Origin of the sequence: Pseudomonas paralactis (assembly GCF_001439735.1) — a bacterium.
GTDB lineage: Bacteria > Pseudomonadota > Gammaproteobacteria > Pseudomonadales > Pseudomonadaceae > Aquipseudomonas > Aquipseudomonas paralactis.
Genome location: NZ_JYLN01000004.1, coordinates 1 through 115,343, shown reverse-complemented (window position 1 = coordinate 115,343; position 115,343 = coordinate 1). Strand labels below are relative to the sequence as shown.

The window sequence follows — 115,343 nt, the reverse complement described above, 5'->3', positions numbered from 1 at the left end:
CTTGTGCAGGTCGCAGCGTGTGCACACCGCGGCCGAATAATTAATGAATCTTGAAATCGATCGGTACGCTGACCCAGCCATCCTGGGCCACATCACCCTGCTTGGCCGGTACAAAGCTCCAGCGCTTCACGGCGGCCAATGCGGCGTCATCGAGTTGCTGACGACCGCTGCTTTTCTGCACCTGAATCTCTCCCGGCTTGCCGCTGGCCAGCACCTGTACCCGCAACAGCACCGTGCCTTCCCAACCACGACGCTGAGCGAGTGACGGGTACTCCGGCGCAGGGTTTTTCAGGTAGGCGGCGTTGGCCGAAGCCGGCGTCACCGGTGCGGGCGCCACAGGTGCGGGCGCAGCGGGTGGTGCAGGCGTCGGTGGCGCAGGCGGCTGCTCGACAACTTTGGGAACCGGCTTGGGCGCAGGTTTAGGCGCGGGCTTGGGTTTGGGTTTCGCAATGGATTTGGGCGGCGCCGGCTTGGCCGCCAACTCATCCACCACTGGCGGCGGTGGCTCGACCACAGGCGGAGGCGGTGGTGGCGGTACAGGCGGTGGCGGTTCAACCACCGGCGGCGCCGGCTGGGAAAATTCGATGGTCATCGGCGGAATTTCCGGCGGCACAATCGGCAGCACCAGTGTGGGTTTCTGGCTCACCCAATAGATCACTGCACCGTGCAGCACCAACACCAGCAACCCGAGCAAAATCCCTTCGCGGCGGCTGGAAAAGCGCTTCGGGGTCTTCTGCAGGCGCAATTGCCCCAACGGCGCGCGATGCGGCCGGCCAAGGTCGACCAACTCACCACTCGGTGCCTGGCGCCACTGCGCCTCGGGTGCACTGGCGGCGGTCTGGACATTGCCCATTGATTCACTCCCTACGGTTTTGAAAAACCGACGGGCCAGCGTGAAGGCCCGTCGAGGGCTGAATCATCGGGGCCAGACACTTATCTCTTAAAGTAATCTTTAAAGTTATATATAGAACAAAAACGCATAAATAAAACAGCCGATCACACCAAAGCCACGTGGTCCGTGGCCTGGCTTCAAGCCGTTGTTTTTCAATGCTTTAAAGGCATACAAAATATTCGGCAAAGGTATGAGCTCAGTGCGGGTTTCCACTGCACAAGGCCAGCAACTCGTCCAACAAACTCTGGCCCGCTGCGCCCAAGCCACTGCGACCATACAAGGCCAATCGCACGCCATGAACAGCTGGCAAGCCACTTTCTGGGCCGAGTATGCGATGACCCGGTTGCAACACCCGTTCTGGCAATAAACTGATGCCCAAGCCTGCCGCCACCGCCGAGCACACACTGGCCAGGCTGGCGCTGGAATAGCCGATGCGCCAACGCCAACCGGCACGCTCAAGATGGTGCAGCATGTCGTTGCGATACAGGCCGCCTACGGGGAAAGCCACCAGCGGCAGCGGGTCACGCCCCAGCGCCGGCGTGCTCAGGCTGTCGACCCAATACAAGGGCTCCGGCCACGACGCCACACAGTCGTCGCTGTCGCCCATCTGCTTGACCAGCAACACATCGAACTCACCGCCCCGGTACTGGCGCTGCAATTCAGGGCCCAGCCCGCTGGTGACCTCCAGTCGCACCCGTGGATAGGCCACCACAAACGCCGATAGCAGCGGCATCAGGCGCTCGGCGGCGAAATCCTCCGGCACGCCGAGGCGCAACACGCCGTCGCTTTGCTGGTTGATCAGCACGTCGGCGGCTTCTTCGTGCAACGCGAGAATACGGCGCGCATACGCGAGCAGACGCTCACCCTCGGCGGTGGCCACTACCCGGCGCTGATCGCGATCCAATAACTGACAGGCCACTGCGTCTTCCAGACGGCGGATCTGCTGGCTGACGGTGGATTGAGTCAAATGCAGGCGCTCGGCGGCGCGGGTAAAATTGCCGCAGTCCACCACGGCGACAAAGCTGCGCAACAACACGGGATCGAACAACGTCATCACCATTGCGTTTGCCACTGATTGGCATGTTTATATTTAATTTCAGCATACCCCGGTGGCTGACCATACTTCACCTTTCATCGCGCCCGGGGCCTTGTATGAACGACGATCAACCACACCTGCAACGCGCTATCGCCTTGGCCCGCGCCAACGTCGCCCAAGGTGGCCGCCCCTTCGGTGCGGTGCTGACGCGCAACGGTGAAGTGCTGGTGGAAGCCGTGAATGAGATCCACCTGACCCAGGACCCCACCGCCCACGCCGAGCTGCTGGCGATCCGCGCAGCGAGCCGGCAGTTGGGTGCACGCCTGGAAGGGTGTGTGATCTACGCGAGCGGCCAGCCTTGCCCGATGTGCCTGAGCGCCATGTACCTGTGCGGCGTCGAGCGCGTAGTGTTTGCCGCCAGCAACGAAATGGCCGAGCCGTACGGCCTGTCGACCGTAGCCATCAGCCAACAGGTCGGCCTGCCTATCGGCGCGCAACGCCTGCCCATTCAGCACCGGCCCGATGCCGCAATGACTGCGCTGTATCACCAGTGGAAAACCCTGCATGACCCTGAATAAATCCCTCGCCGGCTGGGGCCTGCTGGTGGTGCTCGGCCTGAACCTGCGCCCGATCCTCAGTTCCATCAGCCCACTGCTCGGCGAGATTCGCCAGGCCACCGGCCTGAGCTTTCAGAGCAGCGCCCTGCTCACCAGCCTGCCGGTGATATGCATGGGGCTGGTGGCACTGGTCGGCGTGCGCGTGGAGGCTCGCTTGGGCGAGCGTCGCGGCATCGCCCTGGGCTTGTTGATGATTCTGCTGGCGTGCCTGGCGCGCTGGCTGATGGGCCAGGCTTCTGCACTGCTGGTTACCGCGCTGCTCGGCGGTGCGGGCGTGGCACTGATCCAGGCGCTGGTGCCGGCGATGATCAAGCGCGAATTTCATCACCGCGTGCCGGTGGCGATGGGCGTGTATTCGGCCTCGCTGATGGCCGGCGGTGGGCTGGCGGCGCTGCTCAGCCCGGTGGTAGCCACGCATTTCGAGCAATGGCAAGCAGGCCTGGGTGTGTGGCTCTTGCCGGCGCTGGGGGCGTTGTTGCTGTGGGCCTGGCTACCGCTGGGCGCCGCGCGAAACCCACTGCAGGCGCCTGCGTTCAAAGGGTTGCGTAACCGGCGCGCCTGGCTGCTGGCGCTGTATTTCGGCTTGGTCAACTGCGGCTACATGAGCATGGTCGCGTGGCTGCCCGCCTACTATCAGCAACTGGGCTGGGGCGTGCTGCCCAGCGGTTCATTGCTGGCATTCATGACAATTTTTCAGGTGGCGGCCGCCCTGCTGATGCCGGTGCTGGCGCAACGCGGTATCGACCGCCGCCCATTGCTCAGCATCAGCCTGCTGGCGCAAACCATCGGCTACCTCGGCCTGATCATTGCGCCGCAGGAATATCCCCACCTGTGGGTGGCCTTGTGCGGCTTCGGGTTAGGGGCGTGCTTTGCCCTGAGCCTGCTGCTGACCCTCGACCACCATCGCGACCCACGCCAGGCCGGGCAACTGGCGGCGTTCGTGCAGGGTGTGGGCTTTCTGATCAATGCGATTTCGCCGTGGCTGACCGGCTGGCTGCGCGAGCTTACCGGCAATTTCGTCAGTGCCTGGGTGGTGCTGACGGTAACGGTGGTGGCGATGCTGCTGGTGACGCGGGTGTTCAGCCCGGCCACCTATCGCACCGACCTAGAAGTCGTAGCGCCCAGTCACGCCTAAGGTGCGCGGCGTGCCCAGCAGGCCCTCGTAGCCGCCGTTACCGCCGGTCCACAGGGTGGTGTAGTAGGTTTTGTCGAAGGCGTTTTTCAGCCATAGCGATACGTCCCACTGCCCTTGGTCATAGTTGCCGCGCACGCCGGTCGACAAGTTGACCACCGCATACGCCGGGATCTGCCCGTAGTCGGAATCTTCCACGGTGCCCACGGCTTTGGAACGGAACGCGTAGCTGGCGGTGACGTAGGGTTCGAAGCCGTTCGCCAGGTTCCACTTGTACTCGCCGTTGGCGTTGGCGATCCACTTCGAGGCGCCCACCACTTGGTGGCCGGTCAGGTCGCAGGATGCCGGTGCACCGGGACGCAGGCTGGTTTCCGGCGGGCACGGTGCATCCTTGTAAGACAGGTACGTCACGTCATTGAAGGAGCCGTTGATGTTCAGGGTCAGGCCCTTGATCGGCACCAGGGTGCTTTCCACTTCCACGCCCCGCGAGCGCACGGAACCGGCGTTGGTCAGGTACTGCACGCGGTTGTCCTGGTCGTAGGCGTTGGTCTGGTAACCGTTGACCTGGGTCCAGAACAGGTTGGCATTGAGTTGAAGGCGGCGGTCCCACAGCGTGCTTTTGAAACCCAACTCGGCGTTATTGGCGCGCTCGGTGCCGATCAGCAACGAGTCGGCCCCGGCCGTGGGCGCAGAACCTACCGCCAGGTTGACCCCACCCGATTTTTCGCCATGGGACAGCGTCGCGTAGCCCAGCAGGTTGTCATTGAAGTGATAACTGAGGTTGAGCAGCCCCGAAGGCGTGGCGCTGTATTGCGACAGGTCGCCCGAGTCATAGGCCCCGGTACGCCCACGCCGTGCAGTGGCCGCCGCACCGCTCACCGCAGCGCCACCCAGCGGCGCATTGCGAGTGACCCAGGCGCTTTTTTCTTCGTAGGTGCCACGCAGGCCGGCGGTGAAATCCAGGCGTTCGGTCAGGTGCCAGGTGCCTTGGGCGAACAGCGCAAAACTGTCAGTGCGGATATGCCCGTTGCCGACGCTGCTCACATTGTTCAAAGCGCCGGTCGGCGTGCCATTCCAGATATCGGCCTTGGGACCGTAATAAGCAAAGGATTTATTATCCAGTTTGGAGCCGAAGTAGTAGGCGCCCAGCACGTAATCGAAGAAACCACCGCTGGGCGACGCCAGGCGCAATTCCTGGGACCACTGCTTATCTTCCACCGAAACCCCGGCGTTATACGACGCCGGTACGTTGAGGCCATCATCGTTGCGCGGGGTGAAGTTCCACCAGCGGTAAGCACTCACCGAGGTCAGGGTGAAGTCGCTGGGCAGCGTCCAATTGGCTTCCAGCGAGGTACCGCCCTGGAACACCGTGACGTGCTGGTCGTTGTCGAGGTTGACCTTGCGATGGGTGCCATCCACCAGGGTCGCCCCTGCTGCATTGGCCCGGGCTTGATACAGGTTGGTGCCATTGATGGTCGGGCCGGTGCTGTACAGCACGCGGGTGCCGGCGCTGGAGTCTTCTTCGTTGTAGTCACCGATCCAGCGCAGGCTGAACGCTTCGTTGGGCTTGTACAGCAGTTGCCCGCGAAAGCCCTGGCGTGAACCGCCGTTCAGATCATGGCCGTCGTGTTCATTCTTGATGTCGCCGTCGCTGCGCGTGCGATAGGCCGAGAAACGCCCCGCCAGGTCATCGGTCAGGGGGCCGGAAATCGTGCCCTTGGTCTGGAAATAACCGTCCTCGCCCAAGGAGGTTTCGATGCTGCGCTCGGGAGTAAAACTCGGCGCGCGCGTACTGATATTGATCACACCAGCGGTGGTGTTCTTGCCGAACAACGTGCCCTGGGGGCCGCGCAAAACTTCAAGCTGCTCAATGTCCATCAGGTCGAACACCGCCATGCCCGGGCGCCCGAGGTAGACGTTGTCGATATACAGCCCCACGCTGCCTTCCAGGCCATCGCTGGCCGGGTTGTTGCCCAGGCCGCGGATCGACACGCTGGACTGGCGCGCATGCATATAGGCGACGTTGACGCTGGGCACCAGTTGCTGCAAATCCTGGATGCGGTACACCCGCTGGGTTTCCAGGGCCTGGCCACCGAGCACGCTCATGGGCGTCGGCACGGCCTGGGCACTTTCGGTACGCCGCCGGGCAGTCACGGTGACAGTTTCCAGTTGGCCACTGGCGCTTTCGCCCTTGCCGGCAGGCGCGGGTGTTTCAGCGGCCTGGGACGGTGACCAACTGCTGCTACCAGCCACTAACACAGCCAGGGGCAAGGACTTGAACAGACTCATAAGCGGCTCCAAAACCCGGAGATATCCGTCGCCAGATATTCCTAAAGGTTATTTATTTATGTTTTTACGAACATTTACTGCATAAGAGATAGCCTTTATAAGGAGTCGACCTAATGCATAGCCAATGCATTTCCCGGATATTTTTGATGTGAAAAATGCATATCGACTTGCGCCAGCTTCGCCACTTCATCGCCCTTGCTGAACAACGCAGTTTTGTCGCGGCAGCCTTGGCTGTGAACCTGTCGCAGTCGGCGTTCAGTCGCAGCATCCAGGCCCTGGAACACAGCGCCGGCTGCCAACTGGTGGACCGCGGCCGCAAGGACCTGGCGCCCACCAAGCAAGGCCAGGTGCTGCTCGAACATGCCCGGCGCCTGGTCAGCGGCGCACAACAACTGGCCAACGAAATCAGCCAGTTCAACGGCCTGGAAGCTGGCGAGCTGCGCTTCGGCTGCGGCCCGGCCCCGGCAGGTGGGTTGGTCCCCCGCGCCATCGGCAGTTTTATCGGGCGCTACCCCAAGGCCCGCGTGCAGTTCCAGGTGGACGACTGGCAAAGCCTGGGCAAACGCCTGCTTAGCGAAGAGTTCGAATTTTTCGTCGCCGACACCCGCCACTTCGAAGCCAACCCCGACTACCACACCCACCGCCTGCGCCCACGTCGCTGGTACTTCTGCTGCCGCGCCGGCCACCCCCTGACCGCGCGCAACAGCGTCAGCGCCGCCGAACTGATGAGCTACCCGCTGGCAGTGACCATCCGCCCGCCGAACCTGCGCAAAGTCATCGTCGACCTCAGCGGCCGGCCCGATTACCAGCCCAATGTGGAGTGCGAAAACGGTTACAGCCTGATGGGCGTGGTACTGCGCTCGGACGCCATCGGCATCGTCAGCGCCAACAGCGATGTGCTGCACATGGCGCGCGGCGAACTGGTGTGTTTGCAGATTGAAGGATTGGACGAAAACCTGGAGGAGCGCTACACCCGCTATGGGATCGTCAGCCGCGCAGGGTATCGGTTGTCGCCGCTGGCGCAGGCGATGATTGAGCAGATCAAGGAGATTGATGAGTTGGATGAGGAAGTGTGCGCACTGGAAAATGTTGCCATCTGATGAAGCGTCATCACGGCATTGCTATTTACACAACCTGTGGGCTGCAGCAGCAAAGTAACCACGATGCGAAGCGAGTCGCTCTTGATCTGCTTTTGCTTTTGATCTCAGGCGCCCCGTTAAACCACGCTGGCCGGAATTCGACAGGGATTTGGGGGGTAAACCGGCAGGGATGCCGGTTTAGCCGCCCCGCGCCATGGATGGCGCGTGGCGGCGGCCCCCCAAATCACTGGCGGATTACGGGCACACCGAGCCCAAGCGAGGTGCCGAGTGGTGGGGCAAGAGCCCTTTGGTTACTTTGGGGCTCTTTTCCAAAGTGACCCGCCGTCAGGGCGGAACCCTAAGTGGCCGTTACCTAAAATAACGGATATGTACTCGGTCTGATCCAACATCCCGGTCGGCTGGCAGGCCGCCTTCGCGAGCAAGCCCGCACAGTTTGATCGCGGGGCGTCAGATAGATAGGGGCCGGCTGTGAGGCCGTCATCGCAGGCAAGCCAGCTCCCACAATTTGATCGCGGAGTGTCAGGTAGATGAGTGTCGGCTGGCTTGCCTGCGATGACACCAGCAGCCACCCCATGCACTCACTGCATAAAATCCAGACCTCAAATGCACTTGCCAGCCCCCCCTACGAACGGCGAAAAAACGCTCCTGTCCTTCGTTCGGTGAACCTCCATGTCTGAACCAAAACCCGTGCGCAACGTGCTCTACATCATGTGCGACCAACTGCGCCGCGACTACCTGTCCTGCTACGGCCATGCCCATCTGCACACGCCGAATATCGACCGCCTGGCCGCCGCCGGTGTGCGTTTCAGTCGGGCCTATACACAGGGCACCATTTGCGGCCCGTCGCGCATGTCGGCCTACACCGGGCGCTATGTCAGCAGCCATCAGGTGGCGTGGAATGCAGTGCCGCTGCCGCTCGAAGAGCTGACGATCGGCGACTACCTGCGCCCCCACGGCATCCGCACCGCCCTGGTGGGCAAGACCCACGCCACGCCGAACCTTGAGGCCTTGCAGCGCCTGCAGATAGACCCCGACAGTGCCCAGGCCGAGCCACTCAACGAGGTCGGTTTCGACGCGTACCTGCGTCACGACGGCATCTATCCCGACAGCCCGCTGTTCGAGGATAAGCGCGAGTCCGCGCCCTACACCCAATACTTGCGTGATCACGGCTACAACGGCAGCAACCCGTGGCATGAATGGGCCAACGCCGCCGAAGGTGAGAACGGCGAAGTGCTCAGCGGCTGGCATATGCGCAACGCCGGCAAACCCGCACGGGTGGCCGAAGAACATTCGGAGACCGTCTATACCACCGACCGCGCCATCGACTTTATCGACGAACAAGGTGAACAGCCTTGGTGCCTGCACCTGTCGTATATCAAGCCGCACTGGCCCTACATCGCGCCCGCGCCGTATCACGCGCTGTACGGCGCCGAGCATGTGCAGGCGCCGATTCAACCTGAGCACACCAGCGATCACCCGGTGTACCAAGCGTTTCGCCAACATCAGGAGAGCCTGAATTTCTCCCGCGATGAAGTACGTCTGACGGTCATTCCCACCTACATGGGCCTGATCAAACAGATCGACGATCAACTCGGGCGGCTGTTTGATTTTCTGCAAAGCAACGGCCGCTGGGACGACACGCTGATCGTGTTCACCAGCGATCATGGCGACTTCCTCGGTGACCATTTCCTCGGTGAAAAAGAGTTTCTGCTGGAGCCGGCGGTGGGTGTGCCACTGATAGTGCGTGACCCACGGGCCAGTGCCGATATCACCCGTGGCAGCGTGGATGAACGCCTGGTGGAAACCATCGACGCCCTGCCGACGTTTCTCGATGCGTTGGGCTTGCCCGCCGCCGACCATCGCCTGGAAGGCCGCTCATTGATTCCATTGCTGCAGGGCGCACAACCCACCTGGCGCAGCTATGCCATTGCCGAATACGACTACGCCTTCCAGGCCCCCGCTCGTGAGCGCCTGGAGCAACCCATCGACCGTTGCCGCATGACCATGGTGCGCAGCGAGCGCTGGAAGTACCTGGCCTACGACGGCTTTCGCCCGCAACTGTTCGACCTGGAAAATGACCCGCAAGAACTGCACGATCTGGGCAGCGATCCCGCCTATGCCGAGGTGCGCGAGACGCACCTGGGTTATCTGTTCGACTGGCTGCGCGGGTTGAAGCGGCGCACCACCATCAGCCACACGGAGGTTGAGGTGCGCGGGCAATGGTTTCGCTATGGGGAACCAGAGGCAGAGAAAGTGGTGCAGATCGGCGTTTGGTAGAACGGCACCGGTCTAAATGTGGGAGGGGGCTTGCTCCCGATAGCATTGGGTCAGTCAAAGATGCTGTGACTGACACTCTGTTATCGGGAGCAAGCCCCCTCCCACATTTTGATCTCCAACCTGGCTTAGAGACCTTTGGTGGTCTGGCTGCGCTGCCCTTGCACACCCACCGGCACATCGCCCTTGAGCGTAACCCGGCGCACGATGCGCTCCTGGGTGCCGTAGTCGTCCACCGCGTAATGCTGGGTAGCGCGGTTGTCCCAGATCGCCACGTCGCCGGTATTCCAGCGCCAGCGCACGGTGTTTTCCAGGCGGGTGACGTGGCCTTGCAGCAGGTTGAACAGTTGCGTCGACTCCGTCTGGGAGTAGCCCTTCAGGCGTTTGACGAAATGCCCCAGCAACAGGGTTTTCTCGCCGCTGACCGGATGCACGCGCACCACCGGGTGTTCGGTTTCATACACCGTGGAAGTGAATACTTTGCGGTATTCCTCCAGCTTCTCCACCGCCACATCGGGTTTGCGTGCGGCGTAGTCGTATTCGTTACTGTGCACCGCCCAGAGGTGGTCAGCCAGTGCGCGCAGCTCCACGCTGAGGTCGTTGTAGGCAGCGGCTGTGTTGGCCCATACGGTGTCGCCGCCGGAAGCAGGCGCCAGCACCGAACGCAGGATCGAAGCCTTAGGATAGGCATCAACGAAAGTCACGTCGGTGTGCCAGGAATTGGCGCGTTGGCCGCGAGTGCCATCCAATTCCATCAGGAACCGCGTGCCATCGCGCACCGGCACCGTGGGGTGGGCAATCGGCTCGCCAAGCAGGTGGGCGAACGCTTCCTGGCTCTGGTCATCGAGGTGGGTCTGTTCGCGGAAGAAGATCACCTTGTACTGCACCAGCGCCTGCTGGATGGCTTCGACGGTGGCGGCATCCAGCTCGCCGGACAGTTTGATACCTCGGATCTCGGCGCCGATACGGCCGGCCACTGGGTGAATGTGGAGTGCGTGGGCGACGGGTTGAACGGCTAATGCGGCGTTGCTCATTGTGATGACCCTCATGTGCCTGCGAATGGTGGAGATGCGTTCCGGCAACGCTCTATTCATATGCCTTTTAGATCTAGCAGATTAACGAGTGCTTCGTTGACGGAATAAGAGCTTGCATTTAAAACCTCAGCTTGCTCGGTCGCAAATGCCTTCGACCTATTTTTAAAATGCCGGGAAAGCATATGGATCTTCGCCAACTGCGTTACTTCATCGCCCTCAACGAACACCGCAGTTTCGTGCGTGCCGCCGACGCCATGGGCATTACTCAACCGGCGTTCAGCCGCAGCATTCAGGGGCTGGAACAGGAGTTTGGTTGCGTGCTGGTAGACCGTGGCCACAAGGACCTGCGCCCCACACCCGAAGGCCAGGTGGTGCTGCAACATGCCCTGAGCCTGGTGCATGGTGCAGCGCTGCTGAGCAGTGAAGTGACGCGCATGACCAAGCTCGACGCCGGCGACCTGCGCTTCGGCTGCGGCCCGGCGCCCGCCGTGAAACTGGTGCCGGATGCAGTGGCGCGGTTTATCAATGCCCACCCGAAAATCCGCACAAGCTTCCAGGTGGATAACTGGGAGACCCTCAGCCGCAGCCTCAGCCGTGAAGAGATTGAATTCTTTATCGCCGACATCCGCCAGTTCGAGGCCGACCCGAATTTCCAGACCCGTGCGCTCACCCCCAAACGCGGGGTGTTTTTCTGCCGCCCCGGCCACCCCTTGCTGGCCAAGGACAGCCTGTCGACCAACGATATGTTCGACTACCCGCTGGCGGCGCCGTTGATCTCCCAAGGCATTCGCAAACTGCTGGCGAACCTGAGCGGGCGCATGGATTTTTCCCCGAGCATCCAGACCGAGCACTTCCCGGCGCTGGTGAGGATTGTGCTGCAATCCAATGCCATCGGCGTTGGCACCGAGGAAGCCTTTGCCGAAGACATCGCCCAGGGCGTGCTGGTGCTGCTGCACTGGCGCAACCTGCCACAGAATATGGAGACCATGAGTGCACGCTGCGGGATCGTCAGCCGCACGGGATCGCGGTTGTCGCCAGCGGCGAAGGCGATGATTGAGATGCTGGTGGAGGTGGATAGTCAGCAGGTAAGTGTGGCGGTTTGAAGGGCCTCATCGCAGGCAAGCCAGCTCCCACTTTGAGCGGTGAACACGTTCAAGTGTGGGAGCTGGCTTGCCTGCGATAGCGATAGCCCAGGCACCGACAAGCTCAGAGCCCCGCCGCCACCAGCCCAGGCACCACCCAGTCACTCACCTGAAACGACCTGCGAATCAACTTCTCCTTCGAAGCCAAATCCACTGCATCCTGCAATTTGCCCAGGAACACCGGGTCCAGGGTCGAGGGGAAAATCTCGCTGAGTTTCTGGTCTTTCAAATCATTGGTCAGGATCACCGGCGGGTAACTGGCCAGCCCTGATACCAGTTCGATATACGCCTGTTTGTTGTTGTCATCGGTCAACCACTGCACCGCTTGCTGCTGAGCCTTGAGCAGCTTGGCCACCGCATCGGGGTGTTCATCGACAAACTTGGCGCTGCCCACCAGCACGGCCTGGATGCTGCCGGCATCGCCCAGGTCTTTGGTGGTCAGCGGTATTTCTGCCAAGCCCTTGGCCTGCAACGCCGTGAGGGTAGAGCCGCCCCAGGTCGCGTCAATCTGCTTGGCGGCCAGGGCGGCAGCGGCCGCGTTGAAGTCCAGATTGATCACCTTAAGGTCCTTCTCGCTCAAGCCCTGGCTGGCCAGTGCACTGTCGAACGACAACTGGCTGGCCGTGCCACGGAACACTGCGACACGTTTGCCCTTGAGGTCTTGAAGGGTCTTGATGCCAGAGCCCGGCACCACGCCGAGGTAATGCTTCACGCCACGCGCGGTGGCGCTGAGCAGGCGAGTATCCAGGCCATTGGAGCGGCCGATGATCGCCGCCAGGTCACCCAGATAGGCCAGGTCCACCTGGCCATTGGCAAAGGCTTCATTGATCACCGGACCCGCGCCCTTGAAGTAATTCCACTGGATCTTGATGCCTTGGTCGGCAAAGGCTTTTTCATAGATTTGCTGCTCACGCAGCACGTCGGTGATGCCGCCGCCGCTGTGCTGGCTGCCGGCACTGAGGTCGGGCACGGCGATGCGAATTTCCTTGAGGTCCGCAGCGTGCACCAACCCGGCCAGGGCGGTACCGGCAAACAGGCTGATCAAACGTTTGAAGGGCAGTTTCATAAGCGCAGCTCCTGGTGGGCGACGGTCGCCTGGGGAACAAAAAATAGGCACAGCGCATACAAAACTTTAAATACTATAAATTCACAATTTAATAGCTTTTTGGACTATGCAAGCGAATACACAGGCTCCAGAGCGTTATGCATGAACAGCATTGAAAATATTCTCCGAATGCATTGGATGCGCGCGGCACTGAGGCTTTAAATGATTTCTCTTAGCTCGCAATCATCTTGATTACGTTTTTGTAAGATCAAAATCACATAACGAATTTGGCGACAACGGAGGTCTTCCATGGCCCGAATTTCACTTTTGAGCCTGCCGCTGGCGGCCCCGTCCAAGGATGCCGTGCCACGTTGGCCGCAGCTGGGCCAGCGCTTGTTGCCCTGGCTGCTGCCGCTCACGTTGTTTGCCCTGTGGTGGTTGGCCAGCCGCAATCACTGGATGAGCGAGCAGATTCTGCCGGCCCCGGCCCTGGTGTGGAGCAGCGCAGTGGAGTTGGCCGGTGGCGAGTTGTGGAGCCATCTGGTGATCAGCTTGCAGCGCTTGTTCTGCGGCCTGCTGGCGGGTATCGCGGCAGGCGCGATACTCGGCGCGAGCCTGGGTTTCAGCGCCCGCGCCGAGCGTTTGGTATTCCCGACGTTCAGCGCGCTGTCGCAGGTGCCGACCCTGGCATGGATCCCGCTGTTCATGGTGTTTTTCGGCATTGGCGAAACCTTGAAACTGGTGGTGCTGGTCAAGGCCATCGTGGTGCCCGTCACCCTGCATACCCTGGTGGGTGTGCGCGATGCCCAACCCAACCTGCGCGAAGCCGCCCGCGTGTTGCGCTTGCCCAGCCATGTGCTGATTCGCCGACTGATTCTGCCCGCCGCGCTACCGGCGTTCATGGCCGGGGTACGCCTGGCCCTGGCGGCGGGCTGGACGTCATTGCTGGCCGTGGAGTTGCTGGCCTCCAGCGAAGGCATCGGCTACCTGATGGTGTGGGCGCGGCAGTTATTCATGCTCGATATTGTCTTTGTGTGCATCGTGGTCATCGGCGTGCTGGGCGTGGTGATGGACCGCGGCATCGGCTGGCTGGACCGCAAGTGGGTGCACTGGCCCCATCCGGCCACTGCGCAGATTCGACGCGGACCACGCTACGAAGGCTGGCAGCGCATGCAACCCTGGCTGTTGCCGCTGCTGCTAGTGGCGTTATGGCAAGTAGCGACGCAGCAGGATTGGGTCGACCCAAACATTCTGGTCAGCCCCTGGGCGGTGCTGCAAACCAGCGTGGCGGGCGTGCTGGATGGCAGCCTGACCACGGCGCTGGGCAAAAGCCTTGGCCGGGCCCTGGGCGGGTTGCTGCTGGGCGGTAGCCTGGGCTTTGCCATGGGCCTGTGGCTGGGGCTGTCGCGGCGCGGTGAGCGGCTACTTGGCCCCACTTTGTCCGCGCTGCGCCAGATCGCGATTTTCGCCTGGGTGCCGCTGCTCACCGCCTGGTTCGGCCTGGGTGAACTGGCCAAGTGGGTGTTTATCGCCCTCGCCGCGTTCTTCCCGTTATTCATCGCCACCCAGCGCAGCGTGCTTAACCTGTCGCCGCAACTGCGCGAGACCGCGCAGGTGCTGCGCCTGAGCCTGTGGCAACGCCTGCATCGCCTGGTCCTGCCGGGTGCAGCGGCGGGGGTTTTCGCCGGCCTGCGCCTGAGCCTGATCTACGCCTGGATGGGCACCATCGGCGCCGAATATTTCATGCCCTCAGATGGCGGCATCGGCAGCCTGATGATCGGCGCCCAACAGTTGCTGCGCATGGATTTGATCATGAGCGGCATGCTGCTGGTCGGCATCACCGGCGCCGTTCTCAACCTGATCGGCCAACGCATCGAAACCCGTGCCACCCGCTGGAGACACGCATGAACGCACCGATTGTCAGCTTCAACCATGTGGGCAAAAGCTTCGACGTCGACGGCTTCGAACTGGAAGCCATCCGCGAATTCAACCTGCAGATTGCCGAGGGGGAATTTGTTGCGATTGTGGGTTCCAGCGGTTGCGGGAAATCCACACTGCTGCGCTTGCTGGTGGGCTTGGATACGCAGTTTCGCGGCGAGATCCAGGTCGATGGCAAAGCCGTCAGCGGTATCGGTGGCGAGCGCGGCATCGTGTTCCAGGAGCATCGCCTATTTCCCTGGCTGACCGTGGCGCAAAACATCGGCCTGGGCCTGGTCAACGAACCCCTGAGCGAGGCCGAGCGCAACCGGCGCATCAGCGACTTTATCGAGCTGGTGGGCCTCACCGACTTCACTCGCGCCTATCCCCATCAACTCTCCGGCGGCATGGCGCAACGGGTGGCGATTGCTCGCGGCCTGGTGGCAAGCCCGCGCATCCTGTTGCTGGACGAACCCTTCGGCGCCCTGGATGCACTGACTCGCCAGCAGATGCAGGACGAACTGCTGGCGATTCGCGCCCGTGCCAGGATCACCACGGTACTGGTGACCCACGATGTGGAAGAGGCGATTTTCCTCGCCGACCGCGTGGTGGTGATGGAGCCTCGACCCGGGCGCATCAAGCAAGTGGTGGACATCGCTCTGCCCCATCCGCGCCAGCGCAGCAGTTTTGAATTCCACCAGTTGCGCGAAGAGCTGTTGCACGAATTAACCAGCGACGACCATTACCAACCGCCGGTGCGCGAACAGATCCGTGACCTGCCATTGGCGTTCATTGCTTGCTGAAAGAGAGCTCAGTGCGCGAGTGTTCCTGGGGTTCCAGGCGATTGGCTCGCGCAAACGTGCCCAAATCATTGAAGCGCACCCCCATCTCGGCCATGACCTTGTGCGCCACCTTGGCGGTCATCTGGCGGATGTAGAACGGCTCCTTCACCACAAAATGATGGATGCCGTGGGTGCTGCCGAAATTGAAGCAGAAGGCCTGCAACGGCCACATCCACCACGGGTTGAGCACCTGGGTCTGCTGGATCACGTTGCCCGGTTCAACATCGCCGTAGTAGTGCATGTTGGAGCTGACAAAATGCAGGCAAAACGTGCGCAGTACATTCGGACCAATGATCACCACGGCGGCTATGTCGATTAACCGCATCATCTGCAAGGTGCCGGCCGACCACTCGATAGGCGTGCCCACCAGGCTGGCGACGCCATTGGCGGTATGAAAGCCCAGGAAGATGTACCACGCGCCCCAATGCAACAGCGCCAGCGGAGCGTACACCAGCAGCACGCGCTTGAAGATGCTGAACCTGTGCGGCCAGGTCTTGGCGCGCAACAGGCGGATCAAGGCCGACATCATGTTGTCGCCCACCATCAGCAACCGTGCGATGCCCCAAGGTTCACCGTTGGTGATCGCGCGCTCTTCCATATCGGCCTCGGTGCCGGAAACCTTGTGATGGTTAAGGTGCAGGTGCCGGCGTATCCATGGGTTGATGGTGCTCGGCCGCGCCAGCCACACCAGCCCCATCATCAGGTTGTGGGGCACGCGTTGCTTGCGAAAGTACATGCTGTGGATCAGGTCGTGTTCCAACTCGTGGGTGAGCGAGGCGAAGAAGGCATTGAGCAACAGGCATACCCACCACGCCATATGGCCCGTTATGTAGAGCGCTGCCGAGCCCAGCATACCGGCCAACGCAAAGGCCAGGATGCCCGCACCCAGTGCGTCCTGATGCAACAGCCAGGGATGCCGCCGGCGCAGACGCACACCCTCGGCCAGCACCACCTCACGGATATGCGCCGAGCGCTGTTGTGCGTTCATCTGCTGGGGGCTTGCAGAAGTACCGTCCATGCTTTCATTCTCTTGTGGAGTGATGCCTGCATCCTGCACCCAACCAGCGTGCAGGGCGCTAGCCCCGGACGCCAACCTGTTGACCGCAAGCGCCAATCGACATGACCGAACCCACCTCCCTCGCCAGCTGGACCCGCGCCCTGCGCAAGCAACTCGACGCCCTGGGCCTGGACAGTGCCGCGCTGTGCCTGGAGGCCGGGCTCGACCCGTTGTTGATGGACGATCCCAATGCGCGCTACCCACTGTCGGCCACCACGCGTTTATGGGCACTGGCGGTGCAGGCCAGCGGTGACCCGGCGATCGGGCTGCGGGTGTCGCGATTTGTCAGCCCCACCACCTTCCATGCGCTGGGCTACGCGTTGGTGGCCAGCGGCAGTTTGCGCGAGGTGTTCGAGCGCATCGTGCGTTATCACCAAGTGGTCAGCGATGCGCTGAACCTGGAGCTCAGCCGTCACGGTGATCGCTACTACTTCCGCCTGCTTCAACTCGAGGGCAGCCCGGCACCGGCAGTGGAAGCCATCGATGCGTTTGCCGCGATCTATGTGCGTACCTGCCGTAATCGACTGGGGCGCGACTATGCACCGTTAGCGGTGTACCTGCGGCGCCCCGAGCCGGACGACCGTTCGCCATGGCAAACGGTGTTCCGTTCCCAAGTGTTCTTTGGCGCCGAGGAAGACCGCCTGGAGTTCGCCGCTCATGACTTCGACAGCCACCTGGACGATGCCAACCCGGAACTGGCCGAACACAATGAAACCGTGCTCAAACGCACCCTGGCCCAATTGCAACCGCTGACCTGGGAGCGCAAGGTGCGCGCCGCCATCGAGGCGCAATTGCCGGACGGCGAACCCGGCGCGGAGCGGATCGCCCAGGCCTTGCATTTGAGTTTACGCAGCTTGCAGCGGCATCTGGCCGATGAGGGTTGTCGGTTCGACGCGCTGCTCAATGAATGCCGGCAGAACCTGGCGTTGTTGCACCTGCGTGACCCGCAGTGTTCATTGGCCGAAATCAGCCATTTGTTGGGGTTTGCCGATACCAGCAGTTTCAACCGTGCGTTCAAGCGTTGGACGGGGATGACGCCGGGGCAGTTTCGGGAGGGGGGGCAATAGCCGCATTGACCTCCCGAAACTTTTCAATAAGCGGGAGCACGGGGTCAAGCTGTCACTTTAAACTCAATATCGTCCGTCCAGGGCGAGCGAACTCCGTTATATGTTTGAATGCCGAATACTTTATAAACACGGGGGTCGAAAACACAGTCAAACTCCCACTCCCCGTTCTCATCCACTAAAGCAAAGCCAAAAGAAGTGCCGTCGATCGGCTTATGAACGAAATAGACCCACCAACCGGGAATGCCCTGACCTGAAAACTTCACAGGTGATGAGTACGTTTCAGCGCTCTTCGGAGTATTGACAACAGGCGCCTCTATTCCAGTTTTTTCTGAAATCTGTTCTAAATCTTTGTAAGTGGGTGGTTGGGATTTGGTAGACATGCGTGTTCACTCCTTGAATGCCAATTGACAATCAAAGTCTGCCTCCCTTTAAACACCCAATCTACTGTCAAACTTGACAGGTACGAGCCTGTTTAGAGGTTAGCGCCACGACGCCGTAACACCTTCTTTACCCGCGTCACCAACGCCTTGGCGTCAAACGGCTTTAGCAAGTAATCATCCTCATGCAATTCCAGCCCACGCAGGCGATCTTCAATGCCATTGGGCGTGGTCAAGAACAGCACTGGCGTCTCTCCCCTTTGCCGAAGCGCCTGCTGCAGCTTCCAGGCATTCAGGCCCGGCAGCATCACATCCAAAATCACCAGGTCGTACACAGTGCTTTCCACAAAGCGCTGCGCCGCCATGCCGTTGGCCGCGACTTCCACCGAAAAGCCGGCCTCGCTCAGGCCCTGGGCCATAAGCTGCGCCAGTTGCGGCTGGTCTTCCACTAACAACACTTGCATGCCTTACCTCTGGGTTTGATTACAAACCTGTCATCCAATTGTGCGGCTTTTGTCCGCGTCCACTGGCTACCGTGAGCACCTGCCTTCTGGAGCCACAACCATGTATCGCACCGCTTTGTTCTTGAGCCTCGCTGTGACCACCGCTGCCCAGGCCGCCCCACAACTGCCACACCATGCCGAGCTGGATTTGCACACTGCGCGCCAACTAGCCGACGCCAGCCTGGCCCACTGCACGGCCGCGCTGACGGTACTGGACCGTGGCGGTAACTTGCTGGTGGCCCTGCGGGCGGATGGCGTAGGCCCGCACAACAGCCTCGCCAGCCAACGCAAGGCGTACACCGCGCTGTCGACCAAAACCCCCACCCGGCTGTTTGCCGAACGGGCGCGTAATAATCCCGAGGCCGCCAACCTTAACAGCTTGCCCGAATTACTGTTGCTCGGCGGCGGCGTGCCGCTGTTTGCCGAGGCCGAACTGGTCGGCGCGCTGGGCATCGCCGGTGCCGGTGGCGCCGCGCAGGATGAAGCCTGTGCGGTGCAGGCCGCCGAGCAACTGGGCTTGAAAATCACCCCTTGATTCCACCTAAGTCAAAAGGACTTCTCAATGAAAACCCTTAGCATGACCCTCGCCGCCCTCAGCCTGAGCGGCCTGTGCAACCTGGCCCTGGCCGCCGGCAACCCGCTGAGCGTGCATGTGCTCAACCTGGAAAACGGCCTGCCGTCGGCCGGCGTCAGCGTCACCCTGGAACAACATGTGGGCTATCAGTGGCAATCACTGTCCCAGGGCGTGACCAATCAACAGGGACGCATCGCCGAACTGTTCCCTGCCGACCAGAGCATGAAGCCGGGCGAGTACCGTGTGGTGTTCAAGACCGGCGATTATTACAAGAAGGCCAACCGCGAGACGTTCTTCCCCGAGGTGCCGGTGATCTTTCAGGTCAAGCAGGCCGACCAGCATTACCACATCCCGCTGTTGCTCAGCCCTTACGGTTTCTCTACCTATCGCGGTTCATAGGCCCGCGGCCAGGCGCAGCCCATTGAGGTCCAGTATCTCGATGGCGCCGTAGCTCAAACCAATAATGCCCTGTTGCTCCAGCGCCTTGAGCAGACTGTTGATGGTCTGGCGCGACAGGCCCAGCATCGCCGCCAGATCCTCCTGAGGCAGCTGCAGCACGCGGCGCGCCTGCTCTACTTCGCCGTAGCCTTGCGCGATCATCAGCAACCGATGGGCCAGCCGCCTGGAGGCGGGCATCAGGCTTGTCTGTTCGATGTTGATCAATGACAGACGCAGTTTCTGGCTCATCAGCAGCGCCATGTCCCGCCAGAACACCGGATGCTGTTCGAGAATGGCGAGGATCGCCGCTTGTGGTACCTGCACCAGCGTGCAGGCTCCCGTGGCGAGGGCATCGTGGGTGCGTGGCAGGTTATCGAACAGGCAGATCTCGCCGAACCAGTGTGGGGTTTCCACCAGGCTCAACACCGCTTCCTTGCCCTGAGCATTGACGGCACTGATGCGCACCGCCCCTTCCAGCACCGCATACAGGCCACACGGCGGGTCGCCGCGCTTGAACAGAAACTGCCCCGCTGTCAGTACGCGCAACCGCGCCGCCCCCAGCAGGCTACGCTGCAAGTCTGGCGGCAAGTGCCTGAACCACTGACCGCGCGCCAATCGCGCCTGCCATTTGCCTGTGTCCATGGGAACTCCGAAGATTGTCGCCCAGTTGACAGTTAGGCACCGACTGACAGGGCATGATCAAACATCCTACAGGAGGAACAACAATGAAAAGCCTCGTCGACCACCTCAGTCAATACGCCGCTTACCACCGCGACCCGCGCAATATCTTCAGCCACTTTATCGGGATCCCGCTGATCGTGGTCGCGGTGGCGGTGCTGCTGTCGCGTCCGCAGTGGGCGCTGGGCGGCCTGTGGGTTTCACCTGCGGTCGTGCTGGCGTTGTTTTCGGCGTGGTTCTACCTGCGCCTGGAACTGGCCCTGGGCGTGCTGATGACAGTGCTGATGGGGTTGTCGGTGTGGGCCGGGCATGTCTTGGCGGCGCAGAGCACGATGGTGTGGCTGAGCAGTGGCGTGGGTATGTTTGTAGTGGGGTGGGTGATTCAGTTTGTCGGGCACTATTACGAAGGCAGGAAACCGGCGTTTGTCGATGATGTGTCGGGGCTGATTGTGGGGCCGTTGTTTGTGGTGGCGGAGTTGGCGTTTCTGCTGGGCTTGCGCCAGGACCTCAAGCGCCAGATTGAAGAGCGTTCGGGGCCGGTGGCGGTACGCGGGAAAAACGCCACGGTCTAACAGGTAATGAAGATCCAATGTGGGAGCCGGGCTTGCCCGGCTCCCACAAGGGTTTTGCAGTGTTATTAGGCTTTTTGCCAGACCTTGGGTTTGAAGAACAGGGTCTCGCCACGGGCCAACCCGGTAAGGCTGTCATGGTCTTTCACCACTTCGGCCTCAATCAGCTCGCTTTGGCCTTCAACCTGCAGGGTCACGCGAGTAGTCGCGCCCAACGGACGAATATCCCGCACTTGCGCCGCATGGTGGTCTTCCAGTTCATGGCGTGACAACGACACTTCGTGGGGGCGGAACAGCAGGTGCTTGTCTTCGCCCAAATGCAGGCGGTTGGAGTCACCCAGGAAGTGATAAACAAAATCGCTGGCCGGGTTTTCGTAAACGTCTCCCGGTGAACCGATCTGCTCGATCACGCCCTTGTTCATCACCACGATACGGTCGGCGACTTCCATGGCCTCTTCCTGGTCGTGGGTCACGAAGACCGAGGTCAGGTTGATATCTTCGTGCAGGCGCGCCAGCCAACGGCGCAGCTCCTTACGTACCTTGGCATCGAGGGCGCCGAAGGGTTCGTCCAGCAACAGCACCTTGGGCTCAACCGCCAGGGCGCGGGCCAGGGCGATACGTTGGCGCTGACCACCGGAGAGTTGTTCCGGGTAACGATCTGACAGCCAATCAAGCTGCACCATGTTCAGCAGTTCATGAACCTTGGAGGCGATCTGGCTTTCGGTGGGGCGTTGGTTTTTCGGCTTCATGCGCAGGCCGAAAGCGACGTTGTCGAACACGGTCATGTGGCGGAACAGCGCGTAGTGCTGGAACACAAAGCCGACGTTGCGATCACGTACATCGTGGCCGGAGACGTCTTCGCCGTGGAACACGATGCTGCCGGCGTCCGGGGTTTCCAGGCCGGCGATGATGCGCAGCAAGGTGGTCTTGCCACAGCCGGACGGGCCGAGCAACGCCACCAGCTCGCCACTCTGGATATCCAGGTTGATGCTGTCCAGGGCCTTGAAGGCGTTGAAGTTCTTGCTGACATTACGGACTTCGATCGACATGACTTATTCCTCACCGGCGCTGTTGCGCAGGCGGTTGATTCGGTTCTCGCTCCACTGCTTGAGCAGCAGGATGAAGAGCGCCAGGATCAGCAACAGGCTGGCCACCGCAAACGCGGCAACGTGGTTGTATTCGTTGTAAAGAATCTCGACATGCAGTGGCAGCGTGTTGGTCACGCCGCGAATGTGGCCGGACACCACCGACACTGCGCCGAACTCACCCATGGCCCGCGCCGTACACAGCACCACGCCGTAGATCAGGCCCCATTTGATGTTCGGCACGGTGACATGCCAGAACATCTGCCAGCCATTGGCGCCCAGCAGGCGCGCGGCCTCTTCTTCCTGGGTGCCCTGCTCCTGCATCAGCGGGATCAGCTCCCGGGCCACGAATGGCACGGTGACGAAGATGGTCGCCAGCACGATGCCCGGCAGGGCGAACACGATCTGGATGTCATGGTCTTGCAACCACGGCCCGAAGAAGCCCTGGGCGCCGAACATCAACACGTAGACCAGGCCCGCAATCACCGGTGAAACCGAGAACGGCAGGTCGATCAACGTGACCAGGATGCTTTTGCCACGGAACGAATACTTGCTCACACACCAGGCCGCGCTGACGCCAAACACCAGGTTGAGCGGCACCGAAATCGCCACGGCGATCACCGTGAGTTTCAGCGCCGACAGCGCGTCCGGCTCAAGAATCGCGGTGAAGAACGAGCCGAGGCCATTCTTCAGGCCTTGGGACACCACGATCACCAGCGGCAACAGCAGGAACAGGGCAAACACCAGCCAGCCAAGGCCGATCAGGATACGTCGCGACGTCGCGCTGCCACGGCGGGCTGCGTTGGCCGAGGACGCGGCGGAAATAGACGATTGGGACATGTTCCGCGCCTCCTTATGGACGTTCGATGCGCCGCTGCAACAAGTTGATCAGCAGCAGCAAGACAAAGGAAACCACCAGCATCAACACACCAATGGAGGTGGCGCCGCGGTAGTCGTATTGGTCCAGCTTGACCATGATCAGCAACGGCAGGATTTCGGTTTTCATCGGCATGTTGCCGGCGATGAAGATCACCGAACCGTACTCACCCACACCACGGGCGAAGGCCAGCGCGAACCCGGTCAGCCAGGCAGGCAATAACGCCGGCACGAGGATATGGCGGAACACCTGCAGCGGCTTGGCGCCCAGACAGGCAGCGGCCTCTTCGACTTCCCGGGGGATATCGGCAAGTACCGGCTGCACGGTGCGCACCACGAAGGGCAAGGTCACGAAGGTCAGCGCCAGGGTGATGCCCAGGGGGGTATAGGCGATCTTGAAGCCCAGGTCTGTGGCGAACTGGCCAACCAGGCCGTTAGGGGCATACAGCGCGGTCAAGGCAATACCGGCGACGGCTGTAGGCAAGGCGAACGGCAGGTCGATCATCGCATCGATGATCTTGCGGCCGGGGAAGGTGTAGCGCACCAGTACCCAGGCCAGCAGCGTACCGATCACGCCGTTGATCAGCGCGGCGTACAACGCGGTGCTGAAGCTCAGCTTCAACGCCGCCAGCACGCGAGGCGCGGAGATGATGTTCCAGAACTGGTCCCAGGTGAGTTGAGCGGCGTGTACAAACATCGCCGCCAGCGGGATGAGCACGATCAGGCTGAGGTACACGACGGTGTAGCCCAGCGTCAGCCCGAAGCCGGGTATGACGGGGGAAATACGACGCGACATAAGAGTCCTTGGTTAAAGGGTAGAAACCACTGTAGGAGCGCGCTTTTTGTGGCAGCTGGATTTTCTGTGGGAGCCGGGCTTGCCCGCGATGCAGGCACCTCGGTGTATCAGCCACACCACGGTGATGCTATCGCAGGCAAGCCAGCTCCCACACAAGCCCAGTTCCTACAGAAAGTCAGGCCCCTACAGTTACTTTGGCTTACTGCGCCGTATAGATCTGGTCGAACACGCCACCGTCATTGAAGAATTTCGGTTGGGCAGTTTTCCAGCCGCCGAAGTCTTTGTCGATAGTCACCAGGTCCAGTTTCGGGAACTGCTGCGCGTATTTGGCGGCTACTTTTGCATCGCGTGGGCGGTAGAAGTTTTTCGCCGCAATCTCCTGGCCAGCCGGGCTGTACAGGTGTTTGAGGTATTCGGTGGCGATCTCGGTATTGCCCTTTTTCTCGGCGTTCTTGTCGACCACAGCCACCGGCGGTTCCGCCAGGATCGACAGGGACGGCACGACGATGTCGAACTTGTCGGCGCCGCCGTCTTCTTTCAGGGCCAGGAACGCCTCGTTTTCCCAGGCCAGCAACACGTCACCCTGACCGTTGTTGACGAAAGTAATGGTAGAACCCCGGGCGCCGGTGTCCAGTACCGGAACGTGCTTGAACAGCTCCTTTACGTATTCCTGAGCCTTGGCTTCGCTGCCACCGGCCTTGAGGCCATAGGCCCAGGCGGCGAGGAAGTTCCAGCGCGCACCACCGGAGGTTTTCGGGTTGGGCGTGATCACCGACACGTCTTTCTTGATCAGGTCGCCCCAATCCTTGATGCCCTTGGGGTTGCCCTTGCGCACCAGGAACACGATGGTCGAGGTGTATGGGGTGCTGGCGTCCGGCAGGCGGGTTTGCCAGTTTTCCGGCAGGGTCTTGCCCAGCTTGGCGACTTCATCGATGTCACCGGCCAGGGCCAGGGTCACTACGTCGGCGCGCAGGCCGTCAATCACTGCGCGTGCTTGCTTGCCCGAGCCACCGTGGGACTGTTGGATCTTGACGTTGTCGCCGGGATGGGACTGCTTCCAGAAGTGGGTGAACTCTGCGTTGTAGTCCTGATACAGCTCACGGGTCGGGTCGTACGAGACGTTGAGCAGCTCATAGTCTTTGGCAACAGCGGAACCGGCAAACACGGCACTGGCCAGCGCGGCCAAGGCATAACGGCGAATCGACGACATAGAAGCTCCTGAAATTCTTGAGTGTTGGCTTTTCTTGTAATTGCGGGTCTATCGCCGTTCTTGCTCAGCTCGGTTTGTTACCCGGGTTCTGCAGACGGAATTTTTCCTTGCGTTCGATCTGTACCACTTGGGCGTTATGCACAGTAATTTCCACCGCGCCAAAACGCAGATCGCGCAAGGCGCTCTGGATCTCACGCAAAATGGCTGCTTCGTCCTGGCCGTCGACGCTACGTAGAGATGCGCTCATGGTCTCGCTCCTGAAATGAATAGTGCCTGGCAGTGGCGGCACTGCTTGCGGCGTGAGGGCGATAGTAGATAAGCGTGGATATTCTTAAAAATACTATTTAAGAATGCTTATATAACCAGAAAGAATTTTCTGATAGGGCATGGGGTTGCAAGGGTTTCCACAAAAAAAAGCTCATGCACAGGCGCCGCAGAACCCTGTGGGAGCTGGCTTGCCTGCGAAAGCGGTGGTGCAGTAACACATGCAGCGACTGACACACCGCCTTCGCGGGCAAGCCCGGCTCCCACATTGACCGAGTCAGTCCTGGCGGATCAGAGGTGCCCGCGTCCAATCAATCTCCTGGGCCGGCATTGGCCGTCCAAACCAGTACCCCTGGCCCATGTCGCATTCCTGATCCAGCAGGAACCGCGCCTGTTCGACCTGTTCGATCCCTTCGGCGTGCACCTGCATACCCATGCTTTTGGCCAGGGCGATGACCACGCGCACGATCGCAGCGTCGTCTTCATCCCAGGGCAGACCGGCGACGAAGCCTTGGTCAATCTTCAGCTTCTGCACCGGCAGGCGCTTGAGGCGCAGCAGCGAGGAGTAGCCGGTGCCGAAGTCGTCGATGGCCAGGCGCAAACCCAGTTCACGCAGGCGGTGCAGTTGCTCCAGGGCCACTTCGGGGTCGTCCATCACGGCGCTTTCGGTGACTTCCAGCTCAAGAAACGCCGGGTCCAGGCCCGTGTCGTGCAGTACTTGCGCCACTTGTTCGTAGAGTTCACGCCGGGCAAACAGGCGGCTGGAGACGTTGATGGCGATAAAACCCAACGGCGCACCGTCCGCCAGCCATTGGCACATCTGCCGGCACGCCTGATCCATCACCCACGCGTCGATATCGGCGATCAACCCGGTACGTTCGGCGATTGGGATAAATTCGCCAGGAGGCACCAGGCCGCGCTCCGGATGCTGCCAGCGCACCAGCGCTTCAACGCCCACCAAACGGCTGTCGTGCAGGTTATGCACCGGCTGGTAGTGGACACGCAGTTCCTGCTGATCGAGGGCGCGGCGCAGTTCGCTGGCGATTTCCACGCGATTCTGCGCGTGAGCGGTCAGCTCTTCGGTGTACAGGGCATAGCCTTCGCGCCCGGCGCTCTTGGCCTTGAACAACGCAGAGTCGGCGTTGCGCAGCAGTTGTTCGGCGCTCAAGGCATCGCTGGGAAACAGGCTGATACCAATACTGGCGCTGATAAACAGCTGATTACCGTCAAAAACAAACGGGTCCTTCATGGCATTGAGCATACGCTGCGCCAAGGCAGCGGCCTGGATCACCTGTGGGCAACTTTCCGCCAGCACGGCGAATTCGTCGCCGCCCAGGCGCGCGAGTGTCACCCCGGGCCCGAACAGGCCCTTGAGACGGTCAGCCACCAACTTGAGCAACTGGTCGCCAACATTGTGGCCAAGGCTGTCATTGATGATCTTGAAGTGGTCCAGGTCCATCAACAACAAGGCACAGCCACGCTTGTGCACTTGCGCCGAGGCCAGGGCCTGCTCGGCACGGTCGGTAAACAGCAGACGGTTGGGCAGGTCGGTGAGCGGGTCGTGATGGGCCAGGTGCGCCAGTTCGTGTTCGGAGTCCTTGATGGCGCTGATGTCCGAGAATACCGCGACGTAATGGCTGATGTGGCTCTGGTCATCGCGAATCACGCGGATGGTTTGCCATTGTGGGTACACCTCGCCGCTTTTGCGGCGGTTCCAGATCTCGCCGCTCCATTCGCCCTCGCGATCCAGGGTCTGGAACATCTGCTGGTAGAAAGCCGACGAATGGCGCCCGGACTTGAACAGGCTGGGTGGCTGGCCCATGACGTCGTCACGGCTGTAACCCGTGATCTCCATGAATGCCCGGTTGACGTGAACGATCAGGCCCTGGGCATCGGTGACCAACACGCCTTCGCGGGTGCAATCGAACACGGCGGCGGCCTGTTGCAGGCGTTCGCGGTTTTCTTTCAGGGGCAGTTGCAGTTGATGGGCACGGGCAAAACGTCTGCCCATGAAGTAGATAGCCAGTGCACTCAGGGCCACCCAAACGTAGCCGCGAAGTTGCAGCCAGTGCGCCAGCGCCTGCGGTTCATCGATAAAGTTGATCAATAATTGGTGGCTGAGCCTGAGCCATACAACGGAAATCAGCAGGTATACCAGCCCCGCACGTAGGGCTCCTCGGTATGAAAACAGCATATGGTCAGTAATCCTTACCAAAAAAACAGAATCGCCCTACGAAGGCTGGGGATTATAGAATAAGAAACATCCAGTCACTCCTATCTGAAAGAGCGGCTGGTTTTCTCTGTAGGCTTAGTGATAATGCGTGAGCTGTTCTTTTCTTTATCTGAGGGCCATACAGCCTATGTGGTACAACGGTTTTCTTGACCTGTCAGCCTGGCAACTGGTGGCAGTCACGCTGTTGATGACCCACGTGACCATTATTGGGGTCACTGTCTATCTGCACCGTTATTCGGCCCATCGCTCGCTTGAGCTCAATGCCGGCCTGAAACACTTCTTCCGCTTCTGGCTGTGGCTGACCACGGCGCAGAACACCCGCGAGTGGACTGCCATCCACCGCAAGCACCACGCCAAATGCGAAACCGTCGATGACCCGCACAGCCCGGTGATCAAAGGCCTGTCCACGGTGCTGCGCAAAGGCGCCGAGCTGTACCGTGCCGAGGCGGAAAACCCCGAGACCCTGCGCATCTACGGCAAGAACTGCCCGGACGACTGGATCGAACGCAAGCTCTACACGCGCTACCCGCTGTTGGGCGTGGCGCTCATGGGTGTGATCGACCTGCTGCTGTTCGGCACCATCGGTATCACCATCTGGGCGATCCAGATGATGTGGATTCCGTTCTGGGCCGCCGGCGTCATCAACGGGCTGGGCCACGCCGTGGGCTATCGCAACTTCGAATGCCGTGACGCCGCCACCAACCTGGTGCCGTGGGGCATCATCGTCGGCGGCGAAGAGCTGCATAACAACCACCACACCTACCCCAACTCGGCGAAGCTGTCGGTGAAGAAGTGGGAGTTCGACCTGGGCTGGGCCTGGATCAAGGTGTTCAGTTTCCTGCGCCTGGCCAAGGTGCAACGTGTGGCCCCCATCGCCCACCGCGTCGAAGGCAAGGGCAGCCTGGACATGGACACCGCCATGGCGATCCTCAACAACCGCTTCCAGATCATGGCCCAATACCGCAAGTTGGTGATTGGCCCACTGGTCAAGCAGGAGCTGGAGAAGGTCGATCATTCGGTACGCCACCAGTTCCACCGCGCCAAGCGCCTGTTGTCACGGGAAACCAGCCTGCTGGATGACCGTCACCACCTGCGCATCCAAAGTATGCTGGAACACAGCCATGCGCTGACCGTGATCTATGAAAAGCGCCTGGCACTGCAGCAGATCTGGCTCAAGACCAGCACCAATGGTCACGACATGCTGGCCGCGATCAAGGAATGGGTGCACGAAGCCGAGGCCAGTGGCATTCAATCCCTGCGCGACTTCGCCCACCAGTTGAAGACCTACTCGCTGCGCCCTGCAGCGGCCTGACGGTAGTTTGGGAGGGCTCGCCCTCCCGGACACTGGCTTTTTGGCGCCATTTTCCGGGCACCGTCAATCCACGCCGTTCACGGAACTTCACTGCAATTCCCCTCTCTCAAAGAACACTTCGCCATCATGGTGACCCCTTGTAGTGACCGCTGCTCCATCCTGCGGCGCGCCCAGAGAGAGTTGTACCGATGGTTCACGAAAAGCCCTGCCTGCCCGATGTGCCCACTGCCGAGCCGCCGCGTCCAGCCGCGGCGGCCACCCTGTTGGCGCTGATGCATGCCCAGGGCGAAGTAGAGCGGCTGAGTGAGCGCGAGCAATTGCTCAGCTCGCTGTTGGTCAGCGTGAACGCCGTGCTCTGGGCCATCGATTGGGAAAGCCGGCGCGTGCTGTATGTGAGCCCGGCCTACGAGCGCATTTTTGGCCGTTCGGCCGGTTTGCTGTTGGCTGACCACCGCGAATGGCGCAACAGCGTGCACCCCGAAGACCTCGATTACGCTGAACACAGCCTGGCCCGCGTGCTGGAACAAGGCGCCGTGGAAGACCGCGAGTACCGCATCATCACCGCCGACGGGCAAATCCGCTGGCTAAGTGACAAGTGCTATATCAACCAGCAGGTGGTGCCGGGCGAACCGCTGATCGTGGTGGGCATGGCCGAGGACATCACCGAAAAGAAGCTGCTGGAGCTGGAACTGCACCGTCTGGCTACCACCGACGTGCTGACCCAAAGCAGCAACCGCCGGTACTTTTTCGAATGCGCCAACCAGGCGTTCGACAACGCCTGCGTTCAGGGTACGCCGCTGGCGTTTCTGCTGCTGGACATCGATGATTTCAAGGACGTCAACGACACCTACGGCCACCTGGAGGGCGATCAGGTGCTGCGGCGCATCGCCGAGAGTGGTCGCGGGGTATTGCGTCGTGGCGACCTGTTCGGGCGCATTGGCGGCGAAGAATTCGCCGCCGTGTTGCCGGGTTGCCCACCGGAGATGGCCTTGCAGGTCGCCGAGCGGTTGGGCAAGGAAATCCAGGCGTTGGTGTTCAGCTATGAGGGGCATGAATTCAATGTGACCGTCAGCCAGGGCCTGGCCAGCCTGCGTGAAGATGATTCCACCCTCGACAGCCTGTTCGCCCGGGCGGATGCGGCAATGTACGAAGCAAAACGCCAGGGCAAGAACCGCGTTATAGCCGGTTAATACTGATCAACTGTGGGAGCTGGCTTGCCTGCGATGGCGTCTTGGCTGCCCCACCGCTATCGCAGGCAAGCCAGCTCCCACAATTGATCGGTGTGGGTTTCAGGTTTTGCGCACTCGGGTCAGTTCCGACAAGCCGACCTTGAGCAGCCGCGCGGTCTTGCTGGCGGCTAGTTCTTCGAGCCCTTCGTGCTCGGTCAGCCGCGCCATTTGCACCGCCAGGTTCACCACCAGGGCTTCGCGGGAATACACCCCGCCTTCAAGCGAATAGATCCCGGCGATCAACTGCCGCAACTCCAACGGCAAGCGCCAACGGATGCGTAACGCCGAACCATAGGCGGCGCCAAACGCGTCGAGGGATTCGCCGATGGCTTCGTCATCCAGGGCGCCGCCGCCCTGGCGCCAGTCTTCCAGGCTGCGCAACAAGGCCAGATCGCCCAACCGATGCAGGATGCAGGCGCTGTAGCAGCGCTGATGATCCAGTTCCAACATCCGCGCCAGACGCCGGGCGTACTCGGCGCTGTCCTCGGACAACTGCCAGTGCCGCTCGGCGTAGGCCACCAGCCCTGGGTCACCCAGCACCACGTTGTGCTTGAGGGCAAGGCCCAGGATGAGGTTCATGCTTTGCCCGGGAACCAGCTTGTTCAGGGCCGCGTGCAGGGTCTGCACCGGCGTGCCGTGATACCCGGCGCTGTTGGCGGCGGCGATCAGCACGGCGGTGATTTGCGGGTCCATGCGCACCTGGTCTTCGAGCTGCTGCAGGTCCACGCCTTCGGGGCCCAGGCTGCTTTGCACGGCGGCTTTCACGTCCACCCGCAACGGCGCGCCATCGCAAACCTCGCGGCGCCGCTCCAGGAATGCCGGCAAGGTCATTCCCGGTGCCAGCGCCGGGATCTGGCAATACACACTTTCGCCTTCGTTAAGCAGCAGATCTTGCAGGCGCTGGGTCAGGCTCTCCATGTTCAACGGGCGGGTCAGGTACGCCGTGGGCGCCAGGGGCAAGGCTTCGCGTACGCTGGCGCTGTCGCTGCGACTGCTCAGCAAGATAAACGGCAGCGAACGGCGTTTCTGGCGCACGCTGCGCAGCAGGCTCAGGCCATCGACGCCCGGCAGCTCCCAATCTGCCAGGATCAGATCATAGGTTTTTTCGCCCAACAGCGTGGCGGCGTGCTGCCCATCGGCGCACACATCCAGCCGTGCGTCACAGCGCACATTCAACAGCACTTGCTTGAGCAGATCCCGCGACCAAGGGTCTGCTTCGGCGATTAACACTCGGGGTACAGCGGGTAAATCAACAGCAGTCATCCAGCACGCTCCATCGGCAATGCTTGCACCTTAGACAATGCAGGCGCGTGCGTACAATGAAGCAGACACAAAAAAACCGCCGAAGCGGTTTTTTTGCTTTTTCTTTTGTAGGAGCGAGCTTGCTCGCGAAGGTCGTCAACGAAAACCTGGGCAGCCTTTGAAACGCGGTGCCTGGGGGTTTTTCGCGAGCAAGCCCGCTCCTACAGGGGGGCGTGTCAGAGTTCGGAGAAGCACTCTTCGATGATCGCCAGGCCCTTGTCCAACTGCTCGTCCGGCGAGGTCAGCGGCACCAGTACGCGCAACACGTTGCCGTAGGTACCACAAGACAGCAGGATCAGGCCCTTGTCACGTGCCTTGGCTACCACGGAGGCAACGGCGGCAGCGTTTGGCTTGTGGGTGTCGCCGTCTTCGAACAGCTCGACCGCGATCATCGCGCCCAAGGCACGCACTTCGCCGATCACCGGGTACTTGGCCTGGATAGCCTTGAGGCCGGTCACCAGGCGCTCGCCCACAGCCTTGCAGCGGTCCAGCAGGTGCTCTTCTTCGAACACTTCCATCACCGCCAGGGCCGCGGCGCAGGCAATCGGGCTACCGGCATAGGTGCCGCCCAGGCCGCCTGGGGCGATGGCGTCCATGTACTCGGCCTTGCCGCACACACCGGCCAGCGGGAAGCCGCCCGCGATGGATTTGGCGAAGGTGGTCAGGTCGGCGGCAACGCCCATCTGTTCCATGGCGAAGAAGGTACCGGTACGCCCGGCACCGGTTTGCACTTCGTCGGCGATCAGCAGGATGCCGTGCTTGTCGCACAGTTCGCGCAGGCGCTTCATGAAGGCTTTCGGCGCGACGTAGAAACCGCCCTCGCCCTGCACCGGCTCGATGATGATTGCAGCGATATCACGCGGCTCGGCGTCGTTCTTGAAGATGCGCTCGATGCTGGCGATGGAATCGTCGACGCTCACACCATGCAGTTCGTTGGGGTACAGCGCACGGAACACGCCGCCTGGCATCAGGCCCATGCCGGCCGAGTAAGGCACGACCTTACCGGTGAGGCCCAGGGTCATCATGGTGCGGCCGTGGTAAGCGCCGGTGAAGGCGATCACACCGGCACGGCCTGTGGCGGCGCGGGCGATCTTCACGGCGTTTTCCACGGCTTCGGAACCGGTGGTGACCAGCAGGGTTTTCTTGGCGAAATCACCCGGCACCTTGGCGGCGACTTTTTCGCACACTTCTACGTAGGGCTCGTAGGCCAATACCTGGAAGCAGGTGTGGGTCAGCTTGTTGAGTTGCTCGGTCACGGCCGCGATGATTTTCGGGTGTACGTGGCCGGTGTTCAGTACGGCGATACCGCCGGCGAAGTCGATGAACTCGCGACCTTCAACGTCGGTCACGGTGGCGTTCTTCGCGGAGTCGGCGAAGATCGGGTGAATCTGGCCAACACCGCGCGGTACAGCGGCTTCGCGGCGTTTCATCAGGGATGCGTTGGTCTTGCTCATAAAGTCCTCATTCGCCGCTCATCGGGCGGCGTGGCTCAAGGATAGGTGGCGGGGAGGCAACTACGGCAGCATGCGATGATCGACTGCCACAGCTTTCCCGGCCACTGCGAATAACCATGTGAAACACGCAAAGGGGCAGCGCTCTCGTGCCCTCTGCGTTTACTGCAATCCCGTGCCTTAGATACCCAGGCAGAGGTATTTGATTTCCAGGTAGTCCTCGATCCCGTACTTGGAGCCTTCACGGCCCAGGCCCGAGGCCTTGATGCCGCCGAACGGCGCCACTTCGTTGGAGATCAGCCCGGTGTTGACGCCGACCATACCGTATTCCAGGGCCTCGGCCACACGGAACACCCGGCCCAGATCGCGGGCGTAGAAGTAGGAGGCCAGGCCGAACTCAGTGTCGTTGGACATGGCGATCACTTCGGCTTCGTCTTTGAAGCGGAACAGCGGCGCCAGCGGGCCGAAGGTTTCTTCCTTGGCGACGGCGGCGTTTTTCGGCACGTCGACCAGGATGGTCGGTTCGAAGAAGTTGCCTTCCATCACCTTGCCACCGGCCAACAGCTTGGCGCCTTTACTCAGGGCATCAGCGATATGTTCCTGCACCTTGGCCACGGCTTTTTCGTCGATCAGCGGGCCGGTGGTGGTGCCGTCTTCCAGACCGTTACCGATCTTCAATTTGGTCACTGCCACCTTGAGCTTTTCAGCGAAGGCGTCGTACACCGAATCCTGGATGTACAGGCGGTTGGCGCAAACGCAGGTCTGGCCGTTGTTGCGGTACTTGGAGATGATCGCGCCTTCGACGGCCTTATCCAGGTCAGCGTCGTCGAACACGATGAACGGCGCGTTACCGCCCAGCTCCAGGGAGACTTTCTTGATGTCCTTGGCGCATTCGGCCATCAGCTGGCGACCAATTTCGGTCGAGCCGGTGAAGGACAATTTACGCACGATGGGGTTGCTGGTCAGCTCGCCGCCGATGTCGCCGGCGCTGCCGGTGACTACGCTGAGCACGCCTTTGGGGATACCGGCGCGGTGCGCCAGCTCAACCAGGGCCAGGGCCGAAAACGGGGTTTGCGAGGCGGGCTTGATCACCATGGTGCAACCGGCGGCCAGGGCCGGGCCGGCTTTACGGGTGATCATCGCGGCGGGGAAGTTCCACGGGGTGATGGCGGCGGTCACGCCGATAGGCTGCTTGATCACGATCAGGCGCTTGTCGGGCTGGTGGCCGGGGATCACGTCGCCATAGATGCGCTTGGCTTCTTCAGCGAACCACTCGATAAACGAGGCGGCGTAGACGATTTCGCCCTTGGCTTCGGCCAGCGGCTTGCCTTGTTCGAGGGTCATCAGGCGGCCGAGGTCGTCCTGGTTCTCGATCAGCAGTTCGAACCAGCGGCGCAGCTTGTTGGCGCGCTCCTTGGCGGTGAGTGCACGCCAGGCTGGCAGGGCCTTATCGGCGGCTTCGATGGCGCGGCGGGTTTCCGCGGCGCCCATCTTCGGCACGGTGCCGAGAATCTCGCCCGTGGCCGGGTTGTTGACCTTGATGGTTTGACCATTGTCCGCATCGACCCAAGCGCCATCGATAAAGGCTTGCTGGCGGAACAACTGGGTATCTTTGAGCTGCATGTCGGCTTTCCTTAACAGCACCGCGCGCACGCGGAGCGAATTAGAGTTGTTGAAAGGCGCCTTGTGGGCGATGTCTTTGTAGGAGCGAGCTTGCTCGCGAAAAATTCAAAGGCGCCGCGTAAAACCAGAAGCGCGACGTCATCGTTAACGATTTTCGCGAGCAAGCTCGCTCCTACACGGCATCGGCCAGGGGCTGCCGTCAGGGAAATCAGTCCAGCACGCCAGGATAGGTGAAAAGCGCACGGGAGACAGAGCGTTTGAAATCTCAAACGAATCCTAGGATCAATGGGGGTACAGGGCAATAGTCTGTTCGAAAAAAAGAACGATTATGGCGCATCCGGCTCATCTTTCGGATCAAATGCACACACGACAACAGCCCCGGAGCCTTGTGGGCGCCGGGGCTGTTGAGAGCTTTGCAGTTTAAGGTTGGAACGACTTGAGCACGGCCAGCAGGCTGGTTAAGTTGTCGGCCACGCCGCCCTGGGCGACTTTTTCGGTGGCGGCGGCGCCAGCGGTGGTGTCGACACTGTAGATCTGCATCACGCCCTGGTTGGTGGCCGCCTGAGCCAGGGTGTTTTGTTGCTGTTGGGCCGAGACCGAGTTCTGGAACAGGATTGCCGTGGCCTGGCCCATGGATTGGTAAATGGTGCTCATGGCCATCGCGGGTGATTCGGCAACCACCTTGACGTTGGTCTGGGTGACGGCATCGGTGATTTGCGGGCTGACTGTACTCATGGTTGAAACTCCTGGGTTGAGAAAGAACAACATCCGTTATTGCTCAGTGCTTAAGGCTGGAACGACTTGAGCACGGTCAACAGGCTGGTGAGGTTATCCGACACGCCGCCCTGGGCGACTTTCTCGGTGGCCGCCGCACCTGCGGTGGTATCGACGCTGTAGATCTGCATCACGCCCTGGTTGGTGGCCGCCTGGGCCAGGGTGTTTTGCTGCTGCTGGGCCGACACCGCGTTCTGGAACAGAATCGCCGTGGCCTGCGCCATGGATTGATAAATAGTGCTCATCGCCATCGCAGGCGATTCGGCCACCACTTTGACGTTGGTCTGGGTGACCGCGTCGGTAATTTGCTCGTTGACTAATGGCATGATCAATTTCCTTATTTAGTACACGGTGCATTCCGTGTTCATCAATGAACGTTGCGAAACAGGCGCTGTGAAACGCAGGGTCAAGGTTTTGCAGTGGGGCCCAGCGCCGCTTCAATCTGGGCGATCAACCCCTGGATCAATGCCTGCACTTCCTTGCGTTGCGCGTCCTGGTCCGAGGCCGCGCCGTTCAGCATTTGGCGTAGCGCCGCCTCGCGCTGCTGGGCAGCCGTCTTAAGCGCTTGTTCGTTGGCCTTCGATTGCGCAAGCACTTCGGTAGCGCGTTTGAGGGTTTCGTCGACGATGGTCTGGGGCGTTCCGGCGAAAATCTGCGGGTTGCGCAGCATCGCTTCGAGCCGCTGGCGGTCATCGGTGGACAGAACCGAGGGTTGCATATCGACCTCCTTGGGAGATGCCTTGGCCACGACCCGCCCGCTAAAGCCGCACCTCAACGTTGTCCTGCCAGAAACCGGCAAAGTAAAAATGCGGCGACGAATCACAGAAAGTCGCCAACTCCGCAGGCGTTATGGCGCTGGGCTGGTTGGGAAAAATGGCCGGCGGAGGCGGCAGCAGATTGGCCTCGTTGTAGAGGTTGCCGACTTCATAGCAGTTGGCCGCAAACTGCGAACAAAAGGACCCGCTGCCAATGTCGATGGACTCGTTGATCCGCGTCACCAGGGTGGTATCGGAAGTCCAGCGCCGGAAAGCCGAAATCATCGCGTTCCACACGCTGTAGCGGCCTCGAATATCACCGCCGATCTTGTCGAAGTAGAACTGCTTGGCAGCCACCGTCGCCGCCTCGCCCAACTCGGTATCCACGCAGGAAAACACCATCGCCGAGCGCGGTGGTTTTTCCAGGCTCAGGTCGGTCAGGGCCAGGCCACTGCCCACGCTTTCGATCACCAGAGTGTCGCTCACTGCGATCGCCGGGTGAACCACATTCAGGTAAGTCGTGTCCTGCGAGAACACCTTGGCCTTGACCAGTTGACCGGCTTTGATAAACGCCCGCGTTGCGCTGTCGTCATCTTGTTTGACGGAAAAAATAATATCTCCAGGCTGCATGATGTCGCTCCTCACTCAAGAAAAGTTGCTTTCAAGTTGCTGTTGCACCGCCCCAGCAGAACGCTGGAGCGCTGTGCTCGGTTCAGGCCGCTGGCGCGGCCCGGTTTGCCAAGGTGTCGGCGTACTTGGCGATGCTCTGGTCGATCTTGTCGATGGCCACACTGGCGGCTTCGGCCTCCATCGCACCGGCAGCGGCAGCCACAGCGGCAGCGGCGCCCACCAGCAGGTCGGTGGCCAGGGCGCCCAAGGCGTCTTCGGCAGCGGCCGGCAGGTTGTCCTTGACGATGTTCTCGGTCATTTGCTGGAGCAGCACGGCCTGGGCCGCCAACGCGATCTTGCTGACCCCGTCGAAGTACCCCGCCGCCGCTTGCGCCACCAGCCCGGCCGCCTGGCTGATCATCATGTCGGCCGGCACCGCGATCTGCGCCGGCGCATAGGCAAAGTTCTGCGAATTGGTGAACTGCACCGCCTGCACGATCTGGCTATTGAGCGCCGCCGTGCTGTCGGATGACGGCGCGCTCACCTGATTGAGCAAGTGCTCGTTCATGCGCGCCATGATCGAGCGCGAGACCGGTGCGGCGGGCGCCGGCGCCGGTGGGTCGGCGGCGGGCGTTGCTTGCGAGGCAGCGGGTTTCTTGCGACTGAACCACGACATAATCAATCTCCCGAGGGCTCAGCCCTTCTCGCCAATCTGCATGATCAGCGCCACGGCCTTGGAGATCACCGCGTTGGAAATCTGATTCATCGCCTGCTGGCTGTTGACCGCATTCTGCAACGACAGGCCCGCCGCGCTGCTGGCCACCTGGTACAGCGACGCGATGGCCTGGGCTGGCGCCTCGGCCACCACCTTGACGTTGGTTTGAGTGACCGCGTCGGTGATCTGGCTGTTGACCTCTGTCATACATCTCTCCTTGATGGCATTCACCCAGGTTTGGGTGTGGATAGCGGCGGCGTGCTGCGCTCATACCACTAGAACGCCCCACGCCAACATGTGTGAATCACCTTCAGCGCAACGCATCGCGCAGCAGTTGCACAAGCTTGCGCACCAGCGGCAGCTTCACGTGCAACTCGGCGGCGATTTGCGGGTAAGGCAGGTCATCGACAAAACGCATCTCGAACAAGCGCTGCTGCAACAGCGGTAACCGTGCGACGTGCGCCTCGATCTGCTCCAGGCGCTCATAACATTCCACCCGCTCCAGCACCGAAGCGCAGGGCGCGGCGAGCGCGGCCAAGTGATCGTGTTCAAGATCCACCGAATCATCGAACAACCGCCCCTCGCGCTTGCTGCGCCGCAAGCTGTCGAGAAACACATGGTCGAGCACTAAAAACAGAAAACCCTGAGGGTCACGAATGCGCTCCGGCGAGCGCCGAAAAAACAACAGGGCCTTGATCGCCGTGGCCGACAACCACTCCTGGCCCTGATCCAGATTGCCCTTGGCCCGCCGCAACGCCCGGCGCCTGAGCTCGCCGTGCACAGCACGCCAACTCGCTTCGAACAAACGGTCATCGGCGGCCCATTGATCCTTGAACTGAACAGTCATCCCCATCGCCAGCACTCCTGTGCATCCTTGATGAAGGGCCAGTCTGCGAGGGCTCGACGGGGGTACGCTGTTACCTGGGGAACACCGCCACAACTAATTCAGCGCAAAAGCCTTGCGCCTCAAATGCTCAACATCATTGATCACCATGCGCTCCAGATCGCCGCTGATCACGCCACTGCGCCGCCACACTTGCAGCTGCACATTCAGCTTGGGCCGGCTGGTATTCAGCATCGACGCCAACACCCCTTGGCTCGCGGGCAGCGACACACTGGGCAAGGCCAACGCCAGGTCGATCTCACCCAGGTTGGCCAACAAAAACCGCGCCAACCGCGACTCCAGCCGATGAAGACACACCAACTCCAGCAACTCGATGGCCTGCAACAACCGCAGCATCATCAGCATCAACAAACGCCGCAGAAACACCGGCTCCTCAAACAACACAGCAAAATGCCGGCTACCCAACTGCAACAACCGCGTGGGGCCACTGGCAAAGGTGGAAGACTCGCGCCCATGATCCTTGATCAACGCCGTCTCCCCCACCACCTGCCCGGCCCCGGTACTGCCGATAATCTGCTCGCGCCCATCCGGCCCATGCACCACCGAATAAATCCGGCCCTCCACCACCAACGCAATGAATTCGAGGGTGTCATCCTTGAAATACAACAGCTCGCGATCATCCAGCGTGCGCTCCACCATATGGGTGGCCACGTAGCGCAAGAGATGCTCCGGCATACCTCGAAACAAATCGGAGCGAGCCAGCAGGGTTTGTCTGAGCGGGAGATCGAGCATCACGGTTCCTTTGGAATGCATGCGTTCACCTGAGGAATTGCGGCGTGGAAGCGGGGTTAAAGCCACAAGAGCAAAGCAAACAAAGGGACGTGCGGCGCGGGGAGTTGTGAATGAGGGTGGCGATTAGCCATTTTTTGTCGGAAATGGACGACAGGGGGCGGGGCAAATGCCGGAATGGACGCATCAGGTCGACATGGGTATGATGTCGCCCGCACAAGCATCCGTAGCTCAGCTGGATAGAGTACTGCCCTCCGAAGGCAGGGGTCGTGGGTTCGAATCCCGCCGGGTGCACCAGATATGAAATGAAAAAGCCTCAGGTCGGGAGATCTGGGGCTTTTTTGTTTTTGGGGTTAGGTGGGTGGTGAGGAAAGGTGTTGAGTTGCTAAAGGTCGGTGTTTTGAGATAGCTGCCGGGGGCTTCGGTTTGAGCTGTTCGGGATTTCCTTCCTCTTTTTCGCCGTGAAAATAAATCTATCCCCTTTTCCCGAAAGCCAAGCATGGTTCGGATTTAGTCGAAAGCTGGCTGGGAAAATAAGTTCCGGGTTTAGTAGAAAGGTCTCTATGAGGCCTTTTTAACCTAGTCCTAATTCTTCCTACAGCGCAGTATTAAAACCGAGACTAAGCGCCTCAAAACATTTTTAAAATAAATACCTGACAGAAATGCCTAGTAGAGTCGTACAAAACAAGTAAAAAACTAAAAGCCGCATTAAAACAAAGTTCTCTCCAGATAAAACTCCATTCCAGGCGTACAATAAATTGACCCCGCCGCCGAGACATCCAAGATCTCTAGCTCAAAATTCATCCTTGCAGAAATCATTATTTTTTCTAGCTTTACTGAAGGAGAATCATACTCTTTCTGCAATTCCAGTAGCGCATTTGTTATAGATGCAACCTCAATACGAGCGGTAGCCCTATCTCCCACAGGGACTTGGCTAGCTGTGACTTTCGTCACGACGAGACGATCAATGGCAGGCTCCCCCTGGATAAGGCTGTAGACTTCCGCCAAATTAAAAGAGGCTTTCTTTAATGCCCCTTCATATTCAAAAGCCTCCATCAATTTTTTTGAAAAGCTTTTTATCGAAACAGGTGGCCTAAGAATTTTTATTAAGGACAACCCCTCACCAACTTTGATTACAGTAAACTCTATAACAACATATCGAACGATATGAATTTTTTGTACATCACCAAATGGTGTATCGACCTCCTCGAAAATCTCTAGCCGTTCAAAAAATTTCGCATGCACCTTATCCGGAGATACTTTAATCAATTCAAACCCTGATGGATTATCAATACTAAAAGTATGCTTCTGCAGCGTATCCGCTACCCGCTTACCATGAGTCAATATAAGCCAGAGCTGCTTAATTGGTTTCATCTTTACCTCCTGCAAACTCTTCAGCCACTTCATCAAGTGTTTTCATGGCTGCCGCCTCCAATAGACGCAGCATTCGCTTTTCTGCCAGAGACTCACATGAAGTTTTGTTTTTATTATGGTGACCACTATCTCCCAGCTTATATCTACCTTTTACTGCGTATGAGAACCTCTCACAGTGTTCTGGCTCTGTAAACTGAGCCTCCAATTCATAAAGATCCGATTTCTCAGATGCCGAATGAGTGGTCCAAACTATCTTACAAACATAAAATCCGGTCTTCAGCAATCCGTCCAACTCTTGGGAAAACAACAAACCCTCGCCCTTTAGCGATGCTTTTGTAATATGAATCCCTAGATCTCCCTCGGCTGAATCAGCTTTTATTTTCGGATTATATACATAGACGTCCGTAACATCCTTCAACACATATCCATTTAGATTTGCTAGCAAACTTCTAAAAAACTTTGTCCTTAACTTATTGTCATGAATCGAACTCATCTCTATTTCTTTCAAGCCTAGGCTTCCACCCTCGCTGTTCTTAGCAAGCAAATCTATCAAAACAGCCTTTGAGTTATCCATAAAATTATTCTGGGGCCCCCTGACATTCAAACCAGACTCTGTTGCTTCTATTTCAAAAACACCTTCCCTTTCAACCGTCTGTTTAAACTCAGACTTATTACTGTTGTAGTCATCATATAAAACCGTTATCTCCATTTTCTTCTGAACCCATTTTACACTGACCTTGGCCCCCTTGCTTTCAAGCTCCTCTTTAAACGCTTGAGCCGCCACCTCAAGTTTACTATCTCCAATATTCCCCTGAAGGCTTGATATCGCAACTCGCTCCTTCCGGCTATTACCACCAAATATCCCAGCGATTCTTTGGTGATCGTAGTAGTCATGATTCATGCGACAAAAATACAAAGCTAAGACTTTCCTCTCTGTATCTTGTGAAATCAATACCCCCCTACTTAAGAGAAGCTCACGCATATCTGCATTTTTAAAATTGTATTGAACGAGCGCATCATATACTGCTTTATCAGACGCATAATACAAATGACCGCTTTTCATGAGTATCTCCATGCCAAAATCCCGGGCATATATTTCGGAGCGGACAAATTTACAACCTCAAACTCAATCCGTTCAAGCTCTGTTTTCTTATAAGAGTCCATACCCCAACCTGCCAAGTATATGTTTTTTGCCGTCTCAAAGTTACTCTTAATTAGACTGTGCGGATTGCTATGAGCAACTCTAATCTTGATGGTACATTTCTGGCGAAGAATTTGAAACCTAGACAACGAATCTAACAAGTAGCGAAACTCATACTCTGTCGACCCATCTTGGTTATAATAGATCACATACCCTTCGTTACCGCGTTCATCAAGCTCTTTACCACTCATTGGATCCCCATGCTTTATTATCATGTAAGGAGCACAGAGCAACTCCACAGTGGCGGGCAAAGAGTCTGGATCTCCATGGGATTTGTGCAAGTACAGATCAGGATAAAAAAAGGAATAATCTTTTATTGGAAACTCATCTTCCGCGTGCAGACTTTTCATATCTGTTACAACGGTAAAAAGATAACGAATTCGCTCTGAATCCAAGACATGTAGCATTTGCCCCTCTTGAATACCGAGTTTATCAGTATTAATAGGTTCGACGAGCTTTAAAAAATCCTTATGGTATTCACCATCATGATTATATATAAAAAGCATACCCCTTATTTCATAAAGCACTTCTTCAAGAATATACTTTCTTTGCCACTCAGGACTTGATCTAGCACAATCGATTGTTTTAGCCAGCGACTCTAGTGCTGCGATTATATTTGGCGTGGAAATGCTGCCTTTTGCATAGCTTTTTAAATCTGTATTTAGCATAACAACCCTATTTGTATAAGGATCGAAATACTTGAACACGACATCTACGGGGTGGCTGTGCTTGGGCTCCGACAAAGCTTTACTCTTTTTCTTTGGAGGGGCTTTATGCTTATCAACTTTGTGACAATCAAAATTTTCATCCATAATGGGAACAGCATCCCACTTAAACCATTTAAATATATCCTTAGTTACCTTTACCGCAACCTCGGTGATATTTGCAACTTCCCCAGCCATAACACACCCTCAATAGAGTTATAATGTTTATACTATAACCTCACACCATCTATCATTTTTATCAGCACCTATTACATCAAAATCTTAACAGACTGACTTTTCTAGAAGCGCATTCCCCCCCTGTGAGTAAAGCCTCAGTTTATCCAGCAGCCTTCACTAGCCGAATCAAAAAAATGTATGTGCCGAATACCTATACTACGCAGAGCCTCTTCTGCCCTCTGCATATATCCTGCATCTTCATTCCAAACTGATACCGCTACGCGAGTAATGTTTGATCGCCGCAACTGATCAATTATATGTTGATCTTGTACCGATATATTCCAACCATATATCACCAGTGAGTCATTCAGGGAAGGAACTACCTCTCTATAGACACGCTGTAGATACGATGCGCTTTCAATAGCAGACTTCTTGTGCTCGGCGGTCCCCTCACACACAAATAATGGAATTGCGCCTCTCCCTTCCCAGCTATCTAGAATCACATCGAGTAATCTTTCGTCGCCACCTGCCAATTTTACTTCTGCGCCAGTTTCAGAACGGGCCAGAACTAAATTCCCGTGCGGATAAAAAACCAACGTGGATCTTTCCGCGCCGTATGGCTCCCTTAATGATTCCCAATCATCACGAAAACTCCGAGGCATAAATCCATCTTTAAACCAACGTCCTAAAGTTCTATTACCAAACATTATTGCCCAATACACAATAAGATCGTAATTCAGAGAAACGACGGTATCGAATCTTTTTAAAAATCTATATATATTGGGCAAATGCTCTTCGGCATCCGCATAGGTGACATGTGTCTCACGCACTGTTTGAATCAATGCGGTTCGGACCTGCTGATATGCTTGTTCAACTGCGCCGGGCTGGTTACCAAACGCTTCATTGACTAGAGAGGTATACCAGAGACGCCTAAGAACAAGTTCGAAGTCGAAAGTATTGAATCGCTGAAAGACCGTCCGAACAGGTCCGTCGAGAAACCCCATCTGGTTCGCTGCCTCATACAACGATCCATACCCAAAATCAGGATGGACGGCCATGCTGGCTCCATTTCCTAATAAAACCGTGTGGTTAAAATTATCGCGAATTTCTCGCCAATCAACGATATTGGGCATCACCTTTCCTTGGTAGATTTATGGAGTCAGAACGCTATCAGTCCTCTCGAACCCTGTCTATCGCCTTTAAGCCCACTTGCAAGAATTCGTTTACGCACCGAACTTTGCTCCGCCGCGCTTGAAACGCTCCTGTTTGAAGGTATCTAGACCAGCTCAGCAAAGTGCTGTCAGGCAACGAATATCTGGCTTGCGAGGTTCATTGGGGGAGGATACAAATATGCGTCCCTAGTAATAGCCTCTCTTTGGTAGTCAAGCACTCTCCACTCTGGACGCTGCCATCCTTTGCCGGAGATGCATTACACCCACCTGCCCCGTAACACCACTCCAAACTAGAACCCCCCACGGTCTTACTGAATAAATTTCCTTTTGATACAAGTAGTTAGCTATCTCGTAACACCAGTAACACTAGTAACACTGGATTGAGAGCGGCATCTCCCCGCTCCCCCGTTAATAACAATTCCTTCAACGCCAAAAGCAGCCTGCCGCAAAAATCTAGTGGCGGCTGGGGGCCTATTTAAAGCAGATCCGTATTCGATCGTATCCGCGTCGCAGCTGACGGCAGTCAAGCGTAGGAACACGAGCCATTCATTTCCATGACGCCTCTCCATCCGGCAGATCATCAATAGATACTAGTAGGCCTGGCTGAATCTTCGGCCCGACCTTAAAAAAAGCTGGGGCCCCTGGGCCTTTTCGATGGACACGGGGTCGGAAACCCGCGTGATCGTTTCAGCGGAAGGATGCCCAGCTTAGTGAACTGCTGTTCACCTGTGCATTTGCCCTATGAATCCGAAAGCCGCTGGGGACCCTAGGCATTTCGGATAGACACGAGGCATAGAACCCGCCGGATCTCGTTAGTGGATGAGCTCCAAAGTTAGTTGACTGGTTGACCGAGTTGACCGGGCCAATCGTTCACTATCCTGAACGAAACCCATGACCGTTACAGATCCAGTAAAGATGCCCTTTTCTCTTCAAGCTCCTTCAATTTCAACATTGAAATTTCAGTAAGCTGGCACGGCTGCCGCTAACGCGGTCCCGCGGGTTTCCTGCCCCGTACTGCTAGTAAATTACCACGGTCCCCAGCGCTTATCGGCCACCAAACTTCGACGGGTATCGCTACGAAAGATCGATACCTGGTAAAGGGAAAAGTCTTTGGGTCGCTATCTAGATGTGTGCGCTTAGGAATTTGGTGGAGATTGAATGTAGACGATCTGCTTATCTCGACCCACCAACAGACCGATGACGAGCAGGATCACTCCTAGGAAGAAGCCAACAAAACCTAGAAAGCCACTCACCAAAGTGCCACCGATGGCTGCTCCTGCCGTTTCTGCACCTGAGTGAGCGCCACTGACGTTGGTGGCGATATGGCTACCGGTGAAAATAATACCGGACAAGGGAAGCATGAATGCAGCGATGCCCGAGGTCACTAGAAGTCGACGCCATGCTTTGCCAGGAGTGGGAGAATAAATCGCTACGACTAGTGCAATGATCCATGCGACGAAGAACACGATCGCGCCCGTCGCACCGCCAGCCCCTGGCGAAGCCGCTCCGGCGATGGCTACAACCATCGAAAGAAGAATGGCTAATATTAGGCCACCGACCAGCCCTGCAAGAACCTTCATCGTTAACTCCTTTTATTTGCCGAGGCATGGAATATGCTGACGTGATGTATAGCAGCAGAATGCCCCTTCTGTCCTGCTGCACCGTTGTAGGCGACCAATGAATTCTCACAGAAGCCGCCTTATGTGGCTCTAGCACTTAGCCTTGTGTATGCCCACGTGTATGCCTGACCGATACCAAACCTACAAAACCCTGCAAATACTGGCACTTTCAAACCCAATTCAAACGACGCCGGGCACCAGATATAAATGAAAAAGCCCCAGATCGTGAGATCTGGGGCTTTTTTGTGTGTGCTGATTCAGCGCTTCTGCAACACCTCCAACCGCGCTGGCAAGTCTTCGTTTGGAAAGCGCTTATGCAACGCCAACAGCTTTTCATCAGCAGCCTTGCTCTCTCCCACCTCACGCAGCCTCACGATGGCCTGCAACTCCTGCTCCAAAGATGGCAATGCACTCGGCGCCGCCTTGCCGAGTCTTTCCGCTGGCGGGGCCGCCACTATATCAGCGATTTCAGCCTGGGCCGGGGCACTTTCAACCCGTGGCGCTATCGCCATCCGGGCCATTGGCGCGGGTGCGGAGAAGGCTTGCGGCGCGGGCTGGGCGGCTTCTTCGTGGTGCGGCGCGGAGAATGTCGCGGTGGAGATTTCAGGTTGCGGCACGGGGGAGCGCATGACCACGCCGATCATCAGTGCCAACCCGGCGACGGTGGCGAATGCCATTTGCCAGCGCGGGCGTTGGCAGGCTTGCAGCCAGCGTTGCCACAGGCTGGGTTGCGGCTGCGGGGCTTCGCGACGGGCGGCGTTGAGGATGAAGGCGTCGAGGGACGCGGGCGGTTCGCCCGTGCTGTGTTGACGGTAGTGCTGGAGCAGCGCGTCGTCTGGGGTGTGTCGGGGGTCAGTCATACGGGTACCTCCTCGGCCAGCAGGCGCCGCAATTTTTGCAGGGCGTAGCGCAGGCGGCTTTTTACGGTTTCCAGCGGGGCGCCGGTGAGGGTGGCGATTTGCGGTACTTCGAGCTCGCCGTGCAGGCGCAGCAGAAACACTTCGCGCTGGTCTTCGGGCAGCTCTTGCAGGGCCGCGTCGAGGCGCGCCTGGTCGCGGCTGAGGGTCAGTTGCTGCTCGGGGCCGTCACTGTCGTCGACCTGGGTGTGCAGCTGTTCATCGTAGCTGTCATGCAGGGGGTTGTGGATGCCGTGCTTGCGCCAGTGGTCGATCAGGCGGTTGCGGGCGATCTGGAACAACCAGGTGCGAAAACTCGCCCGCCCTTGTGGCTGGGTGGTGCTGCGGATGAGGCTGAGCCAGGTGTCCTGGTAGATTTCTTCGGCCAGTTCGGCTTTGTTGCACAGGGACACGAGGAAGCGGTACAGGCCCTGGCGGTGGCGGCTGTACAAGGCTTCGAAGGCGCCAGCGTCACCGGTTCGGTAGCGGGCCAGCAGCGATTCGTCGCTGGGTGAGTCGTCTGGAACGGCCATGTAGTGGGCGAACTCCTTTTGGTCAGCCGAAGCAGGATTACTGTAGGAGCGAGCTTGCTCGCGAAGCACTTCAACGATAACGCGTGCTTCCTGGATAAACGCGGTGCCTGTGAGTTTTTCGCGAGCAAGCTCGCTCCTACAAAAAGTTTTAGCAGCATGGCCCCTCCCCCATTTGCACATTGGTGCGGGCGAGGTCAGGGTTTGAGGCTTTGGGCCAGCTCCACCAGTTGCACGAATTCGTTGCGCAGCCCGAACGGGTCATCGCCGCGGGCCGAGCGCGCCAGTTTGGCGGTGTCTTGCAAACTCATGGTGCCAGTGTAGCGGCCATCGCCCTGGAGCTGTTGGGCGAAGGCGGCCACGGCAGACGAGAAGCGCAGGTCGTCGCTGGCTGGGGCAGCTTGGTTGGCGATGGGGCGTTCGATTAACTGGCTGTTACCGCCCGCAGCGGGTTTGTAGCGCACCCGAAGCATCACCAGCTCATCGGATTTGCCTTCGGTCGCAGGCGCGGCGGCGTAACGCAGAGGCTCCAACCAGCCCTTCTCGCCCTTGGGTACGATTTCATACAGCGCGGTCACTGTGTGCCCTGCGCCAATCTCACCGGCATCGACTTTGTCGTTGTTGAAATCCTCACGCTTCAGGGCGCGGTTTTCATAGCCCAGCAGGCGGTACTCGCTGACCTGCGCCGGGTTAAATTCAACCTGCAGTTTTACATCCCTGGCCACCACCGCCAGGGTCGAACTAAGTTGTTCCACCAGCACCTTGCGCGCTTCACGCAGGTTGTCGATGTAGGCGTAGTTACCATCGCCCGCGTCGGCCAGTTGTTCCATCAGATGCTCGTTGTAGTTGTCCACACCAAAGCCGAGGGTGGTGAGCGATACGCCGCTTTTGCGCTGGGCCACCGCCATTTGCTTGAGGCTGTCGAAATCGCTGATGCCCACGTTGAAGTCGCCGTCGGTGGCCAGCAGGATGCGGTTGATGCCCTGGTCGATAAAGCCTTCGCGGGCCATCTGGTAGGCCAGTTCGATGCCGGACGCGCCTGCGGTGGAGCCACCGGCGATGAGTTGCTCGATAGCGTTGCGGATCTTGGCTTTTTCACTGCCCGAGGTGGGCTTGAGCACCACGCGGGACTCACCGGCATACACCACCAACGACACACGGTCCTGATCGCGCAGTTGTTCCACCAGTAACTTCAGCGTGCTTTTGACCAGCGGCAAGCCTTCGCGGCGGTCCATGGAGCCGGACACGTCCACCAGGAAAACCAGGTTGGCGGGTGCCAGTTCTGCCACGGCTTTATCGGAGGCCTTGATGCCGATGCGCAGCAGTTTTGTGCGCGGGTTCCACGGCGTAGCGGCCAGCTCGGTGGTCACGCCAAAGGGGGAGCCATCGGTGGGCAGTGCGTAGTGGTAGGGGAAGTAGTTGACCATTTCCTCCAATCGCACCGCGCCTTCGGGTGGCAGACGACCTTGGTTGAGCAAGCGTCTTACATTCGCGTAGCTGCCGGTATCGACGTCGATGCTGAAGGTGGAGACCGGAGCTTCGGCGACGCGATGCACCGGGTTATCCGGCAGGTTAGCGTATTGCTCGCGGGGTTCGCTGCGGTAGTCCATCGTCGCCATTTCCCGCACCGCCATCGGTGCCGGCATGGCCATCCGCTTGACCACTGCATTCTGGATCGGCGCGCTGTGCAGCTCGGCGAGAGGCGCCGGTTCAACCGGTTTGGAGACTTCGGAGGACGACGACAGCCCACACCCAGCCAGCGCCACCAGCAGGGTAACGGCAAAGCCTTGGGCGGCAGGACGCAGCAAGAGCACGGAGCGGGACATGGGCTGAACCTCGTGAGTGAATGATCCGTTCAACAGCTCAGACGTAACGCAGCACCGATACGGGTTAAACCTGCCCCCAATGGTTGCGGCACACTTCGAAACACAAGCGACTGAACGTGCCATCCCCACAAACCACATATCGTGAGTTCGCCTCCCTGTCAGACCAGCCTGTTTCTTGACGTCTTGGAGGTTTTTTACACCAGAGAAATCGCGATGAGTTCCGTAAAAAATAACCTCACACACCGCTATGGGCCTTCCTCATACGCTGAACGACCCCGCTATGCCGGGGCCGCTTCAGACAAGCCGTCCTACACCACCGAGCAAGCGGCAGAGCAAATCACCCGAACGGGCTATCGTTGGAAAGAGCGAAACCCGGACGGCACCACACCCATCTCCTATCGGTTTTTCACACCCTCGCAAGCCACCTACAGCACCCCCGTCGGCGCCAACGAGTTTTCTCAGCATCAAAAAGAACAGGCCAGGCGCACCCTGCAGTCTTGGGCGGATGTCGCCAATATCACCTTCACCGAGAATGCACCCAACGCCAAAGGGCAATTGTTACTGGGCAATGACCCGAACCAGACAGGCCAGTCGGGCTATGCGTCTTATCCAGGCATCTACAGCGATGGCACACAAGCCTGGTTCGCATCCGATGGCGTGAATCGCCCCTTCGCTCAAGGTAGTTTCAGCCGGTATCTGCTGGCCCATGAGATCGGCCATACCCTGGGGCTCATGCATCCCGGCGAGTACAACAATGGCGGCAGTTACGCTGAAAACGCCCGCTACGCCGAGGACAATCGCGCCTACAGCCTGATGAGTTACTGGTGGGCTTCCCATCTGAGCCACGACCACAACAAGAACGGCCAAACCCACTACGCCAGCGCACCACTGATGGACGACATCACCCCCATTCAGAAGCTGTACGGTGCCAATTACAAAACCCGCGACACCGACACGGTCTACGGCTTCAACTCCAATACCGGGCGTGACTTTCTCAGCCTCAACTCACCAGACGACGCGCCTGTGTTCAGCGTGTGGGACGGGGGCGGCAACGACACCCTGGATTTTTCACGGTTTCATCAGGCTCAGACCATCAACCTGAAGGCTGAACACTTCTCCGATGTCGGCGGCATGAAAGGCAACGTCTCCATTGCCAAAGGGGTGACACTGGAAAATGCCATCGGCGGCACGGGTGCTGATCAACTCATCGGCAACCATGCTGATAACCGCCTGACCGGCGGCCTGGGCCAGGACATCCTTACCGGTGGGCCGGGCAAGGATACGTTTGTGTATAACAACGCCAGCGAGTCGACCGAACAACGCCCGGACCTGATCACCGACTTCACCAGCGGCGAGGACAGGATCGACGTGTCCGCCGCGCTGCGGGCAGCCGGGCTCAAGGACTTGCACTTTGTGCGCCGTTTCAGCGGCCGCCCGGGTGAGGCGTTGCTTGGCTATGATCCGCGCTCAGGCCACCACAGCCTGGCCATTGACCTGAACGGCGCAGGCCAGGCCGACCTGTTTATCAACAGCCAGGGGCCCATCAAGCCGGGCGATGTGATCAGCCAGGCGTCACACGCAAGCACAGCGCCAACCCAGCCCTTCCAGGTTACGCCGCAACCGCCGCAACCGCCGACGCCAGTGAAGACAGCACCGTACGAGCCCCGCCACGAGCCAACGGCCGTACCGCAACAAGCGCCGTTCTCCTTGCAGAACCACGCCAACGCAACCCTCAAAGGCACACCGATGCATACAGCCGCCAGGGCCGTGGGCAGTATTCGCGAAGTGAGCGTTACACGCGACTCATGGGGCTACGAACGCGTGCATACACGTTCGCTGGGGACCGGCTCGCTGATCAACGATGGCAACAGCGTGCTGACCAACCAGCATGTGCGCGACGCACTGGCCAAAGGCAGCAAGCTCGAACTATGGCTGGGGTATGAACAAGACAGTACCGGGCGGATGAAGGTAGAGCGCAAGGTGCCGCTGGACCCCACGCCGCTCAGTGGCGACGCACGGCTGGACTATGCCGAGCTGCGCGTTGATTTGCCTGGTGAACAGAAAAAAGCCTTGGCCGAGCAGTTCCCGCCCTTGAAGCTGGCCGCCGGCCCCCAGGCATCGCTTGGCCAAAAGGTGTTCATGCCCAACCACGGGCAAGAGGCCCTCGGCATTTCGTTTTTAAATGCCAGGGGCCAGCCCACCACGCTCAAGGGATACGACCAGGGCAGCCCTTATCAGGCCACGGTCTACCATGATGCCTTCAAGAAGCCCGGCACTTCCGGCTCACCGCTGATCAGTATCGACACCGGCGAAATCGTTGCCTTGCACAACGGTTCCATCGGCGCCAACGTGAACGGGCACCGCGCCTCCATGGGCACGGCCACCCGCATCGACTTGATCCAACAGCACCGTCGTCAGAGGTGACGCGGTTCAGTCCGTGCCGTACTTCGGATTACGCGGGCCATACAGAATACCGGTGCGTTGCCCTGCCGACAGCAACCGCGCACTGGTGATACCGGCAATCGGGTGCGCCGCATCGGTAGAGCTGTTGATCACCTGCTTGACCGCCGCCGTGATCAACATGCCCACCAGGCCGCCACCGTTGTTGTTGCCCTCCTCGCTCGACGCCCGCGCCGAACCGGTCCACAGGGTGGTGCCGGTGCGCAGGTCCACCAGTTTGGCCGAGGCCGTCACCGAGGTGTCGCTGGAGATCAGCATGTACTGGGTGCCGTACTCGCTGATGGTGATGTACAGCGCCGCGTCCGCACCAAAGATGTCATGCAGCTTGGCCGGTTGTACGGCCTGGATATCGTTGGCGGTGGTGAGGCCGTTCTGGCGGAAGGTTTCGTCCACCAGGGCAATCGGCAACACGTAGTAGCCGGCTTCGGCCAGCGGATAGGTGACTTGCGACACCAGGCTGTAGGACGCCTGCACTTCCGGCGATTCATTGATCGGCGGCAGTACCAGGATCGACTTGGGCCGCGCCTGTTTGTACGCCGAATAATCAACCGTCTTGGGTGCGGCGCAACCGCCGAGCAACGCCAGGGCCAGCAAGGCGCCGGTGAGTTTTAACAGGCTCATTTGGTGGCGACTCCGGCTTTGGCGTTTTTCAACAGAAAGTCCATGTACGCAGCAGACTCAGGGAACAGCGCCTTCTCGGTGCGAAACTCCTGCACCATCTGGTCATCCTTGCCCATGTTCATGTACAGCATGCCCAGGTGCGCGTGGTAACCCGGCGGCGCCTTGCGGCCACTGGCGTTGATCTTCTGCAGATCGCGCTCCAGTGCTTCCACCTGTGCTTCCTTGGGCTCGCCTTTGAAGTACTCGTAAACCTGCGGCTGGTAGCTCTCCCATTGATACAGGGGCTGGGGCGCCGTCTGGCACCCGGTTACCGTTGCGACTGCTGCCAGCGTCAGCGCTAACTTCACTGCCTTGCTCATCCGTGTACTGCTCCTTGTGGTGTGGCTGATCAGTTACGCGGGTTCCAGGCGCCGGCGTTGATGCCGTCGACCAGGCGGTTGATCGCTTCGCGCATGGCCAGGTCCAGCACCTTGCCATTGAGGGTGGAGTCGTAGCTGGCGGTGCCGCCGAAGCCGATCACTTCACGGTTGGACAGCGCGTACTCACCGGCACCCTGGGTGGAATACACCACTTCGGAGGTGTTGATGTTGACGATATTCAACGCGACTTTGGCGTAGGCCACTTGGGTCTTGCCACGGCCGAGAATGCCGAACAACTGGCGATCGCCGGTTTCTTTGCGGCCGAACTCGGTCACATCGCCAGTCACTACGTAGTCAGCGCCCTTGAGCTTCTGCACGGTGCCTTTGATTTTGGCTTCCTGGGAGATCTCGCCCATGTTGTCGCGGTCCAGCACGCTGAAGCGGTTGGTCTGCTGCAAGTGGGTGATCAGGATGGTCTTGGCCTGGCCGCCGAGACGGTCAACGCCATCGGAGAAGATGCCGCGCATGTAGCTGGAGCGGTTATCGAACTTGCCCACGGCAATCGGCACACGCACGCCGGAATAGGCCACGTGGGCGCTGGCGACTTGCTCCACCGGCATCGCGCGGTTGCTCTCGGTGGCGCAACCGGCCACGGTCAACAGCGCCACGGCGGTGAGGCCCGACAGCAGGATTTTGGACAGTGTCTTCACAGGGTGCTCCTTGGGTGAGGAAATCAGCGTTGCCGGGTTTTCCAAGGAGAAAGGCAGCCTGAAAACGCACTGGCCTGAATTCTTCCCTGAAAGACGGTGATGCAACGGCTGCGGCATTTTACGGGGTTGAGAGCGGTTCTCAAGTTGTTTCGGCCATAGGTGGGGGGCTTACCCTACTGCCGACCGCAATACTCAAAGCAACAAAGATCAAATGTGGGAGCTGGCTTGCCTGCGAAAGCGCCAGTACAGCAACAGATACACCGCCTTCACAAGCAAGCCCTATCGCCACGCCTACTGTAGGAGCGAGCTTGCTCGCGAAAAACGTCAACGATAACGCGTGCTTCCTGAATAAACGCAGCGCCTGTGAGTTTTTCGCGAGCAAGCTCGCTCCTACAAAAAAATCCTTAACTCACTGGCATTAGCCCAAGCCCGCACACCAACAGCCGCCAGCCTTCGCACAGCCCTACTTGAGCTCCTTCACCAGGTACTGCGCAGAAATCTGCGTAATCCCGGTCAACGCCCGGCGCAAAGCTTCAGGGTCCGTGCGGTAGGTTAACGGTGTATAGCCATAAACGTTCTGACCATTAAACGGCGTGACCGCTTCAAAGGTGCGCCAGACCATCTCATCGCCCCGATCCATCTGCGCTAACACGTTAAGGGTCGGATAAATCACACTGCTGAAACCCTGGGTCAGGCGAAAGCCCCACTCGGACACGGTCAACTGAATCTGCGCATCGGCGGGCTCATCATCGCCGACCACCTTGAGCGTCGAAGTCTTGCCCAACTCATCGACAAAGCCCTGTTTGAGCAACACGCCTACATCGAGTTTTTCCGCCTCCATCACCGTCAGAATAGCCACCGGCGTCGGCATCTCGGCCAACTGCCCAAGCTTCATGCCGCCGGCAAACCCGGCGCCACTCAACGCCGCAGTACCCAGCTTGGACGCCCCGCTGGCCATGCCAACACCCGCGCCAACCCCGGCACCCAGGGCGGCGCCCCAGGCTTGTTCACGGCCGAAGTACACCATGTTCTTTTCCCACTTCACGGGCAGAACTTTGACGGTCTTGATCTGCGCGCGGTTTTCGGGAGTGAGGGGGTGGCTGACGCAGCCGCCGAGGATGAGGGTGGCGAAGAGAATGAGGAGGAGATTTTTCACATTGGTCCTTTAATGTTTGGGGTGAGGCTTTCGGATTTGCGTGGTCATAGTGCGTTTGTTCGTGGGCAGTATGTAGGCAATAGATGGCAAGACGTTAGCGGCTGCGGGCACACTCCGAAGCAGCGGCATTTTGATGCCTTGCGCGGGCTTGGTGGTGCGGCTTATAGTCCGGCCGTCGCTCAAAAAGCGACCGGGTTTGGCGACCCGAAGAACGAGCCCTCAATAATCAATAGAGAGCTTAATGATGAATCGATACATCCCCCTCACCGGCCACGACTGCACCGTCCCAGCCCTGATCATCGACACCCAGGCACCTCTCGACGTCCTTCACGACGCCGCCGTGCACCGCATTCGGGCCGTCACCCAACTGCTGGAAAACCTAGCCTTTCGCGAACAACTCAGCAGCGATGCCGTAGTGCTTTCAGACTTCGCCCAATTGCTGGCCATTCCGCTGCGCGATGGGTGTGATTTGCTGGATGTCATCAGTCGCAGGCTCAATGCCGATCCGTCCTGAGTGAAAATCGGGCGGCCTTTGTGTCGCCCGCTTTGGCCTCGTGCGGGGAGGGTAAAGGCTAAATAAACCTGCCCTTTCGCACTGCTCCGCCTTGATGACCAAGCGTTTACAAAGAACCTTCACAATTCTTTTTGTTAAATTCAAATCGGCCAATTTCTTTTACATTTTTGCTACCAAAAACATAAACGTAAGTACCGCCCAGCGAAAAAATGGATTGTTTTTCAAAATTTTTGGGATCACAAAAAATATTTACAACTGCTGATTTGGTAGCTTCCAAGTTAAAAATAGAAACATCAGAATCATAATTCAATAAAGAATAATAAACCGTTATGGTATGACTATTAGTCGCCTCCATACGAACAAGCTCTGTATTTTCGTCAACCTTCCAATTACGCGCGTGCGTCCTCGCGGTGACGATTATCAAGTCACTAAGGAAGGTTGGTTTGCTAGGCTCAGGCGTTTCTTCTGTTGCTTGTTTTATCAAGACCGCCGCTATACCAACAAACAACAGTGCAAAACCCCAGCGCCAAAATCCTTTTTTTGATTCCTCTGTCATTATGTCTAGCTTCCTTCTACCGTTAGTTGGATGATCTACTACCCTGCCGAATCAAATGAAAAAAAGGGGGCAGATTTATTTAATATGCTTTTCAACTCTCATTTAAGCACTTTAATCGCACCATAATTCTCTGGTCGAAACCCACTTGGCCAGACAGTAGCATCATTATACGTAGCGCCCAAAAAAACCGCTTCTTCGATTCTTTTTGCACAAAGATCAGCGCCACATAAATTTGATTTAATAAAGCTAGCACCACCAATATCAGCACCCTCAAAACTTGCACATGAAAGATTTGCACCGTCAAAATCAGCAAACGCTGCCATTGCGCCTGCGAAAGAAGTATTACTCATAACTGAATTCATAAAATTTGAATTCATGAGAGCTGCTCGGTCAAATATAGCTCGATCTATAAACGCGTTAACAAATGAGGCATTTCTCAGATTCGAACCAGAAAAGTCGGCACTTCCAACATTAAGCTCATCAAATATAGCGCGATGCAACTGCAACCTTTTCAAACTTGCACCGACAAAACTATTTAAAGGTAGAGTTAATATCTCGCCCGTCTCAAAATTAATATTAATCATTTATTTCCCCAATCCACCGGATCCACCTTCACCTCAGACATTGGCTTAGTTAAGCCAGCTTTATTCGGCCGTAATGTTCCAGGATTCACATCCGGAGTCCGGTCTAAGATTTTAGCAGCAATGTAGCGATGATTACCCTTGAAAAAATGGACAGATTTATTTAATACGTTTTTCAACTCTAATTCAAAATAAATCTTTCCCTTTTCTCACTTTTTTATTCCTCTCCGCTCTGGCACCAACTCAACTTTCTCCATTTATATGATTTCGCCACGGCACGAGCAGTCCCTCCAACAAGACTCGATCAACAACACCATCATCAATGGTGCCGACAAAAGTTGTATCCAACAGAAACTCAAAGGAAATATTTTCCTTTTCCGATAACTTTTTAACGGCACAGACTATTTCTTCTACTTCATCTAGATTTTTTGAATCCATATCAACAGACAGTATATTCGGTTGCAGCGCTGAATAAATTTCCAACACTCCACCCACCACTTCCGCGCACCCTTCGTCTATCGCGTCAATAAAGGTTGGCGGGGCAATGCTCCATATTCTTGACGCAGCGAGCTCATTCACGAGCTGCTGCACATTAGATCTAATAGACTGATCTAAGTCTTGAGCCACGTAGAAAATCAACTTTTGCTTCTCATGTTCTAGCGGTACGGAATGCATTATTCGGCTCCTTTTTTTGGAGGGTATGCCGGGAGAGCCGACCCTGGACCGCCTGGATAGAAAAAGGGGACGAAAAAGGGGACAGATTTATTTAACATGCTCTTCAACTCTAATTTAAATAAATCTGTCCCCTTTTCTGCTGAAATGCCAGTTATCTACATGATGTACATCTCCGAGCACCCACCTATCGCAGACAGTAATATCTTGTCGCATTAAGTAGAAAACAAAAAGGGACAGATTTATTTGATGTACCTTTAAACTTTAATTTAAATAAATCTGCCCCCTTTTCCAGCCCCCTTTTCTACGGCCGACTTATAACAAACCATTTTGTTAAAGAATTACCAAAACAGAACCTTTACACCAACTCAACCAAGCCCAATCAAAACTGTAATACATCAACCAATTTGACCAGACAAAAAATCAAACCACTAAGCTCTTTAGTCGATCACCCGCACTGAGCAGTTCGTCGGCAGAAAGCGGAGTATAACTAATTACAATCAAAACCCCCTCTCCAAACTCACACACTTCTTCTACATAACCATTCAACAAATCAACAAGTTCACGAGCCCTCTTTCCAAAGGCGCGAAAACACAATTCCTTATCGAAATAATTCGCTGCATTTATACGAAAAACGCCATCCCTACCATTAACGTCTTTTTTTTGTAGCGTTACAAGCTTCCAACACTAAAGGCCAATCGCTCCTCGTAACATTCCAATCATGTAAAGCTGAGCGATAGGCGCCAAACGCCTTTATATAAACAGGAAAAACAACCTTCAACAAATACGAATAGTCGACTTTGGAATCTGTAAATTCAATAAATAGTGCATCGTCAAACTGCGCATCATCTTGGAGATACTTCTGATCTCGCAGAGCGTATGAAATTCTACCTTTAACGCCGACTGAAAGTAGCTTATCCAATGACACCGAGGTCACCAACTCGCTTCCAATAGGGGGAACTTCAAGGGCATCGTTTTCCAAATTCCAAGGAGCGCCCAAATCGCCTATAGCCCTCAAAAAATCTTTATGCCTCTCTTCGATAGACTCTGAAACACTAGGTCTATGTCGAAATTCGAGTTTATATGTGGTCATCACCGTGCCACCCTTACAGAAATATTTCTGATATTTTGCTCAATAAGGACAACAAAAGAACAACAAAAAGGGGCAAATTTAATCAATGATCTTTGCACTACCAGCACAAATTAAACAAATTCGCCACCTTCCCCCAACTACCTGAGCAACTAGGTAACGGTTTCTTGATCACCATTAACAGAATCAAACAGTACGCCGACAACACCAGCCGCCATAAGTCGCCGTTTCACCTCTTCACTTACTATGACCGCACCCAAATATTTTTTAAGTCTAAATATATGACTTGATCCGACTCTGCCCGGGTCAACCACCAAATTGTAGAAAGCACGATAGTTGCCGGCCATATCCGGCCTAACAGGATCATCCCCCTCGAACTTTGTATAGCGAGAGCGCTTTTCATCCACGCAATCGATTTGCGTTTCTATAATCATCAAAAAATAGCTCTGGCAAACCACTTTATTGCTTATCTTAACCGGCTCAAAAACGACATATTGATAAGGTTCGTCTATCTCTGGCAAACCGGCGAGCGAATTTTTTGCCCTCTCGCTTAAAACAGGAACACTGGCGTATCCAGCGAGGGAATAATCAACTTCTTTACCGTCGAATCTTACATCGAGAGTATATGTGCCTGGCTCCATAAAATTAACTGGAGGATCACTGAAATGCCAGTTATCTACATGATGTACATCTCCGAGCACCCACCTATCGCAGACAGTTAAATCTTGTCGCATCAAGTAATATCTCATTTCAGTCCCTCGTAAGCCATTTATTAACTTCACTACCCACGATTACTGCTTCTGACTTAATCCCTTCTAATGTCTTTGTCACAGCTGACTTATAGGCAGGGGTCCCTGGAGCTAATCCCCGAGTAGCCTGTTCCAAGCTACCAAATACATACTGGTGGTACTCAATCGGATGAGGGCCTCTATGCCCTGGCACCGCAACCAAATTTTCCGTAGCACGGTTAATATTAAGATCAGCGCCGTCAAAGAACTGCTGATACTCCTTTGTCCACGCTATCTGTCCATTCGCCCCAGAGGTACATTTATTAGTACAAATATGATGTATGGGTATCGACTCATAATTTACTGGCGCAGAAACACTGGCACGGCCTCCATCCAATGTAACATAACCGCCGCTGTTATCTCGATACACAGGCTTCCCTTCTGCAGTATAACGCCCGGTTGAGTTATACACCCCGCCTCTAGGCCCAGTGACCGTGGCTGTACCATCTGCATTCCGACTCAAACGATAGTCTGCTGGCACGTTGAACTCAGGTGATGGTAAGGCTAAGGGCTTGCTTGATGGTATCTCTCCCAATCCTTTTGAATTACCCGCTGACAGCTCTTTCGAAAGTCCCTCAACCAAATCTGCAGACTCCGCAACTTTGCCTTCCAGATAAAGCTTTTTAGCCTTCCCTAAGACTTTCTGGGCGGCATCACCGGCCCCCGGGATGAGTCCAATACTCGCCATGGCATAGTCAAACGGATCCTCAGCCTCATAGAAGCCCTTTGCATCGCCGTAAACCGGAATGAAGTCTGAACCAAATTCAGCGAGCTGCTCAGCCAGGCGCTTTGTCTGAGCAAGCGCAATCGGGCTATCTACTTGCTTAATGCTTCGAAGCTCCGCCTCAATGGAATACGCCGCAAGCTCTTTATTCTGCTCAACTTGCTTAGCCTGCTCTTTAGCCTCAGGGCCAAATCTCGCAACCACAAGGCTTCGAGCAGCCTCCGAAGCTTCTCGCCGTAAAGAACGACAGGTAGCACCTGCACCATTCGCACTGCAGGCGGTGGTTAGCGCCAAATCTCGACTTTTATCTAGAGCATCCAGAGCGTCAGCACGCCCACACGCAGCACTATCTCCTCCCTGGCATTTCTTCTTGGCAGCCCAGCGCTCTTGGTTTTCTTCATGGTTGAGGTAGTTGTACTGTGTCGAACTGCCCGCCACCCATGCTCCAGTTTGCAAACTGTCACCGTCAGCATCACTGTCCACCGACGCCGCAAGCACACCAATCAACTGCGAGCTCATCACCAGCAAGCTCTTTCTCTTATCTTCCGGCATGCTGGCGTACTGTTTGTCGAGGCTGTCTACCAGGGCTTCGTTCACACCTGCTGCCAACGCACCAGTACGGAAATCGCCGCCAGCGGCTTCAGCTGCCAGCCCGCCCATCAACGCATGCAGCCCAATCTTGGTGATACCGCCGTCGGCGAACCGATTCTTGGAGACATCACCAATCATGTTGAAGCCATAGGCAGCAAATGCATTGGCAAGGCTGCTTTGCAATGCATCCCCGAGGCTGGCTTCTCCTCCCAGCGCTTTAGTCAGGATGGCCGATGTGCCGTTTTGCAGAACCTGATTCGCAGTAAATTGACCAACACCTTGCCAGGTACTCAATGGGCTCGCGGATGTCACTGCTCCCGAGTTAGGCAGCGCAGTAGTAGTGCCTGTCTGCGTGCTGGTCCAGTCGTCGTAGAACCCTGCGGTCAGCCCCGCAGTAACACCCGAGACAACATAGCCCCGCATCGCATCGCTGGAGGTTACGTCCTTGACCACTGCGCCTAAATTGCCACGATTATTGATCGTGCTGATAGCGCCATTACTCGCCATACCGGCAAGCACAACGCTGCCCGCAGCATTGGCCCAGCCTGCGGCAGATACGGTAGTGGCAGCAGCCGTCGCACCAGCCATCGACGTGCCCGCCCCAGCGGCGGCGATTGCGCCGCTTGCTGCCCCCATCGTGAAGTAGGTAACAATGATCGCTATGACAATTTGCGCGCCAGCGCCCAGGCCGGAATTACTGTATTTGAAGCTGTCGTGCAGCTCTTTGACCTCGCGCCAGTCAACATCGCCACGCTGCTCCATTTGCTTGATCCAGGCGAGGCTTGGGTCCGCCTGGACCATCGCGTCGATGGTCTGGCTTACCGTATTCTGGTTAACCTGCCTTACATCAATCTTCAAGCCGTCCACGGCCTTGATTGCCAGCTCGCCCTGCGCCACCAACTCACTCTGACGCAACGTCTCGTCGGTATTACCCTTGCCCTTGGCGCTGGTCCAAGCCAGGTCACCCTTGCTTTTCTCGTGACTCTCCTGGTGCAGGTCTTTGACTGCCTCGAACGTCACCGCACCGCCACTGGTGATCGCCAGGTCCTTACCACTCTCAAGCTTGGCCCGCTGATACAACTGATCACCGCCACTGACCAGTGACAGATCACCACCAGTCTTGATCTCTGTCCCCACATTCGTAACGCGTGTCACTTCATCACGCTTGGTCTTCTTCGCGCCCCAGCCACCCTTCTCCTTCATGTCGTAAAGGCTGTAAGTGCTGTTCTGCGCCGCCAGCAGGTTCAACTTATCCCCGCTATACAGATAAGCCTCATTCCCCGCACTGATCCTGCTCGCCACAATCGTGGTATCACGCCCGGCCTGGCTGACAAAATCCCCACCCGCCGTCAGTACGCTCGCCACTTGAGTGGTTTGGTCGTCCGAAGTCTCGATGCGTTTTTTGCCGTCCTTTTCCTTGCCCTCGACGTTGTGCATGTCGCTGACCGAGGCGACGTTGAAGTCGCGGCCGGCGGCGATGTTGAGGTCTTTGCCGGCGGTGGCATTGCTGCCGATGATGTTGACGTCTTGCCCGGCCTGCATGTTGAGGTTGCCGCCCGCCGTGACGCTGGCGACGAGGTTTTTGACGTCGGTGGTGATGCTGGATTTCTCGCCGCCGTCGCGGGTCTCGTGTTTGACGCTAGTGTCGCTGGCGGCGATGAGGTTGAGGTCGCGGCCGGCGGTTAAGTTGGCGTCGTTGCCAGCGGTGAGGGCGCCGCGGTTGGTGAGGTCGCGGCCGGCGTCGATGGCGAGGTTTTCGCGGGCGACGATGGTGCCGGCGCTGGTGTCGGTGAGGGTGCGCATGCCGGCGCCGTCACGCACCTGGATGGCGGTGGTCTCGTTGGTGATGTCGCCTTTGAGGGCCGTGAGGCTGACTTGTTTGCCGCGGATTTCGCCGGCCATGGCGTTGCGGATGCTGTCCTGGGCGAGCAGGTTGAGGTTGTTGCCGGCTTCGACCAGGCCGCCGGTGTAGATGCTGCCGCTGCTGATGGCGGAGAGGTTGTTGCTGGCGCGCAAGGTGCCGACGTTGATCAGGTCGCCGCCGGTGACCAGGTTGAGGTCGCGGCCCTGGATGAGGCTGTTGCCGCGCACGTTGCGCGAGTCGGCCTGGGCCAGGTACAGCACCGGTACGAGGACGGTCTGGCCGTCGATGACGCGGTTTTCCATCCACACGATGTCGTGGGTCAGTGCGCCGACTTGCTGGTCGGTGAGGGCCACGCCCAGGCTCAGGCGCAGGGCGTCTTTGCTGGCGAGGCCGTTGTCCATCAGGTAGCGGAACTGGTCGGCGTCGCTGTACAGGCCGCCGGCGAGGAAGCGTTGGCCGGTTTGCGCGAGGACGGCGTCGCGGATCAGGCGGGTTTCGTACTGGCCGTCACCGAGGCGGCGCCAGGCGTTGTCGGCGGTGAAGCCGAGTTTGCCGAGCATGTAGTCGGAGCTGAAGAAGCCCGACACCGAGGTGAACTCGGGGTTGGTCTCGATCAGGTAGTGGCTGGTAGGGTCGGCGTTTTTGACGAACAGGCCGTACTCGCCCTTGGGCAGTTGGAAGGTGGGCGAGGTGGTGGGGTCGACCGGGGCGAAGGCGGTGCCGGTGTAGTCCACCGGTACGAAGCCGCCACCGGGGGCCACGCCCACGACGGGCAATACGCTGCCCGGCGCCTGGGCGCTCGGGTCGTTGACGTGTTTGCTCAGGTTGATATTGATGCCGCCGACGGGGATGCCGGTCTGGTCGTCGCCGAGGGTGCCGGTCAACTGCGCCAGGGTGTTGTTGTGCAGCGTACCGTTTTGCAGGGTGCGGGCGACGTTGAGGTTGACCGTGCCGCCCGCTTGCAGGGTGGCGTCGTAGCCGGGGCCGCTGTTGTTGGTCCAGGTGGTGACGTCACTTGCGTAGGCGAACGGCAGGCTATTGGGTGAGCGGCTTTTGAGTTCTTCGAAGCGCGCCTTGTCGAAATTCCCAGCCGCCGTGGCCGCATTGAACGCGGGCACGTCGACGTATTGCATGCGTTCAAACAAATCGTCGGAGACGTGACCTGGCGTGCCGATGACAAGCTTGCGCTGGCCCGTGCGCGTGGCGGCGCCCTGGTTGAGCAGGTCACCGGCGGTGATGCTCAGGTCGCCATTGGCGGCCATCAGGCTGTAGCGGTTCTGCACCGTGTCGCCTTGCAGCAGCATGTTTTTGCCCGCCACCAGGCGCGCCGCTACCGAGTCCTTGGTCGCCGCCTCAAGGTACGTCTCGTAGATGGTGATCTCGCCACGTTCCCAGTTGTCGCTCTCGCCGCAGTGCTGGCCACAGATCCAACTCAAACTGCCGGTGGTCAGCGTTTGCCCGAGTTCGAATTCATCTTTGGCGTTTTCGATAAAGCCCGCATTGATGCCGATCGAGCCTTCGCTTTCAACGGTACCGGAGCGGTTGCTGAACAGCACGGCACGCCCGCCATCGCGAGCGGCGAAGCTCAGGTTGCCTTTGCTGTAGACATCGCCATAGCTGTTGCTGAAGCCATTGCTGCGCAAGGTCATGTCGCCGCCGCTGAACAGCAGCGTGTCGGCGGCATTGGTGATGCCGTTGACTGCGGTGAGGTTCACTGCGCCCTGGGCACCGAGGGTGCCACGGTTGTTGATTTGCGCGGCGGCGATGTCCAGTTGCTGGCGGGCGGTGAGGAACCCAAGGTTGTCCAGGGTGCCGCCCAGGGTCAGGCGCGCATTGGTGGCTGCCAGGCGGCCGCCGTTCTGGCTGAGGTTGTTGGCGGCGACGGTGAGTGTTTGCAGGGCCGAGACGCGGCCGCTATTGCTCATATCGCCGGTGGTGATGCTGATGTCGCCGTCGCTGAGCAGTTCGCCGCCGTTGTCCAGGCTGGCCACGTTGAGGATCAAGCCCTTGGCGCTGGCCATGCGGTCGCCGGCCTTGAGGGCCAGCCCTTGGTCGCTCTTGTAGGTGAGCACGTCGTTGAGTTGCACGCGGCCCAGGCCGTCGACTTTACCGAATGCCCAGTCGGCGCTGCCCATGCCCTGGATATTGCCCTGGCTGCCTGCGAGGCTGGCGGTGTTGAGGTGGAACAGGCCCGTGCCGGCGTGTTGCAGCATGCCGCTCTGGTTGTTGACGCTGGCGGCGTCAAGGCTGAAGGCCTGGCTACCGAATTCGAGGGTGCCGTTCTGGTTGTTCAGCGCGCCGCTGAGGTTGAGTTTGCTGCTGGCGCCGCCCAGGGCCCGCAGTTGCCCGCTGGCGCTGTTGTCCAGGTTGCCGCCGGTGAGGGCCAGGCCCTGGTTGGCTTCGATCAGGCCGCCCTGGTTGGTGAGCGTGTCGCGTGAGGTCAGGTTGAGCTGGTTGCCGCTGATCTGGCCGCCCGCGCTGTTGTCGAGGGTGGCGCCGCTGACGGTCACCTGTTCTTTGCCGAACAGCTTGCCGCCACGGTTGGCCAGGGCTTCTACGGTCAGTTGCAGGTTGCCGACCAGGCTTGCCATCAGGCCGCCGCTGGCGTTGTCGACGCTGTTGGCGGTGACGCTCAGGCTGTCGCCCTGCACGGTGCCGCCCTGGTTGTCCAGGCGGGTGGTGTTCAGTTCGGTGAGCGCGCCGCCGCTGAGGATCAGGCCTTTGCGGTTGCTCACATCCTGGCCGCTGTAGCTCAGGCCTTCGGCGCCGGCCAGCAGTTGGCCGTTGTCGTTGTTCAGGTGCTGGGCGGCGATGTCCAGGCGCTTGCCGCGCAGGGTGCCGCCGTCGTTGTTAAGGGTGGTGAGCTGCTTGACCAGCACGCTGCGTTCGCCCGCGTCGATCTGGCCGCCGACGTTGGTGAGCAGGTCGCTGACCTTGAGCACCACGTCGCCGCCATTGCTGACCAGCGCGCCTTTGTTGCTGTTGTTGAAGGTCTGCGCGGTGACGTCGACGGTCTGGCCCAGCAGGATGCCAGCGCTGTTGTCCAAGCGCTCGCCTTGCAATTGCAGCAGGCCCTCGCTCTGGATGCGGCCCTGGGCGTTGAGCAACTGGCCCGGGCCTTTGAGCAGCAGGCTTACGCCCTGGGCACCACCGGCCAGCAGGCCGGCGTTGCGGTTGTCCAGGCCCGAGGCGCGTACGTCGAGGTGGTCACCCAACACGCGCCCGGCGCGGTTGTCGATGTCGCCGCCGGCCACGTCGAGCAGCAGTTGCTTGCCGACGATCGTGCCGCTCTGGTTATCCAGGTTCGCGGCGTGCAGTTCGATATCGCCCTGCCCGGCCTGCAAACGGCCCTGGGCGTTGTTGAGCTGTTGCGCGGCGGTGAGGGTGAGTTTGCCGGTGTCGGCGCTCAGTACGCCGCCTGCGTTGCTGCTGAGGGTGCCGGCAGTGACGTTCAGATCGGTGCTGGCCTGGGCGAAACCCTGGTTGTTGTTGAAGGTGTTGGTTACGGCGAGGTTGAGCGCGCCGCCGTCAGCCTGGATCAGGCCCTTGAGGCTGTTGTCGAGGTTGCTGGCAGTGACGGTCGCGGTCTTGGCCACCAGCACGCCGTTCTGGTTGTTCAGGTTGCCGGCGTTGACGGTCAGGTCGTTGGCGATGACTTGGCCGCCGCTGTTGTTCAGGTTGGCGCTGGTGAGCACCAGGCTGCCACCGGCCATTTCGATACGGCCCTGGCGGTTGTCCAGGGAGGCGCTGTTGAGCGTGGCGGCCTGGCCTTCGCCGAAGCGGATCAAGCCGCCGAGGTTGACGATGGCCGGCGAGTTGATCGCCAGGCTCTGCTCGCCAAACAGGCGAGCGCTGGCGCCCTGGTTGGTGAGTTTGGCGCTGCTGACCTCGACGGTCTTGGCCTGGATGATCGCGCCCTGGTTGGTCAGCGCTTGTGCGGCGGTAATCGCCAGGGCGCGGCTGGCCAACAGGTTGCCGCTGGTGGTGACGGTTTGCGCGTTCACCACTAGATCGCCCGTGGTGTTGCGGCTGTTATCGGCGGCGACGCCGGCTTCGATGATGCCGGGGTTGTTCACGCTGGCCGCGTTGATCTCGATGCGCTGGCCGGCGGCGATGCTCTTGCGGTTGACCAAAGCCTGGGAGCTGGTGACCTGCACGTTGCCGTTGGCGTAGACCTTATCGGTGAGGTCGACGTTTTGCGCGGTGACCTTGACGTTACCGGTGGCCGCCGCCTGCGCCATGCTCAGGCGCCCGTTGGCGTCGAGCTGAATATCGCCGCCACTGGCGGCCAGGGTGCCGTCGAGCTTCACGCCCACACCGGCCTCGGTGCCCACCAGTTTGATCGCGCCGGCATACATGCCGCCCAGGGCCGACGAGTCGATCGCCAGCTCGGGCTTGGCGCTGCCGTCATCGGCGCGGGCGGTGGTTTTCAGGCTTTGCGCATCGACGTCGTTGCGCCCGGCGATCACGTTGAGTTCGCGGGCGTTGATTTGTGCGTTGATCTTGGCCGAGCGGGTGATGATGTCGAAGCGTTCGACGTTGCTGGCGTTCAAGCCCTGGCCGTCGATGGTCACGGCGCCGCCATCCACTTCATAGCGCTGCAATTGACCGCTGGCGTCGAGCACCGGTTTGCCGGTGGTGAGGGTGACGTTGGGGGTGTTGATAAAGCCGCAACCGCTGCACGTCACGCCGTACGGGTTGGCCACGATGACCTTGGCCGACTGCCCCGCCACTTCGGTATAGCCGCGCAACTGGCTGGGGCTGCCGCCGTTGACTTCGTTGAGGATGACGTTCGCCGCGCCGCCCTTGAGGTTGGGGTTGCCGACAATGATCCCGCCCAGTTGGGTGTTGACCATGGCGGTGTTGCCGTTGTTGAGGATCACACCGTTGGGGCCGACGTTGTAGTCCTTGAACTGGTTATGGGACAAGCCCGCGCCATTGGGGGTGGCAATGTTTACCACCGGCACGCCATTGCCTGCCGCGCCCACGGTGGTGCCCGGCGCACTGACCACAATGCCCTCGGCCTGGGCCAGCAGCGGCTGCCAGAACAATGCGTTGGCGAGGATCAACGCCAGCCCGCGCTTGGGCAGGCCGAAGAACGCGTCCCGGCGCTTCAGGGCGGCAGAAGGTTGGCGGGCCAGGAAGGCGAATTGGCGAACATCCATTGTCAGGCTCTCATGCAGCGGGGCGTTGAATTACAGGAAAAAATCCATGCGCAAGTAGATCGGCGCTTCGCGCTCGGTCACCACACCGGGTCTTTCTAAGGAATGGGCAAAGGTCACGCTGGTGCTGAGGTGTTTGCCACGGGCGAACAGCTCCAGGGAGTTGCTGGACACCCGGCCATGCACGTTGCCGTTGTAGCGGTCGTTGCGGATCACGCCCTGGTCGTAGCCAACGCTGGCGCCGTACTCGGCGAAGGCCGGGCGCATCCAGTCGAGGGTCACCGGGCGCGCCCAGCGCACTTCGTTGCGCCAGTAGCCGCCGCTGTCACCGGTCAGCAACTGGTCCTTGAAACCGCGCACCGAGGCCGAGCCGCCGAGGCTCATGCGCTGCGGCGAAAACAGCGGGTCTTCGCTACGTTGCCCGGTGGCCAAACTGCTGAAGCTGAACGACTCGCCCCACAGGCTGAACGGTTGCAGGTAGCTGACGGTGGCGGTGTATTTGCGGTAGCGCGCGTTCGGCTGGCGACGGCCTGCTGGGTCACGCTCGTCCTGGGCCTGGGCGTCGAGCAGGCCGATGCCGCTTTGCATGCCCAGGTCCAGGTTGACGAAGGCGCTGCCGATGCGCCGCCCGTGGTTGATGCCCAGTTGCAGTTCGCTGAGGCGGTTGCTGCTGGGCGCGGTGCGCACGTCGAGGATGTAGTTGTTGGTACGCAGGTGCGCCAGGCCGACGTTGACCGAGGTCTTGCTCACGTCATCGCGGTGGATCACCCGCTCGGCGCGCAGTTGGTGGTTCTGGTTGTCGCCGTCTTGCTTGTATTTGAAGCCGTCGGTGACGCCGTAGGTGCGGTAGTCGCTTTCGCTGTAGGTGTAGCTGAAGTTCCACCAGCCCCAGGGCAGGTTGTAGTAGAGCATGGTGTTTTTCGAGGTTTTCTGGTGGTCGCTGATGGCGTCGTGGCCGCCGCGCAGCATCAGTTGGTCACCCAGGCCCAGCGGGCTGTCCCACTCAAGGCCAGCGCCCCATTGCTGTTCGCCGGTGCTTTTTTGCCCGTCGTTGTTGCGCGACAGGCTGGCGCGCCAGGGCTTTTGCGCGGTGTTCTTGACCACCACGTCGCTGCCGCCGATTTGCTTGCCGGGGGTGAGTTCCATCTGCGCCTGTTTGGACGGCAGGCGGTTGAGCTGGTCCACCAGTTGCTCGATCTCGCGCAGGTTCAGTGCTTCACCGACTTTGCCGGGAAACGCCATGGCCAGCTCGCGGTCGGTCACCGTGCTGCCTTCGGCGCTGCGCAACGCTTCGAGTTTGCCTTCCACCACCAGCACTTGCAGGTGGCCGGTAGAGAGGTCTTGCTGCGGCAGGTAGGCACGGCTGGTGACGCGGCCTTTGCCCAAGTAGTAGTCGGTGATGACCTTGAGCAGCTCGTTGAGCTGGGACACGCCCAGGCATTGGCCGATATAGGGCTTGAGCAGGCGCTCGCGGTCGGGCGCCGGCAGACTGTCGGCGCCTTTGAGTTCGATGGTTTTGATCGGGAAGCAACGGGTGTCGGCCGGGGTTGCCGGGGCTTGGGGCTTGTCCGCTTTGCCGGGCAGGTCCTGAAGTTCCTGCAGGCGCCGCTGTTGCTCTTCAAGCAGGCGGTTCTGCCGGTCGCGGATCAAGTCCTGATCGCCAGGCGTGGGGGCGGCGGATGCACTGTTCAGGCCCATGCAGGTGAGCAGGAAGGTGCAGAGCAATAACCGGGTCCATGGCAATAACGAAGACATGTTCGATCCATCGAAAATCAAGGGCCGCGAAACTAACATCGAACTTCCAGCCCGCCTAGAAAGGGGCGACGTTGGGCCGTTCGACTGATTAGTTTCCTAACCTGTTGATTATTAATAATAATTTTTCATCAAAAGAGTTTAAGTCGGGCACTTACGGTGATTATTCCGACAAGCGGCAACTGTTTTGATGGCGATTCGACGAATGACTTTCCGACTGCCATTACTTAGCCATCAGATGTTCGTCGAGTTAGGTTAGTACCGGAGAAGGGGGAAAAGTTCGCGGGGGTTTTGTGAATTGGATCCCATTTATCGGAATTGCGACGCATGCGTTGAACCAGGTGGGGAGCACTCGCGCCATTTTGTAGGAGCGAGCTCGCTCGCGAAAAACACACAGGCGCCGTGTTTAATCAGGATGCCCGCGTTATCGTTGGCGTTTTTCGCGAGCAAGCTCGCTCCTACATAATGCCCTTGTCTTTGTCGGGTACCAAGGTCAGGCCGGGGCGTTCGACGTCGCGGGAGACGTGGGATTTCACTTCTTCGACGCCGCCCTCTTCATCGTTGTGAATCACCAGCACGCCGGGGCGGCGCAGTTGTTCGAGGTCGCCATCGCCCAAGTTGAAACTTTCACTCAGGTGCTGGTCGCTCAGTGCATTGGCCTCGGCGCGGCGCTGGGCGAATTTGCGCCCGCGATGCTGCTGATAACGTGCCCAGCTGATCAGGATCACCGCATTGAACAGCGCGATCCACAGGTAAACCTGCAAGGTGTTGAGCGCAGCAAAGATAGGCGCCTCGATGCGTGGGCCGCCGTGGGTTTCAAGCATGGCGCTGATGCCTCGCGCCAGCAGCCAGATCAACCCACCCCACGCCAGCAGGGTCAGCAGCACATCGACGATCCACATCAGTGTGTTTTGGCGAGTTCTGACCAGTTTCATGATCACGCCTCCTCTTGTGCAGGTTTGATACCGCGGTCCGGGCTGACCCAGCGCGCGCGTTTCTGATGCTGGTTGAACAACACCTTGGGAAAGCTGACCAGCGTGGTGAACAGGCTGACCAGCCAGAACACCATCGGGTACCACACGGTCCAGAACAGGGTTTTCCACAGGTCTTTTTCGTAGCGCCGGTCGATCAGGATGCTGACCGCAAACTGCAGCAGGCACACCATCGCCAGCACCAGGCCGGTAAACGCAGGTGGCACCAACGAGTCCACGGTAATCGCCGCCGGCAACGTGACGAATTTACCCACGGCCCAGAAGATCACCGACAGCAGGAAGGTAAAGGCCCAACCGGTGGACAGGCAGTATTCGAACAGCAGCGGCCACAGGTAGCGGTGGCGCCATTGCCAGATGCCGCGGATGTTCTTGAACAGCACTTCGGCGCCGCCCTGGGCCCAGCGCAGACGCTGCTTCCACAGGCCGCCGACGGTTTCGGGCATGAGGATCCAGCACAGCGCGCGCGGCTCGTAGAAGATCGCCCAGTGATCGAGTTGCAGCTTCCAACTGACATCGATGTCCTCGGTGATCATGTCGGTGCTCCAGTAGTCGATCCGGTCCAGGGCCTTCTTGCGAAACGCCACCACCACACCGGAGACCGTGAAGATCCGACCGAATACCCGCTGGGTACGCTTGATCAAACCGATGATCGAGGAGAACTCGCCCACCTGCACCCGGCCGATCAGGGTAGAGCGGGTACGAATGCGTGGGTTGCCGGTGACGGCACCCAGGCGCGGGTTGTCGAGCATCGGCGCGACCATGTAGGCGGCCGCGTTTTTGTCGAGCAAGGCATCGCCGTCGATGCACACCAGGTATTCGCTGCGGGCGGCCACCGCGCCCATGCGCAGGGCCACAGCCTTGCCCTGGTTTTGTGCCAGATGCAGCACGCGCAAGCGCGGGTGTTGCAACGCCAGGGCATCGAGTACTGCGGCGGTGTTGTCGCTGGAGCCGTCGTTGACCGCGATCACTTCGATGTTCGGGTACAACTGGCCGAGGGCCGCGCCAATGGTGTCAGCGACGTTATCGCCCTCGTTGTAGCAAGGGATGATGATCGAGATCAGCGGCTCGCCGGCCAGGGTCGGCGCCGGCGTGTCTTCTTTCCACGGCCAGTGGCGTTCCCAGTGCAGCCAGAAATACAGGCCACCGGCAATCCACAACGCCGACATGAACAGCGGGTAGAAGAACACGAAGTCCATCAGGAACTGCCCGGTCACCAGGAAGATCAGGCCCAGGGGCAAGCCCAGTACCAGTGCCAACACGAATACAGCCAGGATTCTGTCAACCATGATCAAGGGTTCCACTGGTTGGAAAGGGCCGGACGTATGGTCTTCAAGTCCGGGGAGTTTTCCAGGAAGTTGTCCGGGTAGTAGCCGAAACTGGTGACGCCCTGGCGCTTGAGTACACCCATCCACTCTGCCAATTGCTCAGCGCTGATATCCGGTGCGGCCTGGGTGCGCCAGTCTTTGGCTTGCAGTTCGAAGATGGTTTTTTCCAGCGCACCGGGGCGCGCCTTGACCGTGGCCACCAGTTTTTCCAGCCAGGCATTGGAGTTTTTCAACGACTCACCTTCCATCAGCGGCATGGCCATGGGCGCCGTCCAGTCGTAGGTCTTGAGGAAGTCATCGAGGTTCTGCGCGAACCAGGCTTCGCTGTCGGGGTTGAGCATCGGCTCGGCGAAGATATTGCGAGCGGTGAGGATCTGCGGGCCGCGAATGGCGCGCACCTTCACGGTCAGCTCGTTGGTGAAATCGGTCAGGTAGCGGCTCTTGAAGCGAGTCCAACGCTGCATCACTACAGGGTCGGCACGCAGCGCAGCGATATTGTCCGGCAAGCCCTGGGCAGCATAGGCCTTGAGTGCGGCGGGGCTGGCGTCTTCAAAGTCGCTCAGCAGCGCATCGTCGTGATACAGCACGCCGTCGATAGCACTGTTGCTGGTACGCGCCAGGTCTTCGTAGATCTCGCCGATGAGCTGCCGCACTTTCGGATCAAAGGGCGACAGGCGCTTGTATTGATCCGGATCGGTAGCAACCTTGCCGGTCTGCGGGTCCCAGCGGGTCACGCGTGGCAGCTTGGCGTCGAGGGCAAAACTGAGCACCGGCATCCACGCAAACACGCTGGCGTGGGCACGGGTATGCAACTGCCAGGAAACGCGGTTGAACAGGTCGGCGCGCATCGGCAGGTGGCGGTTGGGGAAGTACACCGAATGCACCAGGCCATCACCCTTGGGGTCGGCGTAGGCTTGCAGGAACACCGTGACGGCGCCCATGTCCACCACGCGCTGCACCAACACATCGAGGTTGTGCGCCTGTTGAACCGGGTCGGGGTCATAGACGTGATCCAGGTCCACATGCAAGACGCGCAACGGTGCCTTGGCCTGAACCGAAACCATGCTGCTGGCGAAGTGCTCACCATCCGGGTCGGAGGCGACCAAAAAGCGCGGGCTGTTCATCAACTTGTTGGAGTCATCCAAACCGTCATCCAGCGTAAGCGCCATCTCATAGCCGTGTTCACCGACCACGGCCAGGGTGGTGCCATCGGCCGCGCCATACGGCCACACCCATACCCGTGGAGCCTTGCCAGTGACAGTACGGATTTTATTGGAGATGGCTGCTACGTCAGTACGCATTCGCGCCTGGAACTGCGCTTCGGTTTCATAGCGACCGGTCGCCGGATCATAGCGGCGCGTGGTGGCCGCCGGTTCGAGGTTGCCCTGGGGATTGGCGAGTATGCCTTTGTGATTGGCATCGGTATGGGCGGCGATTTCCACCAGGCCCGATCGAGACACTTCACGAATCTGCTGCCAGGTCAGGAAGTCGCCCCGTGGGCGCGGGGTACCGGCGAAGTCCACCGGCTGGTTCAGCGGCGTGTCGATCCAACTGCCCACCGGCGCCAGCACGGCCGGCCAATTGTAGGCCCGCAGGATCGGCATCACGCGGGTGTAGAAGCTGGAATAGCCGTCATCGAAGCTGAGCATCACGGCCTTGGGCGGCAGTGTCGGCCCGCCCCGGCGCGCAGCAAGGACTTGATCCACGCTGACCGCCTGGTAACCGTTCTCGCGCAGCCAGGCCAATTGCTCGATCAAGCGCTCGGTACGCACCGCCACCACGGCCTGGTCAGGGTCGTTGTCCGAAACATCGTGGTAGGCAATGCCCAGGAAATGGTTCTTCGGCCACGGCGCTTCGCTGGCCAGTGTCGGCCGCTCGGCAGGTGGAACGAATGGCGCGGGTTGCTGGGCGCATGCGGCGGCCAGCATTACACCCAGGACCAGAAAAAAACGACTGAGGAGGGTCATGGTCAGGCTCTTCTAGAAACGGTAAGTGAGGTCCAGGAGCAGGCGCAAATCGCGTTCGCGCTCGCCGTCGTAAGGTCGGCTGACCAGGCTCAGGTTGGCGCCAGCTTCCAGTACGTCATTCCAGCGAAAGCGTTGGCCGTACCCGATCAAGCCGACGCCGCCGGTGGAGTAATCCTTTTGGCTATAGGTACCCGCACCGAGCTGGAACTGCTGACTCCACTGGGTTTCGTAGCGGTGATAAAGCACATGGTTGACGTTGACGGTGGGCAACACACTGAAGTCGGACTTGGGGTTGAAGTAGATCGTGTCTTCCTTGCTGTTGCGGCTGGCACCGACTTCCAGGCCCAGCTCTACTTGCACTTTGGGCGAACTGTAGATGCCTTCGCGGCCGGTGAGCAAGGCTTCGACGCGGTCGTTGCCATCGCTAAAATGCGACGGGCTGACGGCCAGTTTCCACTCGCGGCTTTCGTTGGCGCGCCAGCGGATAAAACCGCTGCCGCCGTTGGCCGTGACACCCTCATTCAACGCACGCAACGGTGTGGTGTTGAGCAGGTAGCCAAGGCTGGCGCCGTACTGCCAGTGGTCGTTGATGTCGCGGGCAATCGACACGCTCGCGCCTTGTTTGGCGCCATCGCCATAGGAGTGGTTGGACACTTCGGCTTCGATGGTCATGTCGCGGGTGCGCCGCTCCACGCCCACACGCTGCCAGCGGTGATGGCCGGTGCCTTCGGCAAAATCGGCAGTGCCATAACCGACACCGGCGAACAGGCGCCAGTCCTCGTCGATGGGCGGGGTGTAGATCACGCTTTCTATGCCCCAGTCACGGCTACCCGACACCGCACCGGCCTCTTGGTTGTTACCGCCACCGAAGCTTTTACCGGTGTAGGCTTCCACCCGCACTTCGGCCATGTCGTGGACGTCGCGCAAGCGTTTGAGGCGCTGTACCTGGCGGTTGTCCGGGGCGCGGGCAACGACGTCATCAGTGAGCAGGTCCAGTTGCCGCCATTCCTGCAGGTCCAACGCGGTGAAGCCTTGGGACATTTCCACCCCAATGTCACGGGGGCTCTGGTTTTCGGTCTCCTTGAGCGAGTCTTCAGCGCGTCTGGGCCATTCACGGGCACGGTACATTTCTGCCTGTGCCAAACGTACACCGATGCTGCCGGGGGCTTTGCTCCCCAGGTTTTCCAGGGCTTGTTCGCTGGCATTCAGGTCCGCGCCATAGGTACCGGCCTGGGCCGCCAATTGTTGGGCGTCCATCCATTCGTCGTTAGGGTTGCCGATAGGCAAACCCTTGAGTTCAACCCGAGGTTTTTCGGTGCTGGCCAACTGCGTGGCGACCGCACGCGCCTCATCCACCTGGTCGTTTTCCGACAAGGCGTAGAACAGGGCGGTGCTGTCTTTGACATGATCACCGACGTCGGCATCCGCTGCAGTCAGCGCCTGGCGATACAGCGGCGCGGCTTTTTCCGGCAGGCGCTGGTCGAGGTAGGATGCGGCGACCCAGCGCACGGCGTAGGTCGGCAACTGCACGCCTTGGGCGGTGAGCACTTCGTATTCGCGAATCACCTCTGCGGTGCGTGCACGGGCCTTGAGTGCCCCAAGCCGGTCGATACGCCAGCGCACGACGTCGTCGTGAGCTGTGGCGTCCGGGGCCCAACGGCTGATCAGCTTGTCGTAATCCTGCAGGGCGCGATCGGCGATGACGTAGCGTTCTTTTTCGGTACGCGTAGCGAACTCGGCCATGCGCACACGCTCGGCGGCAAGGTCGCCTTCGAGGCGGCGCTGGGTGACCGCATCCACCAGGCCCGGGCGCCTGGCCGACAAGCGCAGGGCGGCTTCCGGCAGGCGAGCCTTTTGCAGGGCCACGATGTATTCACGGGCCACTTCCGGCTTGTCACCGGCGCGGATGAAGGCTTGGTCAAACTCGAACAGTGCGTCGTAGTTCAAGCCGGCGCGTGTCAGCGCATAACCCAGGGCCATGCGGCGGTCCGGATCATTGGGTTGCGCCGCCACCATCGCGCGCAAGCGCTGCACCGCTTCGTTGGCCTTGCCGCCATCGGCCTGGGTGAGGGCCTGGCCTAGTTGCAGGTTGATATTATTCGGCTCGCGCAACAGCGCCTGGCGATAGATCGCTTCGGCCTGGGGCCACTGCTTTTGATTGCGATAGGTGCGTGCCACCGTGGCGAGTGCCTGGGTGGTGAGGTTGCGGTGTTTGCCTTGTGCTTCGTAGACCTTCAACACTTCGGCGTCTTGCCCCGCCCAACCGGCAATCACCAGGTGGTCGCTGACCTGGCCTGGCGTTTGGCGTTCGGCGGACAGTTGGCGCAGTTGGGTCAGAGCCGGTGTGAAGTTACCGTTGCGAGCCTGGATGATCAGAGCGTCGTAGGCCGGATCGGCAAACGCGAGGCCAGGAACCAGCAATTGGCTGCACAGGGCGGCCCCGATAAGCAGACGCAACCGGCCTGAGGCACTGTAGGGGAGGTTTCGCAGCATATCGTGAGCTTCCTTACACACGGAAAGCCCTAACGATAGATGGTCCTGAGCAAAACGCATCAGGGTGTCGGCGTCTCGGGACCCGACCTAGCTTTCCTGTAGGAACTATCTCTTAGCGAAGTAGGGGGAAGTGCAATTCAGAACAATTGTTCAGAATTGTGCGAGCGCGATTTTTTGCCCTCACACAAAACGAATGTGGGAGCCGGGTTTGTGTGGGAGCCGGGCTTGCCCGCGATGCAGGCACCGCGGTCGTTCAGCCAGACCGGGGCGATGCTATCGCAGGCAAGCCAGCTCCCACACAAGCCAGCTCCCACATTTTTTACTGCATTTTCAGCGCTTACTGGGCGCCGCTGACCGCACCGGCCTTGGACATCACAAAGCTGAGGAACTGCTCAACGGTCATTTTCTGGCCGTTGAAAGTCACTTCGTTATTGGCGTAGTGCAACTTGGAAACCACATCGGTGCCCACCAGGGTTGCCATTTGGGTGCCGACGGCCATGCCGCTGACCATCTCGGCCGCCATCTGCGATTGCTGCTCGATGGCTTTGGGGTCAGTCACGCCGCCGACCTGGGCTTGCAGGGCGGCCACGTCGCTGATCATCGGCTTGGACAGGGTCAGGTTGGCATCGAGCAGCGCAATCATCTGCTTGCCCAGCTCAACCGGCGGCAGCTCCATGGACGTTGGCTTGGCGAGGTCGACCACCAGGTTGAACTTGCTTTCGCCGTGTGTGGTTTTCAGCGACAGGTTTTCCACCGCCAGTTGCGGCTTGGCAGCCAATACCTGGTTGACGTTGGCTTCGGCCAGGGCCTGCTCGGCTTCGGTCAATTGCAGTTCCGGTACCGGTTGGCCGGCAGCGGCAGCGGCTTGCACCGGTTGCATTTTGTCCTGGTAAAGCTTGGTCAGCACCAGCATCGCCGGGATGTCGACGTTCTTCATGCTCACGGCCATGGCCGCCGAGCCGACCGCCTTGCCCTGGTAACCGATCTCGTCGATTTTGTAGTCGACGCGACCGGCCAGGTTGTTGTCCTTGGCCTGGGTAGAATCTTTCTGCTCGAAGCCCTTGAGGGTCAGCACGGCTTTCTGCGGGCCAAAGGTGACCTTGGTGTCGGTCAGTTCCACGGTGTTCTGGCCGGTGTAGAAGCCAAAGGTGGACTTTTCCAGGTTGCTGGCGACGGTCAGGCCAGCCAGTTCCGCTTCGAACGGTGCACCATTGGCATCGATCGCGGCGACCTTGAGGCTGTTCATGAAGCCATCAGCCTTGACCTTCTGGCCTTCGGCGCTGCTGTCGAATTCCAGGTTGGCGCCGGAGAAGCTCACCGAGGAGGTGTCATCCTTGAATTCCAGCGGCAGCAATTCGATGTTGCCGCTGACCGAACGGCTGTAGCCGATATTCGCCACGCCTTTGAGCGGCGACACGTCTTTGCTGGCGGCGAACCATTTTTCGGTGGTGGGGTTCTTTTCCAGTTCGTAGTGACTGGTGGCCATGACCGGCAGCCACTTGAGCGTGACCAGGCGCGAGAACGGCAGCGGGCCGTGCTCGATATGGTCGACGAACAGCAACTCAGGATTCGGGTTGTCTTCACCGAACACGCTGCCCTGGCCCTTGAGGCGATAGTGCGCCGTGCTGCTGAACACGCCACGATCCAGAGACACCAGCTCCAGAGCCACAGTGCCGTCGACACCGGCCATGGAGGTCTGCAACTCTTTGTTGGCATTCTGGATCGCGGTTTGCAGGACCGGCTCCAGTTGTTTACCGGTGTACCAGGCGCCGCCCGCACTGACGGCGCCGATGGCGACAACAAAACCCAAGAAAACAACTGCTGGCTTATTCATGAAGTGACCTGATCAAATCCTGTGAGAAGTGGGCTGTCTTCCTTGAACCCTGTAGGGGTTCCTGTAGGAGCGAGCTTGCTCGCGAAGAACACTTGGGCACCGCGTTCATTTCAGAATGCACGGGTTATCGTTGGCGTCTTTCGCGAGCAAGCTCGCTCCTACAGTCGTGGCCCGTGTGGCCAAAGGCTGGGGAAGATTAGCACTGGCGGGCGTAAACGGCCCAGCCTTTCAGAGGGATCAGTTCAGCAGGAGTTCAGGAGTACTCTTGTTCGACTTCATCCAATTGGTGATCAAAACTCTTCAAACGTGCGGTCCAGGTGTACACCAACACCTCAAACTCCCGGTGGATCACGGCATTGCCGGGGGTGTCGGTCTTGGGGTCGCAAAAATCCAGCTGGTAGCGCTCGCGGGCCATTTGCGTAGCGACGTCGGACAATTCCCGCGCGTTATTGAGCCAATGCCTACCGTCGGCGACCTGCCGATCCAGCAGCACGCACTGTTTTTTCAGGACTTCGAGGCTTTTTTCCAGCGGCGTGCCGGTGAGGTCGCCCATGACTTCCTGAAACGTACGCCCGGGCTGCCAGTAACTGCCCCAGAAATAGCGGTCGAACACGGTTTCGACACGGCGCAGGGCGACCTTGGTGTCCCAGATCGCCACGCGGGTCTTGCCCTGTTCGAGGAGTTTTTTCTTCACCCGCTGGTTTTGATACGACGCCCAGGCCACCACGCCGATGGATAAGGTGCCGATCACCAGGCAGGCGCTGTCGAGGAACACCATGGCCTTGTCGAGTTGATGGGCGAGCATGACGCCGTAAAAATACGCGGCCGATAACAAAACCAGTGCGAAGAGCACGCACCAGAAAGCGGGAGCATAAGGGTTTTTCATTCTTGGAATCCCCATGAGCAAACGCGAGCTTTGTCGGGTGAAGCGTCACGACGCCTCACCTGACAAAGCATAGCAATCACCTCACGGTTTGCCGGGTTTTACCCCTTGCGTTCGTCCGCTTTCCCAACCGCCGCCCAGGGCCAGGAACAGATCGATCTGGCTCATGGCAACCTGGGTGTTAGCCGCCGCCAGTTGCGCACGCATATCGGTGTAGGTGCGCGTGGCTTGCAGGTCGGCCAGGAAGGATTCGCGGCCGGCCTGGAAGAAGCGATGGGTCTGGCCGGCGGCTTCTCGCGCCGACTGTTCGGCGTCGGCCAGGGCGTCGCGGCGTTGCAACACGGCGGTGTATTGGGCCAGGCCGGTCTGGGTTTCGCGGATGGCGTTGAGCACCACGCCGTCGAAGTGGGCCAGGGCGCCCTGTGTCGCGGCTTCAGCTTCATGCACGCGGGCGCGAGCGCCGTTGGTCGGTACAGTCCAGCTGATCATTGGGCCAAAGCCCCAGCGGTTGGTAGCAGGCGTGCCGAGGTTTTCCAGCAAGCCGACGGTGCCGACCGTGGCGCCGATGCTGATATCCGGGTACAACGCGCCGGTCGCCACGCCGATGCGTGCCGTGGCGGCGGCCAGTTGGCGTTCGGCCTGGCGCACGTCCGGACGGCGCTTGAGCAGCGTGGCGCCATCGCCTACCGGCAGCAGTTGAGCAATATGTGGCAGCTCGGCGCAGGTGCCCGTGCCGGCTGGCAGTTGGTCGACCGGTTTGGCCAGCAACATCGACAGCCGAAACAGCGCCGCCTGACGCGAAGCTTCATAGCGCGGTATGTCAGCGCGCAGGGATTTGTATTGGGTTTGCGAACGAGTCACCTGAGTCTCATCGCCTCGCCCGGCATCGCGCAGGCGCTGGGTCAGTTTGGTGCTCTGGGCTTGCAGGTCGAGGGACTCGTTGGCAATCGCCAGTTCTTCGTTGGCCGCGCACACCTGGGTATAGGAGCGCACCACATCGGCCACCAGGGTGATGCGGGCGATATCGGCGGCCGCCTGGGTTGCATCGGCGCTGGCCTTGGCGCTTTCAATACCGCGCTGCAAGGTGCCAAACAGGTCGAACTGATAGGACGTGGTAATCCCGACGCTGCCGATGTTGCCCACCGGGACTTTGTCCGGCAGCAAAAATGCTTCACCGGATTCCTGCAAGCGCTGGGCCTCGGCCTTGACGCCGGCACTCCAGCCGCCAGCGGATTCGGCCTGCTGCACCTGGTAACGCGAGCGCTGCAGGTTGGCAGCGGCCACGCGCAGGTCGGTGTTGGAGGCCATGGCCTGCTGCACCAGTTGGTCCAGGCGCGGGTCGTTATACAGCTTCCACCAATCGGCCGGCACTGGCGCCGACACGACGTTCTTGCCTTCGCCCATGATCGGCCCTTGCAGGTCACCACGGTTGACTGCGGCCTGTTCCGGCAGTTTGTAATCCGGGCCTACGACTTGGCAGGCCGACAGTAACAACCCCAGGGAAGCGGTTGCCAGAAGCCGCTTCATGGTTTGTCCCCGTCTTTAACCTTGTCGTCGATAATCGAGACCGTCGCAGTGCGCCCGGCGATCATGCGAAAGTCCGCCGGCACGTCGTCAAAGGCGATACGTACCGGAATCCGCTGGGCCAGGCGCACCCAGCTGAACGCCGGGTTGACGTTGGGCAACAGGTTGGAGCCGCTGCTGCGGTCGCGGTCTTCGATACCGGCGACGATGCTCTGCACGTGGCCATGCAGGCGCGCGTTGTCGCCGATCACACGGATGTCCACGCCCATGCCGACGTGGATGCCGTCGAGCTTGGTCTCTTCGAAATAGCCGTCGATGTGGAAGGAATTGCTGTCCACCACCGATAGCACCGGGCGCCCGGCGGTGACGAATTCCTGGGTACGCGGTGCGCGGTCGTTGACGTAGCCGTCCACAGGGCTGCGGATCACCGAGCGGTCGAGGTTGAGTTGGGCGGAGTCCACCGTCACTTGCGCTTCGGCCAGGGCCGATTGGGCGCGGGCGACGCGGGACTGGCTCTCTTCCAGTTGCTCGCTGGGCACCAGGTTGCCAAGGCCACGGTTACGCTTGTACTCGCGCTGGGCCTGGGCCAGGGTTTCCTGGCGGTCGGCCACGGCGGCCTGGGCTTGGCGCAGGGCCAGCTTGAAGCGGTCCTGGTCGACGGCGAAGAGCACCTGGCCCTTGGTCACCAACTGGTTGTCGCGCACGTCCACGCGCTGGATCAGCCCGGACACGTCCGGAGCAATCTGCACGATGTCGGCACGGATGTGGCCGTCACGGGTCCAGGGCGCAAACATGTAGTACATGACCATGCGCCACACAACGACGACCGCGAAACTCACGACCAACAACGTCAGGACGACACGGCCGATAGTCAAAAAAGGTTTTTTCATGTCATCAGATATCGACTGAGTGAGTCCACCGCGCCCAGCAACAGCGCGTAGAGCCCCACATTGAACAATGCCCGGTGCCAGACCAGGCGATAGAAGTGCATGCGCGTCAACAGCCCGTGCACCACCAGAAACAACACATAAGTAATGCCCATCAGCACCAGCAGCGTGGGCAGGAACACCCCGCTGATATCCAGGTCACCGATCATAAAGGCGCTCCATCAGGTAACGGCGCTTGCATCTCTGTACCGCCAATGAACTCCACGCCGGGCAACAGCGCCAGGCGCAGGCCGGCCAAGGCGTGCAGCAGGTGCAGGCGTGTGTCCTCTTCGTCTTGCAGGCCCTGGCCGTTAAGGGCACGACGGGTGCGGTCCAGGGTCATCAGCAGACCGCTGGGCGCGGGCAAGCGTTCACCCGCTTTCAAGCACGCCTTGAAGTAACCGCCCACGCCTTCCACCACCTGGTTGAGCAACACCCGGGGTACGCCGAGGATGCGTGGCGAGTAGGCCAGCAGGTCGAGCAGGTTCAGCGCCACGCGCAGGTCGCGCAGGGCGATGCCGGTGTCCTGGCCGGTGAGGGCCAGGCGCGGCAAGTGCTGCATCAGACGGTCGAGCATTTGCGCGGCCATGTGCCGGTGTTCGGCCAGGGTCGCGGGCTCGGTGAGGCTGACGATGTCGCGCCAGCTGAAACGGGTGAGGCGCTTGGCCGCCAATTCAGCGCCGAAGGGTCGCGCGATCAACGTCCACACAAACGCAAACAGCAGGCCCACGGGCCCGGCCAGGTTGACGTTGGCGAAGTTGAGAAAGTCCGCGTCATAGGCGCCCTGGATGCTGATGAAGGATGATGTGTTCACCAGCGTCAGCAACATGCCCAGGTAGAAGCGTGGCTGAACCGTAAGGGTGCCGATGCAGATAAACGGCACGGCGAAGGCCAGCACCAGCATGGGGAAGTCATGCAGGTTGGGCAGCACCAGAAACAGGTACAGGCTGGCGAACAGCACCGACATGGCGGTCCAGAAAAAGAACCGGTAGATCTGTGGTGCCGGATCGTCCATCGAGGCGAAAAAGCTGCAGGCGACGGCGGCAAGGATCACGGCGCTGCCACCGTCGGTCCAGCCCAGCAGAATCCACAGCACCGAGGCTACGATGATCGCGGTCACGGTGGAGAACGCCGAGTAGAACATCAGGCCACGGTCGAGAAACGGCGTGAGCCGGCCCAGGCGCCAGTGGCGGTAGACGGCGCGCCAGGTGTCCTGGCTTTCACACTGGATGGCGGCTTGCAGGCTGCGGCAGTCTTGCCACAGGTCGACCCATTCGCCCAGGCGGTACAGGGCGTTGGAGAACAGCAACGTGTGGCGGTCATCCAGCGCTTCGCCCTGGGGTTGGGCGGCATCGATCTGGTCACGCAGCACGCGCCAGCGTTCCAGGGGTGCTTGTTCGGTGGTGCTTTGCAGCCAGGCGTTGGCCTCTTCCAGCAACGGTTTGAGCCGGTCGAGAAACTCCGGTGCGCGATGCTCGATGGCGTACACCGCATCATCCAGTGCATCGATTACCGGCAGCAGATGGATCATGCGCCCGCGCAGTTCCTTGGTGTTGCGCACCGTTTGTGGCCGCGCGCCTTCGTGAGGCAACTGGCCGATCATCAACTCAAGGGTGTTGAAGGTGGCGACCATGCCGCCGCGCAGGTTACTGACTTCTTCTGGGTCTACCTGACGGGTGAGGAAGCGCTGGCTATAGACCTGGGCGTCGCTGAACCACTTGGCCACCGAGCCATCGAACACCGGCATCAGGCGCCGAGGCCAGAACATCGCGCCCACCACCGCTGCGACCGCGATGCCGAGGAAGATTTCTTCGGTACGCGCCTCCGCCACATCCCAGACCGCCAAGGGGTTATCCACCACCGGCAAGGCAATCAGCGGCAAGGTGTAGCCGGCCAGCATCAGGGCATAGTTATTCGCGGTGCGCAGGTGCATGGATAAGAACAGCAAAGTGCCGGTCCACAACGCAATCACCACCACCAGAATGTAGGGTGACTGCACGAACATCGGCACAAACAGCACCGCCGCCGCCGCGCCCATCAAGGTGCCGATGGCGCGGTACAGGGCTTTGGAACTGGTAGGGCCGACAAACGGGCTGGAGACGATATACACCGTGGCCATCGCCCAGTACGGACGCGGCATTTGCATGAGCATGGCGATATACAGCGCGATCATCGACGCGGCGAAAGTACGCACCCCGTAGAACCAGTCGCGGGCAGGCGGGAAGCCGGTAAAAAATCCGTTCAAGGCGACACAGCCTCGGCCGCTTCGAAGGCGCGCAATACACGCAGTGCCGCTTGCAGATCGTCGGGGGCGATATCGGCCAACACATCCTTGCGCAGACGCACCAGTTGCGCCTCCACCGCCTGCACCAGCTCACGGCCACGCTCGGTAAGGCTCAGGGCCTTGGCGCGGCGGTCGTGGATGTCTTCGGTGCGGCAGACGTAACCGTCACCGCACAGCCGGTCGAGCAGGCGCACCAGTGATGGGCTTTCCATACCGGAGGCCTGGGCTACTTTGACCTGGTGCACACCGTCGCCCAAGCGACCGATCATCAACAACGGCACGGCGCAGGCTTCGGAGATGCCATAGCTCACCAGCGTGGTCTGGCAGATTTTGCGCCAATTACGGGCGCCCACCACCATGCTGCTGCTGAGGCTCATCTGGAGTTGTTCGAGGGATTGATGCACTGGATAGTTCGCATACAGTTAGTTTGCTAACTATCAATATGGTGGAGGAAGGGTTCGCCGTCAAGTTTTGAAACAATTTCGCAGATGAGTGGTGGGATGTGGCTTGAGTAAAGCGGGGTTTAGGGTAGGCATCAGCAAATCGCTGATATTCGCCATACGACAAACAAAATGTGGGAGCTGGCTTGCCTGCGAAAGCGGTGGTTCAGTTGAATATTCAGTGACTGACACGCCGCCTTCGCGGGCAAGCCCGCTCCCACATTAGGCCAGCGTCAGCATTTTTTGCTCCATCGCCAAACGCTCCAGACTTTTAAAATCTCCGACGCACCGATCAATCCAGCCATTGCCAGGACGTTGTACTGCGGCAAAACTCGAGCGCCAATCAACAGGAGCGAAACGGAGGGGATAACGAGCACAAGTCGTAAGGGGGTTTGAAAAAATACAAGCCACACGACTGATTTTTTCTGAAGAAAAAACATGGCGCAGGATGCAAAAATTGAGGCCTGTAAAACCAACCAACGCCCCCATAAACATGACAATTTGCACATCACTGTGCTCTCGCAAAACATCTGAGGCGCTTATCACATCACTCAGATACGGAATTCCTTTTTTTCATACGCCTCATCTGGCGTGACTGGATGACCTCTTACTCGCCCATCAACCTCAAGCTCTCCTCCTCAATAAACCCAAACACCTCCTCCGCCACGCTGTATTGAAACTGCTTACGCCGATGCTTGGAAAGGTTCCCACCGTTATCCAGGCACATCATCACCAGCTTCGACAGATCACTGCCGCGCACGTCGTAGCGTTGGTTCACCGCTTTGATCACACGGTCGTAGCGGTCGAGGAATTCGGTTTCTTCGCGCAGTTCCACTTCCAGGGCTCGGCGGGCCATTTGCAGGGTGAATTCGACGCAGCGGGTCGCATCCCAGTAGCGATAGATCGAAGGGTGGCCGATGAAGTCGAACGCCATGTGGTCGGCGTCCAGCCAGGTGACGTTCCAGAATTCCCGAGTCGGCTGGGAGAAGGTCTTGAGTGCCTCCAGATAGGCTTGTTCCTCGTGCTTCATGGCGACAGAGACCGGTAGCAGCAAACCATTTTCCAGTGCGCCGTAGTGGCAAAGCGTCTGGTGAATCAGGAAGCGAGACAGGCGCCCATTACCGTCCATGAACGGGTGCAGGAAGACGAAACCAAAAGCGGTGACCGCGGCCGCAACCAAAGGATCGACGTCTCGCACGGGCTGGTTGGCGAAGGCCATAAGCTCTTCCATCAGTTCCTGGCAAAGCGCGGGGGCTGGCGGCACGTAGCTCACACCGGCTGCGCCGCGTAGCCCGTTGTGCAGATGGTTCTGTTCGTGGCGAAACGCGACGGCTTTGTCAAACGGATTGGAGATGGTGCTGTTTTGCAGCTCGACCAAGTAGTCCTCGGTGAGCAACCGGCCTTCGTGGGCCTGGCGCAGGAGTTGAACGAAGCGACGGGATTTTTCTTCGCTGGGTTGTTCTTTTTCGATGGCAAATGAATCGCGGGTTTCGTGCAGGTATGCCCACTGGATGGCGCGGTCCATCATTTCGGGAGGGAGGGTGCGATAACCTTTAGATCCAGCGCCTCACACAGATGAGCGTATCCGACTGTTGGCATGGCGAGCTTTCCAGAAAAAATTCACTTAGGCGATTAAAGCCCAGTTTTTTTTACCGCTCACCATTTTTTTTTACATACTCGCCCTTATTTGGATATTTTTTTACACCTCTCGCCCACCCCGCAACATCAAGTTCAACTCATCCACCACCACCGCCCAATCCGCATCGTCCAGAATCTCTTCACGCAAAAATGCCTTCTGGGCGTCGCTCCAAAAAAACGCATCCGCCAGTTTCAACTCCGGCTTGAGCGGCGAATGAGAGGCGACAAATTGCTCGATACTGACCGGGTCGTGCGGCAAGCCAAGCTGTTTGAACAAAGCCGGTAGGCTGTGCAGTGGCGATTCCATGGAGAGCTCCTCATAAGTAGGTTGAAGTGAGTCTAGCGGCAGCCTTCAAGTTGCGGCGCCGGTGCGTTGCATAGCACGAACAACCGCGCCCTGGCGCCACCGCCGTCCTGGCGACTGAGTTCGTGCCAACTGTTGGGCAGCGGCGCGAATTCATCCGGGGCTTCGTTGCTGCTGATCAACCATACCCGTCGCGTTTGAGCAGGCAGTGCTGAGAGGCGGTCCAGATAGATGCGGCCACCGTCCTGGTCCACCAGTGTGCCGAAACCATAGGCGTTCGGTCGCGTCGAGGTACCGTCGGGTTTGGGCGGTGTGAAGAGCTGCAGTTGCGCGTCGGTCTGGTCGTAATACACGTAGCTGAGGTACCACATCATGTCGCTGAGGACGATGCGGTCGCCTTCCTGGTAGTTGCGATTGACGAACTCCACCGGCACGTTGAACTGGTCGTGTTCATCCACCTCGAAGTTGTTTTTTAACCCCAGCAGTTCTACGCCAACAAACAGCGCGAACAGTGCCACGCCCAGCCAGGACAAACGGGACGGCAAACGGTCGATGGCAAGCGCCAGGACTATCGGCAGGCCCAACGCATACACCGTGAGGTAGCGCTCGATAAACACCGGCGAGATAAAGGACACGCCATAGACCAGCAGCAGCGGCAGCAGGCAAAACAGTGCCGGCAGGCGCGCCGCGGGGTTGCGCCAGGCCGTCGATACAACCACCCCGGCCAGCAGCAGGGGTAACAGCCAGAACAGCGGCGGCCACAGGCCGAGACCGTCATCCTGCAACAGGAACTGCCAGACCATCGATGGCAGCGACAGTAGATTGACTGGCTCTTCCCAACCAATGTCGCCGCCGACTTTGAGCTGTTCGACGTGCTGCACCAAATCCAGCAGGTTGGGCAGCCAGGGCAGATACAACAACACTATCGCTACGTTGGCGACCCACCACGCAGGTCGCGTGATCAGGCGTTGAGCTGGCGCCTGCAACCCCAGGTACGCCCAATGCACCAGCACGCACAGCGCGGTGAAGTAGTGGGTATAGAACCCGGCGCTCATTAACAGCACATACACAGCCAAATAACGTGCGCGCTCGGGCTGCCTAACCCAGTACACCAGCGCCAGCGTGGCGCCCAGCAGCCATACGCCCAGCAGCGAATACATGCGCACTTCCTGGCTGTAGCGCACCGCCGTCGGCAACAGCGCCAGCAGGATGCCCGCCAGCACGGCCGCGCGGCGGGTGGACAGTTGCCGTGTCAGCCAGATGCCCAGGCCCACGACGGCCACGCCGGGGATCGCACTCAGGCTGCGAATCGAGCCGATGCTGTCGCCGAACACCTCGATCCAACCGCGCAGCAGCAAGAAATACAGGGGTGGGTGCACATCATGAGCCGCGTGAAACCACAGGTCGGCCAGGGCGTATTCGCTCAGTAACAGGCTTGAGCCTTCGTCGCCCCAGATCGCCGCCGAGGTGAGGTGGTAAAACCGCAGGGCCATGGCCAGCGCCAGGATCGGCGCCCACCACAGGCGGCTGAGCCAGCCGGCACCTTCCCAGCTCAAGCGATGAAAGGCAGGCAATGCCCCGATTTTTTCGTGTTGTTCTACTACAGATCGACGCATATCGACTCCGCTACTACTGCCCTCTTACAGGACAAACACTGCGCATGCGCAAACACCGCCACTCTAGGCCAAAAGCCCTGGCCTCGCCGCTGGAATCGGACAAATCAGCAATTTGTGTAGGCCTTCACCGAAGCACGCGTCGGATCAGGCTATTATTGGCCCTTCTCCAAGGACTCAGGATCAAGGAAACGTTATGCGCATCGGTTTGCTGTCACCTCTGGCCCTGGCCCTGCTGGCCGGGTTTTCCCTACCGGCCCAGGCCAGTTCTGACGACTCGTGCTACCCCGACTGGCGGGTATCGCGTGACGGCTACGAGCCGTGCAGCAACCAACCGTTTCTCAGCCCTGGCAACGACAGCCGGGTGAACCTGCGCCTGTTGCTGGCCGACAAAAAAGCCACGCCGCTGACGCCCAATGCCTTGGGCGAAGACGATTTGGCCCAAGGTTTCGGCCCGGTGCCGTTTCCGGTGTATCGCTTGGTGCCGGTTCCGGCTACGACTGAGGAGCCGGATAACAAGGCTGACGATTCACGCACAGCCGAACTCGACACTTTGCTCCAGCCCCTGGGTATCAAGCGCGAGGAGTACAAGACCGCAGGCCAGGCCTTCCTGAATGGCGAAGGCAGCCGTTGCCGCAGCAATGACGATGACAGCGCCACGGCGTTTATCAGCCAGGTGATCAAAGCCGATATGCCGCCCGCCGAACGCGACGTGCTGGTGAAAGCGCGCTTGCAGTTGCTGACCACCTGTGACTTCACAGGCCAGGTGGCGGACGCGCAATTGACGCCCTCGGCCAACGCCCAGCTGTTTCGCACCTACCTGCAGGCCGCCGCCGATTTCTACGGCGGGCGCTTCGTTTACGCCGAGCGCGGTTTCGCCGCCGCCGCGACCAGCGAGGTACCTTGGCTGAAAGAGACCGCGCTGTACATGACCGCACGCACCTCGTTGAACCGGGCCCAGGCCGAAGCCTTCGATGAGTACGGTATGCCGCAACGCGAGCATGTAGATAAGTCTGCCTTGAGCGATGCCGAAGAAGGTTTTCTCAGTTATCTGAAACACTATCCACAAGGCGATTACGTTGCGTCCGCCCGTGGCCTGCTGCGCCGCGTGCATTGGCTGGCGAACGACGATGCCAAGCTCGCCGAAGACTTCACCTGGCAATTCACCGAGGCTACCGACGCCCAGCGCAATGTCAGCGTCGACGAGTTGGTGGAGGAAGCCGACCTCAAGTTGCTGATGGTCGGCAACAAGGCGCAGAAGAGTCCGATGCTGCAAGTGGTCAGCGACCTGATGGCGATGCGCGCCCACACCCCGCCGCTGTTGAGCCGCGAAGACCTGGACAAGCAAAAGAGCACGTTCGCCAACGAGCCAGCGTTGTTCGACTACCTGCAAGCGGCGTATGCCCTGTACGTCGAGCATCAACCCGACGCCGCCCTCAAGCATCTGCCTGCGGACGTGCCGTCGAATCTTGATTACTTTGCCTTCAGCCAGCAGACCCTGCGCGCCTTGGCACTGGAGGCCAGGCAAGACTGGAAGGGCGCCGAAACCCTGTGGCTGCAACTGCTGCCGCTGGCCAAGCAACCGCTGCAACGCGACCAACTGGAACTGGCCCTGGCGATGAACTACGAGCGCAGCGGCCAACTGGCCAAAGTGTTCGCAACCGACTCGCCAATCAGCGCCAAGCAAGTGCGCTACATCCTGCTGCGCAATGTCGCCGGCCCAGAGCTACTGCGCCAGCAGGTCGCCAACGCCAGCGACCCTACCGAACGCCAGAGCGCACAATTTGTGCTGCTCTACAAAGACCTGCTGCACCGCCAGTTCGCCACCTTTGCCGACGATCTCAAACAAGCCTCGTTCTCCGAAGACAAACTCGGCACCAGCCTGGGCTACACCTACACCAGCGGCCAGACCTTGAAACTGTTCCAGTGGAACGGTGACAAGGCCGAATCCGGCTACGCCTGCCCAGGCATCGCGCAAACTGCCGCAACCTTGCAGGAAGATGCAAAAAACCCGCACGCCTTGAACTGCTTCGGTGAGTTCATCCTGCGCAACGGCCTGGACGGTATGCCGTTGGAGCAACCCCGCGCCGCCGGCAGCCTGGGCAGCACCGCCTCGCAGTTCAAGGGGGAAACCTTCTCGCGTCTGGACGGCTACAAGCAGGTCATCGCCAACGCCAAGGCGCCGAAAACCGACAAGGCGTATGCGCTGTTTCGCGCCATCAACTGCTACGCGCCAGCCGGCTATAACAGTTGCGGTGGTGAAGACGTTGCGCCAGCGGTGCGCAAAGCCTGGTTCCGCCAACTCAAGACCGGTTTTGCCGACACCCAGTGGGGCAAATCGCTGCAGTACTACTGGTGAAGTCGCTGTGGCTGGGCTTGCTGTTGCTGGCAAGCCCGGCTTTTGGTGCCGTCGACGCCCGCGACTATGACGCCTTCTGGCTGTGGAGTGGCGTCGAGCCTCAGCCGGTGATCAAGCAGGCAAAAACCCTGTACATCCTGCAAGGCCAGATCAACTCCACCCGCCGCGCGCCCCAGCGCGGCGTGCAATTGATCGCCCAGGGCATCAGTGTGCCCCGCATTACCCAAGGCGAAATCTGGGTGGTCTATCGCGCCCACACCTTGCACTGGCCGGAACAGGTCTACACCCAAGTGCTCGGCCAGGTGCAACGCTGGCGCGACGCGGGTAACCCGGTGATCGGTATCCAGATCGACTTCGATGCTCGCACCCAATACCTGCACGAATACGCCGATTTTCTGCGCGACCTGCGCCAGCGCCTGCCTGCCGACCTGCGGTTGAGCATCACCGGCCTGATGGACTGGAGCAGCAACGCCGACCCGGCCGCCATCGCCCAGCTCAAGGGCGTGGTGGATGAAGTGGTGGTGCAGACCTATCAAGGGCGTCACAGCATCCCGGATTACGCGGCGTATTTGCCGCGGATGAATCGGCTGGGGGTGCCGTTCAAGATTGGCTTGATTCAGGGCGGAGAGTGGCAAGAGCCGGGGTATCTGCGGGGCAATGAGTGGTTTCGGGGGTATGTGGTGTTTTTGCAGAATCTTTGAAGTTTGGTAACACCTGTAGGAGCGAGCTTGCTCGCGAAAAACGTCAACGACAAAGCGTGTTTCCTGATTGAACGCGGCGCCTGTGAGTTTTTCGCGAGCAAGCTCGCTCCTACAAAAAGCCGTAGCATCGAGCCGACTTTTTGCAGGTAGCCCTAGGGACTTGGATGATATAAGTTACCTCTACTGCTTTAAAGAGTGATATATCATGCAAGAAACAGCGAAGCCCTACCCCCACAAAGGGTATATCTCAGAGAGAAGCGCTGAACTGATGAGAGGTATCGGCAACGGTATCGAAATAGCCCGCATTCGTCGGCGGTTGAAAATCTCCACCATATGCAGCCGGGCGGGCATTACACGGCAGACGTATCAGCGGCTGAGACAGGGCGAGGCCGGCGTATCCCTCGGTGTGCTGATGAACGTGCTGAGCGCGATGGACTTGGAAGAAAGCATGGTGAGCATCGCGTCACCAGAGCTTGACCAGGTTGGGATTACCATGAGCCTCGCCCGTGAGCCTGAGCGAGTTCGCACTGAAGGAGAGCCCGATGTCCTGGAAGCCGATTGGTAATGCCTTTGTTTTTTCAGCTCACTTAGTCGGTGACCCGGTCCCTGTTGGCGAAGTGGCCATGCATGGGAATGGATTCGTTTTTCGCTACGCCAACAGTTGGCTCGCACGGCCCGACGCATTTGCGATTGACCCGCTGAGTTTGCCACTGACCCCTAACCAGTATTCCTCGACGCGCATGTTTGGTGTGCTCGACGATGCAACGCCCGACAACTGGGGCCGGCGTGTTCTGCTGGCGACCCACAAACAGCATCCACAGAACGAAGTTGAATGGCTGCTTGCCTCGCGGGGAGCAGGAGTGGGTTGCCTGCTGTTCAGTGCGTCACGAAGTCAGCTGCCAACCCTGCACCAACCCCCGCAATTTGAAGACCTTGAGAAAATCATGGTGGGCCTTGATCGAGTCGAGAAGGGTGACGTCGACCTGCCTGCGGAAATCGCACGGTTATTCGAGTTTGGGAGTTCCATGGGCGGCGCCAGGCCGAAGGTCACCGTGACCCATGAAGGCAAGGAATGGATTGCTAAACTCGGCCGTAGCGACGATGTGTTCGACCAGCCACGGGCGGAATTCGCCAGCCTTCAAATGGCGGATGCAGCAGGTCTACCCGCAGCCGGGCACAAGTTGGTAGAGGTCGCCGGCAAACCGGTGTTGATGGTCGAGCGTTTTGACCGACATGAAGCCGCTGGTCGCGAGCACTATGTCAGCTGCAACTCTCTGGTAAGCACTGAGAAGCCGAGAATGCGGGTTGATGCGGCTGACGGTGCCGTTTCCTACTCCAGGATCGCCGACGTATTGAAGAAGGTCAGCGACGATGCCACCTTTGACATGCGTGAGCTTTACAAGCGTATGGCTTTCAATGTGCTCATCGGCAATAGCGACGACCACCTGAAACAAACCGGGCTACTGCTGACCAGCGCCTCGGGCTATTCCCTTGCGCCAGTATTTGACGTGTTGCCCCACCCTACCCAACTAGGCTTGCAGGCGCTCATCATCGGCAATGAAGGCCGGTTATCGTCTGTCAGTAATTTGCTGAGTACGCCTGAACGCTTTGGGTTGGGGGCCGATGAAGCAAGGTCCATCGTCACGGATATGTATGCCGTCGTGCGAGAAGCCTCCGGTTTTTTCGAAGCAGCAGGCTGCAGCGGTGCCGAGGTGCGCATGCTTTCCAATGTGTGTACACGATTTGCAGCGGACCTGGTGTAGGGCGGCAACAGAGCGCACCCTTGAAGGGTGCGCGCCGCAGCAAATATCACCTAAACGCTAAGTTACCAATCGTACGTCAGGCTCGACACCACCGTGCGTCCTTCCCCGAAGTAACAATCCAAATCACTGGTGCACTGCGAGACGTAGGTCTTGTTGCTGAGGTTCTGCACGTTCATCGCCAGCTTCACGCCCTTGAGCTTGAGCGGCGAGGCGCCCAGGTCGTAGCTTAGGCTTGCATCGTAGACACTGTAGGACGGCACGTTGAAGGCGCCTTCGTAGTAGTCGCCCAGGCTTTGACGGGCGTAACGCACGCCAAGCCCTGCACCCAGCCCCGCCAAGGGCGTGTCGCCGAGCACGGTGTAGTTGACCCACATCGAGGCGGTGAGTGGGGAGATGCCGGCCGGGTGGCGACCTTGGCGGCCATCGTTGTCCTTGGTGTATTTGACGTCATTGCGCGCAGCCGAGGCGACCACGTCCCAGGCATCGCTCAAGACCGCCTTGGCTTCCAGCTCAACACCCCGCGAGCGCAGGGCGCCGCTTTGGGTGCTGAAGGTGGTGTCCACCGGGTTGGTGGTCAGCACGTTTTCCTGATCCAGTTTGTACACCGAGGCCTGGATGAAGCTCTTCTGGCCCGGTGGCTGGAACTTCACGCCGACTTCGTATTGTTTGCCGGTGGAGGGTTCGAAGGGTTTTCGGTTCGCATCAGTGCCGGCCAGCGGCAAGAAGGATTCCGAATAACTGACGAAGGGCGATACGCCGTTATCGAACAGGTACACCAGGCCCGCACGGCCGGTGAATGCCTGGTCTTTGCTGGCAAAGCGGGTGTCCTGTATCGGCTCCTTGTTCACCACATTCGCCCAGTCATAGCGGCCACCGAGTACCAGCACCCATTTATCCAGCTTGATCTGGTCCTGCAGATACAGGCCGGTCTGGGTAATGGTGCGGTCCCAGCGGTACGGTTGGCCGAAGTTCAAGGGCTGGCCGTACACCGGTTTGAACAGGTCGATGATCGGCGGGTTGCGGTCATACAGGCCATGGAACTGCGAGTTGGAATGGTAGTAGTCCAGGCCAACGATGAAGGTGTGGGACAGTGCGCCCGTGTCGAATTCAGCCTGGGCGATGCTGTCCACGCCGAACACTTTGTTGGTCTGCGACCAGTCCACGCCGAAGCGTTGCAGGTAGCGTTGGTCCTGCACGCCGGTGTTGGGGTTGGCGACAAAGCGGTAGCCGTGCAAGGGCGCGGTGTAGCGGTCGTCGACCTCGGCGTAACGGGCGTTTTGCTTAAGGGTCCAGATGTCGTTGAGGCGATGGGAAACTTCGTAACCCAGCACGTATTGCTCGCGGTTGTACTGGTTGACGCCCGGCTCGCCGATAAACACATCGCGCTTGATCTTGCCGTTGGGGTTGTCCCACAGCGTGCCGGACGCCGGCAGGCCTTGGGCTTCGGGCACGCCTTTGTCTTTCTGGTACTGGGCGAACAGGGTCAGGCTGGTGTCGTCGTTGGGGCGCCAGGTGAGGCTGGGGGCGATGAACTGGCGCTTGTTTTCGACGTAGTTGATTTCGTCTTGCGCGTCATTCGCCAGGCCAGTCAGGCGGTAGAGAAACTGCCCCTCCTCGTCCAACGGGCCGCTCAGGTCGATGGCCGCGCTTTTGTGTTCGTAGGTGCCGGCTTCCAGTACCACTTGGTGTATCGGCGTTTCGCTGGGGCGCTTGCTGACCATATTGACGATGCCGCCCGGCTGGTTCTGGCCGTAAAGCACGGACGCCGGGCCTTTGAGCACTTCGATGCGTTCCAGGGAATACGGTTCGATCTGCAACGCGCCCCCGGTGCTGCCTCCGCCATAAGGCAGGTGCAGACCGTCCAGGTACAGCGGCGTGGGCGAGAAGCCGCGTGACGTCGGCTCATCGAACAATTTGACTCGGTCGGCAAAACCACCCGCGCTCATACCTGGGGTGTAGAGCAACGCCTGGGTGACACTCTGGGCGCCACGTGCCTTGATCTCGGCGGCGGTGATCACGTTGATCGTCTGGGGAATTTCTACCAGCGCCGAGTCGGTCTTGCTGCCCGAGGCGCTGCGCTTGGCGACAATACCGTCCACCGGGCCCCAGGCGCTTTCCTGCTCCTGCCGGCCACTTATCTGGGTCGCGCCCAACTGCAAGGCTCCGTCGCCGGAAAGGGCCTGCAACGACCAACCGCCCTGGGATTGCACCGCCGCCAAACCGCTGCCCGCCAGCAAGCGCTGCAACCCCGAACCTACGCCGTAACGCCCTTTCAAGCCGGCGCTGCGCTTGCCGTCGGTGAGCGATGCGTCAACCGACAGCAAGATGCCTGAGGCACTGGCGAAACGGTTCAACGCCTGGTCGAGGCTGCCCGCGGGAATGTCATAGCTGCGCAGCGCTTCGGTGCTTTCTTCGGCTTGAACCATGCTCGGCAGTACAGGCGCCGTTGCCAGCAGGCCGGCAAACAGGCCACGACGCAGCGCGCGGGCCAACGGTTGGATTGGGTGGTGCGACATGGCAGGACTCCCCGTGAGAACGCTTCTTGATTGGCTTTCAAGAGGTATCCCGAACGGGCCGCAGAAACCGACAAGCCCTGTACAAAGTATTTTCAGACCCGCGCCTTGATCGTTACCCAGTAACGGGTCACCGCCTGCACGTGCACGGGCAATGAACGCTCCAAGGCCGCCAGGATCGCGTCGGTGTCGTTCAGCGGGAACACGCCGGTCAACAGCAGCTTTGACACCGCCTGATCACAGCGCAACAGGCCCGGGCGGTAGCGGCTCAGTTGCGCCACGAACTCACCCAACGGCTGGCGCTCCGCAACCAGACGGTGCTCGGTCCAACTGCCGGCATTGGCGCTCACTGCCGGCAACGCGGTGCTTTGACGCGCGTTGAACCACAGGCTGTCCCCTGCCTGCATATGCACCGGCGTACCCTGCAACGGCGTGACCCGCAGGCGACCTTCGTACAAATCCACGCGGCTGCCGTCGGGCAGTTCACGCACCGCAAAGCGCGTGCCCAACGCCTGCACATCACCGGCAGGCGTTTCGACGATCAACGGGCGCAAGGCGTCGTGGCCGCTGGTCAACAAGACCTCGCCACGGATCAGCCGAATACGTCGTTCGGTAGCGCTGAAACGCAGGTCTACGGCGCTGTCACTGTTGAGGTCCAGTTGCGTGCCGTCGCTCAAGGTCATATGGCGAATTTCGCCCGTGGCGGTACGCAGCTCTGCAAAGGCCGCTTGCCAGGTTTCACTGCGTTGCACCAGGTAGCCGCTGCCACCGGCCACCAACAGCAGGCCGAGCAGTTTGAGCGCGGCCCGGCGTTGGGTATCCGGGGTGTCGCGCAATACTGCGCGAGCGCTGTCGGCAGGTACGCCGCCCAGGGTGTGTTGCAGCTGCTGCAAGCGCTGCCAGGCGCGGCGGTGTTCCGGGTCAGCGGCCTGCCAGCGGGCAAACGCCTGGCGCTGCTCGCCCTTGAGCTCGTCGCCCCATTGCAGCATCAACCACTCGCTGGCTTGCTCGACAATCGCGGGGGCGATAGGCGCGTCGTGTTTCATTCTTCGTACACCACCTGGTAGCAGGCGACAATGGCGCGGGTCATGTACTTCTGCACCGAGCTGACGGTGACGCCCAGGCGTACGGCGATTTGCGCATAGCTCAAGCCTTCGAACTGCGAAAGTAAAAACGCACGGCGTACATTGTCGGGCATGCGGTCGAGCATGGCGTCGATCTGCATCAGGGTTTCGAGGATCAGCGCGCGGGTTTCCAGGGAAGGCGACTCGGGCTCGGGCAGGTGCGCGATGCTTTCCAGGTACGCACGCTCGATGCGCAGGCGGCGCCATTGGTCGATCACCAGGTTGCGGGCGATCTGCGCCAAGTAGCTGCGGCTTTCTTTGTCACCCGGGAAGCGCCCGGCCACCAGCAGGCGCAGGAAGGTGTCCTGAGCCACATCGGCGGCCTGTTCCCGGTCGCCCAGGCGCTTGCGCAACCAGCCTTGCAGCCAGCCATGATGGTCGCGGTACAGGATGTGAAGCTGTTGCTGGCCGTCAGTCGCGATGCCCATGAAAAGCTCAGAAGTGTTATTGAGAGCAATTATCATTACATCTTATTTGGCGACTGACAAAAACTCTTTCTCGCTCAGCGCACAGCGGTCTGCAACGGGTACACCGACTCCCACCCTCCTCCCAGCGCTTTGTACAGCCCGACCATGGCCAACGACACGCCGGTGGAGCTTTCCACCCACTGCTCCTGCGTCGCCAGCAATGCGCTTTGCACGGTGAGTACGTTGACGAAATCCGCCACGCCTTCGACGTACTGATGTTGCGCAGTGGTCAGTGCGATCTGGTTCTGGCGCACCGCTTCGGCCAGGCTGTCGCGACGCAGTTGGCTGGCGTTGTAGCGGGACAGTTGATCATCGATTTCATGCCAGGCGCGTAGCACGGTTTGCTGGTAGGCCAGCGCCGCTTCCTGTTGCTGGGCTTCACGCAAATCGACCATGCCTTGCAGGCGCCCGCCGTTGAACAGCGGCAGGCTCAATTGCGGGCCGAAGGCAAAGGCACGGGAACCCCAGGAGCCGAAATCCGAGAGCTGCATGGCTTGGGAGCCGAGGCTGCCGGACAGGGTAATGCGCGGGTAGAAATCGCCCTTGGCCACGCCGATGCTGGCAGTGGCGGCGTGCAAGCGAGCTTCTGCCTGACGGATGTCTGGGCGCCGTTCAGCCAGCTCCGATGGCAAGCCGATCGCGACCTGGCGCTGGGTTTGCGGCACAGCTGCATCCTTGGACAGCTGCGCGTGCAGGGCCTGGGGCGGCTCGCCCATCAGCAGGCTAAGGGCGTTGATCAATTGGTCCTGGCGCTGTTGTAAATCCGGCAGGCGCGCCTCGATAGCCGCGACTTGAGCGGCGGCTTCGGCCACGTCCAGGTCGGTCGCGACGCCGTCGGCCAGACGCAGTTGCGAGAGCTTGAGGCTGTGGCGCGCGACGTCGAGGTTTTGCTCGGTCACGGCGCGGGTATTTTGTACGCCGCGCAGTTGGATGTAATCCTGGGCGGTCTCGGCCAGTACCGACAACAGCACGGCGCGACGGTCGTTTTCGGCGACTTCCAGGGTGGCGTCGGCGGCTTCGGTTTCACGCTTGACCCGGCCCCAGAAATCCAGCTCCCAAGAGGCCGAGAAGCCCATGTCCCATTGGTTGAAGGCTGCGCGGCCATTCTCGCCGGAGGGGTCGTTCAAGCCTTTGCCACTGTTACGTTTGCGCTGGTAGCCGCCGCCCGCATCGACATTCGGGTAGCGCTCGGCGGTGGTTACCTGACGTACCGCGCGGCTCTGTTGCAGGCGGCTGCTGGCCAACTTCAGGTCGAGGTTATCGCTGAGGGCGCGGCGTGTCAGGGCTGAGAGCTGCGCGTCGTGGAACACGTCCCACCAGCGCTCCTGCAAGGGATCGCTGACGGCACGGCTGGCAGCTTGTCGGCCCTGAGGTTCGCTCCATTGATTGATCTGCGGGCTCTCGGGCCGCTGGAAGTCGGGACCGACCGTGCAGGCACTCAGGGTGATCAGGCTCAAGGTGAGCCAGGCAACGTGTTTCATTGCTGGGCCACCTCACGCTGCTGCTCGACGGGCCGGGTATCGACGCTGGCTTCCACCGACATGCCCACGCGCAGGCGCTCGGTCAGTGGCTGGTTCGGCTCAAGCACTATCTTCACCGGAATACGCTGCACCACCTTGGTGAAGTTGCCGGTGGCGTTGTCCGGTTTGACCGAGGCAAAGGTCACGCCCGTGGCCGGCGCCAGGCTTTCCAGATGGCCCTTGAGCAGTTCGCCGTCAAGGCTGTCGACGCGCACCTGCACCGCTTGCCCCGCGTGCATATGCGACAGTTGCGTCTCCTGGAAGTTGGCCACCACATAGGCCTCGGCCAGCGGCACGACCGCGAGGATCTTGCTGCCCGGCGTCACATAGGCGCCGACCCGCACCGCACGCTCACCGACCATGCCATCGACTGGCGCGACAATACGTGTGTAGGACAGCTGATAACTGGCCATTTCAAGCGCTGCCTGGGCGCGCTTGAGCCCACCTTCGGCAGCGTCACGCTGTGCGGTGAGGATCTCCACCTGCTTGCGTTCGGCGGCCAGCACGGCGGTGGATTTGGCCAGGCGCGCGGTGGCCTGGTCGATGCGCGTCTTGGCTTGTTGGGCGTTCTGCACGGTGCCCGCACCGACGCCGGCGAGGTGGTTGTAGCGGTTCAGTTCATGTTCGGCAAACGCCACTTCGGCGCGATCCGCTGCCACCGTAGCCTGGGCCTGGGCGATCACCGAGCTTTGACGCTCCAGGGTCGCGCTGGCGTTTTTCAATTGGGCTTGGGCGACCAGGGTGTCGGCATCGGCGGCCTGGGCGGCGGCGCGAAAGTCGCGGTCGTCGATCAGCGCCAACAGTTGGCCGGCCTTGACGCGCTGGTTGTCCTCTACCAGTACTTCCTTGATGAAACCCACCACCCGCGGCGCAACCAGGGTGAAGTCGGCGGCGACGAAGGCGTCGTTGGTGGTCTGGTGCTTGCTACCCAGTACGCCCGGCGCAACCAGGTAAAACAACACGCCGACAGCAAATACAGCAATAACGGAGACGGCAATTTTGTCTTTGCGTTTCATGGAAAGTCCTTGAGGTCAGGCCGGAGCGCGAGGCGGATAGATCCGCGTGGGCATCCAGAAAATCAGCAGGATCAACGCCACCGCGACACCGGCCATGACGACGTAAAGATCCGAAGAGGTCAGCACCACGGTCTGCTCGTGCAAGCGGTGGGCGAGGCCCGGCGCGTCAGCGTCGGCCAGGGGCGAATTGCCCAGGCGGTCCACCAACATGGTTGAATGGAAGTGCCCGCGCTGGGTGGTCAATGTATCCAGCACCGCAGTGGCGATCACAGCAGCCAGGCCCTTGACGGTGTTGAACCAGGCCGAGGCAAACGGCCCTTCGATGGGTTGGATACTGCCGGTGGACAGCATCAGCAGAGGCAACACGGCCATCGGCTGACCGAAAATCTGCAGCAGGTACCAGCCGTAAAAGTCGTCACGAATCCACGCCGAAGTCAGGTGAGAACTGCCGATGCAGCACAGCACCAACATGCTCAGGCCGATCCCCAGTACCCAGCGGCAATCGACCCAGCGCAGGTTGCATAGCGCCGCCACCAGCGGCAAGGCGATCAATTGTGGCAACGCCATCAGCAGCATTACTGGCGCAGTTTGCAGCGGCCGGTAACCCTGAACCTGGGCCAGGAAACTGGACGGGATGATGATCACCGAGGTCAGTACCATCAGCACGCCTGCCAGCACGATCAGGGCGAATGCCAGGTTGCGCAGGCCGAGCATCTGCAAGTTGAAAAATGGCAGCGGTTGTGACCATTCGTTGACCATGAACAACACCAGCAACAATGTGCCGCCACACAGCAGGAAGGTGATCAGCCCCGACTCGAACCAGTCCAGGCGATTGCCCTGCAACAGCCCGATCACCAACATGCAGATCGCCGGAAAGCCCAGCAGCAGGCCACGCCAGTTGAACTGTTTGAAGCGCTCCAGGCGCAGCGGGTCCTGCGGTATGCCATAGGCCACGGCGACCATCGCCAGCAGGCACGGTGCGACGATTTGCCAGAACGCCCACTGCCAGCCAACGTATTCGGTCCACAACGCCGCCAGCGGGGTGCCCAGGCTCGGGCCGAAGGTGGCGGTCAGTGCGTAACCGGCCAACCCGTACAACTTGACGTTGGCCGGCAAGAAACGCAGCGCCACGGTCATCAGCATCGGCGGCAGCGCGCCACCGGCCAGGCCTTGCACGGTACGCAGCAGCAACAGGCTTTCGTAGTTGGGTGCGAACGGGCAGAGAATGCCCAGCACGGTGAACAAGCCGATGGCGCACAGCGTGAAACGGCGCAGAGAAAACGTCACCGAACACCACGGCGCAAACGCCATAGCTGCCACGGAAGTGGCGGTGTAGGCGGCGACCAGCCAGGTGCCTTCATCAAAACCGATGTACAGCGCACCGCGGATATCGGCGAGGGCGACCTTGGTGACCATCTCGTTGAGACCGGACACCAGCACTGCCAACAGTACGCCGACCAGGCCGATGATAATGCGCGGGCCGAATACGGGCGGGGCTGGGGCAACGGGTTTGGCTGCGGCCTGAAAAGCGGGGGCAGCGAGGGATGTCATGAACAGGTAACTCGGAATGAGAAATACCTGAGCAGTTTAATCAGGCTATAGCATGACAAAAAGTTACTTGCTGGAAGGTTATAAGTGCGCCAGGCGCAATCCAGTAAACGCTACAAAATCAAAAATGTGGGAGGGGGCTTGCCCCCGATGGCGATATATCAGGTTCACATCAAGTGACTGTCACACTGCAATCGGGGGCAAGCCCCCTCCACATTTTATTGTGCATGGTTTGAGGTGTTCAGGTGGGTTGGGCTTCTAGCCAGGTGGCGTGGCAGCTCTCGCGCATGGTTTCGCGCAGCCACTTGTGTGCCGGGTCTTTGTCGAAGCGTGGATGCCAGGATTGGGCCAGCACCAGTGTTGGCAACGAGATCGGCAGCGGGAATGCACGCAGTGGCAGCTTCAGGCGCTTGGCGCTCAAAAGCGCTTCCTTGGGCACCGGCATGATCAGGTCGGATTCGGGCAACATGAACATGGCGCCGTGAAAACCTGGCGCGATCATCGCCACGCGACGCTCCAGGCCCTGCTCGTTTAGCGCCGTATCGATCGGCCCGCGGGCGATGCCGCGGCGCGAGATGCTGATGTGGGAGTAGCCGGCAAAGCGTGCGGCGGTGATTTCTTCGTCGAACAGCGGGTGATCCTGTCGCGCCAGGCCGACGAAGGTGGTGGAGAACAGGTTCTGCACCTTCACTTCGGGGCTGACCGGCATGGTGTTGCTCACGCGCAGGTCCAGCCGCCCTTCGCGCAGCGCTTCGTCGTCGGTGTCGCCTTCGGGCACAAAGCGCAGCTCGCACAGCGGCGCTACGCGCTCCATGGTGTCGAACAGCCGCCCACCATACACCCCGATAAAAAAGTCATTGGCGCGCACGCTGAAGCGGCGGCGCAAGGTACTCAAGTCCACTTGATCGGCCGAGCGGAACAGCAACGCCGCCTGCTCCACCACATTACGCACCTGGCCTTGCAGCTCAAGCGCTTTGGGCGTCGGCACCAGGCCGCGGCCGGCACGTACCAGGATCGGGTCACCGACCGCTTCACGGATACGCGTGAGGGTACGGCTCATGGCCGCCGGGCTGAGGTTCATGCGCCGGGCAGCGCCCACCACACTGCCCTCGTCGAGCAACGCGTCGAGGGCGACCAACAGGTTCATGTCGGGTAATTGCATGCCAGGCACTCGTGATCTGTGGGGAGTGAACTGGGCGCAATCGTAGCAGGGATCAACGGTTCAGCGTTGCATGCCCCAGCGTTTCACCGTCAGCCGCTCGAAGGTGTTGAACACCAGGTTTTCTACCAGCAAGCCAATCAGGATCACCACAGCCAGGCCAGCAAATACCTTGTCGGTGTACAGCTCATTACGGTTCTGGAAGATGTACCAACCCAAGCCGCCCTTGCCGCTGGTGGCGCCGAACACCAACTCGGCGGCGATCAGCGTACGCCAGGCAAAGGCCCAACCGATCTTGAGCCCGGCCAGGATCGACGGCAGCGCCGCCGGGATCAGGATGAACAGCACAAACCGCATACCTTTGAGGCCGTAGTTGCGCCCGGCCATGCGTAGGGTTTCGGACACGCCGAGAAAGCCCGAATAGGTGTTGAGCGCCAGAGCCCATAACACCGAATGCACCAGCACGAAGATCAGGCTGTTCTGCCCCAGGCCGAACCACAGCAGCGCCAACGGCAGCAATGCGATGGCCGGCAGCGGGTTGAACATCGAGGTCAACGTACTGAGCAGGTCGCGGCCCAATTGGGTCGACACCGCCAGCGTGGTCAAGGCAAACGCCAGTACGATGCCGATCAGATAACCCTTGAGCAGCACCGCCAGCGAGATACTGACTTTGCTGAGCAATTCACCGCTGCGCAGGCCATCGAACAGCGCCTGGAAAGTCTGCAAGAAGCTCGGCAACAGCAGGTCATTGTTCTGGTAGCGGGCGACCGCTTCCCAAATGATGGCGAGCACGATCAGGATCAGGCCCTTGCGCAGCCAGCCGTGTTGCCACAGACGTTGGCGAAACGGCAGCTCGCGCTCTACCGGGACGCTGAGCAATGGTTCGAGGGTTACTTCAAATTCCTGGCGCATACGTCGGCCCCTTCAATAAGCGATGCGAATATCAGCGAAGCCCAACTCGCGTTCGGCCGCGGGCGCTTCATCGAACAGCAGGCGATGAATGCGCCGCGCCGACGCCTGGAATTCCACACCGCCGAGGCTGTGCAGGTCGTATTGATGACTATGGATTTCGGCGCGCACCCGCCCAGGGTGGGGTGACAGCAACAGGATGCGATTGCCCACCACCAACGCCTCCTCAATGGAGTGCGTGACGAACAACAGGGTAAAACGCACTTCCTCCCACAACAGCAGCAGTTCCTCTTGCATCTTGCGCCGCGTAAGCGCATCGAGGGCAGCGAAGGGTTCGTCCATCAGCAGGATTTTCGGCTGCATGGCCAGGGCCCTGGCAATCGCCACGCGAGCTTTCATGCCACCGGAAAGGGTGTGGGGGTAGGCGTCGGCAAAGGCACTCAGCCCGACTTTATCGAGGTAATGCAGTGCACGTTCTTCGGCCTCGCGGCGCTTCAGGGTCCTGGAGGCCAGCAGCGGGAACATCACGTTCTGTTTGACGGTTTTCCATGGCGGTAACTGGTCGAACTCCTGGAACACCACGATGCGATCCGGGCCAGGCTGTTCGACCTTCTGCCCCAAAAGGCGAATCTCGCCTTCGCAGGGTTTGATAAAGCCGGCGATGGACTTGAGCAAGGTGGATTTGCCGCAGCCCGACGGGCCGAGCAATACGTAGCGGTCGGCCGGGTCGATCTCGAAACTGACCTGGTGGGTAGCCCGCACAACACGCTCGGGGGTGCGGTATTCGAGGCTGACGTTATCCACGGCCAAGAGTGGCTCGGCGGTGTTCAAGCTGCTGGCCGCGTGGCCTTGCAAGGGCGCGTTCATTTCATCTCTCTTGCGATAAGGCTTCAGAAAGGCGCATCGCCCTGGATGGTGGTGCGGTACAACTTGCGGCGCAGGTGGCTCGGGCAACCGGCGGCGAGGTGGATCAGCGAGCGGTTGTCCCAAAACACCAGGTCGTGGGGCTGCCACTGGTGGCGGTAGATGTTTTCCGGCAGCACGCTGTGGGCATAGAGCTGGGTCAGCAGGTCATGGCTTTCATCATCAGGCAGGCCGACGATACGGGTGGTGAAGCCTTCGCTGACAAACAGCGCTTTGCGGCCGCTTTCCGGGTGGGTGCGCACCACGGGGTGCACCACTTCGGCAACCTGGGCGAGTTGCTCAGGGGTGAGGGTGGGGCGCCAGTTGCCTTCGAATTTGGTTTCGCTGTAGCGCGCCGTGTAGGAGTGCGCGGCACTGCGGCCTTCGACGGCTTTGCGCAGGTGCTCGGGCAGTTGCTCCCAGGCTTTGTGCATATCGGCGAACAGGGTGTCGCCGCCTTCGGCAGGCAGTTCCTGGGCGTGCAGCATCGAGCCCAGGCTGGGCAGCTCCTTGTACGACAGGTCCGAGTGCCAGAACTTGCCCGCATCACCCAGGCCGATGGATTGGCCGTTCTCGATAATGTTGGAGACGATCAGGATTTGCGGGTGGTTGGCCAGCAGAAACTGTTTGAGCACGTGGATCTGCAGCACACCGAAACGGCGGCTGAAGGCGATCTGTTGTTCGGGGGTGATGCGTTGGTCGCGAAACACCACGACGTGGTGATCCAGGTGGGCGCGGTGGATACGGGCGAAGTCCTGGTCGTTGACCGGGCGGGATAGGTCCAGGCCAATGATCTCGGCGCCGACGCTGCCGGGAAAGGGGCGGATGTCGAAGGTTTGGGTGGTGGTGGGGGCAGCAGCGGTGGCGGACATTGGATTCACTCCCGGCGGACAGGGGAGTGAATTTATAGGTATAAGAATGGAAGTTTAAATACTGTTAAGGCATATCGATATGGCGTTTGGTTTGAGGTGCTGGGGGATGCTGATGGCCTCATCGGGAGCTGGCTTGCCTGCGATGAGGTCGGTACAGGCGCTGAAGATTAACGCTCGTGCAACGCCTCGGCCCGCGCCTTAATGATCGGCTTGAGCAGGTAGCTGAGGATGCTCTTCTTACCGGTGATGATATCCACCGAGGCAACCATGCCGGGGATGATCAGCAACGGCTTCTCATCGGTGCCCAGATGGCTGCGGTCGGTGCGCAGAGTGATCATGTAGTAGGTGGTTTTCTTGTCTTCATCGGTGATGGTGTCGGCACCGATGCGTTCGAGTTTGGCCTTGAGCCCGCCGTAGATGGTGTAGTCGTAGGCGGTGAATTTGACCACCGCTTCTTGCCCCGGGTGCAGGAACGCGATGTCTTGCGGGCGGATCTTGGCTTCTACCAGCAGGGTGTCGTTCAGCGGTACGATTTCGACCATGTCGCTGCCCGGCTGGATCACACCGCCAACGGTATTGACCAGCAACTGCTTGACGATCCCGCGCACCGGCGAGGTGACCAGGGTACGGCTGACGCGGTCTTCCAGGGCGCGGCCGGTGGACTCGGCCTTGTTCAGCTCAGTGCGGGCCTCGTTGAGCTGGGTCAGGGCTTCACTGCGGAATTTGCCGCGGGTTTCATCGATCTTGCGTTGCACTTCCTTGATCGCCGATTCAGCACGGGGGATCGCCAGGGTGGTGGCGTCCAGTTGGCCGCGGGTTTCCATTTCGGCGCGCTTGAGGCGCAGCACTTCCACCGGCGATACCGCGCCCTGGGCCACCAGTGGCTCGGACATGTTGATTTCCTGGCGCTGCAAGGACAACTGGCTGCGATACTGCCCCTGCTTGGAGGTGAACTCGCGCAGCTCCTGTTGACGCTGTACCAGTTGCTCCTGCAGGCCGCCGACTTCATCCTTCAACTGTTGACGCCGGCTTTCATACAAGGAGCGCTCGTTGGCAGCCTGGCTCGGCGCGGCCTTGAGCACGTCGTCGGGGATGTTCAGCGGGCGATCATCCACTTGCGCACTCAAGCGTTCGACGCGCAGTTGCATGGCCAGGCGCAAGGCTTCGGTTTCCCCGGCGTTGGAAACAAACCGGGTGTCGTCGAGGCGAATCAGCGGCGCGCCGGCTTCTACGATCTGGCCTTCCTTGACGTACAGCTCGGCAACGATACCGCCTTCCAGGTTCTGGATTTTCTGCAATTTGGACGACGGAATCGCCTTGCCGTCGCCACGGGTCACTTCGTCGATCTCTGAGAAACCCGCCCACACCACCAGGAACACGAAGAACCCGATGATCGCCCAGATGGTCAGGCGAATGACGCGTGGGGCATCTTCGATCAGCGCTTTGTTGACCTCGGGCAGGGGCTGGCCCTGCAGCGAGTCGGTACCTTTGAAATAGCGGCCGACCGCACTCTTGATGGACTTAAGCAACACTGATTTGCCCCTTCTTCAACGCTTCCATGACCACGGCTTTCGGGCCGTCCGCGAGAATCTGCCCACGGTCGACCACCAGCAGGCGGTCCACCAGCGAGAGCAGTGAGGCTCGGTGCGTGACCAGCACCACGGTTTTGTTTTGCACCACGGCTTGCAGGCGTTGTTTCAAGCGTTCTTCACCGGTGTTGTCCATGGCGCTGGTGGGTTCGTCCAGCAGCAGGATCGGCGGGTTGAGCAACAATGCGCGGGCCAGGGCGACGTTCTGACGCTGGCCGCCGGAGAGGTTCTGCCCACGCTCGCCCACTTGCAGCTCGTAGCCCTGGGGATGCAGACGGGCGAATTCGTGTACACCGGCCAGTTCGGCGGCTTGCAGCACCATTTCGTCTTCGACGTAGCGCGCACCGCTGACCAGGTTGTCGCGCAGCGTGCCGGCGAGCAACTGGATGTCCTGAGCGACGTAGCCGATGTTATGGCGCAACTCGCTGACGTCGATCTGGCGCACGTCCACGCCGTCCACCAGCAGCGCGCCGGAGTCGGGTTGGTACAGGCCGACGATCAGTTTGGCCAGGGAGCTTTTGCCCGAACCACTGCGGCCGATAATGCCGATTTTTTCGCCTGGCTTGATCACCAGGTTGATGTTCTTCAGGGCCAGGTTCTGTTGGTTGGGATAAGTGAAGTTCAGGCCCCGGCATTCGATGGCGCCTTGCAGGGTACGGCGGCTCATGGGGCGCTCTTCGAAATTGCGCTCTTGAGGCAGCTCCATCATCTGGTCCACCGAGGTCATGGTGACCTTGGCTTGCTGGTAGCGCGTGAGCAAGCCTGACAGCGAAGCCAGCGGGCTCAAGGCGCGGCCACTGAGCATGTAGCAGGCAATCAGCCCGCCCATGCTCAAGTTGCCGTCGATGATCTGGTACACGCCGAACACGATCATGATCACGCCGGCCAATTGCTGGATCAGCAGGGTCATGTTCATCGACAGACCCGACAGCAACTTCACCCGCAGCTCAAGCCGACTCAGGGTGCCGATGGTCTGCTCCCAGCCATACTGGCGCTCGCTCTCGGCGTTGTTGACCTTGACCGCGTCGAGCCCGGCGAGGGTTTCGATCAGGCTCGACTGACGCTCAGCGGCCAGGGCCATGGTGCGCTCCATGGTGGCTACCAAGGGCTTTTGCAGGGCGTAACCGATGCCCAGGGCAAGCGGGAACGCCAGCACCGGGATCCACACCAGGTGCCCGCCGAGGATGGCGATCACCATAAAGATCAACAGCGTGAACGGCAGGTCGATCAGGCTGGTGAGGGTCAGCGACGCGAGAAAATCGCGCAGGCTTTGAAACTCATGGATGTTCTGAGCGAAGCTGCCGACCCGCGCCGGACGGTATTTCATGGACATGCCGACGATGCGTTCGAACAGCGTGGCCGAGATGATCAGGTCGGTTTTTTTACCGGCCAGGTCCAGGCACAGACTGCGCAGGCTTTTGAGGATCAGGTCGAACAGGTACGCGCCGCAGATGCCCACAGCCAGCACCCACAGGGTGGCGGTGGCCTGGTTCGGTACGACGCGGTCGTACACGTTCATCACGAACAGCGGCGCGGCCATGGCGATGATGTTGATCAGGAAGCTGGCGGCGATGGCGTCGGTGTAGAGCCAGCGCGAACGCATGAGGGTGTCACGGAACCACGAACGCGCCCGTGGAATCAGGCTGCCGTGGTTGACGTCGAATTTGTGTTGCGGCTGAGCGAAGAAGACCTTGCCGATGTAATCGTCGGCCAAGGCTTCGCGCTTGATCAGCACCTCGCCGCCGTCACTTTCGCCGAGCAGGATTCGCGCTTCATCGTCGCCCTGCCAACCCACCAGCACGGTACTGCGCCCGTCCTTGAGCAATAACAGGGCCGGCAATGCAATTGTCGGGATCTGATCCAGCTTGCGTTGCAACAGCCGGCCCTGCAGCCCGGCCCGCGCAGCAGCACGCGGCAGCAGTTCGGCACTCAAGCGTTGCGAGGGCAGCGGCAGGCCGGTGGTGAGCATGGCCGCGCTGGCGGGTTTCTGATGCAGGGCGCAGAGCGCCAACAACCCGTCGAGCAACGGGTCGTCGTGCAATGCGCGTGGATCATGACTGAGATGAACTCGACCGATTTCAGATTCCACGCGGTGCACTCTCGACTAACAGATGGGGCTATTGGGGTGGCTCAATTCATCCCAGGCAGTTGGACTTTAGGTTTCACGTCGTTCTGCACGACGGAGGCCATCGGTGCGACCACTCCCTGGCTCTTGAGCAATTCGCCCATGGTCGCCTTGATTCGGTACTGAGTAAATAACTGAATGTTCTTGATTTCTTCCAGGCGGCGGGAAGCGGTGAACAATTCATTCTCGCTGTCGAGCAAATCCAGCAGGGTCCGTTGACCAAGGCTGAATTGTTGCTGGTAGGACGTGCGTACGCGGGTGCTGTGATCCACGTACTGCTGAGCGACCGGCAATTGCGAGTTGGCGTTACTCAAGGCGTTCCAGGCCAAGCCTAGCTCTTCATTGAGTTGGCGCAAGGCGTTGTTGCGAATATCCAGGGCCTGGTTGGCCTGGTACGACTTCGATTGCAGGTCAGCCTTGTTGCTGCCACCGGCAAACAGGTTGAAGCGCATGCGTACCATGGCTTCCCAGCCGTTGCTGTGGTTGGGATCACCGGAAACGTTGTTGTCGGCGTTGGTGCCAAGCTCAGCATCGAAGCGCGGGTAGAAGGTGGACTTGGCGGCTTCGTACTGCTTCTCGGCGGCGGAGATATCCGACTCGGCCGAACGCAGGACCGGGCTGTTGTCGAGCATCTGGCGACGGGCTTCGTTCAGGTCTGCCGGCAGCATGGCCATGAACGGGGCGGGGCGCTCGAGTTGGTCGGGCATCTGGCCCACAGCGCTGAGGTAGTTGACCTGCGCGTCGGCCAGGTTGGTTTGCTCGGTGATCAAGTTGTTGCGGGCCTGGGCCAGACGCGCTTCGGCCTGGTCCTGGTCGGCACCGTTGCCGACGCCGCGCTGGGTGCGCAACTTGATTTGATCGTAGATGCGTTCGTGGTTGCGCAGGTTGTCTTCAGCCAGGCGCACGAACTCACGACGGGTCAGCACTTCCAGGTAAACCTGGGCAACGGTCAGCGCTGTGCGCTCGGAAGTGCCGAGCAAGGAATAGGCGCGGGAATTAACGTTGGCTTGTTGACGCCCGACTTCGCTGGAGGTAGCGAAACCGTCAAAAATCATTTGCTGCAGGCGCAGGCTGGATTCACCGCGGTTGAGGGTATCCCAGTGGTTGCCGCTGGGATTATTGGCGCGGGTGGTGGCGTTGTCAGTCCCTTGACGACCGTAACCGGCGTTCAAATCGACACGCGGCAGGTAACCACCCTGGGCGGCGCGCAATTGGTAATCGGCGGCGATACGGCTGTTTACCCCCGCCTGGATTTCCGGGTGTACATCCAATGCCTGTTGCATGGCTTGGGGCAGTGTCTGGGCTTGTACGAAACTGGCGGCGAGAACGAACGGTATTGCCTTGAACAGGTGCAGACGCATTAAAAATTCCCCAGGACTTCTTGTCTCAAATCACAGCGATTACTAGCGCTGCGTCGGATAATGGCTACCGTTACGACCGTACGTCGGAAAGTTCAAAAAGCGGAACTGCTTCACACATGTAGGACGGTTCGCCGCGTAAATATCAATGTGACATTACGGAGGCGATTGTTTAGGATGGCGACCATAAGGTCAATACTTTGGCACAAACTAGATCGCTAAAAAATCCAGCCAAATATTTGACGTCAATACATATATAGACTACGCCCTCCTAATTAGCAGTTCTAAAGCACGCTGCGAAATGGAATTTGTCGAAACGCATCGCCGGAGAAAATTTTAATGAGCAGTGTTGTTGCCACCGTCAAAAGCATTGTTGGTCAAGTTTTCGTTATTTCTCCGGAAGGGACGCGTCGCGTCCTCGTAGAAGGTGACCGCCTGTTTGCAGGCGATCAGATCGACACAGGCATGTCGGGCGCCGTCAGCCTGGAACTGGCCGACGGTCGCATCCTGGATCTGGGTCGGGACACCCAGTGGAGCGCCGATATGCCGGACTCCACCGCCGACCTGGCCGCGGCCAGTGAGCAGGTCGCGCCATCGGTTGCCGAGCTGCAACAAGCCATCGCCGCCGGCGCCGACCCGACCACCGACCTGGAAGCCACCGCCGCAGGCGCCAACGCAGCCGGTAACGGTGCTGCCGGGGGCGGCCACAGCTTCGTAGTGCTGGACGCGACCGCAGGCCGTGTCGACCCAACTATCGGCTTCCCCACCGCACCTATCGGCCAAGGCACTTCAACACTCAATGCCCTGAGCGGAGCCCCAGGCTCGGCGGGCTCGGGCAATCAGGTGCTGCAGCCTTCGACCCTGACCCTGAGCGCGACGCCGACCATCACCGAAGCGGGCGGCGTGCTGACCTACACCGCTACCGTGACCCGGCCCTCCACCAGTGACCTGACCGTCACCTTGACCAATGGCGCGGTGATTACCATCCCGTCGGGCCAGTTGACCGGCACCGTCAATGTGCCCCTGGCCCCCAATGACAGCCCGTACATCGACCCGGGCCAGATCAGCGTCGGCGTTACCGGTACCACCGGCGGCGGCAACCTGGTATTGACCATCGACCCTAACCCGGCCGTGACGCAGATCACCGACACCATCGACACCACCACCGTCACGCTGACGGCGGGTAATACCGTGACGGAAGGCGGCCAGATTACCTACACCGCCACGCTGACTAACCCGGCGCAAACCCCGGTGAACGTCACCTTGAGCAATGGCTCGGTGATCACCATCAAGGCCGGCGAGTCGACAGGCAGCGTTGTGGTCGATACTCCGGCCAACGACGTTTACAACAACGGTTCGACCGTCAGCACCACCATCACCGGCGCAACCGGCGGCAACTTCGAAAACCTGGTACCGAGCACTACGCCTGCGGTCACCACCATTACCGATTCGGTCGACACCACCACCGTCACCCTCACAGCCAACGGCAACGTGACCGAAGGCGGCCAGATCACCTACACCGCCACCCTGACCAACCCGGCACAAACCCCGGTGAACGTCACCTTGAGCAATGGCTCGGTGATCACCATCAAGGCCGGCGAGTCGGCAGGCACGGTTGTGGTCGATACTCCGGCCAACGACGTTTACAACAACGGTTCGACCGTCAGCACCACCATCACCGGTGCAACAGGCGGCAACTTTGAAAACCTGGTACCGAGCACCACGCCTGCGGTCACCACCATTACCGATTCGGTCGACACCACCACCGTTACCCTCACAGCCAACGGCAACGTGACCGAAGGCGGCCAGATCACCTACACCGCCACCCTGACCAACCCGGCACAAACCCCGGTGAACGTCACCTTGAGCAATGGCTCGGTGATCACCATCAAGGCCGGCGAGTCGACAGGCACGGTTGTGGTCGATACTCCGGCCAACGACGTTTACAACAACGGTTCGACCGTCAGCACCACCATCACCGGTGCAACAGGCGGCAACTTTGAAAACCTGGTACCGAGCACCACGCCTGCGGTCACCACCATTACCGATTCGGTCGACACCACCACCGTTACCCTCACAGCCAGCGGCAACGTGACCGAAGGCGGCCAGATCACCTACACCGCCACCCTCACCAACCCGGCACAAACCCCGGTGAACGTCACCTTGAGCAATGGCTCGGTGATCACCATCAAGGCCGGCGAGTCCGTTGGCAGCGTGGTCGTAGACACCGCGCCCAACGATGTATATGTCAACGGCAGCACGGTCAGCACTACCATTACCAGCGCGACTGGGGGCAATTTTGAAAGCCTGGTGCCGAGTACCACACCAGCAATCACCACGATCACCGATTCGATCGACACCACCACCGTGACGCTGACTGCGCCGACCGAGGCGAATGAGGGCGGGCAAATTACGTACACCGCTACGCTTTCCAACAAAGCGGGCACCGACGTTACGTTGAAGCTGGATAACGGTTCTTCGATCACCATCAAGGCAGGCGACACTGTTGGCACCGTGACTGTTCCAGCGCCGACCGATGATGTGTTTATCGACAAGAGCACCCAGACCGTCAAGATCACCGAGACTACCGGCGGCAACTTCGAGAAGCTGGAAATTGCAGGTAATGGCGCAACCACCACCATCAACGACACTATCGATAAGGTCGATGTGGTACTGACCGCCACGACTACCGTGGGTGAAGGCGGCAATATCATCTACACCGCCAGCCTTGTGGATAAAAATGGCGCGCCGGTGACTAACGTCACCAACCCGCTCACCGTTACGCTGGATAACGGCCAAACCATCACCATTGGTGTGAATCAGTCGAGCGGCACCGTTACCACCGTAGCCCCGGATGATGTCTACAAAGGCGACCAGACCGTAACGACTGCTATCAGCGGCGTGACCGGTGGCGAGCACTTTGAAAATCTGGTTCCAGGGACCGATAAAGTCACTACAACTGTGACGGACACTCCGGGCACCGATAACACTACTACCGTTACGCTAACGGCTCCTTCCGAAGCGAACGAAGGTGGCCAGATCACCTATACCGCGACCTTGAGCAACAAGGCCGGTACTGACGTCACGTTGAAGTTGGATAATGGCTCTTCGATCACGATCAAAGCTGGCGACACCGTCGGCACCGTGACTGTGCCTGCGCCTACCGATGACGTGTTTATCGACAAGAGCACCCAGACCGTCCAGATCACCGAAACCACAGGTGGCAACTTCGAAAAACTGGAAGTTGCGGGCAACGGTGCGACTACCACGTTCAACGACACCATCGATAAGGTCGATGTAGTTCTGACTGCCACCACCACCGTCGGTGAAGGCGGCAATATCGTTTACACCGCCAGCCTTGTGGATAAAAACGGTGCACAGGTGACTAACATCACCAACCCGCTCACCGTGACGCTGGATAACGGCCAAACCATCACCATTGGTGTTAACGAATCGAGCGCTAGCGTTTCGGTTCTTGCACCAGATGACGTCTACAAGGGCGACCAAACCGTCACTACCGCCATCCAAGGCGTAACCGGTGGCGAGCACTTTGAAAATCTGGTTCCAGGGACCGATAAAGTCACCACGACGGTGACTGACACACCGGGTACCGATGACACCACCACTGTGACACTGACTGCACCAAGTGCCGTTAACGAAGGTGGCCAGATCACTTACACCGCGACCTTGAGCAACAAGGCCGGTACTGACGTCACCTTGAAGCTGGATAACGGCTCGTCGATCACGATCAAAGCTGGCGACACCGTCGGCACCGTGACCGTCCCTGCGCCTACCGATGACGTGTTCATCGATAAGAGCACCCAAACCGTCAAGATCACTGACGCTTCTGGCGGCAACTTCGAGAAATTGGAAGTTGCTGGTAACGGCGCAACCACCACGATCAACGACACCATCGACAAAGTCGATGTGGTTCTGACTGCCACCACCACCGTGGGTGAAGGCGGCAATATCGTTTACACCGCCAGCCTTGTGGATAAAAACGGTGCGCCGGTGACTAACATCACCAACCCGCTCACCGTCACCTTGGATAACGGCCAAACCATCACCATCGGTGTTAACGAATCGAGCGCTAGCGTGTCGGTTCTTGCACCGGATGACGTGTACAAAGGCGACCAGACCGTCACTACCGCCATCCAAGGTGTGACCGGCGGCGAGCATTTCGAAAACCTGGTACCGGGCACTACAGCGGTGAACACCACCGTTACCGATACCCCGGGCACTGATAACACTACGACTGTTACGTTGACTGCACCAAGTGCCGTTAACGAAGGTGGCCAGATCACTTACACCGCCACCTTGAGCAACAAGGCCGGTACTGACGTCACGTTGAAATTGGATAACGGTTCTTCGATCACGATCAAAGCTGGCGACACCGTCGGCACCGTGACCGTCCCTGCGCCTACCGATGACGTGTTCATCGATAAGAGCACCCAAACCGTCAAGATCACTGACGCTTCCGGCGGCAACTTCGAGAAATTGGAAGTTGCTGGTAACGGCGCAACCACCACGATCAATGACACCATCGACAAAGTTGATGTAGTCCTGTCCGCCACGACTACCGTCGGCGAAGGCGGCAACATCGTTTACACCGCCAGCCTTGTGGATAAAAACGGCGCGCCGGTGACTAACATCACCAACCCGCTCACCATCACCTTGGATAACGGTCAGACCATCACCATCGGTGTTAACGAATCGAGCGCTAGCGTTTCGGTTCTCGCACCAGATGACGTGTACAAAGGCGACCAGACCGTCACTACCGCCATCCAAGGTGTAACCGGTGGCGAGCACTTTGAAAATCTGGTTCCAGGGACTGATAAAGTCACCACGACTGTGACTGACACTCCGGGCACCGATAACACCACGACTGTCACGCTGACCGCGCCTGGCGCCGTTAACGAAGGTGGTCAGATCACCTACACTGCGACCTTGAGCAACAAGGCCGGCACCGACGTCACCTTGAAGTTGGATAACGGCTCTTCGATCACCATCAAGGCGGGCGACACCGTCGGCACCGTGACCGTGCCTGCACCGACTGATGACGTGTTTATCGATAAGAGCATCCAGACCGTCAAGATCACTGACGCTTCTGGCGGCAACTTCGAGAAGTTGGAAGTTGCGGGCAACGGTGCGACCACCACCATCAACGACACCATCGACAAGGTCGATGTGGTCCTGACCGCCACCACCACCGTCGGCGAAGGCGGCAACATCGTGTACACCGCCAGCCTTGTGGATAAAAACGGCGCGCCGGTGACTAACATCACCAACCCGCTCACCGTCACCCTGGATAACGGCCAAACCATCACAATTGGTGTTAACGAATCGAGCGCTAGCGTTTCGGTTCTTGCACCGGATGACGTGTACAAAGGCGATCAGACCGTCACCACCGCTATCAAGGGTGTGACCGGTGGCGAGCACTTTGAAAATCTGGTTCCAGGGACCGATAAAGTCACTACGACTGTGACTGACACACCGGGTACCGATAACACCACTACCGTGACGCTGACCGCGCCTAGCGCCGTTAACGAAGGTGGTCAAATTACGTACACCGCCACGCTTTCCAATAAAGCGGGCACTGACGTTACGTTGAAGCTGGATAACGGCTCCTCGATCACCATCAAGGCGGGCGACACTGTCGGCACCGTGACCGTACCTGCACCTACCGATGACGTGTTCATCGATAAGAGCACTCAGACTGTCCAGATCACCGAAACCACTGGCGGCAACTTCGAGAAATTGGAAGTTGCTGGCAACGGCGCAACTACGACGATCAACGACACCATCGATAAGGTCGATGTGGTCCTGACCGCCACCACCACCGTGGGTGAAGGCGGCAATATCGTTTACACCGCCAGCCTTGTGGATAAAAACGGTGCGCCGGTGACTAACATCACCAACCCGCTCACCGTCACCTTGGACAACGGCCAAACCATCACCATTGGTGTGAATCAGTCCAGCGGCACTGTTTCGGTTTTGGCACCGGATGACGTTTACAAAGGCGACCAGACCGTCACCACCGCTATCAAGGGTGTGACGGGCGGCGAGCATTTTGAAAACCTGGTACCGGGCACTGCGCCGGTAAACACCACCGTTACCGATACCCCGGGTACCGATAACACCACGACCGTCACGCTGACTGCACCAAGTGCCGTTAACGAAGGTGGCCAGATCACCTATACCGCGACCTTGAGCAACAAGGCCGGTACTGACGTTACGTTGAAGTTGGATAACGGTTCTTCGATCACGATCAAAGCTGGCGACACCGTCGGCACCGTGACCGTGCCTGCACCGACTGATGACGTGTTCATCGATAAGAGCACTCAGACCGTCAAGATCACTGACGCTTCTGGCGGCAACTTCGAGAAGCTGGAAGTTGCTGGTAACGGTGCAACCACCACGATCAATGACACCATCGACAAAGTTGATGTAGTCCTGTCCGCCACGACTACCGTCGGCGAAGGCGGCAACATCGTTTACACCGCCAGCCTTGTGGATAAAAACGGCGCGCCGGTGACTAACATCACCAACCCGCTCACCATCACCTTGGATAACGGCCAAACCATCACCATTGGTGTGAACCAGTCCAGCGGCACTGTTTCGGTCTTGGCACCGGATGATGTGTACAAAGGCGATCAAACCGTCACCACCGCTATCAAAGGTGTGACCGGTGGCGAGCACTTCGAGAATCTGGTTCCAGGCACTACGGCGGTGAACACCACCGTTACCGATACCCCAAGCACTGATAACACCACTACCGTGACGCTGACCGCGCCTAGCGCCGTTAACGAAGGTGGTCAAATTACGTACACCGCCACGCTCTCCAACAAAGCGGGCACCGACGTCACCTTGAAGCTGGATAACGGCTCGTCGATCACCATCAACGCGGGCGACACCGTCGGCACCGTGACCGTCCCTGCGCCTACCGATGACGTGTTCATCGACAAGAGCACCCAGACCGTCAAGATCACTGACGCTTCTGGCGGCAACTTCGAGAAGTTGGAAGTTGCTGGCAACGGTGCAACCACCACCATCAACGACACCATCGACAAAGTTGATGTGGTCCTGACCGCCACCACCACCGTGGGTGAAGGCGGCAACATCGTTTACACCGCCAGCCTTGTGGATAAAAACGGTGCGCCGGTGACTAACATCACCAACCCGCTCACCGTCACCTTGGACAACGGCCAAACCATCACCATTGGTGTTAACGAATCGAGCGCTAGCGTTTCGGTTCTTGCACCGGATGACGTGTACAAAGGCGACCAGACCGTCACCACCGCTATCAAGGGTGTGACCGGTGGCGAGCACTTTGAAAATCTGGTTCCAGGGACTGATAAAGTCACCACAACTGTGACTGACACACCGGGTACCGATAACACCACGACTGTAACGCTGACCGCGCCTAGCGCCGTTAACGAAGGTGGTCAAATTACTTACACCGCCACGCTTTCCAACAAAGCGGGCACTGACGTTACGTTGAAGTTGGATAACGGCTCCTCGATCACGATCAAAGCGGGCGACACTGTCGGCACCGTGACCGTCCCTGCGCCGACTGATGACGTGTTCATCGACAAGAGCACCCAGACCGTCAAGATCACCGACGCTTCCGGCGGCAACTTCGAAA

General features: G+C 59.4%; 92 protein-coding genes, 1 tRNA gene and 1 pseudogene. 21 read left to right on the top strand and 73 right to left on the bottom strand.

What is annotated here, in order from left to right:
* Nucleotides 1-40: 40 nt before the first annotated feature.
* Both TX23_RS12085 and TX23_RS12080 read right to left on the bottom strand, forming a co-directional pair.
* Nucleotides 41-853: an energy transducer TonB gene (locus TX23_RS12085; protein ID WP_057702363.1), complete on the bottom strand. Its 813-nt coding sequence runs from the start codon at nt 851-853 to the stop codon at nt 41-43.
* 235 nt (nt 854-1,088) lie between these two features.
* Nucleotides 1,089-1,940 (bottom strand): LysR family transcriptional regulator, encoded by an 852-nt coding sequence (locus tag TX23_RS12080; RefSeq protein WP_057702704.1) that lies wholly within the window; start codon nt 1,938-1,940, stop codon nt 1,089-1,091.
* 104 nt (nt 1,941-2,044) lie between these two features.
* On the opposite strand from TX23_RS12080, the gene TX23_RS12075 reads away from it, so the two are divergent.
* Both TX23_RS12075 and TX23_RS12070 read left to right on the top strand, forming a co-directional pair.
* The gene (locus TX23_RS12075; RefSeq protein WP_057702362.1) at nt 2,045-2,506 is read left to right on the top strand and encodes a nucleoside deaminase; all 462 of its coding nucleotides are present in this window, start codon (nt 2,045-2,047) and stop codon (nt 2,504-2,506) included.
* Nucleotides 2,493-3,680 carry a CynX/NimT family MFS transporter gene (locus TX23_RS12070; protein ID WP_057702361.1) on the top strand — a complete coding sequence of 396 codons (1,188 nt, stop codon included), beginning with the start codon at nt 2,493-2,495 and terminating at the stop codon, nt 3,678-3,680. Before TX23_RS12075 ends, TX23_RS12070 begins: the two co-directional genes overlap by 14 nt.
* Here TX23_RS12070 and TX23_RS12065 read toward each other — a convergent pair.
* The gene (locus TX23_RS12065; RefSeq protein WP_057702360.1) at nt 3,651-5,966 is read right to left on the bottom strand and encodes a TonB-dependent receptor; all 2,316 of its coding nucleotides are present in this window, start codon (nt 5,964-5,966) and stop codon (nt 3,651-3,653) included. The two genes, TX23_RS12070 and TX23_RS12065, sit on opposite strands and share 30 nt — an antisense overlap.
* A 155-nt stretch (nt 5,967-6,121) precedes the next feature.
* Here TX23_RS12065 and TX23_RS12060 point away from each other — a divergent pair, with 155 nt between their 5' ends.
* On the top strand, nt 6,122-7,066 hold the full coding sequence (locus TX23_RS12060; protein WP_057702359.1) for a LysR family transcriptional regulator: 945 nt from the start codon (nt 6,122-6,124) through the stop codon (nt 7,064-7,066).
* Nucleotides 7,067-7,735: 669 nt separating this feature from the next.
* Nucleotides 7,736-9,343 (top strand): alkaline phosphatase family protein, encoded by a 1,608-nt coding sequence (locus TX23_RS12055; RefSeq protein WP_057702358.1) that lies wholly within the window; start codon nt 7,736-7,738, stop codon nt 9,341-9,343.
* Between the two features lie 125 nt (nt 9,344-9,468).
* On the opposite strand, the gene TX23_RS12050 is transcribed toward TX23_RS12055, so the two are convergent.
* Nucleotides 9,469-10,374, bottom strand: a complete 906-nt coding sequence (locus tag TX23_RS12050) for a TauD/TfdA dioxygenase family protein (RefSeq protein ID WP_057702357.1) — start codon at nt 10,372-10,374, stop codon at nt 9,469-9,471.
* 182 nt (nt 10,375-10,556) lie between these two features.
* On the opposite strand from TX23_RS12050, the gene TX23_RS12045 reads away from it, so the two are divergent.
* Entirely contained in the window at nt 10,557-11,477 is a 921-nt protein-coding gene (locus tag TX23_RS12045) for a LysR family transcriptional regulator (RefSeq protein WP_057702356.1), read from the top strand.
* 103 nt (nt 11,478-11,580) lie between these two features.
* Here the strand turns inward: TX23_RS12045 and TX23_RS12040 are convergent, their stop codons facing one another.
* Nucleotides 11,581-12,582 (bottom strand): ABC transporter substrate-binding protein, encoded by a 1,002-nt coding sequence (locus TX23_RS12040; RefSeq protein WP_057702355.1) that lies wholly within the window; start codon nt 12,580-12,582, stop codon nt 11,581-11,583.
* Between the two features lie 288 nt (nt 12,583-12,870).
* Between TX23_RS12040 and TX23_RS12035 the strand changes: the two genes are divergently transcribed.
* Together TX23_RS12035 and TX23_RS12030 are read left to right on the top strand one after the other, a co-directional pair.
* Nucleotides 12,871-14,469 carry an ABC transporter permease gene (locus tag TX23_RS12035; RefSeq protein ID WP_057702354.1) on the top strand — a complete coding sequence of 533 codons (1,599 nt, stop codon included), beginning with the start codon at nt 12,871-12,873 and terminating at the stop codon, nt 14,467-14,469.
* Nucleotides 14,466-15,281, top strand: a complete 816-nt coding sequence (locus tag TX23_RS12030; RefSeq protein ID WP_057702353.1) for an ABC transporter ATP-binding protein — start codon at nt 14,466-14,468, stop codon at nt 15,279-15,281. Before TX23_RS12035 ends, TX23_RS12030 begins: the two co-directional genes overlap by 4 nt.
* Here the strand turns inward: TX23_RS12030 and TX23_RS12025 are convergent.
* Complete coding sequence (locus TX23_RS12025; RefSeq protein WP_057702352.1) at nt 15,268-16,338, bottom strand: fatty acid desaturase; 1,071 nt, start codon at nt 16,336-16,338, stop codon at nt 15,268-15,270. The two genes, TX23_RS12030 and TX23_RS12025, sit on opposite strands and share 14 nt — an antisense overlap.
* A 101-nt stretch (nt 16,339-16,439) precedes the next feature.
* Here TX23_RS12025 and TX23_RS12020 point away from each other — a divergent pair, with 101 nt between their 5' ends.
* Nucleotides 16,440-17,444, top strand: a complete 1,005-nt coding sequence (locus TX23_RS12020) for an AraC family transcriptional regulator (protein ID WP_057702351.1) — start codon at nt 16,440-16,442, stop codon at nt 17,442-17,444.
* Nucleotides 17,445-17,488: 44 nt separating this feature from the next.
* Here TX23_RS12020 and TX23_RS12015 read toward each other — a convergent pair whose 3' ends face one another.
* Both TX23_RS12015 and TX23_RS12010 read right to left on the bottom strand, forming a co-directional pair.
* Complete coding sequence (locus TX23_RS12015) at nt 17,489-17,824, bottom strand: hypothetical protein (protein WP_057702350.1); 336 nt, start codon at nt 17,822-17,824, stop codon at nt 17,489-17,491.
* A gap of 92 nt (nt 17,825-17,916) precedes the next feature.
* Nucleotides 17,917-18,285 carry a response regulator gene (locus TX23_RS12010; protein WP_057702349.1) on the bottom strand — a complete coding sequence of 123 codons (369 nt, stop codon included), beginning with the start codon at nt 18,283-18,285 and terminating at the stop codon, nt 17,917-17,919.
* Nucleotides 18,286-18,385: 100 nt separating this feature from the next.
* Between TX23_RS12010 and TX23_RS12005 the strand changes: the two genes are divergently transcribed.
* Nucleotides 18,386-18,859: a GlcG/HbpS family heme-binding protein gene (locus tag TX23_RS12005; RefSeq protein WP_057702348.1), complete on the top strand. Its 474-nt coding sequence runs from the start codon at nt 18,386-18,388 to the stop codon at nt 18,857-18,859.
* A gap of 27 nt (nt 18,860-18,886) precedes the next feature.
* Nucleotides 18,887-19,297 carry a hydroxyisourate hydrolase gene (gene uraH / locus TX23_RS12000; RefSeq protein WP_057702347.1) on the top strand — a complete coding sequence of 137 codons (411 nt, stop codon included), beginning with the start codon at nt 18,887-18,889 and terminating at the stop codon, nt 19,295-19,297.
* On the opposite strand, the gene TX23_RS11995 is transcribed toward uraH, so the two are convergent.
* Nucleotides 19,292-19,978 (bottom strand): Crp/Fnr family transcriptional regulator, encoded by a 687-nt coding sequence (locus TX23_RS11995; RefSeq protein WP_057702346.1) that lies wholly within the window; start codon nt 19,976-19,978, stop codon nt 19,292-19,294. The two genes, uraH and TX23_RS11995, sit on opposite strands and share 6 nt — an antisense overlap.
* Before the next feature lie 83 nt (nt 19,979-20,061).
* Here TX23_RS11995 and TX23_RS11990 point away from each other — a divergent pair, with 83 nt between their 5' ends.
* Nucleotides 20,062-20,586, top strand: a complete 525-nt coding sequence (locus TX23_RS11990; protein ID WP_057702345.1) for an Mpo1 family 2-hydroxy fatty acid dioxygenase — start codon at nt 20,062-20,064, stop codon at nt 20,584-20,586.
* 65 nt (nt 20,587-20,651) lie between these two features.
* Here TX23_RS11990 and TX23_RS11985 read toward each other — a convergent pair whose 3' ends face one another.
* The 6 genes from TX23_RS11985 to dibA all read right to left on the bottom strand — a co-directional run bounded on the left by TX23_RS11985 (nt 20,652) and on the right by dibA (nt 27,008).
* Complete coding sequence (locus TX23_RS11985) at nt 20,652-21,632, bottom strand: sulfate/molybdate ABC transporter ATP-binding protein (RefSeq protein WP_057702344.1); 981 nt, start codon at nt 21,630-21,632, stop codon at nt 20,652-20,654.
* Nucleotides 21,633-21,635: 3 nt separating this feature from the next.
* Complete coding sequence (cysW, locus tag TX23_RS11980) at nt 21,636-22,508, bottom strand: sulfate ABC transporter permease subunit CysW (RefSeq protein ID WP_057702343.1); 873 nt, start codon at nt 22,506-22,508, stop codon at nt 21,636-21,638.
* Between the two features lie 13 nt (nt 22,509-22,521).
* A complete protein-coding gene (cysT, locus tag TX23_RS11975) occupies nt 22,522-23,340 on the bottom strand; it encodes a sulfate ABC transporter permease subunit CysT (RefSeq protein WP_005783708.1) in 819 nt (272 codons plus the stop codon).
* 199 nt (nt 23,341-23,539) lie between these two features.
* Nucleotides 23,540-24,550, bottom strand: a complete 1,011-nt coding sequence (locus TX23_RS11970; RefSeq protein ID WP_057702342.1) for a sulfate ABC transporter substrate-binding protein — start codon at nt 24,548-24,550, stop codon at nt 23,540-23,542.
* 64 nt (nt 24,551-24,614) lie between these two features.
* Nucleotides 24,615-24,797 (bottom strand): sulfur starvation response protein OscA, encoded by a 183-nt coding sequence (gene oscA / locus TX23_RS11965; protein WP_003170956.1) that lies wholly within the window; start codon nt 24,795-24,797, stop codon nt 24,615-24,617.
* Nucleotides 24,798-25,091: 294 nt separating this feature from the next.
* Nucleotides 25,092-27,008 (bottom strand): phosphodiesterase DibA, encoded by a 1,917-nt coding sequence (dibA, locus tag TX23_RS11960; protein WP_057702341.1) that lies wholly within the window; start codon nt 27,006-27,008, stop codon nt 25,092-25,094.
* Between the two features lie 166 nt (nt 27,009-27,174).
* On the opposite strand from dibA, the gene desA reads away from it, so the two are divergent.
* Nucleotides 27,175-28,359 (top strand): delta-9 fatty acid desaturase DesA, encoded by a 1,185-nt coding sequence (gene desA, locus TX23_RS11955; RefSeq protein ID WP_057702340.1) that lies wholly within the window; start codon nt 27,175-27,177, stop codon nt 28,357-28,359.
* A gap of 188 nt (nt 28,360-28,547) precedes the next feature.
* Complete coding sequence (locus TX23_RS11950; RefSeq protein ID WP_057702339.1) at nt 28,548-29,549, top strand: sensor domain-containing diguanylate cyclase; 1,002 nt, start codon at nt 28,548-28,550, stop codon at nt 29,547-29,549.
* A gap of 99 nt (nt 29,550-29,648) precedes the next feature.
* Here the strand turns inward: TX23_RS11950 and TX23_RS11945 are convergent, their stop codons facing one another.
* From TX23_RS11945 to TX23_RS11895, 11 genes are all read right to left on the bottom strand, one after another.
* Nucleotides 29,649-30,851, bottom strand: coding sequence for an HDOD domain-containing protein (locus TX23_RS11945; RefSeq protein ID WP_057702338.1), 1,203 nt, complete (start codon nt 30,849-30,851; stop codon nt 29,649-29,651).
* Nucleotides 30,852-31,066: 215 nt separating this feature from the next.
* Nucleotides 31,067-32,344 (bottom strand): 4-aminobutyrate--2-oxoglutarate transaminase, encoded by a 1,278-nt coding sequence (gene gabT / locus TX23_RS11940; RefSeq protein WP_014716416.1) that lies wholly within the window; start codon nt 32,342-32,344, stop codon nt 31,067-31,069.
* Nucleotides 32,345-32,521: 177 nt separating this feature from the next.
* Nucleotides 32,522-33,964, bottom strand: coding sequence for an NADP-dependent succinate-semialdehyde dehydrogenase (gabD, locus tag TX23_RS11935; RefSeq protein WP_003187552.1), 1,443 nt, complete (start codon nt 33,962-33,964; stop codon nt 32,522-32,524).
* 420 nt (nt 33,965-34,384) lie between these two features.
* Nucleotides 34,385-34,699 carry a RebB family R body protein gene (locus tag TX23_RS11930; protein WP_003187551.1) on the bottom strand — a complete coding sequence of 105 codons (315 nt, stop codon included), beginning with the start codon at nt 34,697-34,699 and terminating at the stop codon, nt 34,385-34,387.
* 50 nt (nt 34,700-34,749) lie between these two features.
* Nucleotides 34,750-35,064 (bottom strand): RebB family R body protein, encoded by a 315-nt coding sequence (locus TX23_RS11925; protein ID WP_003187550.1) that lies wholly within the window; start codon nt 35,062-35,064, stop codon nt 34,750-34,752.
* A gap of 80 nt (nt 35,065-35,144) precedes the next feature.
* Nucleotides 35,145-35,456, bottom strand: coding sequence for a hypothetical protein (locus TX23_RS11920; RefSeq protein WP_057702337.1), 312 nt, complete (start codon nt 35,454-35,456; stop codon nt 35,145-35,147).
* Nucleotides 35,457-35,496: 40 nt separating this feature from the next.
* Nucleotides 35,497-36,123, bottom strand: a complete 627-nt coding sequence (locus TX23_RS11915; RefSeq protein WP_057702336.1) for a hypothetical protein — start codon at nt 36,121-36,123, stop codon at nt 35,497-35,499.
* Nucleotides 36,124-36,205: 82 nt separating this feature from the next.
* Nucleotides 36,206-36,778, bottom strand: a complete 573-nt coding sequence (locus TX23_RS11910) for a hypothetical protein (protein ID WP_057702335.1) — start codon at nt 36,776-36,778, stop codon at nt 36,206-36,208.
* A gap of 18 nt (nt 36,779-36,796) precedes the next feature.
* Entirely contained in the window at nt 36,797-37,024 is a 228-nt protein-coding gene (locus tag TX23_RS11905; protein WP_003187543.1) for a RebB family R body protein, read from the bottom strand.
* A 103-nt stretch (nt 37,025-37,127) separates the two neighbouring features.
* A complete protein-coding gene (locus TX23_RS11900; protein ID WP_209445915.1) occupies nt 37,128-37,670 on the bottom strand; it encodes an RNA polymerase sigma factor in 543 nt (180 codons plus the stop codon).
* A gap of 87 nt (nt 37,671-37,757) precedes the next feature.
* Complete coding sequence (locus tag TX23_RS11895) at nt 37,758-38,474, bottom strand: Crp/Fnr family transcriptional regulator (protein ID WP_057702333.1); 717 nt, start codon at nt 38,472-38,474, stop codon at nt 37,758-37,760.
* 196 nt (nt 38,475-38,670) lie between these two features.
* On the opposite strand from TX23_RS11895, the gene TX23_RS11890 reads away from it, so the two are divergent.
* A tRNA-Arg gene (locus tag TX23_RS11890) sits at nt 38,671-38,747 on the top strand.
* Nucleotides 38,748-39,158: 411 nt separating this feature from the next.
* On the opposite strand, the gene TX23_RS11885 is transcribed toward TX23_RS11890, so the two are convergent.
* The 8 genes from TX23_RS11885 to TX23_RS11855 form a co-directional block, all read right to left on the bottom strand.
* Nucleotides 39,159-39,824 (bottom strand): hypothetical protein, encoded by a 666-nt coding sequence (locus tag TX23_RS11885; protein WP_044271314.1) that lies wholly within the window; start codon nt 39,822-39,824, stop codon nt 39,159-39,161.
* Nucleotides 39,811-40,887, bottom strand: a complete 1,077-nt coding sequence (locus TX23_RS11880) for a hypothetical protein (protein ID WP_044271311.1) — start codon at nt 40,885-40,887, stop codon at nt 39,811-39,813. Before TX23_RS11880 ends, TX23_RS11885 begins: the two co-directional genes overlap by 14 nt.
* Nucleotides 40,884-41,927, bottom strand: a complete 1,044-nt coding sequence (locus TX23_RS11875) for a hypothetical protein (protein WP_044271309.1) — start codon at nt 41,925-41,927, stop codon at nt 40,884-40,886. Before TX23_RS11875 ends, TX23_RS11880 begins: the two co-directional genes overlap by 4 nt.
* A gap of 134 nt (nt 41,928-42,061) precedes the next feature.
* Nucleotides 42,062-43,039 carry a DUF4917 family protein gene (locus tag TX23_RS27135; protein ID WP_080751181.1) on the bottom strand — a complete coding sequence of 326 codons (978 nt, stop codon included), beginning with the start codon at nt 43,037-43,039 and terminating at the stop codon, nt 42,062-42,064.
* 1,175 nt (nt 43,040-44,214) lie between these two features.
* Complete coding sequence (locus TX23_RS11870; RefSeq protein ID WP_044271307.1) at nt 44,215-44,658, bottom strand: hypothetical protein; 444 nt, start codon at nt 44,656-44,658, stop codon at nt 44,215-44,217.
* Between the two features lie 296 nt (nt 44,659-44,954).
* On the bottom strand, nt 44,955-45,557 hold the full coding sequence (locus tag TX23_RS11865; RefSeq protein WP_044271304.1) for a hypothetical protein: 603 nt from the start codon (nt 45,555-45,557) through the stop codon (nt 44,955-44,957).
* Nucleotides 45,554-46,126: an RNA polymerase sigma factor gene (locus TX23_RS11860; protein ID WP_044271301.1), complete on the bottom strand. Its 573-nt coding sequence runs from the start codon at nt 46,124-46,126 to the stop codon at nt 45,554-45,556. Before TX23_RS11860 ends, TX23_RS11865 begins: the two co-directional genes overlap by 4 nt.
* Nucleotides 46,127-46,320: 194 nt before the next feature.
* The gene (locus TX23_RS11855; protein ID WP_057702332.1) at nt 46,321-47,949 is read right to left on the bottom strand and encodes a vWA domain-containing protein; all 1,629 of its coding nucleotides are present in this window, start codon (nt 47,947-47,949) and stop codon (nt 46,321-46,323) included.
* Between the two features lie 213 nt (nt 47,950-48,162).
* Here TX23_RS11855 and TX23_RS11850 point away from each other — a divergent pair, with 213 nt between their 5' ends.
* Entirely contained in the window at nt 48,163-50,373 is a 2,211-nt protein-coding gene (locus TX23_RS11850; protein ID WP_057702331.1) for a M10 family metallopeptidase C-terminal domain-containing protein, read from the top strand.
* Nucleotides 50,374-50,379: 6 nt separating this feature from the next.
* Here TX23_RS11850 and TX23_RS11845 read toward each other — a convergent pair whose 3' ends face one another.
* The 4 genes from TX23_RS11845 to TX23_RS11830 form a co-directional block, all read right to left on the bottom strand.
* Entirely contained in the window at nt 50,380-51,030 is a 651-nt protein-coding gene (locus TX23_RS11845; protein WP_005783625.1) for a DUF799 domain-containing protein, read from the bottom strand.
* Nucleotides 51,027-51,389: a DUF4810 domain-containing protein gene (locus TX23_RS11840; protein ID WP_032901737.1), complete on the bottom strand. Its 363-nt coding sequence runs from the start codon at nt 51,387-51,389 to the stop codon at nt 51,027-51,029. The genes TX23_RS11845 and TX23_RS11840 overlap by 4 nt, the downstream gene beginning before the upstream one ends.
* A 29-nt stretch (nt 51,390-51,418) precedes the next feature.
* Nucleotides 51,419-52,099 carry a CsgG/HfaB family protein gene (locus TX23_RS11835; protein WP_057702330.1) on the bottom strand — a complete coding sequence of 227 codons (681 nt, stop codon included), beginning with the start codon at nt 52,097-52,099 and terminating at the stop codon, nt 51,419-51,421.
* A gap of 463 nt (nt 52,100-52,562) precedes the next feature.
* Entirely contained in the window at nt 52,563-53,255 is a 693-nt protein-coding gene (locus TX23_RS11830) for a hypothetical protein (RefSeq protein ID WP_056782548.1), read from the bottom strand.
* Nucleotides 53,256-53,511: 256 nt separating this feature from the next.
* On the opposite strand from TX23_RS11830, the gene TX23_RS11825 reads away from it, so the two are divergent.
* Complete coding sequence (locus TX23_RS11825) at nt 53,512-53,769, top strand: hypothetical protein (RefSeq protein WP_057702703.1); 258 nt, start codon at nt 53,512-53,514, stop codon at nt 53,767-53,769.
* Between the two features lie 106 nt (nt 53,770-53,875).
* On the opposite strand, the gene TX23_RS27125 is transcribed toward TX23_RS11825, so the two are convergent.
* The 22 genes and pseudogenes from TX23_RS27125 to TX23_RS11730 form a co-directional block, all read right to left on the bottom strand.
* On the bottom strand, nt 53,876-54,325 hold the full coding sequence (locus tag TX23_RS27125) for a hypothetical protein (RefSeq protein ID WP_087149496.1): 450 nt from the start codon (nt 54,323-54,325) through the stop codon (nt 53,876-53,878).
* A 98-nt stretch (nt 54,326-54,423) separates the two neighbouring features.
* Complete coding sequence (locus tag TX23_RS27120) at nt 54,424-54,909, bottom strand: pentapeptide repeat-containing protein (protein ID WP_082629608.1); 486 nt, start codon at nt 54,907-54,909, stop codon at nt 54,424-54,426.
* A 240-nt stretch (nt 54,910-55,149) separates the two neighbouring features.
* Complete coding sequence (locus TX23_RS11815) at nt 55,150-55,581, bottom strand: hypothetical protein (RefSeq protein ID WP_057702328.1); 432 nt, start codon at nt 55,579-55,581, stop codon at nt 55,150-55,152.
* Nucleotides 55,582-56,227: 646 nt separating this feature from the next.
* Nucleotides 56,228-56,671 carry a hypothetical protein gene (locus TX23_RS27115; RefSeq protein WP_244885951.1) on the bottom strand — a complete coding sequence of 148 codons (444 nt, stop codon included), beginning with the start codon at nt 56,669-56,671 and terminating at the stop codon, nt 56,228-56,230.
* 149 nt (nt 56,672-56,820) lie between these two features.
* Entirely contained in the window at nt 56,821-57,402 is a 582-nt protein-coding gene (locus tag TX23_RS11810; RefSeq protein WP_244885955.1) for an imm11 family protein, read from the bottom strand.
* A 16-nt stretch (nt 57,403-57,418) separates the two neighbouring features.
* Entirely contained in the window at nt 57,419-65,800 is an 8,382-nt protein-coding gene (locus TX23_RS11805) for a two-partner secretion domain-containing protein (protein WP_082629607.1), read from the bottom strand.
* 30 nt (nt 65,801-65,830) lie between these two features.
* Nucleotides 65,831-67,552, bottom strand: coding sequence for a ShlB/FhaC/HecB family hemolysin secretion/activation protein (locus tag TX23_RS11800; RefSeq protein ID WP_057702326.1), 1,722 nt, complete (start codon nt 67,550-67,552; stop codon nt 65,831-65,833).
* A 455-nt stretch (nt 67,553-68,007) separates the two neighbouring features.
* Entirely contained in the window at nt 68,008-68,484 is a 477-nt protein-coding gene (gene pgaD, locus TX23_RS11795) for a poly-beta-1,6-N-acetyl-D-glucosamine biosynthesis protein PgaD (protein WP_034125431.1), read from the bottom strand.
* A 2-nt stretch (nt 68,485-68,486) separates the two neighbouring features.
* The gene (pgaC, locus tag TX23_RS11790) at nt 68,487-69,827 is read right to left on the bottom strand and encodes a poly-beta-1,6-N-acetyl-D-glucosamine synthase (protein WP_057702325.1); all 1,341 of its coding nucleotides are present in this window, start codon (nt 69,825-69,827) and stop codon (nt 68,487-68,489) included.
* Between the two features lie 2 nt (nt 69,828-69,829).
* Complete coding sequence (gene pgaB / locus TX23_RS11785; protein WP_057702324.1) at nt 69,830-71,833, bottom strand: poly-beta-1,6-N-acetyl-D-glucosamine N-deacetylase PgaB; 2,004 nt, start codon at nt 71,831-71,833, stop codon at nt 69,830-69,832.
* Between the two features lie 12 nt (nt 71,834-71,845).
* Nucleotides 71,846-74,326: a poly-beta-1,6 N-acetyl-D-glucosamine export porin PgaA gene (gene pgaA, locus TX23_RS11780; protein WP_057702323.1), complete on the bottom strand. Its 2,481-nt coding sequence runs from the start codon at nt 74,324-74,326 to the stop codon at nt 71,846-71,848.
* A 337-nt stretch (nt 74,327-74,663) separates the two neighbouring features.
* Nucleotides 74,664-76,160 (bottom strand): YdgA family protein, encoded by a 1,497-nt coding sequence (locus tag TX23_RS11775; RefSeq protein ID WP_057702322.1) that lies wholly within the window; start codon nt 76,158-76,160, stop codon nt 74,664-74,666.
* 253 nt (nt 76,161-76,413) lie between these two features.
* Complete coding sequence (locus TX23_RS11770; protein WP_057702321.1) at nt 76,414-77,046, bottom strand: hypothetical protein; 633 nt, start codon at nt 77,044-77,046, stop codon at nt 76,414-76,416.
* 81 nt (nt 77,047-77,127) lie between these two features.
* Complete coding sequence (locus TX23_RS11765; RefSeq protein WP_057702320.1) at nt 77,128-78,570, bottom strand: efflux transporter outer membrane subunit; 1,443 nt, start codon at nt 78,568-78,570, stop codon at nt 77,128-77,130.
* The gene (locus TX23_RS11760; protein WP_032894228.1) at nt 78,567-79,457 is read right to left on the bottom strand and encodes an efflux RND transporter periplasmic adaptor subunit; all 891 of its coding nucleotides are present in this window, start codon (nt 79,455-79,457) and stop codon (nt 78,567-78,569) included. Before TX23_RS11760 ends, TX23_RS11765 begins: the two co-directional genes overlap by 4 nt.
* Nucleotides 79,454-79,663 (bottom strand): DUF1656 domain-containing protein, encoded by a 210-nt coding sequence (locus TX23_RS11755; protein ID WP_003187469.1) that lies wholly within the window; start codon nt 79,661-79,663, stop codon nt 79,454-79,456. The genes TX23_RS11760 and TX23_RS11755 overlap by 4 nt, the downstream gene beginning before the upstream one ends.
* Nucleotides 79,660-81,738, bottom strand: a complete 2,079-nt coding sequence (locus TX23_RS11750; RefSeq protein WP_057702319.1) for an FUSC family protein — start codon at nt 81,736-81,738, stop codon at nt 79,660-79,662. Before TX23_RS11750 ends, TX23_RS11755 begins: the two co-directional genes overlap by 4 nt.
* On the bottom strand, nt 81,735-82,154 hold the full coding sequence (locus tag TX23_RS11745; RefSeq protein ID WP_034125424.1) for a MarR family winged helix-turn-helix transcriptional regulator: 420 nt from the start codon (nt 82,152-82,154) through the stop codon (nt 81,735-81,737). Before TX23_RS11745 ends, TX23_RS11750 begins: the two co-directional genes overlap by 4 nt.
* A gap of 285 nt (nt 82,155-82,439) precedes the next feature.
* On the bottom strand, nt 82,440-82,724 hold the full coding sequence (locus tag TX23_RS28015) for a hypothetical protein (protein ID WP_157243914.1): 285 nt from the start codon (nt 82,722-82,724) through the stop codon (nt 82,440-82,442).
* Nucleotides 82,725-82,824: 100 nt separating this feature from the next.
* Nucleotides 82,825-83,760: pseudogene (locus TX23_RS11740) on the bottom strand (Fic family protein); the annotation flags it as partial.
* Nucleotides 83,761-83,916: 156 nt separating this feature from the next.
* On the bottom strand, nt 83,917-84,162 hold the full coding sequence (locus TX23_RS11735) for a DUF2789 domain-containing protein (RefSeq protein WP_057702318.1): 246 nt from the start codon (nt 84,160-84,162) through the stop codon (nt 83,917-83,919).
* 32 nt (nt 84,163-84,194) lie between these two features.
* On the bottom strand, nt 84,195-85,775 hold the full coding sequence (locus TX23_RS11730) for a glycosyltransferase family 39 protein (protein WP_057702317.1): 1,581 nt from the start codon (nt 85,773-85,775) through the stop codon (nt 84,195-84,197).
* 193 nt (nt 85,776-85,968) lie between these two features.
* Between TX23_RS11730 and TX23_RS11725 the strand changes: the two genes are divergently transcribed.
* From TX23_RS11725 to TX23_RS11710, 4 genes are all read left to right on the top strand, one after another.
* Nucleotides 85,969-88,131: a hypothetical protein gene (locus TX23_RS11725; protein WP_057702316.1), complete on the top strand. Its 2,163-nt coding sequence runs from the start codon at nt 85,969-85,971 to the stop codon at nt 88,129-88,131.
* Entirely contained in the window at nt 88,128-88,832 is a 705-nt protein-coding gene (locus TX23_RS11720; RefSeq protein WP_057702315.1) for a DUF3142 domain-containing protein, read from the top strand. The genes TX23_RS11725 and TX23_RS11720 overlap by 4 nt, the downstream gene beginning before the upstream one ends.
* 205 nt (nt 88,833-89,037) lie before the next feature.
* On the top strand, nt 89,038-89,397 hold the full coding sequence (locus TX23_RS11715; RefSeq protein WP_057702314.1) for a helix-turn-helix domain-containing protein: 360 nt from the start codon (nt 89,038-89,040) through the stop codon (nt 89,395-89,397).
* Complete coding sequence (locus TX23_RS11710) at nt 89,375-90,595, top strand: type II toxin-antitoxin system HipA family toxin (protein ID WP_082629605.1); 1,221 nt, start codon at nt 89,375-89,377, stop codon at nt 90,593-90,595. The genes TX23_RS11715 and TX23_RS11710 overlap by 23 nt, the downstream gene beginning before the upstream one ends.
* 62 nt (nt 90,596-90,657) lie before the next feature.
* Here the strand turns inward: TX23_RS11710 and TX23_RS11705 are convergent, their stop codons facing one another.
* From TX23_RS11705 to TX23_RS11645, 13 genes are all read right to left on the bottom strand, one after another.
* The gene (locus tag TX23_RS11705; protein ID WP_057702313.1) at nt 90,658-93,111 is read right to left on the bottom strand and encodes a TonB-dependent siderophore receptor; all 2,454 of its coding nucleotides are present in this window, start codon (nt 93,109-93,111) and stop codon (nt 90,658-90,660) included.
* Between the two features lie 92 nt (nt 93,112-93,203).
* On the bottom strand, nt 93,204-94,154 hold the full coding sequence (locus TX23_RS11700; protein WP_057702312.1) for a FecR domain-containing protein: 951 nt from the start codon (nt 94,152-94,154) through the stop codon (nt 93,204-93,206).
* Complete coding sequence (locus tag TX23_RS11695; protein ID WP_054922440.1) at nt 94,151-94,660, bottom strand: sigma-70 family RNA polymerase sigma factor; 510 nt, start codon at nt 94,658-94,660, stop codon at nt 94,151-94,153. The genes TX23_RS11700 and TX23_RS11695 overlap by 4 nt, the downstream gene beginning before the upstream one ends.
* A gap of 74 nt (nt 94,661-94,734) precedes the next feature.
* Entirely contained in the window at nt 94,735-96,180 is a 1,446-nt protein-coding gene (locus TX23_RS11690) for an efflux transporter outer membrane subunit (protein ID WP_057702311.1), read from the bottom strand.
* Nucleotides 96,177-97,235: an HlyD family secretion protein gene (locus TX23_RS11685; protein WP_057702310.1), complete on the bottom strand. Its 1,059-nt coding sequence runs from the start codon at nt 97,233-97,235 to the stop codon at nt 96,177-96,179. The genes TX23_RS11690 and TX23_RS11685 overlap by 4 nt, the downstream gene beginning before the upstream one ends.
* A 15-nt stretch (nt 97,236-97,250) precedes the next feature.
* Nucleotides 97,251-98,786 (bottom strand): MFS transporter, encoded by a 1,536-nt coding sequence (locus TX23_RS11680; protein WP_057702309.1) that lies wholly within the window; start codon nt 98,784-98,786, stop codon nt 97,251-97,253.
* Nucleotides 98,787-99,024: 238 nt separating this feature from the next.
* Nucleotides 99,025-99,945 (bottom strand): LysR family transcriptional regulator, encoded by a 921-nt coding sequence (locus TX23_RS11675; protein ID WP_057702308.1) that lies wholly within the window; start codon nt 99,943-99,945, stop codon nt 99,025-99,027.
* A gap of 60 nt (nt 99,946-100,005) precedes the next feature.
* Nucleotides 100,006-100,854, bottom strand: coding sequence for an ABC transporter permease (locus TX23_RS11670; protein WP_057702307.1), 849 nt, complete (start codon nt 100,852-100,854; stop codon nt 100,006-100,008).
* 12 nt (nt 100,855-100,866) lie between these two features.
* Entirely contained in the window at nt 100,867-101,718 is an 852-nt protein-coding gene (locus tag TX23_RS11665) for an ABC transporter ATP-binding protein (RefSeq protein ID WP_057702306.1), read from the bottom strand.
* A 23-nt stretch (nt 101,719-101,741) separates the two neighbouring features.
* The gene (locus TX23_RS11660) at nt 101,742-102,626 is read right to left on the bottom strand and encodes a TauD/TfdA dioxygenase family protein (RefSeq protein ID WP_057702305.1); all 885 of its coding nucleotides are present in this window, start codon (nt 102,624-102,626) and stop codon (nt 101,742-101,744) included.
* A 167-nt stretch (nt 102,627-102,793) separates the two neighbouring features.
* Nucleotides 102,794-104,158, bottom strand: coding sequence for an HlyD family type I secretion periplasmic adaptor subunit (locus TX23_RS11655; protein WP_057702304.1), 1,365 nt, complete (start codon nt 104,156-104,158; stop codon nt 102,794-102,796).
* A complete protein-coding gene (locus TX23_RS11650) occupies nt 104,148-106,304 on the bottom strand; it encodes a type I secretion system permease/ATPase (RefSeq protein WP_057702701.1) in 2,157 nt (718 codons plus the stop codon). Before TX23_RS11650 ends, TX23_RS11655 begins: the two co-directional genes overlap by 11 nt.
* A 41-nt stretch (nt 106,305-106,345) precedes the next feature.
* Complete coding sequence (locus TX23_RS11645; protein ID WP_057702303.1) at nt 106,346-107,701, bottom strand: TolC family outer membrane protein; 1,356 nt, start codon at nt 107,699-107,701, stop codon at nt 106,346-106,348.
* A 336-nt stretch (nt 107,702-108,037) separates the two neighbouring features.
* On the opposite strand from TX23_RS11645, the gene TX23_RS11640 reads away from it, so the two are divergent.
* On the top strand, nt 108,038-115,343 hold a 7,306-nt coding region (locus TX23_RS11640), incomplete at its 3' end, for a retention module-containing protein (RefSeq protein WP_157243913.1).

Excerpts from the sequence above, each read along its gene's own strand:
- gabD (WP_003187552.1), bottom strand. The coding sequence starts at position 33,964 with ATGCAGCTCAAAGATACCCAGTTGTTCCGCCAGCAAGCCTTTATCGAT.
- TX23_RS11925 (WP_003187550.1), bottom strand. The coding sequence starts at position 35,064 with ATGCCATTAGTCAACGAGCAAATTACCGACGCGGTCACCCAGACCAAC.
- TX23_RS11970 (WP_057702342.1), bottom strand. The coding sequence starts at position 24,550 with ATGTCGTCGATTCGCCGTTATGCCTTGGCCGCGCTGGCCAGTGCCGTG.
- TX23_RS12030 (WP_057702353.1), top strand. The coding sequence starts at position 14,466 with ATGAACGCACCGATTGTCAGCTTCAACCATGTGGGCAAAAGCTTCGAC.
- TX23_RS12025 (WP_057702352.1), bottom strand. The coding sequence starts at position 16,338 with ATGGACGGTACTTCTGCAAGCCCCCAGCAGATGAACGCACAACAGCGC.
- TX23_RS12010 (WP_057702349.1), bottom strand. The coding sequence starts at position 18,285 with ATGCAAGTGTTGTTAGTGGAAGACCAGCCGCAACTGGCGCAGCTTATG.
- TX23_RS11945 (WP_057702338.1), bottom strand. The coding sequence starts at position 30,851 with ATGACTGCTGTTGATTTACCCGCTGTACCCCGAGTGTTAATCGCCGAA.
- TX23_RS11705 (WP_057702313.1), bottom strand. The coding sequence starts at position 93,111 with ATGTCGCACCACCCAATCCAACCGTTGGCCCGCGCGCTGCGTCGTGGC.
- TX23_RS12050 (WP_057702357.1), bottom strand. The coding sequence starts at position 10,374 with ATGAGCAACGCCGCATTAGCCGTTCAACCCGTCGCCCACGCACTCCAC.
- TX23_RS11690 (WP_057702311.1), bottom strand. The coding sequence starts at position 96,180 with ATGAAACACGTTGCCTGGCTCACCTTGAGCCTGATCACCCTGAGTGCC.
- desA (WP_057702340.1), top strand. The coding sequence starts at position 27,175 with ATGTGGTACAACGGTTTTCTTGACCTGTCAGCCTGGCAACTGGTGGCA.
- uraH (WP_057702347.1), top strand. The coding sequence starts at position 18,887 with ATGAAAACCCTTAGCATGACCCTCGCCGCCCTCAGCCTGAGCGGCCTG.
- TX23_RS11810 (WP_244885955.1), bottom strand. The coding sequence starts at position 57,402 with ATGCGACAAGATTTAACTGTCTGCGATAGGTGGGTGCTCGGAGATGTA.
- TX23_RS11915 (WP_057702336.1), bottom strand. The coding sequence starts at position 36,123 with ATGCAGCCTGGAGATATTATTTTTTCCGTCAAACAAGATGACGACAGC.
- TX23_RS12020 (WP_057702351.1), top strand. The coding sequence starts at position 16,440 with ATGACCGAACCCACCTCCCTCGCCAGCTGGACCCGCGCCCTGCGCAAG.
- TX23_RS12075 (WP_057702362.1), top strand. The coding sequence starts at position 2,045 with ATGAACGACGATCAACCACACCTGCAACGCGCTATCGCCTTGGCCCGC.
- oscA (WP_003170956.1), bottom strand. The coding sequence starts at position 24,797 with ATGAGCGCATCTCTACGTAGCGTCGACGGCCAGGACGAAGCAGCCATT.
- TX23_RS11920 (WP_057702337.1), bottom strand. The coding sequence starts at position 35,456 with ATGCAACCCTCGGTTCTGTCCACCGATGACCGCCAGCGGCTCGAAGCG.
- TX23_RS11670 (WP_057702307.1), bottom strand. The coding sequence starts at position 100,854 with ATGCGCCAGGAATTTGAAGTAACCCTCGAACCATTGCTCAGCGTCCCG.
- TX23_RS11995 (WP_057702346.1), bottom strand. The coding sequence starts at position 19,978 with ATGGACACAGGCAAATGGCAGGCGCGATTGGCGCGCGGTCAGTGGTTC.
- dibA (WP_057702341.1), bottom strand. The coding sequence starts at position 27,008 with ATGCTGTTTTCATACCGAGGAGCCCTACGTGCGGGGCTGGTATACCTG.
- TX23_RS11765 (WP_057702320.1), bottom strand. The coding sequence starts at position 78,570 with ATGAAGCGGCTTCTGGCAACCGCTTCCCTGGGGTTGTTACTGTCGGCC.
- TX23_RS11930 (WP_003187551.1), bottom strand. The coding sequence starts at position 34,699 with ATGAGTACAGTCAGCCCGCAAATCACCGATGCCGTCACCCAGACCAAC.
- TX23_RS11860 (WP_044271301.1), bottom strand. The coding sequence starts at position 46,126 with ATGGCCGTTCCAGACGACTCACCCAGCGACGAATCGCTGCTGGCCCGC.
- TX23_RS11730 (WP_057702317.1), bottom strand. The coding sequence starts at position 85,775 with ATGCGTCGATCTGTAGTAGAACAACACGAAAAAATCGGGGCATTGCCT.
- TX23_RS12085 (WP_057702363.1), bottom strand. The coding sequence starts at position 853 with ATGGGCAATGTCCAGACCGCCGCCAGTGCACCCGAGGCGCAGTGGCGC.
- TX23_RS12070 (WP_057702361.1), top strand. The coding sequence starts at position 2,493 with ATGACCCTGAATAAATCCCTCGCCGGCTGGGGCCTGCTGGTGGTGCTC.
- TX23_RS27120 (WP_082629608.1), bottom strand. The coding sequence starts at position 54,909 with ATGATTAATATTAATTTTGAGACGGGCGAGATATTAACTCTACCTTTA.
- TX23_RS11715 (WP_057702314.1), top strand. The coding sequence starts at position 89,038 with ATGCAAGAAACAGCGAAGCCCTACCCCCACAAAGGGTATATCTCAGAG.
- TX23_RS11660 (WP_057702305.1), bottom strand. The coding sequence starts at position 102,626 with ATGTCCGCCACCGCTGCTGCCCCCACCACCACCCAAACCTTCGACATC.
- TX23_RS11760 (WP_032894228.1), bottom strand. The coding sequence starts at position 79,457 with ATGAAAAAACCTTTTTTGACTATCGGCCGTGTCGTCCTGACGTTGTTG.
- TX23_RS11770 (WP_057702321.1), bottom strand. The coding sequence starts at position 77,046 with ATGAAAAACCCTTATGCTCCCGCTTTCTGGTGCGTGCTCTTCGCACTG.
- TX23_RS11865 (WP_044271304.1), bottom strand. The coding sequence starts at position 45,557 with ATGACTGACCCCCGACACACCCCAGACGACGCGCTGCTCCAGCACTAC.
- TX23_RS11755 (WP_003187469.1), bottom strand. The coding sequence starts at position 79,663 with ATGATCGGTGACCTGGATATCAGCGGGGTGTTCCTGCCCACGCTGCTG.
- TX23_RS11815 (WP_057702328.1), bottom strand. The coding sequence starts at position 55,581 with ATGCATTCCGTACCGCTAGAACATGAGAAGCAAAAGTTGATTTTCTAC.
- TX23_RS11900 (WP_209445915.1), bottom strand. The coding sequence starts at position 37,670 with ATGGGGATGACTGTTCAGTTCAAGGATCAATGGGCCGCCGATGACCGT.
- TX23_RS11885 (WP_044271314.1), bottom strand. The coding sequence starts at position 39,824 with ATGAAACCAATTAAGCAGCTCTGGCTTATATTGACTCATGGTAAGCGG.
- pgaC (WP_057702325.1), bottom strand. The coding sequence starts at position 69,827 with ATGGTTGACAGAATCCTGGCTGTATTCGTGTTGGCACTGGTACTGGGC.
- TX23_RS11725 (WP_057702316.1), top strand. The coding sequence starts at position 85,969 with ATGCGCATCGGTTTGCTGTCACCTCTGGCCCTGGCCCTGCTGGCCGGG.
- pgaA (WP_057702323.1), bottom strand. The coding sequence starts at position 74,326 with ATGCTGCGAAACCTCCCCTACAGTGCCTCAGGCCGGTTGCGTCTGCTT.
- TX23_RS11800 (WP_057702326.1), bottom strand. The coding sequence starts at position 67,552 with ATGTCTTCGTTATTGCCATGGACCCGGTTATTGCTCTGCACCTTCCTG.
- TX23_RS11745 (WP_034125424.1), bottom strand. The coding sequence starts at position 82,154 with ATGAGCCTCAGCAGCAGCATGGTGGTGGGCGCCCGTAATTGGCGCAAA.
- TX23_RS11710 (WP_082629605.1), top strand. The coding sequence starts at position 89,375 with ATGTCCTGGAAGCCGATTGGTAATGCCTTTGTTTTTTCAGCTCACTTA.
- TX23_RS11850 (WP_057702331.1), top strand. The coding sequence starts at position 48,163 with ATGAGTTCCGTAAAAAATAACCTCACACACCGCTATGGGCCTTCCTCA.
- TX23_RS11910 (WP_057702335.1), bottom strand. The coding sequence starts at position 36,778 with ATGTCGTGGTTCAGTCGCAAGAAACCCGCTGCCTCGCAAGCAACGCCC.
- TX23_RS11950 (WP_057702339.1), top strand. The coding sequence starts at position 28,548 with ATGGTTCACGAAAAGCCCTGCCTGCCCGATGTGCCCACTGCCGAGCCG.
- TX23_RS11895 (WP_057702333.1), bottom strand. The coding sequence starts at position 38,474 with ATGCATTCCAAAGGAACCGTGATGCTCGATCTCCCGCTCAGACAAACC.
- TX23_RS27125 (WP_087149496.1), bottom strand. The coding sequence starts at position 54,325 with ATGACAGAGGAATCAAAAAAAGGATTTTGGCGCTGGGGTTTTGCACTG.
- TX23_RS11695 (WP_054922440.1), bottom strand. The coding sequence starts at position 94,660 with ATGGGCATCGCGACTGACGGCCAGCAACAGCTTCACATCCTGTACCGC.
- TX23_RS11985 (WP_057702344.1), bottom strand. The coding sequence starts at position 21,632 with ATGTCGATCGAAGTCCGTAATGTCAGCAAGAACTTCAACGCCTTCAAG.
- cysW (WP_057702343.1), bottom strand. The coding sequence starts at position 22,508 with ATGTCCCAATCGTCTATTTCCGCCGCGTCCTCGGCCAACGCAGCCCGC.
- TX23_RS11775 (WP_057702322.1), bottom strand. The coding sequence starts at position 76,160 with ATGAATAAGCCAGCAGTTGTTTTCTTGGGTTTTGTTGTCGCCATCGGC.
- TX23_RS11870 (WP_044271307.1), bottom strand. The coding sequence starts at position 44,658 with ATGAAGGTTCTTGCAGGGCTGGTCGGTGGCCTAATATTAGCCATTCTT.
- pgaD (WP_034125431.1), bottom strand. The coding sequence starts at position 68,484 with ATGAAACTGGTCAGAACTCGCCAAAACACACTGATGTGGATCGTCGAT.
- TX23_RS11845 (WP_005783625.1), bottom strand. The coding sequence starts at position 51,030 with ATGAGCCTGTTAAAACTCACCGGCGCCTTGCTGGCCCTGGCGTTGCTC.
- TX23_RS11680 (WP_057702309.1), bottom strand. The coding sequence starts at position 98,786 with ATGACATCCCTCGCTGCCCCCGCTTTTCAGGCCGCAGCCAAACCCGTT.
- TX23_RS11990 (WP_057702345.1), top strand. The coding sequence starts at position 20,062 with ATGAAAAGCCTCGTCGACCACCTCAGTCAATACGCCGCTTACCACCGC.
- TX23_RS11855 (WP_057702332.1), bottom strand. The coding sequence starts at position 47,949 with ATGTCCCGCTCCGTGCTCTTGCTGCGTCCTGCCGCCCAAGGCTTTGCC.
- TX23_RS11675 (WP_057702308.1), bottom strand. The coding sequence starts at position 99,945 with ATGCAATTACCCGACATGAACCTGTTGGTCGCCCTCGACGCGTTGCTC.
- TX23_RS12035 (WP_057702354.1), top strand. The coding sequence starts at position 12,871 with ATGGCCCGAATTTCACTTTTGAGCCTGCCGCTGGCGGCCCCGTCCAAG.
- TX23_RS27135 (WP_080751181.1), bottom strand. The coding sequence starts at position 43,039 with ATGCCCAATATCGTTGATTGGCGAGAAATTCGCGATAATTTTAACCAC.
- TX23_RS11840 (WP_032901737.1), bottom strand. The coding sequence starts at position 51,389 with ATGAGCAAGGCAGTGAAGTTAGCGCTGACGCTGGCAGCAGTCGCAACG.
- TX23_RS11805 (WP_082629607.1), bottom strand. The coding sequence starts at position 65,800 with ATGGATGTTCGCCAATTCGCCTTCCTGGCCCGCCAACCTTCTGCCGCC.
- TX23_RS12060 (WP_057702359.1), top strand. The coding sequence starts at position 6,122 with ATGCATATCGACTTGCGCCAGCTTCGCCACTTCATCGCCCTTGCTGAA.
- TX23_RS12040 (WP_057702355.1), bottom strand. The coding sequence starts at position 12,582 with ATGAAACTGCCCTTCAAACGTTTGATCAGCCTGTTTGCCGGTACCGCC.
- TX23_RS11735 (WP_057702318.1), bottom strand. The coding sequence starts at position 84,162 with ATGGAATCGCCACTGCACAGCCTACCGGCTTTGTTCAAACAGCTTGGC.
- TX23_RS27115 (WP_244885951.1), bottom strand. The coding sequence starts at position 56,671 with ATGACCACATATAAACTCGAATTTCGACATAGACCTAGTGTTTCAGAG.
- TX23_RS11645 (WP_057702303.1), bottom strand. The coding sequence starts at position 107,701 with ATGCGTCTGCACCTGTTCAAGGCAATACCGTTCGTTCTCGCCGCCAGT.
- TX23_RS12065 (WP_057702360.1), bottom strand. The coding sequence starts at position 5,966 with ATGAGTCTGTTCAAGTCCTTGCCCCTGGCTGTGTTAGTGGCTGGTAGC.
- gabT (WP_014716416.1), bottom strand. The coding sequence starts at position 32,344 with ATGAGCAAGACCAACGCATCCCTGATGAAACGCCGCGAAGCCGCTGTA.
- TX23_RS11665 (WP_057702306.1), bottom strand. The coding sequence starts at position 101,718 with ATGAACGCGCCCTTGCAAGGCCACGCGGCCAGCAGCTTGAACACCGCC.
- TX23_RS12005 (WP_057702348.1), top strand. The coding sequence starts at position 18,386 with ATGTATCGCACCGCTTTGTTCTTGAGCCTCGCTGTGACCACCGCTGCC.
- TX23_RS11905 (WP_003187543.1), bottom strand. The coding sequence starts at position 37,024 with ATGACAGAGGTCAACAGCCAGATCACCGACGCGGTCACTCAAACCAAC.
- TX23_RS12045 (WP_057702356.1), top strand. The coding sequence starts at position 10,557 with ATGGATCTTCGCCAACTGCGTTACTTCATCGCCCTCAACGAACACCGC.
- TX23_RS12055 (WP_057702358.1), top strand. The coding sequence starts at position 7,736 with ATGTCTGAACCAAAACCCGTGCGCAACGTGCTCTACATCATGTGCGAC.
- TX23_RS11700 (WP_057702312.1), bottom strand. The coding sequence starts at position 94,154 with ATGAAACACGACGCGCCTATCGCCCCCGCGATTGTCGAGCAAGCCAGC.
- cysT (WP_005783708.1), bottom strand. The coding sequence starts at position 23,340 with ATGTCGCGTCGTATTTCCCCCGTCATACCCGGCTTCGGGCTGACGCTG.
- pgaB (WP_057702324.1), bottom strand. The coding sequence starts at position 71,833 with ATGACCCTCCTCAGTCGTTTTTTTCTGGTCCTGGGTGTAATGCTGGCC.
- TX23_RS11875 (WP_044271309.1), bottom strand. The coding sequence starts at position 41,927 with ATGGCTGGGGAAGTTGCAAATATCACCGAGGTTGCGGTAAAGGTAACT.
- TX23_RS12015 (WP_057702350.1), bottom strand. The coding sequence starts at position 17,824 with ATGTCTACCAAATCCCAACCACCCACTTACAAAGATTTAGAACAGATT.
- TX23_RS11685 (WP_057702310.1), bottom strand. The coding sequence starts at position 97,235 with ATGAAACGCAAAGACAAAATTGCCGTCTCCGTTATTGCTGTATTTGCT.
- TX23_RS11880 (WP_044271311.1), bottom strand. The coding sequence starts at position 40,887 with ATGAAAAGCGGTCATTTGTATTATGCGTCTGATAAAGCAGTATATGAT.